108 protein-coding genes, 5 tRNA genes and 1 pseudogene (1 of these 114 cut by a window edge) are annotated in these 110743 nt (G+C 71.3%); 41 read left to right on the forward strand and 73 right to left on the reverse strand.

From position 1 onward, the window contains the following. Positions 1 to 80 precede the first annotated feature (80 nt). The gene (locus ACQPXS_RS19355; RefSeq protein WP_433450625.1) at positions 81 to 839 is read left to right on the forward strand and encodes an IclR family transcriptional regulator; all 759 of its coding nucleotides are present in this window, start codon (positions 81 to 83) and stop codon (positions 837 to 839) included. 96 nt (positions 840 to 935) lie between these two features. Then, positions 936 to 1009 (forward strand) — tRNA-Lys (locus ACQPXS_RS19360). A 56-nt stretch (positions 1010 to 1065) separates the two neighbouring features. Here ACQPXS_RS19360 and ACQPXS_RS19365 read toward each other — a convergent pair. From ACQPXS_RS19365 to ACQPXS_RS19385, 5 genes are all read right to left on the reverse strand, one after another. After that, positions 1066 to 2739, reverse strand: coding sequence for an AMP-binding protein (locus ACQPXS_RS19365; protein WP_433450627.1), 1674 nt, complete (start codon positions 2737 to 2739; stop codon positions 1066 to 1068). 39 nt (positions 2740 to 2778) lie between these two features. After that, positions 2779 to 3207, reverse strand: coding sequence for a DUF3592 domain-containing protein (locus ACQPXS_RS19370; RefSeq protein ID WP_433455864.1), 429 nt, complete (start codon positions 3205 to 3207; stop codon positions 2779 to 2781). A gap of 154 nt (positions 3208 to 3361) precedes the next feature. After that, positions 3362 to 3967 (reverse strand): lytic polysaccharide monooxygenase auxiliary activity family 9 protein, encoded by a 606-nt coding sequence (locus tag ACQPXS_RS19375; protein WP_351808755.1) that lies wholly within the window; start codon positions 3965 to 3967, stop codon positions 3362 to 3364. A 132-nt stretch (positions 3968 to 4099) separates the two neighbouring features. Continuing rightward, positions 4100 to 5242: an SPFH domain-containing protein gene (locus tag ACQPXS_RS19380; protein WP_433450629.1), complete on the reverse strand. Its 1143-nt coding sequence runs from the start codon at positions 5240 to 5242 to the stop codon at positions 4100 to 4102. 200 nt (positions 5243 to 5442) lie between these two features. Next, entirely contained in the window at positions 5443 to 6645 is a 1203-nt protein-coding gene (locus ACQPXS_RS19385) for a peptidoglycan-binding protein (RefSeq protein WP_433450630.1), read from the reverse strand. Between the two features lie 186 nt (positions 6646 to 6831). On the opposite strand from ACQPXS_RS19385, the gene ACQPXS_RS19390 reads away from it, so the two are divergent. The 4 genes from ACQPXS_RS19390 to ACQPXS_RS19405 all read left to right on the forward strand — a co-directional run bounded on the left by ACQPXS_RS19390 (position 6832) and on the right by ACQPXS_RS19405 (position 12083). After that, positions 6832 to 6905: transfer RNA gene (locus tag ACQPXS_RS19390), tRNA-Lys, on the forward strand. Between the two features lie 209 nt (positions 6906 to 7114). Beyond that, positions 7115 to 7891: a FadR/GntR family transcriptional regulator gene (locus ACQPXS_RS19395; RefSeq protein WP_433450632.1), complete on the forward strand. Its 777-nt coding sequence runs from the start codon at positions 7115 to 7117 to the stop codon at positions 7889 to 7891. A 269-nt stretch (positions 7892 to 8160) separates the two neighbouring features. Continuing rightward, positions 8161 to 10152 (forward strand): glycosyltransferase family 2 protein, encoded by a 1992-nt coding sequence (locus tag ACQPXS_RS19400; protein WP_433450633.1) that lies wholly within the window; start codon positions 8161 to 8163, stop codon positions 10150 to 10152. Further along, positions 10149 to 12083, forward strand: a complete 1935-nt coding sequence (locus ACQPXS_RS19405; RefSeq protein WP_433450634.1) for a galactose oxidase-like domain-containing protein — start codon at positions 10149 to 10151, stop codon at positions 12081 to 12083. The genes ACQPXS_RS19400 and ACQPXS_RS19405 overlap by 4 nt, the downstream gene beginning before the upstream one ends. Before the next feature lie 9 nt (positions 12084 to 12092). On the opposite strand, the gene ACQPXS_RS19410 is transcribed toward ACQPXS_RS19405, so the two are convergent. The 13 genes from ACQPXS_RS19410 to ACQPXS_RS19470 all read right to left on the reverse strand — a co-directional run bounded on the left by ACQPXS_RS19410 (position 12093) and on the right by ACQPXS_RS19470 (position 23587). Next, the gene (locus ACQPXS_RS19410) at positions 12093 to 13115 is read right to left on the reverse strand and encodes a glycoside hydrolase family 6 protein (RefSeq protein ID WP_433450636.1); all 1023 of its coding nucleotides are present in this window, start codon (positions 13113 to 13115) and stop codon (positions 12093 to 12095) included. 122 nt (positions 13116 to 13237) lie between these two features. Continuing rightward, the gene (locus tag ACQPXS_RS19415) at positions 13238 to 13909 is read right to left on the reverse strand and encodes a class F sortase (RefSeq protein ID WP_433450638.1); all 672 of its coding nucleotides are present in this window, start codon (positions 13907 to 13909) and stop codon (positions 13238 to 13240) included. Between the two features lie 9 nt (positions 13910 to 13918). Continuing rightward, positions 13919 to 14494, reverse strand: coding sequence for a hypothetical protein (locus ACQPXS_RS19420; protein ID WP_433450639.1), 576 nt, complete (start codon positions 14492 to 14494; stop codon positions 13919 to 13921). 148 nt (positions 14495 to 14642) lie between these two features. Then, entirely contained in the window at positions 14643 to 15422 is a 780-nt protein-coding gene (locus tag ACQPXS_RS19425) for an HAD-IIA family hydrolase (protein ID WP_351809725.1), read from the reverse strand. Between the two features lie 123 nt (positions 15423 to 15545). Then, a complete protein-coding gene (locus ACQPXS_RS19430) occupies positions 15546 to 16601 on the reverse strand; it encodes a 2-aminoethylphosphonate ABC transporter substrate-binding protein (RefSeq protein ID WP_433450641.1) in 1056 nt (351 codons plus the stop codon). 47 nt (positions 16602 to 16648) lie between these two features. Then, a complete protein-coding gene (locus tag ACQPXS_RS19435) occupies positions 16649 to 17446 on the reverse strand; it encodes an ABC transporter permease (protein ID WP_433450642.1) in 798 nt (265 codons plus the stop codon). Continuing rightward, positions 17433 to 18275, reverse strand: coding sequence for a 2-aminoethylphosphonate ABC transporter permease subunit (locus ACQPXS_RS19440; RefSeq protein WP_433450644.1), 843 nt, complete (start codon positions 18273 to 18275; stop codon positions 17433 to 17435). Before ACQPXS_RS19440 ends, ACQPXS_RS19435 begins: the two co-directional genes overlap by 14 nt. Then, positions 18268 to 19323, reverse strand: coding sequence for an ABC transporter ATP-binding protein (locus ACQPXS_RS19445; RefSeq protein WP_433450646.1), 1056 nt, complete (start codon positions 19321 to 19323; stop codon positions 18268 to 18270). The genes ACQPXS_RS19440 and ACQPXS_RS19445 overlap by 8 nt, the downstream gene beginning before the upstream one ends. 1 nt (position 19324) lies before the next feature. Further along, positions 19325 to 20023 carry a phosphonatase-like hydrolase gene (locus ACQPXS_RS19450; protein ID WP_433450647.1) on the reverse strand — a complete coding sequence of 233 codons (699 nt, stop codon included), beginning with the start codon at positions 20021 to 20023 and terminating at the stop codon, positions 19325 to 19327. Between the two features lie 5 nt (positions 20024 to 20028). Next, the gene (locus tag ACQPXS_RS19455; RefSeq protein WP_433450648.1) at positions 20029 to 21153 is read right to left on the reverse strand and encodes a TIGR03364 family FAD-dependent oxidoreductase; all 1125 of its coding nucleotides are present in this window, start codon (positions 21151 to 21153) and stop codon (positions 20029 to 20031) included. 132 nt (positions 21154 to 21285) lie between these two features. After that, on the reverse strand, positions 21286 to 22041 hold the full coding sequence (locus tag ACQPXS_RS19460) for a GntR family transcriptional regulator (RefSeq protein WP_433450650.1): 756 nt from the start codon (positions 22039 to 22041) through the stop codon (positions 21286 to 21288). Between the two features lie 132 nt (positions 22042 to 22173). Then, entirely contained in the window at positions 22174 to 23100 is a 927-nt protein-coding gene (locus tag ACQPXS_RS19465; RefSeq protein ID WP_433450651.1) for a hypothetical protein, read from the reverse strand. 112 nt (positions 23101 to 23212) lie between these two features. Continuing rightward, positions 23213 to 23587: a hypothetical protein gene (locus ACQPXS_RS19470; RefSeq protein ID WP_433450653.1), complete on the reverse strand. Its 375-nt coding sequence runs from the start codon at positions 23585 to 23587 to the stop codon at positions 23213 to 23215. 137 nt (positions 23588 to 23724) lie between these two features. On the opposite strand from ACQPXS_RS19470, the gene ACQPXS_RS19475 reads away from it, so the two are divergent. Beyond that, positions 23725 to 24135, forward strand: a complete 411-nt coding sequence (locus ACQPXS_RS19475; RefSeq protein WP_433450655.1) for a VOC family protein — start codon at positions 23725 to 23727, stop codon at positions 24133 to 24135. Positions 24136 to 24213: 78 nt separating this feature from the next. On the opposite strand, the gene ACQPXS_RS19480 is transcribed toward ACQPXS_RS19475, so the two are convergent. Continuing rightward, positions 24214 to 25371 carry an ROK family transcriptional regulator gene (locus tag ACQPXS_RS19480; protein WP_433455866.1) on the reverse strand — a complete coding sequence of 386 codons (1158 nt, stop codon included), beginning with the start codon at positions 25369 to 25371 and terminating at the stop codon, positions 24214 to 24216. Between the two features lie 131 nt (positions 25372 to 25502). On the opposite strand from ACQPXS_RS19480, the gene ACQPXS_RS19485 reads away from it, so the two are divergent. The 3 genes from ACQPXS_RS19485 (at position 25503) to ACQPXS_RS19495 (ending at position 28065) form a co-directional block, all read left to right on the forward strand. Beyond that, positions 25503 to 26582, forward strand: coding sequence for a Gfo/Idh/MocA family protein (locus ACQPXS_RS19485; protein WP_433455868.1), 1080 nt, complete (start codon positions 25503 to 25505; stop codon positions 26580 to 26582). After that, complete coding sequence (locus tag ACQPXS_RS19490) at positions 26582 to 27106, forward strand: heme-degrading domain-containing protein (protein ID WP_433450657.1); 525 nt, start codon at positions 26582 to 26584, stop codon at positions 27104 to 27106. The genes ACQPXS_RS19485 and ACQPXS_RS19490 overlap by 1 nt, the downstream gene beginning before the upstream one ends. 86 nt (positions 27107 to 27192) lie before the next feature. Continuing rightward, the gene (locus ACQPXS_RS19495; RefSeq protein WP_433450658.1) at positions 27193 to 28065 is read left to right on the forward strand and encodes an LLM class F420-dependent oxidoreductase; all 873 of its coding nucleotides are present in this window, start codon (positions 27193 to 27195) and stop codon (positions 28063 to 28065) included. 110 nt (positions 28066 to 28175) lie between these two features. Here the strand turns inward: ACQPXS_RS19495 and ACQPXS_RS19500 are convergent, their stop codons facing one another. The 3 genes from ACQPXS_RS19500 to ACQPXS_RS19510 all read right to left on the reverse strand — a co-directional run bounded on the left by ACQPXS_RS19500 (position 28176) and on the right by ACQPXS_RS19510 (position 30301). Beyond that, complete coding sequence (locus ACQPXS_RS19500; protein WP_433450659.1) at positions 28176 to 29033, reverse strand: fumarylacetoacetate hydrolase family protein; 858 nt, start codon at positions 29031 to 29033, stop codon at positions 28176 to 28178. Between the two features lie 129 nt (positions 29034 to 29162). Continuing rightward, positions 29163 to 29897, reverse strand: a complete 735-nt coding sequence (locus tag ACQPXS_RS19505; RefSeq protein WP_433450661.1) for a YidC/Oxa1 family membrane protein insertase — start codon at positions 29895 to 29897, stop codon at positions 29163 to 29165. Between the two features lie 92 nt (positions 29898 to 29989). After that, the gene (locus ACQPXS_RS19510) at positions 29990 to 30301 is read right to left on the reverse strand and encodes a DUF6412 domain-containing protein (RefSeq protein WP_356309488.1); all 312 of its coding nucleotides are present in this window, start codon (positions 30299 to 30301) and stop codon (positions 29990 to 29992) included. An 87-nt stretch (positions 30302 to 30388) separates the two neighbouring features. Here ACQPXS_RS19510 and ACQPXS_RS19515 point away from each other — a divergent pair, with 87 nt between their 5' ends. Beyond that, positions 30389 to 31225 carry a serine hydrolase domain-containing protein gene (locus tag ACQPXS_RS19515; RefSeq protein WP_433450663.1) on the forward strand — a complete coding sequence of 279 codons (837 nt, stop codon included), beginning with the start codon at positions 30389 to 30391 and terminating at the stop codon, positions 31223 to 31225. 27 nt (positions 31226 to 31252) lie between these two features. Here ACQPXS_RS19515 and ACQPXS_RS19520 read toward each other — a convergent pair whose 3' ends face one another. Next, positions 31253 to 31780, reverse strand: a complete 528-nt coding sequence (locus tag ACQPXS_RS19520) for a winged helix-turn-helix transcriptional regulator (RefSeq protein WP_356309485.1) — start codon at positions 31778 to 31780, stop codon at positions 31253 to 31255. A 154-nt stretch (positions 31781 to 31934) separates the two neighbouring features. Between ACQPXS_RS19520 and ACQPXS_RS19525 the strand changes: the two genes are divergently transcribed. Further along, complete coding sequence (locus ACQPXS_RS19525; protein WP_433450665.1) at positions 31935 to 33335, forward strand: MFS transporter; 1401 nt, start codon at positions 31935 to 31937, stop codon at positions 33333 to 33335. 7 nt (positions 33336 to 33342) lie between these two features. Here ACQPXS_RS19525 and ACQPXS_RS19530 read toward each other — a convergent pair whose 3' ends face one another. Continuing rightward, positions 33343 to 34140, reverse strand: coding sequence for a class E sortase (locus ACQPXS_RS19530; RefSeq protein ID WP_433450666.1), 798 nt, complete (start codon positions 34138 to 34140; stop codon positions 33343 to 33345). Positions 34141 to 34381: 241 nt separating this feature from the next. Between ACQPXS_RS19530 and ACQPXS_RS19535 the strand changes: the two genes are divergently transcribed. The 5 genes and pseudogenes from ACQPXS_RS19535 (at position 34382) to ACQPXS_RS19555 (ending at position 40885) form a co-directional block, all read left to right on the forward strand. Next, positions 34382 to 35857, forward strand: coding sequence for a beta-1,6-galactanase (locus tag ACQPXS_RS19535; protein WP_433450668.1), 1476 nt, complete (start codon positions 34382 to 34384; stop codon positions 35855 to 35857). 69 nt (positions 35858 to 35926) lie between these two features. Next, positions 35927 to 36943 (forward strand): hypothetical protein, encoded by a 1017-nt coding sequence (locus ACQPXS_RS19540; protein WP_433450669.1) that lies wholly within the window; start codon positions 35927 to 35929, stop codon positions 36941 to 36943. 321 nt (positions 36944 to 37264) lie between these two features. After that, positions 37265 to 40402 carry a DUF3427 domain-containing protein gene (locus tag ACQPXS_RS19545; RefSeq protein ID WP_433455870.1) on the forward strand — a complete coding sequence of 1046 codons (3138 nt, stop codon included), beginning with the start codon at positions 37265 to 37267 and terminating at the stop codon, positions 40400 to 40402. Between the two features lie 25 nt (positions 40403 to 40427). After that, positions 40428 to 40688, forward strand: a pseudogene (locus ACQPXS_RS19550) (Scr1 family TA system antitoxin-like transcriptional regulator); the annotation flags it as partial. Beyond that, a complete protein-coding gene (locus ACQPXS_RS19555; RefSeq protein WP_433450670.1) occupies positions 40688 to 40885 on the forward strand; it encodes a DUF397 domain-containing protein in 198 nt (65 codons plus the stop codon). The pseudogene ACQPXS_RS19550 and the gene ACQPXS_RS19555, both read left to right, overlap by 1 nt. A gap of 186 nt (positions 40886 to 41071) precedes the next feature. Here the strand turns inward: ACQPXS_RS19555 and ACQPXS_RS19560 are convergent, their stop codons facing one another. Beyond that, positions 41072 to 41551 carry a DUF2267 domain-containing protein gene (locus ACQPXS_RS19560; RefSeq protein ID WP_351809818.1) on the reverse strand — a complete coding sequence of 160 codons (480 nt, stop codon included), beginning with the start codon at positions 41549 to 41551 and terminating at the stop codon, positions 41072 to 41074. A gap of 215 nt (positions 41552 to 41766) precedes the next feature. Continuing rightward, positions 41767 to 42192 (reverse strand): Hsp20/alpha crystallin family protein, encoded by a 426-nt coding sequence (locus ACQPXS_RS19565; RefSeq protein WP_433450672.1) that lies wholly within the window; start codon positions 42190 to 42192, stop codon positions 41767 to 41769. 168 nt (positions 42193 to 42360) lie between these two features. Between ACQPXS_RS19565 and ACQPXS_RS19570 the strand changes: the two genes are divergently transcribed. Beyond that, the gene (locus ACQPXS_RS19570; protein WP_351809827.1) at positions 42361 to 42663 is read left to right on the forward strand and encodes a hypothetical protein; all 303 of its coding nucleotides are present in this window, start codon (positions 42361 to 42363) and stop codon (positions 42661 to 42663) included. A gap of 67 nt (positions 42664 to 42730) precedes the next feature. Here the strand turns inward: ACQPXS_RS19570 and ACQPXS_RS19575 are convergent, their stop codons facing one another. Then, entirely contained in the window at positions 42731 to 43684 is a 954-nt protein-coding gene (locus tag ACQPXS_RS19575) for a GlxA family transcriptional regulator (protein ID WP_433450674.1), read from the reverse strand. Positions 43685 to 43836: 152 nt separating this feature from the next. On the opposite strand from ACQPXS_RS19575, the gene ACQPXS_RS19580 reads away from it, so the two are divergent. Beyond that, positions 43837 to 44280: a hypothetical protein gene (locus tag ACQPXS_RS19580; RefSeq protein WP_433450675.1), complete on the forward strand. Its 444-nt coding sequence runs from the start codon at positions 43837 to 43839 to the stop codon at positions 44278 to 44280. Between the two features lie 13 nt (positions 44281 to 44293). Here ACQPXS_RS19580 and ACQPXS_RS19585 read toward each other — a convergent pair whose 3' ends face one another. Together ACQPXS_RS19585 and ACQPXS_RS19590 are read right to left on the reverse strand one after the other, a co-directional pair. Beyond that, positions 44294 to 45871, reverse strand: a complete 1578-nt coding sequence (locus tag ACQPXS_RS19585) for an MFS transporter (RefSeq protein WP_433450676.1) — start codon at positions 45869 to 45871, stop codon at positions 44294 to 44296. Positions 45872 to 45947: 76 nt separating this feature from the next. Further along, the gene (locus tag ACQPXS_RS19590) at positions 45948 to 47264 is read right to left on the reverse strand and encodes a DUF445 domain-containing protein (RefSeq protein ID WP_433450678.1); all 1317 of its coding nucleotides are present in this window, start codon (positions 47262 to 47264) and stop codon (positions 45948 to 45950) included. A 209-nt stretch (positions 47265 to 47473) separates the two neighbouring features. Between ACQPXS_RS19590 and ACQPXS_RS19595 the strand changes: the two genes are divergently transcribed. Continuing rightward, positions 47474 to 48808 (forward strand): SGNH/GDSL hydrolase family protein, encoded by a 1335-nt coding sequence (locus ACQPXS_RS19595; protein WP_433450680.1) that lies wholly within the window; start codon positions 47474 to 47476, stop codon positions 48806 to 48808. A gap of 46 nt (positions 48809 to 48854) precedes the next feature. Next, on the forward strand, positions 48855 to 49457 hold the full coding sequence (rdgB, locus tag ACQPXS_RS19600; protein WP_356309454.1) for an RdgB/HAM1 family non-canonical purine NTP pyrophosphatase: 603 nt from the start codon (positions 48855 to 48857) through the stop codon (positions 49455 to 49457). Between the two features lie 55 nt (positions 49458 to 49512). Here rdgB and ACQPXS_RS19605 read toward each other — a convergent pair. The 4 genes from ACQPXS_RS19605 to bcp all read right to left on the reverse strand — a co-directional run bounded on the left by ACQPXS_RS19605 (position 49513) and on the right by bcp (position 51441). Beyond that, positions 49513 to 49585, reverse strand: a tRNA-Leu gene (locus ACQPXS_RS19605). A gap of 15 nt (positions 49586 to 49600) precedes the next feature. Then, the gene (locus ACQPXS_RS19610) at positions 49601 to 50053 is read right to left on the reverse strand and encodes an HNH endonuclease (protein ID WP_433450681.1); all 453 of its coding nucleotides are present in this window, start codon (positions 50051 to 50053) and stop codon (positions 49601 to 49603) included. A gap of 121 nt (positions 50054 to 50174) precedes the next feature. After that, positions 50175 to 50834 carry an HNH endonuclease signature motif containing protein gene (locus ACQPXS_RS19615; protein ID WP_433450683.1) on the reverse strand — a complete coding sequence of 220 codons (660 nt, stop codon included), beginning with the start codon at positions 50832 to 50834 and terminating at the stop codon, positions 50175 to 50177. A gap of 139 nt (positions 50835 to 50973) precedes the next feature. After that, positions 50974 to 51441 (reverse strand): thioredoxin-dependent thiol peroxidase, encoded by a 468-nt coding sequence (bcp, locus tag ACQPXS_RS19620; protein WP_351809854.1) that lies wholly within the window; start codon positions 51439 to 51441, stop codon positions 50974 to 50976. 92 nt (positions 51442 to 51533) lie between these two features. Between bcp and ACQPXS_RS19625 the strand changes: the two genes are divergently transcribed. Together ACQPXS_RS19625 and ACQPXS_RS19630 are read left to right on the forward strand one after the other, a co-directional pair. Continuing rightward, the gene (locus tag ACQPXS_RS19625; RefSeq protein WP_433450685.1) at positions 51534 to 51863 is read left to right on the forward strand and encodes a DUF3618 domain-containing protein; all 330 of its coding nucleotides are present in this window, start codon (positions 51534 to 51536) and stop codon (positions 51861 to 51863) included. Between the two features lie 43 nt (positions 51864 to 51906). After that, on the forward strand, positions 51907 to 52266 hold the full coding sequence (locus tag ACQPXS_RS19630; protein ID WP_031159553.1) for a GroES family chaperonin: 360 nt from the start codon (positions 51907 to 51909) through the stop codon (positions 52264 to 52266). 260 nt (positions 52267 to 52526) lie between these two features. Here the strand turns inward: ACQPXS_RS19630 and ACQPXS_RS19635 are convergent, their stop codons facing one another. Continuing rightward, positions 52527 to 55478, reverse strand: a complete 2952-nt coding sequence (locus tag ACQPXS_RS19635) for a transglycosylase domain-containing protein (protein WP_433450687.1) — start codon at positions 55476 to 55478, stop codon at positions 52527 to 52529. A 982-nt stretch (positions 55479 to 56460) separates the two neighbouring features. On the opposite strand from ACQPXS_RS19635, the gene ACQPXS_RS19640 reads away from it, so the two are divergent. Genes ACQPXS_RS19640 through ACQPXS_RS19655 form a run of 4 tightly spaced genes read left to right on the forward strand, consistent with a single transcriptional unit; the run spans position 56461 to position 59774 of the window. After that, positions 56461 to 57261 (forward strand): ABC transporter permease, encoded by an 801-nt coding sequence (locus ACQPXS_RS19640; protein ID WP_356309443.1) that lies wholly within the window; start codon positions 56461 to 56463, stop codon positions 57259 to 57261. Then, positions 57146 to 58081, forward strand: coding sequence for an ABC transporter permease (locus ACQPXS_RS19645; RefSeq protein ID WP_433450688.1), 936 nt, complete (start codon positions 57146 to 57148; stop codon positions 58079 to 58081). The genes ACQPXS_RS19640 and ACQPXS_RS19645 overlap by 116 nt, the downstream gene beginning before the upstream one ends. A 4-nt stretch (positions 58082 to 58085) precedes the next feature. Beyond that, on the forward strand, positions 58086 to 59075 hold the full coding sequence (locus ACQPXS_RS19650; protein WP_433450689.1) for an ABC transporter ATP-binding protein: 990 nt from the start codon (positions 58086 to 58088) through the stop codon (positions 59073 to 59075). Between the two features lie 9 nt (positions 59076 to 59084). Further along, positions 59085 to 59774 carry a DUF1707 SHOCT-like domain-containing protein gene (locus ACQPXS_RS19655; RefSeq protein WP_433450690.1) on the forward strand — a complete coding sequence of 230 codons (690 nt, stop codon included), beginning with the start codon at positions 59085 to 59087 and terminating at the stop codon, positions 59772 to 59774. Positions 59775 to 59795: 21 nt separating this feature from the next. On the opposite strand, the gene ACQPXS_RS19660 is transcribed toward ACQPXS_RS19655, so the two are convergent. From ACQPXS_RS19660 to ACQPXS_RS19670, 3 genes are all read right to left on the reverse strand, one after another. After that, positions 59796 to 60188, reverse strand: a complete 393-nt coding sequence (locus ACQPXS_RS19660) for a hypothetical protein (protein WP_433450692.1) — start codon at positions 60186 to 60188, stop codon at positions 59796 to 59798. A gap of 134 nt (positions 60189 to 60322) precedes the next feature. After that, positions 60323 to 61060 carry a ribonuclease PH gene (gene rph, locus ACQPXS_RS19665; RefSeq protein ID WP_351809875.1) on the reverse strand — a complete coding sequence of 246 codons (738 nt, stop codon included), beginning with the start codon at positions 61058 to 61060 and terminating at the stop codon, positions 60323 to 60325. 79 nt (positions 61061 to 61139) lie between these two features. Continuing rightward, complete coding sequence (locus ACQPXS_RS19670; RefSeq protein ID WP_030782705.1) at positions 61140 to 61373, reverse strand: glucose PTS transporter subunit EIIB; 234 nt, start codon at positions 61371 to 61373, stop codon at positions 61140 to 61142. Positions 61374 to 61557: 184 nt separating this feature from the next. Between ACQPXS_RS19670 and ACQPXS_RS19675 the strand changes: the two genes are divergently transcribed. Both ACQPXS_RS19675 and ACQPXS_RS19680 read left to right on the forward strand, forming a co-directional pair. Then, entirely contained in the window at positions 61558 to 62874 is a 1317-nt protein-coding gene (locus ACQPXS_RS19675) for a PTS transporter subunit EIIC (protein ID WP_433450693.1), read from the forward strand. Positions 62875 to 63007: 133 nt separating this feature from the next. Continuing rightward, positions 63008 to 64312: a PTS transporter subunit EIIC gene (locus ACQPXS_RS19680; RefSeq protein ID WP_399172344.1), complete on the forward strand. Its 1305-nt coding sequence runs from the start codon at positions 63008 to 63010 to the stop codon at positions 64310 to 64312. Between the two features lie 72 nt (positions 64313 to 64384). Here ACQPXS_RS19680 and ACQPXS_RS19685 read toward each other — a convergent pair whose 3' ends face one another. Then, the gene (locus tag ACQPXS_RS19685) at positions 64385 to 65137 is read right to left on the reverse strand and encodes an MBL fold metallo-hydrolase (RefSeq protein ID WP_433450694.1); all 753 of its coding nucleotides are present in this window, start codon (positions 65135 to 65137) and stop codon (positions 64385 to 64387) included. A 214-nt stretch (positions 65138 to 65351) separates the two neighbouring features. Here ACQPXS_RS19685 and ACQPXS_RS19690 point away from each other — a divergent pair, with 214 nt between their 5' ends. Next, positions 65352 to 65810, forward strand: coding sequence for a type II toxin-antitoxin system PemK/MazF family toxin (locus tag ACQPXS_RS19690; RefSeq protein ID WP_351809887.1), 459 nt, complete (start codon positions 65352 to 65354; stop codon positions 65808 to 65810). On the opposite strand, the gene ACQPXS_RS19695 is transcribed toward ACQPXS_RS19690, so the two are convergent. The 9 genes from ACQPXS_RS19695 to clpS form a co-directional block, all read right to left on the reverse strand. Beyond that, complete coding sequence (locus ACQPXS_RS19695) at positions 65811 to 66260, reverse strand: hypothetical protein (protein ID WP_433450695.1); 450 nt, start codon at positions 66258 to 66260, stop codon at positions 65811 to 65813. It lies immediately after the preceding gene. A 131-nt stretch (positions 66261 to 66391) separates the two neighbouring features. Beyond that, a complete protein-coding gene (locus ACQPXS_RS19700) occupies positions 66392 to 68455 on the reverse strand; it encodes a putative Ig domain-containing protein (RefSeq protein WP_433450696.1) in 2064 nt (687 codons plus the stop codon). Positions 68456 to 68728: 273 nt separating this feature from the next. Then, positions 68729 to 69679, reverse strand: a complete 951-nt coding sequence (locus ACQPXS_RS19705; RefSeq protein WP_433450697.1) for a PLP-dependent cysteine synthase family protein — start codon at positions 69677 to 69679, stop codon at positions 68729 to 68731. A 17-nt stretch (positions 69680 to 69696) separates the two neighbouring features. Beyond that, positions 69697 to 69975, reverse strand: coding sequence for a MoaD/ThiS family protein (locus tag ACQPXS_RS19710; protein WP_351809899.1), 279 nt, complete (start codon positions 69973 to 69975; stop codon positions 69697 to 69699). 95 nt (positions 69976 to 70070) lie between these two features. After that, complete coding sequence (locus ACQPXS_RS19715; RefSeq protein WP_023550193.1) at positions 70071 to 70166, reverse strand: putative leader peptide; 96 nt, start codon at positions 70164 to 70166, stop codon at positions 70071 to 70073. A gap of 79 nt (positions 70167 to 70245) precedes the next feature. Next, a complete protein-coding gene (locus ACQPXS_RS19720; RefSeq protein ID WP_351809903.1) occupies positions 70246 to 70668 on the reverse strand; it encodes a M67 family metallopeptidase in 423 nt (140 codons plus the stop codon). 140 nt (positions 70669 to 70808) lie between these two features. Further along, a complete protein-coding gene (locus ACQPXS_RS19725; protein WP_433450698.1) occupies positions 70809 to 72242 on the reverse strand; it encodes an amino acid permease in 1434 nt (477 codons plus the stop codon). Positions 72243 to 72570: 328 nt separating this feature from the next. Next, the gene (locus tag ACQPXS_RS19730; RefSeq protein ID WP_433450699.1) at positions 72571 to 73176 is read right to left on the reverse strand and encodes a DUF2017 domain-containing protein; all 606 of its coding nucleotides are present in this window, start codon (positions 73174 to 73176) and stop codon (positions 72571 to 72573) included. A gap of 13 nt (positions 73177 to 73189) precedes the next feature. Then, a complete protein-coding gene (gene clpS / locus ACQPXS_RS19735) occupies positions 73190 to 73507 on the reverse strand; it encodes an ATP-dependent Clp protease adapter ClpS (RefSeq protein WP_351809912.1) in 318 nt (105 codons plus the stop codon). 57 nt (positions 73508 to 73564) lie between these two features. On the opposite strand from clpS, the gene ACQPXS_RS19740 reads away from it, so the two are divergent. Further along, positions 73565 to 74911 (forward strand): nicotinate phosphoribosyltransferase, encoded by a 1347-nt coding sequence (locus ACQPXS_RS19740; RefSeq protein ID WP_433450700.1) that lies wholly within the window; start codon positions 73565 to 73567, stop codon positions 74909 to 74911. A gap of 96 nt (positions 74912 to 75007) precedes the next feature. Next, entirely contained in the window at positions 75008 to 75601 is a 594-nt protein-coding gene (locus ACQPXS_RS19745; RefSeq protein WP_433450701.1) for a nicotinamidase, read from the forward strand. A 143-nt stretch (positions 75602 to 75744) separates the two neighbouring features. Here the strand turns inward: ACQPXS_RS19745 and ACQPXS_RS19750 are convergent, their stop codons facing one another. After that, on the reverse strand, positions 75745 to 76068 hold the full coding sequence (locus ACQPXS_RS19750) for a hypothetical protein (protein WP_365323199.1): 324 nt from the start codon (positions 76066 to 76068) through the stop codon (positions 75745 to 75747). A 121-nt stretch (positions 76069 to 76189) separates the two neighbouring features. Further along, entirely contained in the window at positions 76190 to 78550 is a 2361-nt protein-coding gene (locus ACQPXS_RS19755) for an immune inhibitor A domain-containing protein (protein WP_433450702.1), read from the reverse strand. Positions 78551 to 78857: 307 nt separating this feature from the next. Here ACQPXS_RS19755 and ACQPXS_RS19760 point away from each other — a divergent pair, with 307 nt between their 5' ends. After that, positions 78858 to 79103 (forward strand): hypothetical protein, encoded by a 246-nt coding sequence (locus tag ACQPXS_RS19760; RefSeq protein WP_433450703.1) that lies wholly within the window; start codon positions 78858 to 78860, stop codon positions 79101 to 79103. Between the two features lie 76 nt (positions 79104 to 79179). Here the strand turns inward: ACQPXS_RS19760 and ACQPXS_RS19765 are convergent, their stop codons facing one another. Beyond that, positions 79180 to 79938: an RDD family protein gene (locus ACQPXS_RS19765; RefSeq protein WP_433450704.1), complete on the reverse strand. Its 759-nt coding sequence runs from the start codon at positions 79936 to 79938 to the stop codon at positions 79180 to 79182. 74 nt (positions 79939 to 80012) lie between these two features. Beyond that, positions 80013 to 81527, reverse strand: a complete 1515-nt coding sequence (locus ACQPXS_RS19770; RefSeq protein ID WP_433450705.1) for an RDD family protein — start codon at positions 81525 to 81527, stop codon at positions 80013 to 80015. 235 nt (positions 81528 to 81762) lie between these two features. On the opposite strand from ACQPXS_RS19770, the gene ACQPXS_RS19775 reads away from it, so the two are divergent. Beyond that, a complete protein-coding gene (locus ACQPXS_RS19775; protein WP_433450706.1) occupies positions 81763 to 82176 on the forward strand; it encodes an SsgA family sporulation/cell division regulator in 414 nt (137 codons plus the stop codon). Positions 82177 to 82193: 17 nt separating this feature from the next. On the opposite strand, the gene ACQPXS_RS19780 is transcribed toward ACQPXS_RS19775, so the two are convergent. From ACQPXS_RS19780 to hppD, 5 genes are all read right to left on the reverse strand, one after another. Then, on the reverse strand, positions 82194 to 83600 hold the full coding sequence (locus tag ACQPXS_RS19780; RefSeq protein WP_433450707.1) for an FAD-binding oxidoreductase: 1407 nt from the start codon (positions 83598 to 83600) through the stop codon (positions 82194 to 82196). A gap of 66 nt (positions 83601 to 83666) precedes the next feature. Continuing rightward, positions 83667 to 84248: a nitrile hydratase subunit alpha gene (nthA, locus tag ACQPXS_RS19785; protein ID WP_433450708.1), complete on the reverse strand. Its 582-nt coding sequence runs from the start codon at positions 84246 to 84248 to the stop codon at positions 83667 to 83669. Next, positions 84238 to 84522, reverse strand: coding sequence for an SH3-like domain-containing protein (locus ACQPXS_RS19790; RefSeq protein WP_433450709.1), 285 nt, complete (start codon positions 84520 to 84522; stop codon positions 84238 to 84240). The genes nthA and ACQPXS_RS19790 overlap by 11 nt, the downstream gene beginning before the upstream one ends. After that, the gene (locus ACQPXS_RS19795) at positions 84515 to 84838 is read right to left on the reverse strand and encodes a hypothetical protein (protein ID WP_433450710.1); all 324 of its coding nucleotides are present in this window, start codon (positions 84836 to 84838) and stop codon (positions 84515 to 84517) included. The genes ACQPXS_RS19790 and ACQPXS_RS19795 overlap by 8 nt, the downstream gene beginning before the upstream one ends. A 34-nt stretch (positions 84839 to 84872) precedes the next feature. Further along, positions 84873 to 86018, reverse strand: coding sequence for a 4-hydroxyphenylpyruvate dioxygenase (hppD, locus tag ACQPXS_RS19800; protein ID WP_433450711.1), 1146 nt, complete (start codon positions 86016 to 86018; stop codon positions 84873 to 84875). 122 nt (positions 86019 to 86140) lie between these two features. On the opposite strand from hppD, the gene ACQPXS_RS19805 reads away from it, so the two are divergent. From ACQPXS_RS19805 to ACQPXS_RS19815, 3 genes are all read left to right on the forward strand, one after another. Then, on the forward strand, positions 86141 to 86608 hold the full coding sequence (locus tag ACQPXS_RS19805) for an Lrp/AsnC family transcriptional regulator (RefSeq protein WP_433450712.1): 468 nt from the start codon (positions 86141 to 86143) through the stop codon (positions 86606 to 86608). Between the two features lie 71 nt (positions 86609 to 86679). Further along, positions 86680 to 87273 carry a helix-turn-helix domain-containing protein gene (locus ACQPXS_RS19810; protein ID WP_433450713.1) on the forward strand — a complete coding sequence of 198 codons (594 nt, stop codon included), beginning with the start codon at positions 86680 to 86682 and terminating at the stop codon, positions 87271 to 87273. Positions 87274 to 87284: 11 nt separating this feature from the next. Next, entirely contained in the window at positions 87285 to 87467 is a 183-nt protein-coding gene (locus ACQPXS_RS19815) for a hypothetical protein (protein ID WP_433450714.1), read from the forward strand. Here the strand turns inward: ACQPXS_RS19815 and ACQPXS_RS19820 are convergent. The 3 genes from ACQPXS_RS19820 to ACQPXS_RS19830 are packed head-to-tail and all read right to left on the reverse strand — an operon-like array spanning position 87464 to position 90176. After that, on the reverse strand, positions 87464 to 88252 hold the full coding sequence (locus ACQPXS_RS19820; protein ID WP_433450715.1) for a S16 family serine protease: 789 nt from the start codon (positions 88250 to 88252) through the stop codon (positions 87464 to 87466). The genes ACQPXS_RS19815 and ACQPXS_RS19820 overlap by 4 nt on opposite strands. A 32-nt stretch (positions 88253 to 88284) precedes the next feature. Further along, positions 88285 to 89394 (reverse strand): o-succinylbenzoate synthase, encoded by a 1110-nt coding sequence (menC, locus tag ACQPXS_RS19825; protein WP_365323175.1) that lies wholly within the window; start codon positions 89392 to 89394, stop codon positions 88285 to 88287. After that, positions 89391 to 90176, reverse strand: coding sequence for a chorismate synthase (locus ACQPXS_RS19830; RefSeq protein ID WP_433450716.1), 786 nt, complete (start codon positions 90174 to 90176; stop codon positions 89391 to 89393). Before ACQPXS_RS19830 ends, menC begins: the two co-directional genes overlap by 4 nt. A gap of 101 nt (positions 90177 to 90277) precedes the next feature. On the opposite strand from ACQPXS_RS19830, the gene ACQPXS_RS19835 reads away from it, so the two are divergent. Continuing rightward, positions 90278 to 91831: a PucR family transcriptional regulator gene (locus ACQPXS_RS19835; protein ID WP_433450717.1), complete on the forward strand. Its 1554-nt coding sequence runs from the start codon at positions 90278 to 90280 to the stop codon at positions 91829 to 91831. Here ACQPXS_RS19835 and dapE read toward each other — a convergent pair. From dapE to ACQPXS_RS19870, 7 genes are all read right to left on the reverse strand, one after another. Further along, positions 91812 to 92867, reverse strand: coding sequence for a succinyl-diaminopimelate desuccinylase (dapE, locus tag ACQPXS_RS19840; protein WP_433450718.1), 1056 nt, complete (start codon positions 92865 to 92867; stop codon positions 91812 to 91814). The genes ACQPXS_RS19835 and dapE overlap by 20 nt on opposite strands. After that, positions 92864 to 94330, reverse strand: a complete 1467-nt coding sequence (locus ACQPXS_RS19845; RefSeq protein ID WP_433450719.1) for an amino acid permease — start codon at positions 94328 to 94330, stop codon at positions 92864 to 92866. The genes dapE and ACQPXS_RS19845 overlap by 4 nt, the downstream gene beginning before the upstream one ends. Before the next feature lie 330 nt (positions 94331 to 94660). Continuing rightward, positions 94661 to 95302, reverse strand: coding sequence for an IclR family transcriptional regulator (locus ACQPXS_RS19850; protein WP_356309366.1), 642 nt, complete (start codon positions 95300 to 95302; stop codon positions 94661 to 94663). Positions 95303 to 95656: 354 nt separating this feature from the next. Continuing rightward, positions 95657 to 97456, reverse strand: coding sequence for a DEAD/DEAH box helicase (locus ACQPXS_RS19855; RefSeq protein WP_351809193.1), 1800 nt, complete (start codon positions 97454 to 97456; stop codon positions 95657 to 95659). Positions 97457 to 97577: 121 nt separating this feature from the next. After that, positions 97578 to 97952 carry a type II toxin-antitoxin system death-on-curing family toxin gene (locus tag ACQPXS_RS19860; protein WP_433450720.1) on the reverse strand — a complete coding sequence of 125 codons (375 nt, stop codon included), beginning with the start codon at positions 97950 to 97952 and terminating at the stop codon, positions 97578 to 97580. Then, complete coding sequence (locus ACQPXS_RS19865; protein ID WP_433450721.1) at positions 97949 to 98149, reverse strand: hypothetical protein; 201 nt, start codon at positions 98147 to 98149, stop codon at positions 97949 to 97951. Before ACQPXS_RS19865 ends, ACQPXS_RS19860 begins: the two co-directional genes overlap by 4 nt. Before the next feature lie 49 nt (positions 98150 to 98198). Continuing rightward, on the reverse strand, positions 98199 to 99632 hold the full coding sequence (locus tag ACQPXS_RS19870; protein ID WP_433450722.1) for an MFS transporter: 1434 nt from the start codon (positions 99630 to 99632) through the stop codon (positions 98199 to 98201). Positions 99633 to 99810: 178 nt separating this feature from the next. On the opposite strand from ACQPXS_RS19870, the gene ACQPXS_RS19875 reads away from it, so the two are divergent. Together ACQPXS_RS19875 and ACQPXS_RS19880 are read left to right on the forward strand one after the other, a co-directional pair. Next, a tRNA-OTHER gene (locus ACQPXS_RS19875) sits at positions 99811 to 99908 on the forward strand. 17 nt (positions 99909 to 99925) lie between these two features. After that, positions 99926 to 100000, forward strand: a tRNA-Cys gene (locus ACQPXS_RS19880). Between the two features lie 175 nt (positions 100001 to 100175). Here the strand turns inward: ACQPXS_RS19880 and ACQPXS_RS19885 are convergent. The 7 genes from ACQPXS_RS19885 to ACQPXS_RS19915 form a co-directional block, all read right to left on the reverse strand. Then, positions 100176 to 101336 carry an SUKH-4 family immunity protein gene (locus ACQPXS_RS19885; protein WP_433450723.1) on the reverse strand — a complete coding sequence of 387 codons (1161 nt, stop codon included), beginning with the start codon at positions 101334 to 101336 and terminating at the stop codon, positions 100176 to 100178. A 178-nt stretch (positions 101337 to 101514) separates the two neighbouring features. Further along, positions 101515 to 103824, reverse strand: coding sequence for a xanthine dehydrogenase family protein molybdopterin-binding subunit (locus ACQPXS_RS19890; RefSeq protein ID WP_365333394.1), 2310 nt, complete (start codon positions 103822 to 103824; stop codon positions 101515 to 101517). Next, on the reverse strand, positions 103821 to 105794 hold the full coding sequence (locus ACQPXS_RS19895) for a 2Fe-2S iron-sulfur cluster-binding protein (RefSeq protein WP_433450724.1): 1974 nt from the start codon (positions 105792 to 105794) through the stop codon (positions 103821 to 103823). The genes ACQPXS_RS19890 and ACQPXS_RS19895 overlap by 4 nt, the downstream gene beginning before the upstream one ends. Continuing rightward, complete coding sequence (locus ACQPXS_RS19900) at positions 105791 to 106684, reverse strand: FAD binding domain-containing protein (RefSeq protein WP_433450725.1); 894 nt, start codon at positions 106682 to 106684, stop codon at positions 105791 to 105793. The genes ACQPXS_RS19895 and ACQPXS_RS19900 overlap by 4 nt, the downstream gene beginning before the upstream one ends. A 258-nt stretch (positions 106685 to 106942) precedes the next feature. Beyond that, the gene (locus ACQPXS_RS19905; protein ID WP_433450726.1) at positions 106943 to 108610 is read right to left on the reverse strand and encodes a beta-N-acetylhexosaminidase; all 1668 of its coding nucleotides are present in this window, start codon (positions 108608 to 108610) and stop codon (positions 106943 to 106945) included. 171 nt (positions 108611 to 108781) lie between these two features. Beyond that, the gene (locus tag ACQPXS_RS19910) at positions 108782 to 109060 is read right to left on the reverse strand and encodes a DUF3039 domain-containing protein (protein ID WP_143638399.1); all 279 of its coding nucleotides are present in this window, start codon (positions 109058 to 109060) and stop codon (positions 108782 to 108784) included. A gap of 29 nt (positions 109061 to 109089) precedes the next feature. Then, positions 109090 to 109662, reverse strand: a complete 573-nt coding sequence (locus ACQPXS_RS19915) for a YqgE/AlgH family protein (RefSeq protein WP_351809234.1) — start codon at positions 109660 to 109662, stop codon at positions 109090 to 109092. Between the two features lie 276 nt (positions 109663 to 109938). Here ACQPXS_RS19915 and murA point away from each other — a divergent pair, with 276 nt between their 5' ends. Continuing rightward, a protein-coding gene (gene murA / locus ACQPXS_RS19920; protein ID WP_351809237.1) for a UDP-N-acetylglucosamine 1-carboxyvinyltransferase crosses the window boundary here: on the forward strand, positions 109939 to 110743 show its 5' portion. The gene runs 536 nt beyond the window's last position; 805 of the gene's 1341 nt are visible here — the first part of the coding sequence; its start codon is at positions 109939 to 109941; its stop codon lies beyond the right edge, outside the window.

Below are 110743 nucleotides of genomic sequence, written 5' to 3' on the forward strand. Positions count from 1 at the left end.
GGGTTTGCCCGTTATCGTGGTAACGATCCACCGACCGGATCTCGCGGCACACACAGGCGAGCGAGCGCAGGGGGAACACCGTGGCGCTGAGGAACGAGCCGACCGCCCCGTACCACTCCGCCCAGGACGCCCTGCGCGTACTGGAGACCGTCGCCCGGCACTGCGCCGGCGTCACCGACACCGAGCTGGCCCGCCGCACGGGCCTCGACCCCGAGCGGCTCACCGCCCTGCTGCTCATGCTGCGCCGGGAGGGCTATGTCGAGCAGATCGCCGACGGGGCGTACGTCACCGGCGACACCCTGCGCCGCCTCACCTCCGCGCACGACCGGGAGCGGGCGCTGCGCGAGAAGCTCCAGCACACCCTGGACCGGCTGCGCGACTCGGTCGGCGCGGCGGTCTACATGAGCCGGTACGTCGACGGCGAGGTCAAGGTCACCCAGTACGCCGCCGGGCCGACCACCCCGGCGGTCAACGAGTGGGTCGACTTCCGCACGGCCGCCCACGCCACGGCGGTCGGCAAGAGCCTGCTCACCCAGCTGGACCACAACGCCCGCCGCGACCACCTCTCCCGGCACAAGATGGCCCGCCTCACCTCGCGCACCATCACCAGCGACAAGCTGCTGCTGTCCCGTCTGGAGTCCCAGCCACCGACCGTGCCGGTCCTGGACCTCCAGGAGTACGCGATCGGCACGGTCTGCGCGGCGGTCCCGATCACGGCGGGCGCGTCGGTGGGCTGCCTGGCGCTGTCGCTTCCCGTGGAGCACGCCCACCGGCTGAAGCAGGCGGCGGACACGCTGAACCGCAGCGCGGCACCGGTGCTGCTCTCGCTGACGATCTAGCCGGTCCGGGGGTGGTCACAAGCACCCCTGCGGACCAGGTAGTATTTTCTTCGTCGCCGACCGCGGAAGGAAACAACCGCGGTGGGCGGGAGTCATGCGCCGCTAGCTCAGTTGGTTAGAGCAGCTGACTCTTAATCAGCGGGTCCGGGGTTCGAGTCCCTGGCGGCGCACGATGACGATGGCGAGCCACGTCCGCAAAAAGCGCGGACCTGGCTCGCCATCTCTCTTATTGCGCGGCTGCGCCGCGCGTGGTGGGGGCTTCGCCACCCACACCCCCTTCGGTATCCGCGTCCGTGAGCCTCTGGTACACGTCCTCCCCCTGTGGCCGCCACCACACCGGGTCCGAGCACGCATACCCCTCCCGCCGCAGCAGCGCCCGGTGGATCTTGTTCGTGGCCGTCACCGGCATCCGCTCCACCACCCGCACGAACCGGGGCGCCATCTTCGTTCCCAGGTCCGGCTGGGCCGCCAGGAACTCCGTGAAGCCCGCCGGATCGAAGGACCCGGCGATCGTCGCCATCACCTGGTCCCCGGTCACCGGGTCCGGCACCGCGTACACGGCGACGGCCGCCGCGCCCTGGTAGCGGGCGACGATGTTCTCGATCATCGCGGGGGCCAGGTTCTCCCCGTCGACACGGATCCGGTCATCGGTACGGCCGGCGAAGTACAGATAGCCGTCGGCGTCCCGGTAGAACAGATCACCGGTCCAGTACGCCGCGCCCCTGCGCCGCTCGGCCTCGGCGGCCGGGTTCCTCCAGTACCCCTCGAAGGGGTTCGGCCCCCGGTTCACCAGCTCGCCGATCGCCTCCTCCCCGTTGCGCAGCCGCCCGGCCGGGTCGAACACGGCCGGCGGGCACTCGCGCCCGGTGGCGGGGTCGAGCACCACCAGGCCGGGGCCGGCCGGTCCCACCGCGCCCTTCGGCGTGCCCGGCGCCCACTGGATCGCCGCGCCGCCCTCGGACGAGCCGTACCCCTCCACCAGCCGGACCCCGAACCGCCGCTCGAAGGCCGCCGCGTCCACCGCACCCGCCTCCGTGCCGAACCCGAGCCGCAGTGGGTTGTCGCGGTCGTCCACGCGCTCCTCGGTGGCGAGGACGTACTGGACGGCCCGCCCGACGTAGGTGAAGTACGTCGCCCCGAACCGGCGCACGTCCGGCAGGAACCCGGACGCCGAGAACCGCCGCCGCAGCGCGATACCCGCACCGGCGGCCAGCGCGGGCGCCCAGTCGGCGATCACCGCGTTGCCGTGGAACATCGGCATGCAGATGTAGTGCACGTCGTCCGCGCGCACCCCGAACTGCCGCACCAGCGCCTGCCCGGCCGCCGCCAGCCGGCCCTGGGAGCAGAGCGCGGCCTTGGGGGCGCCGGTCGAGCCGGAGGTGAAGTACAGCAGCAGCCGGTCGGCGGGTGCGGCGCGGGAGGGGTCGGGCGCGGCGTCGGCGTAAGGGGCGAGGAGGGCGGCGTACTCGGGGGAGTCCGTGACGAGCAGCCGTATTCCCCCATGCTCGACTGCGCTCGCGCGGGGGGACCCCCCTGGAAGGCCGAGCCCTGCCAGCAGGGGCAGGTGGGCCCGCTCGGTGACCAGGAGCGGGCACTGGGTGTGCAGGATGTCCCGGGCGAGTTCGGGCCCCCGGCGGGTGGGGTTGATCCCGGCGACGGCCGCGCCGGCCAGGGCGGCGGCGCCGAGCCAGAGCGGGAACTCCTCGGTGTTGTCGAGGAGCACGCCGACATGCGGTACGGCGCCCGGGGGCAGCAGGTCGGCCAGGAGCGCCGCGCGGGCGGCGGCGCCCGCGGCGACCTGGTGCTGCGTCAGCGTGCGCTCCTCGCACCTGAGCCCCGGCCGGTGGTCGCCCCACCGCGCGGCGACCAGCTCGGCGACCGTGCGCGTCATGGACTCCATGGAGGCGCACGGTAACTGACATGGCGTCAGATGGGGAGACTAGGGCAGGAAGCCGTCCGCCATCGAGAAGACGGAGTGGGCGACCACCATGAAGGTGACGCAGCCCGCGATGAACACGCCGAAGAACGCCACCACGCAGCCGGACTCGGCGGCGAGCCTCCCACGCGCCGGGGCGTGCGCCGTCGCCTGTTCGGGTCGCTCGGCCGTGTAGTGCACGGTGACGATGTCGCCCTCGACCCGCGTCCCCGGCCCGTTGCTCTCCTCGAAGCGGACGGTACGGCCCTCGCGGGTGGTGAACTCGTACACGTGGTGGAGCGTCGTGCTCACGGAGGTCTCACCGCCGCCGCTGGTCGTGGTGTACGTCCGCAGGCAGCGCGCCTCTGCCGTCAGCCCACCGTTCCAGGCCCGGCGCACCTCCCGCGATCTGCGCAGGAGCCTGACCAGGGCGAAGACCGCCAGGGCGATCATGAGCGCGGGCACGGCGTAGAAAAACAGCTCGAACACGAGGTCCCCCCGAGGTCGGTACGCCGCTCCGCTCGGCCGGCGTGCGAGGAACGTACCCGCGGGTAGGGGCGGTCGGCCTCAAGGGAACCTCAGTTTCCGTGCTGTGGCGGAACGGTCCTCAGAAGGTGACGTCCGAACAGGCGTAGAACGCGTTGCCCGTGTCGGCGATCGTCCACACCGCGAGGATGACGTGGTGCCCGCTCAGCCCGCTCGGCAGGGTGCCGCTGTGACTGAGGGTGGCCGGCGGGCGCTGGCCGTTGTACGGGACCGTCAGGAACGGGGTGAGGTTGAGGTCCGAGCGGGACAGGGCGTGGTTCTGGTTCCATCCCTGCTTGGTGACGTAGTACTTGAAGTCCGTCGTGGCGTGCTGGGCGGTGAACTGCCAGCGGAAGGTGTACGTCTGGCCACCGGTCACCCTCGTGGTGGGCCAGGCTCCGCCGGACGGGGTTTTCGGCGAGCTGAGCTGGGCGAACCGGCTCAGGCCGCCGTTGCAGATCTGGCCGTCGGCGGGTCCCGCGGCCGGGAAGCCCTTGGGACCCTCGACGCTCTGTGGCTCGTACTGGATGTCGCCGCAGCCCGTCACCGTGCCGTTGGCGCACAGCTTCTGCCTGCTGACGGGGAGGTCGGTGTAGCCGTGCCCGCTGGCGCCGCCGGTGGAGAGCGCGAACGCTCCGGCGGTCACCACGCCCAGCACGACCGCGGACAACCTGGTCCTGGTGTGCATACTGCCGCTCCTGGAGAACGTGGGGAGTTCGGTGAGCTGTGCAGGTAGGTCTAGACCAAGTGCCAGGTTATTGCCGCTAGTTGAGCATGTCCATACCAATAGCAGGCCGGGCTGCGACGGCTCCCCCGCGGCTTACGACGGCTCCCCGCGCCCCCCGCAGAAGGCCACCGTCAGGTCCCGCACCAGGACCTTCCGCTCGTAGTCGTCGAGTTCGACCAGGCCACGCGCGGTCAGCCGGTTCACCGTCTCCTCCACCGAGTCCAGCACCGAGTCCAGCATCCCGGCCCGCTGCCGGGCATCCAGCTCGGCGATCCGCCGCCGGTGCACCGCGCCGGCGACCTCCGGGGCGTACTCCACCGTGAGCGGCTGCACCGAGAACACCTCCAGGCCGACCGGCGCGGTCTCCTCCGCCACCAGCCGGGTCAGCGCGTCCCCGGCCGCGGGCACCTCGCCGCCCGCCCTGTCCGCCGGCTCCACCGGCACCCGGGCCAGCGCCGCCTCCACGCACTCGCGCAGATATGTCTCGTGGTCCTCGATGCCGAGCACCGCCCGCGCGGTGTCCCGCATCCGCCACACCACCAGCACCACCACCCTGAGCGGCATCCCGTCGGGATCCGCCGCCGGCATCGCCTGGCTGCGCCAGTGCCGCAGCCGTACATCGACCCGATGGCGCGGCAGCAGCGGGTTCACCCAGAGCAGCCCCGTGCGCCGTACCGTCCCCCGGTAGCGGCCGAACCGGCCGAGCACCCAGGCCCGCCCGGTCCGCCCCCGGGTCAGCCCGCCGAAGCCCAGGATCCCGAGCGCGCTGGCCCCGGCGTACGCCGCCCACTGCGCCGGACCGAACCCCGCGCCCAGGGACGCGGGCAGCCGCAGCGCCTCTACCACGGCCGGCGGGAGCAGCCCCGCCCACCAGGACGTGGCCAGACAGCCGGTGATCCCGAAGGTCCCGGCCAGCACTCCGGCCGCCCCCGGCAGCACCGCCGCCGGGCGCTCCTGAAGTTCCGGGTCGACCTCCGGCAGCGGCCTGCGGCGCACCGGCGCCGGGAGTGCCGGGCGCGGCTGCTCGCCGGTGCCCTGCCGGCGAATCACCAGGGCGGGCTTGATCGGCACCGTCACCGGGTTTTGCGGGTCGGGGTCGTCGCGGAAGAGCATATTGACGGGGATCTCGGTGGTCGCCCCGTCGTGAATCAGCCGCTCCGGACGCCCATCCGGCTCCAGGGCGCCCTCCGGCTGCCCCTCGGATTCGGGCGGTGTGTGTGATGTGGTCGTACTCATGCGTGCCTCCAGCCTCCGCGCTAGATACGTCGTGTACAGGGGATCGGGTCGGACGTGCAGGGGGCTCCGGTCGGTGACGGGCCACCCTTGGGCAGAGTTCGGGGTCGGGAACAACGTGCTCGGGGTCGCGGGCGGTGGTGTGTGCGGGTGGTCGATCGGCCTGCCGCCGCGGCCGGGTGGCCGGTGACGTGGCCGGTTGGTCACATGCTCGGGTCCGCCTCCGCGAACAGGCGGCGCCAGGTTTCCGGGCCCGGGTAGCCGTCCGCCGCGCCGCCGCGCCAGCCCTGGGCACGCTGGAAGGTCTCCACCGCACGCCGGTCGGCCTCGCCCCAGCGCGGACCGGGGCCGGCGGGGTAGAACCTGCCGAATCCTTTCTCCACCAGTCGGCGGCCCAACTGCGTGATGTAGGCGTTCTCCTCACCCGGACGGAAGCGGTTCCGACCCGGATAGCCGGGCACTCCGTGCGAGGCCGGCACTCCCTGCGGAACCGGCACGCCTTGGGAGGCGGGCCGGGCGGGCGCTGCCGCCGCCGGGGTGAGGGGACCCCGGGTGTAGTGCGGCCTGCCGCCCTTGGCCATCAGCATCCGGCCGAGCAGGGTGACGTACTTGTTGCCGGCGCCCGGGTGGGGGACCCCCTTGCCGGCCGCCTCCGGCCATGCGCCCCCCTTGCCGGAGGGGAGGCCCTTGTAGCGGTAGGGGACGTACTTGCCGGCGTTGCTCCAGTAGGGATACGGGGTGGCCTGGCTGCGGGTGCGCGGGGGTGTCTGCTCGTAGACCGTGTAGTAGGTGTGCGTGTAGTCCGTCCAGCCGCCGAAGATCACCACGTGAGAGCCTCGCTCCGGGTTGTCGACGTTGTGGTACAGCAGGATGTCCCCGGGCTCCAGCTCCTCCTTGGCGATCTTCACGGCGAACTGGTCGAGGCTGCCCGTCCACTCGTTGCCCGGCAGGCCCCAGGCCATGGAGACATAGCCGGAGCAGTCCTGCCGGTAACCGTCGGTCCAGTAGTCGCTCATGCTGTACGGCACCTGGGCGGCCACCCAGACCTTGGCCCGTTTGATGATCCTGGTCCGGGTGGTGGCGGGAATCGGGGCGGTGCCCGGCCCCGCCGGGGTGCCCTTGGGGCCGTGCAGCGGGGCCTGGGTGCCCTGGGGAGTGTCGGGCTCGCCGTCGCCGGGGACGTGGGGGCGCGCCTCGGCGGGGCGGGCGGGGGTGACGGCGCCGTCGGCCGGGCCGGCCGCACCGAGGACGGCGGACGCGGCGGCCACGGCCACGATTCCGCAGGCCGCCGGGCGGGCGCCGGGGCGACTGGAGGGCGTGCGGGGGCCGGCCCGCCGCCCCTGGGCGCAACCGGCGCAGTCACAGTCGGCGGCGGGGTCGAATTCCTCGAAGGCCGGAGCCGTCATGCGATCTGCCTCACATTCCGAGCTGATTTGTCCGCGAGTGTGCACGTTGGTCAGTTTCCCAACTCGCCGCCGGACTGCCACATTGACGGTCCGAATGATGTACACGCCCCTCCGCGCCGCCGACTGGCCACCTGGGGGTGGTCATGGGCACCCCTCAAGGTCAGGTAGAGTTATCTGCGTCAGCAGGCGCCGCTAGCTCAGTTGGTTAGAGCAGCTGACTCTTAATCAGCGGGTCCGGGGTTCGAGTCCCTGGCGGCGCACGATGACGATGGCGAGCCATGTCCGCGAAAAGCGCGGACCTGGCTCGCCATCTCTGTTATTGCGCGGCTGCGCCGCGCGCAGTGGGGGCTCCGCCACCCACACCCCCGCCGGAAGGCCCCTCGCGAAGGCGAGGGGCCTTTCGCATGTCCGAAAATCACCCCTGTCCGGAACAGCGCCCTCCCCACGACTGGCCGGATACCCTCTGGCCATGGCAGCCCGGGACCTCCAGGAGCGGATCAAGAAGCTGATCGTCGACCGACGGCTGCCCTCGGGTGCCCCGCTGCCGACCGAGCCGGAACTGATGGAGTACCTCGGCGCGAGCCGGAACTCCGTGCGCGAGGCCCTGAAGGCGCTGCAGGCGATGGGGATCGTGGAGATCCGGCACGGGTTCGGGACGTACGTCGGCTCGATGTCGTTCGCGCCCATGATCGAGGGGCTGGCCTTCCGCACCGTCGCCGGGCACTACCGCGGCGAGGACTCACTGCTGCAGCTGCTGGAGCTGCGCGAGGCCGTGGAGACCGGGCTGGTCTCGCGGCTCGCCGGGCGGCTGCCCGAGGCGGACCTCGTTGAACTGGACGCCCTCGTGAACCGTATGGAACAGGAGGCCGCCGAGGGGGCGGGCCTCGCCGAGACCGACCGGGCCTTTCACGCCACCCTCTACCGGGGGCTGGACAACGTGTTGCTGAGCGAGGTGCTGGAGGCGTTCTGGGACGCCTTCCACCGGGTGCAGCGGGATCTGGTGGACGTGCCGCAGGACCCCAGGGTCACCTGCCGCCAGCACCGGGAGATCCTGGACGCGGTCCGGTCCGGCGACTCACTGCGGGCGGAGGAGGCCATAAGAGATCACTTCGGCAACGTCCGTGTCCGCCTCTCCACCAGCGGCGCGCCCCGGCAATCCGAGACCCGCGGCACATCCGGACCCTCCGGGACCACCGGCGCGCCGCCGTCTCCCGAGCCCCACCCGCGCCACAATGAACGGGTTTGACCGGTAAACACCGCGTTTCGCATCTTGCGATCATGCGGAGCGCCGTAGAACCCTGGATGTCCAAGCTGCCGTCGTTTGGCGGGAGTTGGGGGGAAGCAAACGGTTGCCAGACGGCGGGGAGGGGGCCCCGCTCATCAACCGATGCCGAGGGGGGCATCAATGCAACCGGAAGGTCGCCGTCCCGTGTCCATAAGGTGGGGAAGACGTGGGAGCTGCGAGCCACCACAGCAATCGAACACGCGATGACCTGCGTGTGGGGGGAATGACTCATGACGTCGACGCCGTCGGGCGCCGGACAGAGCCACGTTCACGACGACCCGTCACAGACCACACAGCTCAGGGTGATCGGCCACCGGACGGGCCAGTTCCGCCGGATCAGGAAGAGCCTGCCGAGATACGACTACGAGCACTACAGCCGGCTCGCGGGCCCCCTCACCCAGCCCGACCCGACCAAGCCGTACCAGGTGCAGTACCGGTCGCTGCTCTCGCAGGAGCCGCACCGCATCCGTGCCGCGCTCATGCTGGGCGCGGCCCCCGTGCTCTCCCTGGTCCTGCTGTTCTGGCTGCTGCAGCCCGAACACTGGACCGAACGCGACTATCCCGCCCACGACTTCCTGCCGGCGCTCGACGTCGTCATGCTCGTCTCGATCGGCCTGATCGAGTTCTTCCGCTGCATGAACGTGCTGTCCAACGCGCACGCCACCCTCGTCGCCCGCGACCCGGTCCCGGTGGTCCCCGAGAGCGGCACTTCGATCGCCTTCCTCACCACCTATGTGCCCGGCAAGGAGCCGCTGGAGATGGTGACGAGGACCCTGGAGGCGGCGGTGAAGCTGCGCCACCGGGGCCTGCTGCACGTGTGGTTGCTGGACGAGGGCGACGACCCGGAGGTCAAGGAGGTCTGCGCCCGGCTCGGCGTGCACCACTTCACCCGCAAGGGCGTCGAGCGGTGGAACCGGCCCAAGGGCCCGCACCGCGCCAAGACCAAGCACGGCAACTACAACGCCTGGCTGGAGGCGCACGGCGACGACTACGACTTCTTCGCCTCGGTCGACACCGACCACGTGCCGCTGCCCAACTACCTGGAGCGGATGCTCGGTTACTTCCGCGACCCGGACGTCGGCTTCGTCATCGGCCCGCAGGTGTACGGCAACTACGACACCTTCGTCACCAAGGCCGCCGAGTCCCAGCAGTTCCTCTTCCACGCCCTGATCCAGCGCGCCGGCAACCGCTACGGCGCGCCGATGTTCGTCGGCACGTCCAACGCCGTGCGCATCAGCGCCATCAAGCAGATCGGCGGCCTGTACGACTCCATCACCGAGGACATGGCGACCGGCTTCGAGATGCACCGCGCCAAGAACCCGGCGACGGGGAGGAAGTGGAAGTCCGTCTACACCCCGGACGTGCTCGCCGTCGGCGAGGGCCCGAACGCCTGGACGGACTTCTTCACCCAGCAGCTGCGCTGGTCACGGGGTACGTACGAGACGATCATCAAGCAGTACTGGAAGGGTTTCTTCACGCTGCCGCCCGGCAAGCTCTTCAACTACACGATGATGATCGTCTTCTATCCGATGTCCGCCCTCAACTGGATCCTCGCGGCGCTGAGTTGCGCCCTGTTCCTGGGCCTCGGCGCCTCGGGCGTGAACATCGACCCGACCGTGTGGCTGATGCTGTACGGCAACGCCTCCGCCCTCCAGATCGGCCTGTACATCTGGAACCGGCGGCACAACGTCTCCCCGCACGAGCCGGAGGGCTCCGGCGGTGTCGCGGGCATGGTGATGTCCGCCCTGTCCGCGCCGATCTACGCGCGCTCCCTGATGGACGCCGTACTGCGCCGCAAGAGCAGGTTCGTGGTCACGCCGAAAGGTGAGTCGGCGAGCCCCGACACGCTGTTCGGGACGTTCCGGGTCCACTGGTTCTTCATCCTGGTCTTCGCCGGCTCGCTCGCCGCCGGCTTCGTGTTCGGGCACTCGCACCCCGCGATGATCACCTGGGCATCCTTCGCCCTGCTGATCACCGCCTCACCGATCCTCGCCTGGCGGTACACGCTGCGGCAGGAGCGGAAGCGGCCGCAGCCGGCGGCGGCCACGGGGCCCGCCGAACCGCAGGACGCGGTGCCCGCGGCGTACGCGGCCCATCTGCCCCTGAAGCGGCCCACCTGGGCGGCCGACGAGCAGCACGGGGGCCGGGGCGCGGACCGGACCGGGGAGAACGAGCAGACCATGCAGATCGCCCTTGGCGGACTTGGGGGACGTAAGGAATGAAGGACCAGGCCGGCCGCCGTCGCGCCCGCAGGCTCGCGATCGGTACGGCGGTGGTACTCGCGCTGGCCGGGATGAACGGGCCGTGGCTCTACCGCTTCGGCACCGCGCAGTACCACCACTACAAGATCAACAGACCTGAGTACAAGGCCGAGAACGGCCACTGGGACATCATCGAGTTCCCTCCGGAGTACCGCCAGGACACCATCCACGCGGCGCTCCTGCACACCGGCAAGGTGCTGCTGGTCGCCGGTTCGGGCAACAACCAGGAGAACTTCGACAAGAAGAAGTTCGACACCCGGATCTGGGACCCGGTCAAGGGCACGATCAAGAAGATCCCCACGCCCAACGACCTGTTCTGCACCGGCCACACCCAGCTCGCCAACGGCAACCTGCTGATCGCGGGCGGCACCAAGCAGTACGAGAAGCTCAAGGGTGACGTCAAGAAGGCCGGCGGCGTCATGATCCTCTACAACGAGAACCCGGACAAACCGATCACCCTGCCCGCGGGCACCAGGTTCACCGGCAGGCAGAACGGCAAGACGTTCGTGTCCCAGGACCCGGTGCTGGTCCCGCGCGCCACGAAGGTCTTCGACAAGTCCGGCAAGTGGCTGCGGAACAACCCCGGTTACGGCCGTGTCTACGTCGAGGCGCAGGCCGAGGGCAGCCAGTACGAGACCGGCACCCAGGACAACTACCGGATCCAGGGCCTGACCGGCGCCGACGCGCGCAACACCTACGGCATCGCGCAGAAACTCGCCCTCGACAAGAAGGACTTCGAGGGGATCAAGGACGCCTACGAGTTCGACCCGGTCGCCGAGAGGTACATCAAGGTCGACCCGATGAACGAGGCCCGCTGGTACCCGACGCTCACCACCCTGTCGGACGGCAGGATCCTCAGCGTGTCGGGCCTCGACGACATCGGTCAGCTGGTGCCGGGCAAGAACGAGATCTTCGACCCGAAGACCAGGAAGTGGACGTACACCAGGACGGTCCGGCAGTTCCCGACGTATCCCGCGCTGTTCCTGATGCAGAACGGGAAGATCTTCTACTCGGGTTCGAACGCGGGGTACGGACCGGACAACGTCGGCCGCGAGCCCGGCATCTGGGACGTGGACACCAACACGTTCACCAAGCTGCCCGGGCTGAGCGACGCGAACATGATGGAGACGTCCGGGACGGTGCTGCTGCCTCCGGCGCAGAACGAGAAGTTCATGGTGATCGGCGGTGGCGGCGTCGGTGAGTCGAAGCTGTCCAGCAAGAGGACCCGGCTGATCGACCTGAAGGCGAAGAAGCCCGCGTTCGTGGACGGTCCCGAACTGGAGAAGGGCACGCGCTATCCGCAGTCCTCGGTCCTGCCCGACGACACGGTGCTGGTCTCCGGTGGCTCGGAGGACTACCGGGGGCGCAGCGACTCCGACATCCTGCAGGCGCGGCTGTACCACCCCGACAGCAACAGCTTCACCCGGGTCGCGGATCCGCTGGTGGGGCGGAACTACCATTCCGGGTCGATCCTGTTGCCGGACGGGCGGGTGATGTTCTTCGGTTCCGACTCGCTGTACGGCGACAAGGCGAACACCAAGCCGGGGACGTTCGAGCAGCGCATCGAGATCTACACGCCGCCGTATCTGTACCGGGACGCGCGGCCGACGCTCGGCGGAGGTCCGCGGACGATCGCCCGCGGAGCTTCGGGGACGTTCACGTCGGATCACGCGGCCAGTATCAAGAAGGCGCGGTTGATCCGGCCGAGCGCGTCCACGCATGTGACGGATGTGGATCAGCGGTCGATCGCGTTGGACTTCAAGACGGCCGGGAACAGGATCACGGTGACGGTGCCGAAGAACCGGAACCTGGTGCAGTCCGGGTGGTACATGCTGTTCGTGGACGATGACCAGGGCACGCCTTCGAAGGCGCAGTGGGTGCGGGTGCCGTAGCCCGCACCCTCAAGGCCGGCTGTTCTTCGCCAGTTCAAGGGCGTAGGTGGCCCACCAGTCCCCCGCCTTCGGGCCACCCTTGCACGTGCCGTCCGACTCCCCCGGCCGCTTGACCCACAGGTAGGCGTCCACCAGGGGGTCGGCCGTCTTCGTCGTCGGGGTTTCTCCCAGGGCCCGGCCCGGCGGGTTGCACCAGCGCTGGGCCGGATCGCCGCCGGTGTAGGGGCCGTTGCCGTTGCGGCTGGTGTCGATGACGAAGTGCTTGTCGCCCACCTTCGCCGAGAGCTGCTTGCCGTAGGCGATGGAGTCCTGGGTGGAGTAGAAGTTGGAGACGTTGACGGAGAAGCCGTCGGCCTGGTCGATGCCGGCCTGCCGGAGGGGCTGGAAGATCTGGTCGGGGTGGCCCCAGCCGGCGTTGCCCGCGTCCAGGTAGACCTTGGTGTTCTTCAGGGACTTCAGCCTGGCGATCGCGCCCTTGAGGAGGTCGTAGCGCTCCTCGTGGAACTGGGCCGGGGTGCAGCCGTCCGCGAGGTGGAGCACGGCGTCCGGTTCCAGGATCACGATGGCGGAGCGGTCCTCGATACCCCGGGCCACACCGTCGATCCAGGCGCGGTAGGCGTTGCCGTCGGCGGCGCCGCCCTGGGAGTACTGGCCGCAGTCCCGGTGCGGGATGTCGTAGAGGACGAGCAGGGCCGTGCGGTCGGACCTCTCTGCGGCCTCGGTGAAGCCGCGCGCCTCCTTCTCCGGGTTCTCCGGGCCGATCCACTCCCCCATCGGCTGCTCGGCGATCCTGCGGATCTGCGCGGCCTCGGTCTTCTTGCCGGACTTCTCGTAGGCGGCGACCTGGCGAGCCGCGGTGCCGTCCGGGTTCACCCAGAACGGGTCGGCGGCCTTGGGCTGTTGGGTGATCCGGGCCCCCGGGTCGCCGTGGTCGTCCCCGCCGCCGGAGCATCCGGCGAGCAGCAGTGCCGCCCCCAGCACCACCGCCGCCGACGCCCGCGCGGACGCACGGGCCCCCCTGCTGTCGTACATGCGATTCCCCCCTGGTCCCCCCTGGGCGCACCGGTCCGGGTGCCAATCCTGGCATATCCGGCCGGTCCCTCACGAGGTCGCGCGGTCGCACTGCGGGGTGTACGGGGCGGGGCGTACGAGGGTCAGCGGGCGGTTCCGGTGAGGTAGGCGGAGACCACGACGTTGGCCGTGTAGCTGTGCAGGGCGCGGTCGAAGCGGCCGCCGCAGGTGATCAGGCGGAGTTCGGCGCGGCCGGGCCGGTGCGGGCCGTAGGCCTGCCGGGCGTCGAAGCCGACGCGGGGCAGGACGCGGACGTCGTCGATGACGAACTGGGCGACCTTGCCGTCCGAGCGGACCACCCGGACCGTCTCGCCGGGCTTGAGGGTGCTGAGCTTGTAGAAGACCGCGGGCCGGGTCTCGGTGTCGACGTGCCCGACCAGGAGCGCCGCGCCCTTGGCGCCGGGTGTGGCGCCGGCGCCGTACCAGCCGACCACGCCCGGCTGGTCGAACGGGGGTGGGTCGACGGCGCCCTGGGCGTCGAGGCCCCGGTTCACCACCGGTGCCTGAACGCCCAGTTGGGGGATGTCGACGCGCTGCGGCACGGCGTCCGCCCCGAGCGGCTTGGCCGGGCTGGGCAGCCGGGCGGCCTGGGCGGGTGCGATGCCGAACAGGTTGCCCGTGGCCGGGCCGTCCGTGGTGTGCGGTACACCGGTCAGCCCGCGCCCCCACAGCCACAGCCCGAACAGCAGCACCGCCCAGGTCAGGCAGGTGATGAGCCGCTCGGTGCCGGTGGTGCGCTCGCGGTCGGCGGACATGGGCCGCGCTCAGCGGGCGCCGCGGCCGCGACGGGCCCGGAGTCCGACGGCGACCGCCGCGATCCCGGCGAGGGCCAGGCCGGTCACCGTCTGGACGGTGTCGGGGCCGGAGTCGGTGGTGGCCACCGTGGCGAAGCGGGCGGTGCCTCCGCCGCCCGCGGGGACGGGGGCGACGGGGGCGACGGGCGAGGCGGGCCCGAGGGGCCAGCGGCCGGGATCCAGGTACTGCCCGGTCGCCTGGCCCGGCACCGCTCCGCCGCCGACCACCGTGATCCGGCCGGTGACCACGTAGTCGGCGCAGGTGATCCTGACGTCGTAGGCGCCCGCCCTGAGGCCGGAGCGTACCCGGGTCTCACCGGACAGGATGCCGCCGTTGCCGGTCAGCCGGGCGTCGGTGACGAACGCGTCCGAGACGGCGGTGCCCTGCGGACCGGAGCAGCCGCGGACCCGCACGGACACGTCGGCGCCGGGTAGGGGGGCCGCGGGCGTCACGGAGACCGCGCCTCCGTCGGCCGCGTGGGCCGCCGGAGTGCACGCGGCGACGGCCAGGATTCCTGTACAGAGAGTGAGGCGTAGTGAGCCCATCGTGAACCTCCAGTTACCAGGAGGCTCCCCCGCCCCGGGCGCCTCCGCATCCTCGGGAGGCACCCGATTGCTCCGAACGGGTGGATGGGCGTTTGAGAACCCCAGGTCAGACCGAATGGGCCCGGGTCGGATCCGGTCCGGACCAAGTTCAGACGAGGTCGACCAGGTCCGCGATGGAGTCGGCGACCTGCGAGGGGCGGAACGGGTAGCGGTCGACGTCGTCGGGCTGGGTGACGCCGGACAGCACCAGGAAGGTGCGCATCCCGGCCTCCAGGCCCGCGAGGACGTCGGTGTCCATGCGGTCGCCGATCATCGCGGAGGTCTCCGAGTGGGCCCCGATCGCATTGAGCCCGGCCCGCATCATCAGCGGGTTGGGCTTGCCCACGAAGTACGGCTTCTTGCCGGTCGCCGCGGTGATCAGGGCGGCGACCGAGCCGGTGGCGGGCAGGTCGCCCTCGGCGGAGGGGCCGACGTTGTCCGGGTTGGTGGCGATGAACCGGGCGCCGTCGTTGATCAGCCGCACGGCCTTGGTCAAGGCCTCGAACGAGTAGGTACGGGTCTCGCCGAGGATCACGAAGTCGGGCTCGTGGTCGGTGAGGATGTAGCCGATGTCGTGCAGCGCCGTGGTCAGGCCGGCCTCGCCGATGACATAGGCGCTGCCGCCGGGCCGCTGGTCGTTCAGGAACTGGGCGGTGGCCAGCGCCGAGGTCCAGATGTTCTCCACCGGCACCTCGAGGCCCATGCGGTTCAGCCGGGCGTGCAGGTCGCGGGCGGTGTAGATGGAGTTGTTGGTGAGCACCAGGAAGGGCCGCCCGGACTCGCGCAGCTTCTTCAGGAAGGCGTCGGCGCCGGGGATCGGGACGCCCTCGTGGATCAGGACACCGTCCATGTCGGTGAGCCATGACTCGATCGGCTTGCGGTCTGCCATGTCGTGCGTCTCCTGGCGTGCGTACGGTCAAGAAAGCGGGGGCGCCGGAACCACGGCGTACCGACGCCCCTAGCCTAATCAGCGCGGCCTGATCTTGACCCCGTCGTACGGCGGCCGACCGGCTCAGCTCCCCGTCGCCGACTTCCAATCCTCGATGTACGAGGCGAGGTTCTTGTCGATGTCGTTCCAGTCCGGCTGGAAGGTCTCCACGCCGTCCATCAGCTTGGTGAGGGCGGCGGCGTTGGCGTCGGTGGCCTTGACGTCCCGGCGGGCGGCGAACCCGCCGCCGATCTCGCTGACCTCCTGCTGCTGCTTCCGCGCGAGCATGAAGTCGAGCAGCTTCCTGCCGTTCTCGCTGTGCGGGGCCTTGGTGACCAGGCCGGCCGCGTAGGGCAGGGCGAAGGTGGTGGGCTTGCCGTCCTTCCCGGCCGGGAACCAGATGCCGAGGTTGGGCATGGCCTTGGACTGGGCGTAGTTCATCTGCACGTCGCCGTTGGCGACGAGCAGTTCGCCCTTGTCCACCTTGGGCGCGAGCTTGCCGGTGGAGGCGGACGGGCCGACGTTGTTGGCCTGGAGCTTCTTCAGGTAGGCGAGTGCCTGCTCCTTGCCGCCGAAGTCGTGGACGGCCTTGATGAGGACGGCGGTGCCGTCACCGGCGACACCGGGGGTGGAGTACTGGAGCTTGTTCCTGTACGTGCCGTCGAGCAGCTCGTCCCAGGTCTTCGGGGCCTGCTTCAGCTCCTTCTTGTTGTAGACGAACCCGAAGTAGTTGTTCACGACGGAGATCCACGTGCCGTCGGCGGCCTTGTCGGCGCCGGCGACCTGGTCCGCGTCCTTCGGGCGGTACTTCTGCAGCAGCCCCTTGCCGTCGGCCTCCTGGATGAACGGTGGCAGGGTGACCAGCACGTCGGCCTGCGGGTTGGACTTCTCGCGGACGGCGCGCTGCACCATCTCGCCCGACCCGCCCTCGACGTACTTGACCTTGATGCCGGTCTGCTGGGTGAAGTCGGCGAAGACCTTGTCGTACCAGCCGTCGCCGTTCTCGCCCTTGAGGCCGTCGGCGCTGTAGACGGTGACGGCCTTGGCGTCGGAGGCGGCGGAGGAGCCGCCGCAGGCGGACAGCACGGGGCTGGCGAGCAGGGCGAGGGCTACGGCGGGCGTGAGGCGGTTTCCGGACATGGCGAGGCCAACTCCTGGCGTGGTGGTGACGGGAATTACCGGGGGGTTCAGCGGTACGAGGCCCGGGTGCGGATCCGGGAGACGGCGAACAGGACGAGCAGGGTCGCGGTCATCAGCACCACGGCGACGGCGGAGCCGGTGAACAGCGCGCCGCGGTCGGTGGCCGCGTAGATCAGGACGGGCAGCGGGGTCCAGTCCGGCGGATAGAGCATCATCGTGGCGCTCAGCTCGCCCATGGACAGGGCGAAGCAGAGGCCGGCGGCGGCGGTGAGGGAGGGCAGGAGGAGGGGGAGGCGGATCCGCCACAGGACGTAGGCGGGCCGGGCGCCGAGGGAGGCGGCGGCCTGTTCGCAGGCCGGGTCGAGGCGGGTGATCGCCGCCGACACGGACTGGTGGGCGAAGGCCGTGACCAGCACGGTGTGCGCGAGGATCACGATCCACCGGGTGCCGTTGAGCAGCATCGGCGGCTTGGAGAAGGCGACCAGGACCGACAGTCCGACCACGACCGACGGCACGGCGACCGGCAGCACGAACAGGGCGTCCATGAGCCGCCGGTACCGCTTCTTCAGGGCGGTGGCGGCCAGCGCGGCCCAGGTCCCGGCGGTCAGCGCGAGCAGGCTGGCCGCGGTGGCGGTGAGCAGGCTGGTGGTGAGCGCCTGGAGGGCCTCGCCGCGGGTGGCGGCACGGTAGTTGACGCTGGTCGGTCCCGAGGGCAGCACGCCGGACCAGTGGGTGGCGAAGGAGGCGCCGAGGACGACGAGCAGGGGAAGCGCGAACACCGGCACGAACAGGACGAGGAACACCGCCCACACGGCCCACCTGGCCTTGCGGCTATGCACCAGCACGACGGCTCACCACCCGGTAGAGGCCGTAAAGACCCACGGAGATCAGGACGTTGACGACGGCGACCACGCACGCGCCCGGATAGTCGGACTCCAGGATCGCCTTGCCGTAGACGAGCATGGGCAGGGTGGTGACCCCCTTCGCGCCGGTGAACAGCACGATCCCGAACTCGTTGAGGCACAGCACCAGGACGAGACTCCCGCCGGCCGCGAGCGCGGGCAGCGCCTCCGGCAGGATCACCCGCCGTACGATCCGGGGTGCCCGCGCCCCCAGCGAACTGGCGGCCTCCAGTTGCGCGGTGTCGACCTGCGAGAAGGCGGCGAGCAGCGGCCGCATCACGAACGGCGTGAAGTAGGTGACCTCCGCCAGCAGCACACCCCAGGGCGTGGTGAGGAACTGGAAGGAACCGATGATCCCGGTGGTGCCGTAGATGAACAGCAGCGCCAGCGTGATCAGGAAGGACGGGAAGGACAGGTACACGTCGATGAACCGCGCCACCCCCTTCGCCCCGGGAAACGGCACGAACGCGATGACCAGCGCGAGCAGGAAACCGAGGACCAGACAGCCCACGGTGGAGGCCGACGCCAGCCAGACGGTCGTCCACAGCGCGTTCCGGAAGGCTTCGGAGGCGAAGACGTCGGCGTACGGCTGGAGGGAGGTGCCCCCGCTGTCGGGCTGGAAGGACTGCTGGACGACCAGGGCGAGGGGGTAGAGGAAGAAGAGGGCGAGGAGGGCCAGGGGAGGAAGGGCCCACAGAAGCGCCCCGAAGGGGCGCGGGGAACTGCGCGCCCCGCCACGAACGACCCGCGCGTCCTGGACGGCCTCAGCCATGGCTCACCCCTGCGGGCAGCAACACGGCATCCTCGGGAGCGAAGTGCAGGCTCACCGAATCCCCGTGTCGTGGCGGATCCCTCAGCTCACGCACGTCCGCCATCACAGCGTGCCCGTCGACCTCCACGTACAGCCGATGCGTGGCGCCACGCCACTGGATCTCCCGTACGACGCCCGCGAGTTGGTTGGCACCGGTCCCCAGCCCGACGACATGTGGCCGTACACACAACGTGGCCCGCGCCCCCGCGACCACACCCGCCGTGTCGACCTTCACCTCCGTCCCCGCGAACTCGACTCCCCCGGACCGCACCGTCACCGGCAGGAGATTCGCACCGCCCACGAAGGACGCCGTGAACGCATCGGTGGGCGCCCGGTACAACTCCTTCGGCGTCCCGCATGCGCGCAGCCTCGCCTTGTCCATGACCGCGATCCGGTCGGCCAGTGTCAGCGCCTCGACCTGGTCATGGGTGACGTACAGCATCGACAGGCCGGGCAGCTCCCGGTGCAGCCGGGCGAGTTCGGCCAGCATCCCGGACCGCAGCTGGGCGTCCAGCGCGGACAGGGGCTCGTCGAGGAGCAGCACGTCCGGCCGGATGGCCAGCGCGCGGGCGATGGCGACGCGCTGCTGCTGTCCGCCGGATAGCTCGCGCGGGTGCCGGCGGGCGTAGGCGGCCATGCCGGTCATCTCCAGCGCCTCGGCGACCCGCTGCCGTATCTCGCTCTTGGGCGTCTTCTTGGCCCTGAGCCCGAAGGCCACGTTCTCGGCGACCCGCATGTGCGGGAAGAGCGCGTAACTCTGCACGACCATCCCGATGCCGCGCCGGTACGGCGGCAGGTCCGTCACGTCCCGGCCGCCGAGGAGCACCCGCCCGGACACGGGTCGTACGAATCCGGCGACCGCCCGCAGCGCGGTGGTCTTGCCGGAGCCGGACGGCCCGAGCAGCGCCATGACCTCGCCGGGCTCGACGGTCAGGTCGAGCGATTCGAGAGCGAGGTTGTCGGCGTTGCCGTCGTAGGCGACGGTGACGGAGTCGAAGCGGATGCCCATCTCAGCGGTCTCCCAGCAGCAGCGCGGGCAGGTCGGCGACGGAGTCGAGGACGTGCGTGGCGCCGGCCGCGCGGAACGCGTCGTCGCCGTGGGCGCCGGTGCGCACCCCGGCGACCAGCCCGGCCCCGGCGCGCACCCCGCTGAGCACGTCGTAGGAGGTGTCCCCGACGACGGCGACCTGCCTCACGTCCTCGGCGGCCTTGGTGCGGACGAAGGCCTCCAGGACCATGTCCGGGTACGGCCGCCCGCGCCCGCCGGCGTCGGCCGGGCACAGGGTGAGCGGGACGAGGTCCCGCCAGCCGAGGGCGTCGAGGACGGCGTCCTGGGTGACGCGGGCGAAGCCGGTGGTCAGGACGACGGTACGGCCGTGGTCCGCCAACTCCCGGACGGCCTCCTCGGCTCCCGGCACCGGGGCGACCAGACCGCCCTCGACGAGTTCGCCGTACGCCTTCTCGAAGGCGGTGTTGGCGCGCCGGGCGCGGTCCTCGGCGCCGAACAGGTGCCGGAAGACGGAGATCTTGGACTCGCCCATGGTGGCGCGGACGTAGGCGAGGTGCTCGGCGTGCTCGGCCGAGCCGGGGGCGACGCCGAGCTCGGTGGCGGCCGCCTCGAAGGCGCGCTCGACCAGTCCGCCGTCGGCGACGGTGGTGCCGGCCATGTCGAGGACGACGAGCCGGATGTTGTCCGGGGTGTGGGTCATGGTGCTCACCAGCCCAGTTCGTTCGCGGTGGACTCGGCTATCGCGGGGGCGCAGGTCATGCCGCGCCCGCCGGGCCCGGTGACCAGCCACACCCCCTCGCGCACCTGCTCGCGGTGCACCACCCGGCCGGTGTCGGTGCACTGCGCGTACACGCCCGCCCAGCGGCGGCGGATGCGCGGCAGCGGCCGGCCGAGGAGGGACTCGACGACGCCGGTGAGGTGCTCGTAGGGCTCCTCGACGGTGTCGAAGGCGAAGGGGTGCTCGTACTCGTGGGTGTCGCCGATGGTCAGTCCGCCGTCGGCGCGCTGCACCATGAGCAGCTGCATCCTGTGTTCGGCGGCGGTCTCCGGCTGCGGCCGGCGGGCGTTGAGCTCGTCCAGCGCGGGGGAGGCGTAGGCCGGGTAGTAGCGGAAGCTGTCGGCGTCGGCGACGGAGGTGGGCAGCGGCTCGCCCAGCGGGTCGGTCTGCATCATCTGGAGGCGGACCCGGCGCACGGGCAGGTCCGGTCCGGCGAGTTCGCGGACCAGTCCGCCGAGCCAGGCGCCGGTGCACAGGACGACCGTGTCGGCGCGGTGCACGTCCCCGTGGTCGTCCCGGACGGTGCCGGCGGCGACGACCTCGCGCACCTCACGGCCCGGCAGGAAGGTGTAGTTCGGGGACTTCGACAGCTCGGCGCGCAGGGCGAGTTGGGCGGTGCGCGGCTCGAGTGCCGCGTCCCGCTCGCAGTACAGGGCGGCGGTGAAGTCGCCGCGCAGGGCGGGGTTGAGGGCGCGGGCCTCGCCCGGGACGAGGAGCTTGTAACCGCGGGCGGCGGCGTCCGGGCGGGCCACGGCGGCCTCGGCGACGGCGAGCTCCAGGGGGCCGCGGACGGGGGTCAGGGACCCGTTCGCCCGGAAGCCCAGCGCCGGCACCCGTGCGCCGATCCCTTCCCACAGCTCCCGCGCCCGCAGCGCGGTCTCCAGCTCTTCTCCGGCGGCGCGGCCACTGACCCAGATCTGCCCGAAGTTGCGCAGGGAGGCGCCGCGCGCCTCGGCCTCGCGCTCGATCTGGACGACCTGGTGGCCGCGCCGCACCGCATGCCAGGCGTGCATGGTGCCCACCACGCCTGCTCCGACGACTGTCACTTTCACGACGGCAACGCTCCTCGGGACCGGGGAACCGGAGACATCCGGCTGACAACGAGAGCGTGAACGACCCATCACTTTTGGGCTAGACCCGTTATCTTTCCGTGACATTGCCATGGCTGTCGATGGGCGGGTTTGTCAGCCTTCGAGATGCGTCGTGAAGGAGAAGCGGTCCCCCCGGTACAGCGACCGCACCCGCTCCAGGGGCCGGCCCTCCGTGTCCCGGGAGATCCGGTGGATCAGCAGCATGGGCAGGGCGGGCGGGGTGCCGATGAGCAGGGCTTCGCGGGGTGTGGCCAGCACGGTCTCGATGCGCTCGTCGGCGTCGCCGAAGGAGATGCCCTGGCTGGTGAGGTAGCCGTAGAAGGAGGAGTCGGGGTCGAAGTCGGCGGCCAGCCGGGGCACCCGCTCGACGGCGACGTACGTGCTCTCCAGACCGACCCGCTCCTCGTCGGCGAGCAGCACGCGCTCCAGGTGCCACACGGGCGCGCCCCGGGTGAGCCCGGTCTCGGCGGCGAGGGCGTCGGGGCACGGGAACCGGTCGAGGGTGACGAGGGCACGACCGGGTGTACGGCCCTGCCGGCGGACGCCCTCGGTGTAGCTGGCGAGGGACAGCGGCTGGGCGAGCTTGGGCCCCGCGACGACGGTCCCCCGCCCCTTCCGCCTCAGCCGTCCTTCCAGCACCAGCTCCCGTACGGCCTGCCGCACGGTCTCCCGGGCGACGTCGTACCGCTCGGCGAGGTCCCGCTCGGTGGGGATGACGCTGTCCTCCCCCAGCTCCTCCAGCAGCGCCGCGATCCGCGCCTTCACCGCGTAGTACTTGGGGATACGCCCGTGCTCGGGGATGCCGGAGCGGACGGGGGCGCCGGGGGCCTGGTCGTTCGGGTAGTCCACGCAGGGATCGTCGCAGACGGCTCGGATCGGCGCAGGGGGCAGGGGTGCCCGTGGTACGGGCCCGCCCGCGGCTCGGCGGGGGTAGCGGTGGCGGGCGGGAGGGAGGAGCGGTGCCAGTCGTACGACTCGGGGTCAGCGGCGTCTGCGGGTCAGCAGCAGTGCGCCGCCGCTGACTCCCGCGAGCGCGGCGGTGGCCGCGAGCAGTCCGTGGGCGAGGCCGGGGCCGGTGCGCGCCAGTTCGCCGGCCCGCTCCCCGGCCTCCTCGGCCCCGGCGGGGAACGGCAGGTTCGGCTCGGGCTCGGGGTTGGGCTCGGGGTCGGGGTCGGAGGTGGGGGCGGCGGTGCCGGTGCCGGGTGTGGGCTGGGGGTTGCCGGATTCGCGGGGTGCCACGCCGCCGCCGTCCTGCGTGGCGTCCGGGGCCGGCGACGCGTACTCCCCGATCCCGAACCGGTAGGCGTTGGACTCCCCGACCCAGTCCCCGTCGTCGCCCCGGCGCTGGACGACGGCGGCGTTGGCGGTGACCTGGTCGGACGCGGTGTCGGAGGGGAAGACGAGCCTGACCTTGACGCTGACGGTCCTGCCGGGCGGTACGGCGAACCCGTCGAACCCGGCGGCGTCGAGCACGCCGACCAGCTCCTGCTCGTCGGTGCTCTCGAAGGTCACCGGCCGGGCCGTGGGGCCGTCGTAGAACTCCAGCTTGGGCTGGTCCGGCTTCAGCGCGCGCTTGTCGTCGGTGAGGACGATCACCGGGTGGATGCCGGTGCAGGTCCGGCTGGTGGTGTTGGTGAGGTCGATGTACCAGGTGCCGTATCCGCCGCCCGCCTCGTAGGAGGGCGGCCCGCCGCGGATCCGGGCGGCCAGGGGGAAGGCCCGCGGATCGCCGTCGACGCAGGCGGAGGGCGGGGCGGCCAGGGCGGCGGCCGGGTGCGGCCGGGTGGGGTGCCGGTCGACGAGGGCGGCGGCCGGTGCCGCGGGGCCGATCACCCAGGCGGAGGCGGACACGGCGGCTGCGGCGAGGCAGAGGGACAGGGACAGAGGTGTACACAGTCGCATAAACACATAACCATCCCGGCCTGATCGGGACCCCTGCGACCGCCACTCCGGTACGGGCCGCGAAGTCCGCTCGATCGGCGGGGTGGGCGGGCGGTGACGGGGATCCCGGTCAGCGGCGTCAGCCGGTGATGGTGACGTCCACCGTGACCACGGTGTCCGGATCGGAGCCGCAGGCCAGGTAGATCTGCGCCGCGCCCGGTCGCGCGTCCGGCACGATCGCGGCGATCCCGGCCAGAGTGCCGTTCGCCATCGGCTCGAGGTCGACGATGCCGATGGGGCTGCGCTCCGTCGTGCCATTGCCGACCAGCGCTCCTTCGGCGCGGCCGCCCTCGCTGGGATCACCGCATCCCGCGAGCGTGAGGGAGACGGCCTGACCGGGCTTCACCTTCGCGGGACTGACGGTGCCCACCGGCGAGGCGGCGGCCGGCCCGGCGAGAGCGGCCACGAGACTGGCGCCGACGAGGACGGGGACGGTGATGCGAGAGCAGCGCATACTCACTCCTCAGTGCACCGAGCGGTGCGTTCGGTGAGACGACACTGGCCGTGTGATTCGGTTGATGCGCTCGGGTCCAGTGTGAAGACTTGGACAGGCCCGCGCACCCTGCCCGACCGCGCCGAGGAGCATGCAGCATGCAGATCGCGACGTCACAGAAGATCACCACGTTCCTGATGTTCGAGGGCAACGCCGAGGACGCGATGACCTTCTACATCTCGCTCTTCGACGACGCCGAGGTCGTCAACATCACGCGCTACGGGGGCGACGGTCCCGGCAAGGAGGGGACCGTGCAGCACGCCACGTTCTCGCTCGCCGGCCAGCAGTTCATGTGCATCGACAGCCCCGCGCATCACGACTTCACCTTCACGCCCGCGGTCTCGCTCTTCGTGCAGTGCGACGACGAGGCCGAGATCGACCGTCTCCACGCCGCCCTCACCGAGCAGGGCACGGAACTCATGCCCCTGGGCAGCTACGGCTTCAGCGCCAAGTTCGCCTGGGTCAACGACCGCTTCGGCGTCTCCTGGCAACTCAACCTGCCGGAGTGAGCCACGCCGCGACCCGGGCGGCGACGGCGCCCACCCACCGAGCCGCCCGAGACCGAGACCGTACGCGGCTGCGCCCCGTCACGCATCGCCCCGCCCGAACACCGGCGCCAACAGCAGCTGCGCGGCCCCCTCGGCCACCACCCGCTCCCCCCGCGGAGCGACCCGCACCGGTACCGCACCCCCACGCACCCCCTCCCGCCGGGCCCGGGCATCGAGCACCTCCCCGACGCCGCGCACGAAACCCTCCGGCGCCGCCGCGATCGTCCGCCCCCCGAGCAGCACCGCGTCGATGTCCAGCAGCCCGACCAGATTCGCCGCCGCCACCCCCAGCACCCGCGCCGCCTCCCCGGCCTCCCCGCGCTCCACCGCCGCCAGACACAGCGCCTCCACGCACCCCCGGTTCCCGCACTCGCACCGCGGCCCGTCCAGCTGGATCACCTGGTGCCCGAACTCCCCGGCCCCGGTCCGCGCCCCCCGGTGCACGCGTCCACCGATCACCAACCCGGCGCCGAGCCCCGTACCGAGATGCAGATACGCGAAGGATCCGCCCTCGCCGACCTCGCCGTCCTCGCCACGCTCACCCCCGGCCGAGAGGCCGAGCGCCGCCGCGTTCGTGTCCTTGTCCACCACCACCGGCACCCCCAGCCGCTCCCCGAGCGCGTCCCGCAGCGGGAACCCGTCCCACTCGGGAAACCCGGTCACCCGGTGCAGCACCCCGCGCACATGGTCGAGCGGCCCCGGAAGCGCCACCCCCACCCCGAGCAGCGACCCCGCCTCGGCGGGCCCGTCCACGCCCGGAAACGCGCCCAGCCCCTCCCGCACCACCGCGTCCACCGCGTCCCCGACCACCGCGAGCACCGCCTCCGCCCCGGCCCCCAGATCCAGCTCGGACCGCCGTTCCCCCACCACGGCCCCGTCCAGATCGACCAGCACCACCCGCAGCTCGTCGCGGTCCAGATGCACCCCGACCGCGTGTCCCGCCTCCGGTACCAGCCGCAGCACGGTGCGCGGCTTGCCCCCCGTCGACGCCCGCCGCCCGGCCTCCGCCGCGAAGCCGTCCTCCCGCAGCCTTGCGGTGATCTTGCTGACGGCCTGCGGGGTCAGCCCGGTCCGCTCGGCGAGTTCGAGCCGGCTGATCCCCTCCGCCCCGGCGTCCCGCAGCAGCCCCAGCACCAGCGCGGTGTTGTGCGACCGCACCGCGACGAGGTTCGCTCCCGCCGACGCGCCGCCGGCCATCCGCGCCCCGGTCCCCGATCCGCCGGTCCCCGACCCCGTCCGCGTCCCCGTGCTCGTCCTGTTCACGCCACCCATTGTCCCCTCCACTTGCACTTTGGCAACAGCGTTGCGAAAGTGGGTCCATGGGATCCATGACAGGGCGCACGACCGCCACCCCCCTCCGCGTCGGCCTGATCGGCTACGGCCTCGCCGGCTCCGTCTTCCACGCCCCGCTGATCGCCGCCGCCGAGGGCCTCGCCCTGGACACGGTGGTCACCTCGGACCCGGAGCGGCAGCAGCAGGCCCGCGCCGAGTTCCCGGAGGTGACGCTCGCCGCCGGTGCCGAGGCGCTGTTCGACCGCGCGGACGAGCTGGACCTGGTCGTCATCGCCTCCCCGAACAAGACGCACGTCCCGCTCGCCTCCGCTGCCCTGAAGGCGGGCCTGCCGGTCGTCGTCGACAAGCCGGTCGCCGGCACCGCGGCCGAGGCCCGCGACCTCGCCGCCCTCGCCGAGGAGCGCGGTCTGCTCCTGTCCGTCTTCCAGAACCGCCGCTGGGACAACGACTTCCTGACCCTGCGCAAGCTGATCTCCGAGGGCGACCTGGGTGACGTGTGGCGCTTCGAGTCCCGCTTCGAGCGCTGGCGCCCCCAGCTCAAGGGCGGCTGGCGCGAGTCCGGCGACCCGGCAGAGATCGGAGGTCTGCTCTACGACCTCGGCAGCCATGTCGTCGACCAGGCCCTGGTCCTCTTCGGCCGGGTCACCGAGGTGTACGCCGAGACGGACGTCCGCCGCCCCGGCGCCGAGACGGACGACGACACCTTCATCGCGCTCACGCACGCGAACGGCGTCCGCTCCCACCTCTACGTCTCCGCGACGACCGCCCAGCTCGGCCCCCGCTTCCGGGTGCTCGGCTCCCGCGCGGGCTATGTGAAGTACGGCCTCGACCCGCAGGAGGCGGCGCTGCGCGAGGGCCTGCGCCCCGGCCCGCAGTGGGGCGCGGAGCCCGAGTCCCTGTACGGCCGTATCGGCGCCGGCGAGTCCCCGCTGACCGGCGGCGGCACCCCCGTACCGACCCTCCCCGGCGACTACCCCGCCTACTACGCGGCGGTCGCCCGCGCCCTGACCGGCGCCGGCCCCAACCCGGTGACCGCCCTGGAGGCGGCCGCCGCCCTCGACGTACTGGAAGCGGCCCGCACGTCGGCCACGGACAAGGTGACGGTGACCCTCTGATGCCACAGCACCAGCACAGCCAGCAGCACCACCCGCAGATCACGCCCAGGACCACCCCCGAACTCACCCCGTCCGTCGAGGAGCTGGAGGCGCAGGAACGCCGCCTGGTCTTCCGGCAGTTCACGTACGACGACGCCTGGGCCCTCGGCTCGCTCCTGGTCGAACTGGCCCGGGAGCGCCAGGCCCCGGTCGCCATCGACATCCACCGCGCCGGCCAGCAGCTCTTCCACGCGGCCCTGCCGGGCTCGACCCCGGACAACGACGCCTGGATCGCCCGCAAGCGCCGGGTGGTGGAGCGCTACGGCGCCTCCTCCTACCTGGTCGGCGCCCGCTTCCGCGCCAAGGGCACGACGTTCGAGGACTCCTCCCGCCTCGACCCCGACATCTACGCGGCGCACGGCGGTTCGTTCCCGATCCACGTCGAGAACGCGGGCGTCGTCGGCGCGGTGACCGTCTCCGGCCTGCCCCAGCTCCAGGACCACAGGTTCGTCGTGGAGGCGCTGGAGCTGTTCCTGAAAGTGTGACACCCACCGGGATTACGTGAGGCGTCCCTCCGGTTGGGAATGGCTGCAGACGTGACGATCACTGCTCCATCCGGAGGGACGGCCCCATGAGCACCGCGAGCACCTTGAAGGACAGGATCGGCCGGTACGGCGTCTGGAGCGTCGGTCTGCGCGCGGAGGACCCCTCCCGGCGCGGCGAACTGGCCGAGGCGGCGGCCGAGTTGGAGGAGCTGGGCTACGGCGCCGCCTGGCTCGGCGGCAGCAGTGCCGCCCGGCACGCCGTACCCCTTCTGGAGGGGACCGGCCGCCTTGTCGTCGGCACCAGCATCCAGAGCATCTGGCAGTACGACGCCGAGACGAGCGCGGCGGCCTTCGCCGAGGTGGACGCGGCCCACCCCGGCCGCTTCGTGCTCGGACTCGGCGTGAGCCACGCCAAGCTCGCCGACCAGTACCGCCGGCCGTACTCGGCGCTGGTCTCCTATCTGGACGTCCTGGACGAGGCCGGGGTGCCCGCGGACCGCCGGGTGCTGGCCGCCCTCGGCTCGAAGACCCTGGAGCTGTCCCGCGACCGGGCGGCGGGTGCGGTGCCGTACCTGGTCACGCCCGAGCACACCGCGCAGGCCCGCGAGATCCTCGGCGCCGGCCCGCTGCTGGCCCCGGAGCTGAAGGTGGTCCTGGAGACCGACCCGTCCCGCGCCCGCTCCCTCGCCCGCGACACCCTGGCGATGTACCTGGCCCTGCCGAACTACACCAACAACTTCCTGCGGCACGGCTTCACCGAGGACGACCTGGCCGACGGCGGCAGCGACCGCCTGGTCGACGCCGTGTTCGCCTGGGGCGACGACAGCCGCATCCGGGAGCGGATCAACACCTTCCACCAGGCGGGCGCGGACCACGTGGCCCTCCAGCCGATCACCGGCGGTGACAGGGACGGCCTCCCGAGGGAGGAATGGCGCCGCCTCGCCTCTCTGCTGGGGTGACGTCTCCGACCTCAGGGGCGTGGGGCTGCGTGTGATATGCGGCTCCGCCGCTTCGGCGCGAGGAACCACGACAGATCCGCACCCGCCGTACTCGCGCAGCCCCCACTCCCTCAGGCGTCCTTGAGCTCCTGCCGCTGCCGGCCGAGCCCGGCGATCTCCAGCTCGACCACGTCCCCGGCCCGCAGGTACGGCTTCGGCTCGGGCCGCCCCATGGCCACCCCCGCCGGCGTCCCCGTGTTGATGACGTCCCCGGGGTACAGCGTCATGAACTGGCTGACGTACCGCACGACCTCCGCCACGGGGAAGATCTGCTCGGCCGTCGTACCGTTCTGCTTCAACTCCCCGTTGACCCACAGCTTCAGGGACAGATCCTGCGGGTCGGCGACCTCGTCGGCCGTCACCAGCCACGGTCCCAGCGGATTGAACGTCTCGCAGTTCTTGCCCTTGTCCCAGGTGCCACCGCGCTCGATCTGGAACTCCCGCTCGGACACGTCATGGGCCACCGCGTACCCCGCGACATGCGCGAGCGCCTCCTCGGCCGACGACAGATACCGGGCCGTACGCCCGATGACGACCGCCAGCTCCACTTCCCAGTCGGTCTTGGCCGATCCCCGCGGGACGAGCACCGTGTCGTTCGGCCCGACCACCGTGTCCGGCGCCTTGAAGAAGACCACCGGCTCGGCGGGCGGTTCGGCGCCGGTCTCGCGGGCGTGGTCGTGGTAGTTGAGCCCGATGCACACGATCTTCCCGATACGGCCCAGCGGCGGCCCGATCCGCAGTCCCGTCGCGTCCAGCGCGGGCAGCTCGCCGGACTCGGCCGCCGCCCGTACCCGGTCGAGCGCGGCCTCGTCGGCGAGGAACGCGCCGTCGATGTCGTCCACGAGGCCCGACAGGTCGCGGAGGGTCCCCTCGGCGTCGAGCAGCGCGGGCCGCTCGGCCCCTGCCGTACCGACTCGCAGCAGCTTCATGGTCACCATCTCCCTCGATCGCGGACGCCCGGACCGATGTGTGCAGCCATCGGAGGACTGGTCGATCCTCCAATCGGGCCGTCCAGTACGCAAGACCCTGTTCACGTACTGGACCGTCATCGCGCCTCGCTACCGGTACAGCGCGGCCCGCTCCACGGCGGTCCAGGCCGTGCTGGTGACGACGTACAGCGCGGCGGCGAGGGGTACGACGGCCACGGTGACGAGCGTGAAGGAGGACATGAACGGCATGACCTTGCCGACCGCGCCGAGCCCCGGCATCTGTTCGCCGTCCCCGGCGCCCACCGGACCCACGGCGAGGGGGCCGGCCGCCATCGTCCGCTTGGCGCGCAGGTAGGTGAAGGTGGCGATGACCGCGACGAGGACGAAGAGCCCGAGATAGACCAGCCCGGCCGGCCCGAACACCCCGTCCCCGCCGAGCGCGTCGGCCCACCGTCCGCCGAGCGGCGCCGCGAACAGCCGGTGGGCGAGCAGCCCGTTGCTCTCACCGCCGATCGTGGAGCTGGAGAAGAGGTGGTAGAGCAGGAAGAAGGCGGGCAGCTGGAGCAGGCTGGGCAGACAGCCGGACAGCGGGGAGACCCGTTCCTCGGCGTGCAGTTCGAGCACCGCCTGCTGCAGCCGCTTCGGGTCCTTGGCGTGCTTCGCGCGCAGTTCGGCGATGCGGGGCTGGAGTTTCGCGCGGGCGCGCCGGCCGCGGGCGGCGGCGCGGGACAGCGGGTGGACGAGGAGGCGTACGAGCGCGGTGAACAGGACGATCGCGGCGGCGGCCGCGGAGGCGTGGAAGAGCGGCTGGAGCAGGTCGGCGAGTTGCTCGACCAGGCGGGCGAAGACGGAGAAGACGGACATGGATGAGCCCTCCGGGGGTCTCGTCGTGCCGGACGTGAGCAGAGCGGCATGACGACCCGCGCGGGGTCACGCGTACAAGGGACAGGCGTGCCCTACGCGGCGGTCGCCGGAAGGGCGTGCCCGGGTGCCCTGGGCCGGCGCCGGCCGGGCGCGTCGGGATCGCGCTGAGGCAGGAAGGCGGTGCGCCGGGCCCGGTCGCGGATCGCCGTACGCACCCGGGTGGGCGGGACGGCGGGCACACAGCGGGCGGCGATCAGCGCGCAGGCGGTGAACGCGGCCCCGGCCGCCGCGGTCGCGGCGAGCGCCACGGTCGCGGAGAGATTGCCGGTGTCGAGGAGCGCGAGCGGCAGCAGCACCAGCAGCAGCGGGGCGAGCGCGCGCGACCGCGCGAGACTGCGGACCACCCGGCTTCCCTCCCCGCGCTCTCAACCATCCGAGCCTGCTTGCCCTTTATACAGGTAGACCTGATCGAACGTCCGAAGGGCCCCCGCATGCCGCGCACTCCCACCTGCGTCCTGAGTGACACGTCTCCCGCACGTCTCGCGGACGGTCACGCGGTGGACCGGTTCGTCGAGATCGGCTCCTTCACCAAGGTGCTCACCGGTACGGCGCTCATGCGCATGGCCGCCGCGGGCCTGCTCGACGTCGACGACCCCGTCGAGCTCTGGCTCCCCGCCGCCCCGCGCACCGGCATCACGCTGCGGCACCTGGCCGAGCACACGTCCGGGCTGCCGCGCCTCCCGCCCGGCACCGGGGGCCGCGATCCGTACGCCGCGTTCGACGGCGACGCCCTGCACCGGCTGTTCGGGCGGCTGGACGAGGTCGTGGTCCGGCCGCCGGGAGAGCAGGAGGAGTACTCCAACCTCGGGTACGCCGTCCTGGGCGCGGCACTGGCCGGCGCGGCCGGTGCGCCGTACGGGGAACTGCTCGCCGAGCACGTGCTGCGGCCGCTGGGCGTCCAGGAGGTGAGCGCGCGTCCCGAGCCGGGCCGGCGCCTGCTGGCCCCCGGGTTCCTCGGCAGGGAGCGCAGGCCCTGGACCATGGACGGGGCGATCCTTCCGGCGGGCGGCCTGTGGGCGACCCCGCGTGCGGTCGGCGAGCTGCTCGTCCGGCTGGTGATCGAGCGCCGGCTGGGAGATCCCGCTCCCTCCTGGCAGTCGGCGGGCGCGCTGCTCTGGCACAACGGCGCGACCCGTCACGCCTCGGTCTTCGCCGGGGCCATGGCGGACGGCCGGTGGGTGGTCGTCCACCGGCTGGGCGGCCGGCCGGAGGAGACCGACCAGGCCGGCGTCGACGTCCTCAGGGACGCCGGCGCGGGCCCCGCCTGACCGGCCGGCTCGGAGCACGGCCTGCGGTCAGGCCGGTTCCGTCTCCAGCGGCTCCAGCAGCCGCTTCGGCTTCAGCAGCGCCCGGCTGACCGGGTCCGCCGGGTCGGGGTCGAGGCCCTGCCCGGGCTCCATGACGACGTCCTCGACCGGTACGACGATCCCGCAGGCGGGGCACTGTCCGTACTGCCCGAGTTCCGTGCCGCAGTCCGCGTGCCGGAAGTACCGCAGCTGTGTCTCGGTGAAGTGCTCGCGGCCCCACAGGCCGAGGGCGCGCAGGGTGGGCCACAGGGCGATGCCGGTCTCGGTGAGGACGTACTCGTCCCGCGGCGGCGACTGCTGGTAGCGGCGCTTTTCGAGGATGCCCTCGGCGGTCAGGGTCTGCAGGCGGGCGGCCAGGACGGCGCGCGGGATGCCGAGGTGGACCAGGAAGTCGTTGTAGCGCCGCACGCCGTAGAGGGCGTCCCGGACGACGAGCAGCGTCCAGCGCTCGCCGACGATCTCGAGCGCGCGGGCGATCGAGCACTCCTGTGTCGCGTAGTCCTTGCCCAGTGCCATGCCGTCCACTGTAGCCACTTTCCGACGTATTGGTTCGATGACCGAACCTTGGGTGTTACGGTGATGGAGTCAGGTCAGTTCAATGAACGAACTTAATGCGGTTCGCCGGGTGACCCACACGTCACCGCGGGCCCCGGAAGGACAGGACCACGCCATGACCGGGCTCGACTCCGCCACCACCACCCCCGCCGCCACCGCAGTACGCGGCACGAGCGCCCGCGACGCCCCCGCGCGCCCCCGGGCCACCCTCGCCCTGACCAGCGCGGCCACCGCCGTGGCGCTGATGACGTACACGGCCCCGATGGTCACGCTCCCGGACACGGCGGCCGCCCTGCACACCCCGCTCTCCGGCCAGGCCTGGCTGCTGAACGGCACCCCGCTGGGCCTCGCCGCCCTGCTGCTGGTGGCCGGCAGCCTCGCCGACGACTACGGCCGCCGCCGCGTCTTCCTCGCCGGCACCCTGGCCCTCGGCATCACCACCGCCCTCGCCGCCTTCACCACCTCGACCTGGCAGTTCACCCTCGCCCGCATCGCCCAGGGCGCGGCGAGCGCGGCGATCCTGGCGAGCAGCCTCGGCCTGCTGGTGACCGCCTTCCCCTCGGCGCGCGGCCGGCTGCACGCGACCGGCGTGTGGGGCGCCTTCGTCAGCGGCGGCATCGCGGTGGGCCCGCTGGTCGCGGGCGCGCTGCCGACCTGGCGGGTGGCGTACGGCGTGCTGGGCGCCGCCGCCGTCGTCGTGGCCGCGCTGGGCATCCGCACGCTGGCCGAGTCCCGCGCCCCGCGCGGCGGCCGCCCGGACGTCCTCGGCGCCCTGACCTTCGGCCTCGCCCTGGTCGCCCTGGTGGCGGCCCTGACCCTGGGCCGCGACGGCTGGCTGCGCGCACCGGTGGGACTGCTGCTGGCCGCCGCCGTCCTTCTGATCGCGCTCTTCGCCGCCGTGGAACACCGGACCGGCACGCCGATGATCGACCTCGGCCTGCTGCGCCACGCCCGCTTCCTGGCCTCGGGTGCCGGCGGCCTGTTCACGGGCCTCGCGGTGATCGGCATGTTCAGCTTCCTGCCGGCCCTGCTCCAGCAGACCCTCCGGCTGTCCCCGATGGGCACGGCCTGGCTACTCCTGCTCTGGTCCGGTCTGAGCTTCGCGGTCGCCCTCCAGGTCAAGCACCTGGCCGGCCGTATCGCGCCGCGCGCCCAACTGGCTGTCGGCTTCGCCCTGCACACCGTCGCCGTCCTGACCATGCTCGGCGCCCTGGCCTCCGGCTCCTGGACCCGTCTGCTCCCCGGCCTGATCATCAGCGGCGTCGGCAGCGGCCTGCTCAACGGCGCCCTGCCGCTGCTGGCCGTCGAGTCGGTCCCGCGCGAACGCGCCGCGATGGGCTCCGGCGCCCAGCAGACCTTCCGCTACATCGGCTCCTGCGCCGGCGTGGCCCTGACCATCGCCCTCGCCACCTCGTCCGGAGACCTGGCCCACGGCGCGAACATCGCCCTGCTGGTGTCGGCGGTGCTGGCGGCGGTCGGGGCGGTGAGTGTGATGGTGCTGCGCGAGCGGGCGTAGCGGCGCGCTAGCGGGGCCGCATCGACACCAGCCTCCCCCACGCCGCCATCCGGTAGCGCGAGGTGAACTCCGGGGTGCAGGTGGTCAGGGTGATGTAGTAACCGGGTGAGTCGTAGCCGTAGGACGGCCGGACGAGGGAGCGCGGGACGGGCTGGATGACCCCCGAGTCCGTCGCGGAGGTCTGCGGCAGGATCTGGTCGACGTCGTACGTGTACGTCGCCGTCCGCGTCTCCACCTCGATGTCGTCCCCGCGCCGCAGCCGGGGCAGGTACCGGAACGGCTCGCCGTGCGTGTTCCGGTGCCCGGCGAGCGCGAAGTTGCCCGCCTGCCCCGGCTGCCCGGTCCCCCGGTAATGGCCGACGTACCCCTTGTTGAGGACGTCGGCCTTGCTCACACCCTCGGCGACGGGGACGCGCAGCCCGAGCCGGGGGATGATCAGGACGGCGTACGCCTGGGACCGCCGGGGGCGACCGACGGGCGCGTACGACCGCCGCGGCGCACGGGAGGCGGAGGCGTCCGGGGCCGGTGCGGGGGCCGTGGGCGCGCCGGAGGCGAGGGGCGACGGGGCCGCGCCACCGGCGCCGTACCCCTCATGCCCCCACTCCCGCTCCAGCGCCTCCACCTGCCGTTCGGCGCCGCGCCGGGCCTCCCGGTTGGTCCACCACAGCTGGTGCACGACCAGCAGCATGAGCAGCACACCGACGGTGACGAGCGCCTCGGCCCCGCCCCACAGCGCGCGCCGCCGCCGGGCACGCCGACGCCGATCGCTGTGCCGTACGACCCGCACGCCCGACCATGCCGGCATCCGCACCCACCTCCACGGACCCCCACGGGAGCCGCCCGCAGGGTAGGCGCAACGGGCACAACTGGCCATAGTCACAGGGGGTCGCCGATTCCGACGGCTTCCTCAACGGGTTTTAGAAAGCGCTGTCGGAACCCTCGACAACCTCACCCGCCACGCCCGATGCTTCCTGCTGCCGGAGCGCGCAACGCAAAAGCGAGAGCCGGAGAGCGGAGGGGCCGGAGAGCGGAGAGGCGGAGAAGCCATGATCCGACGCAGAACCCTGCTGGCCGCGGCGGGCGGGGGCATCCTGGGCAGCGCCCTGGCCACGGGCGCGGCGAGGGCGGACGCGACGATATCGATCAACCCGTCGGCCACCTACGGGACTTGGGAGGGCTGGGGCACCTCGCTGGCCTGGTGGGCGAACGTCTTCGGGGCGAGGGACGACTTCGCCGACATCTTCTTCACGACGAAGACGACGACGTACGACGGCACGGCGCTGCCCGGCCTGGGCCTGAACATCGCCCGCTACAACCTGGGCGCGTGCAGCTGGAACAGCGTGGGCGGCGAGTCCATGGTCGCCTCCCCGAACATCCCGTCGTTCAAGCAGATCGAAGGCTACTGGCAGGACTGGACGAACGAGGACCCGACGTCGTCGTCCTGGAAGTGGACGGCGGACGCGACGCAGCGCGCGATGCTGCAGAAGGCCACCCAACGCGGCGCGATCTCCGAGCTTTTCGCCAACTCCCCCATGTGGTGGATGTGCCTCGACCACAACCCCTCGGGCGCCTCGGGCGGCGGCAACAACCTCCAGTCCTGGAACTACCGCCAGCACGCCTCCCACCTGGCGTCGGTGGCCCTGTACGCGAAACAGAACTGGGGCGTGACCTTCACGACGGTGGAGGCCTTCAACGAACCGTCCTCCTCCTGGTGGACGGCGACGGGCACCCAGGAGGGCTGCCACATGGACGCGACGGTCCAGGCGGCCGTACTCCCCTACCTCCGCAGCGAGCTGAACAAGCGAGGCCTGACGGCGACGAAGATCTCGGCGTCGGACGAGACGAGCTACGACCTGGCCCGCACCACCTGGAACTCCTTCTCGTCGACGACGAAGGGCTATGTGGACCGGGTGAACGTCCACGGCTACCAGGGCTCCGGCGGCCGCCGCGACCTGCTCTACACAGACGTGGTGACGACCGCGGGCAAGGCCCTGTGGAACTCGGAAACGGGAGACGGCGACGCCACGGGCCTGACCCTGGCCGGCAACCTCCTCTACGACTTCCGCTGGCTGCACCCCACGGCCTGGGTGTACTGGCAGGTGATGGACCCGAGCGCGGGCTGGGCGACGATCGCGTACGACGCGGGCACCTTGCAGCCGGGCGCGGTACAGACGAAGTACTACGTCCTCGCGCAGTTCACCCGCCACATCCGCCCCGGGATGACGATCCTGGACACGGGAGCGAGCTACGCGGCGGCGGCCCTGGACAGGCAGGCGAAACGCCTGGTGATAGTCGCGGCGAACACGTCGTCCTCGGCGACGACCCTGACCTTCGACCTGTCCCGCTTCTCCTCCGTGACCGGCGGCCCGGGAGGCGTGGTCCCCCGCTGGAACACGGTGACGACGGGCGGGTCGGACCTCTACACCCCACACTCGGACACCTACCTGTCGGGTAAATCCCTGTCCGTCCCCTTCGCCCCGAAGTCGGTCCAGACGCTTCAACTGGACGGGGTGACGGTGTAGGAGAGATCTCCCAGGAGCCTGACCGGTCCTTACCCCGCCCTGTCACCCCTCGGCAGTACGGTGTCCCCCATGCGCCCCGACACGCCTGCCGAGAACGTCGACCACACCGCCGAAGCGGCACGCCTGGAGCGAACCGCCGGACTGTACCCCGAGGACGCGGAGGCCCTGCTTCTGCGGGCGGCGGCCCACCTCGAACTGTCCGGCGACCGCCCCGCGGCCACCGCGCTCTACGACCGCCTGCTGTCCGCCGACGACGGCCTGGACAACCCCGCCCTGGTCCGCGCCCTGAAGGCGTCGAACCTCTGGGAGTACGGCCACGAGGCGGAGGCAAGGGCGATCATCGAGGGCCTGCGCACATCCGCCCCCCGCGACCCGGCCCCCTGGGTGATCATCGCCGAGTCCCTGGAGTCCCACGACGAGCTGGAAGCGGCGGCGGAGACCTTCACACAGGGGGCGAGCCTGCTCCTGCCGGACGCAGACGACACGGAACCCGCACCCGCCACCCACCCCCTCCTCTACGGCCGCCACCGCGTCCGCCGCATGCTGGGCCTGCCCCACGACACCTGGGACACCCTGGCGGACACGCTCCACACGTCCGCCGTGTCCCTGGACGAGCTCCACGACCCCAAACGCGTCTGGTCCCTGGGCTCGGAGAACCCGGCGGAACTCCAGGCGGAAATCACCCGCCTCCAAGCCGAACTGGGCGCCTACCGGGAGGCCCTCTCCCGCCCCTTCCCGGTAGCGGTCCTCCACTGGCCGGCACCGGAACTGGCGGAACTCCTGTCGGCCTACCCGACCCTGACCGTGGAGTACCCGTCCCACGAGACCCACCTCGCGACCATAGAGTCGTCCCTGCGCGAGTTGTCGTCTTCGGGCACGGCAAACCTGGGCATCGTCACGGGCACGGTCCCTTCGTACGAGGCGTTCGCGGCGTCGGAGGGCTCGTCGCCGGAGGACGTGACCCTGCTGCCCCAGTACGCGACGACGCTGGCGGCACGAGGGCGGGCGGTGGCCTGGCCACCGGGGAGGGGGGCGGGGTGCTGGTGTGGCTCTGCCCAGGTCTATGACGCCTGCCACGGAGCGTAGGAACGCCCTGATTCCGCCACGACCGCAAGCCGCGGCCCGGGCCCGGCGTGCCACCACCCAGCTGACGCGCCCCTAGTTCCGGCTGCCCATCCAGCCAACCGAACGGCCACCCACCGGGGCCCCGCCTCCTCCGGGCCGCCTGCTCGCTGCTTCCCCGTGCTGGAGCGGCCCGGGCCGAGGGCGGCCGGGAGGCCCCGGTGCCCTGATTTGGGCACACAACCTCCACTTGTCGGTGGCTGCTGTTAGAACTGATCCACATCGGCGCGCAAGGCCGCGCAGGAGCGCACGAGGGATCAGGGGGGAGCAGCCGTGGCAGACCCGATGGGCCGATCGGAGCCGATCGCCGGCGTCTACGAGAAGCTGATCACGCATGACGTACGCGACGAGCTGGAGCGATTCGAGGCGGCTGGCTGGAAGGCCATTGACGCCGAGGTCAGCTCGGAGTCCGCCCCCCACGTCCTGGCTCGCTACGTCGGTGACGCTGTCGGCCAAAGGCTGGCTCAGGTTCCGGCCGAGGACCGCGTCAGCGTCGCGAACCGCATCCTCGAGGCCCTGGCCGCTACAAACGCTCCAGAATCGAGCGATGCCGAAACCGTCAGCTCCCTCATCGAGGGGCCGCGACAGCTTCTGTCTCTCGCACGGCAGGAGGCCCCAGGCGTCTACGCCTTGCGCCCCCTGACGCCTCTGTCCGAGACGTCGCTCATCACCAACTCCCCAGAGGACCTCAGCCTCGGTGCCGAGCTCAGGGCGGAGCTGGCTACGGCAGACCGCATCGACCTGCTTTGCGCGTTCGTGAAGTGGTACGGCATTCGCGTCCTGGAGGACTCGCTGCGCGCCGCGAGGGAACGTGGCGTGCCGATACGCGTCATAACCACCACCTACATCGGCGCCACCGACCGTCACGCGCTCGACCGTCTGGTCCGGGACTTCGGCGCCACGGTCAAGGTCAACTACGAAACACGGTCCACGCGACTGCATGCCAAGGCCTGGCTGTTCAGGCGTGAGACAGGCTTCGACACGGCGTACGTCGGCAGCTCCAACCTCTCGAAGGCGGCGCTGCTCGATGGGCTGGAGTGGAACGTACGGCTGTCGTCCGTCGCGACACCTGCCGTACTGGACAAGTTCGAGGCGACCTTCGACGCGTACTGGAACGACATCGCCTTCGAGACATACGACCCCGACCTCCACGCCGAACGTCTCGATGAAGCGCTGGCCCAGGCGAGTGGCACCAAGGCCAGCACGGACCTGAAGATCAACCTTTCCGGTCTTGAGGTGCGCCCCTTCCCCCACCAGCGGGACATGCTGGAGCGGCTCACCGTCGAGCGGGAGCTGCGCGGGCGGCACCGGAATCTTCTGGTCGCGGCGACCGGCACCGGGAAGACGGTGATGGCCGCCCTCGACTACCGCAGCCTGTGCAGCAAGTCGGACGGCGACCGACCGCGGCTGCTGTTCGTGGCCCACCGCAAGGAGATCCTCAAGCAGTCCCTGCGTACCTACCAGGAGGTACTGGACGATGCCTCCTTCGGCGAGCTGCTCCACGCAGGACAGGATCCACGCGACTGGAACCACGTCTTCGCCAGCGCCCAATCGCTCAACGTTCAGCGCCTTGAGCAACTGGCGCCGGATCACTTCGACCTCATCGTCATCGATGAGTTCCACCACGCCACAGCCACCACCTATCGGCGCGTCATCAACCACTTCACGCCGAAGGAGTTGCTGGGCCTGACGGCCACGCCCGAACGGATGGACGGGCTCAACGTCCAAGACGAGTTCTTCGAGGGCCGGATCGCGGCCGAGATGCGGCTCTGGGAAGCCCTGGAGAACGACCTGCTCTGCCCCTTCCACTATTTCGGCATCCCCGACGGCACGGATCTGACGAACCTTGGCTGGCAGAAGGGCTCGTACGCCGACCGTGAGCTCGGCAACCTCTACACGGGCAACCACGCGCGCGCCCGGATCGTGGTGAAGCAGATCCGGGACAAGGTCTCCAACCCTGGCGCCATGCGGGCGCTCGGCTTCTGCGTGACCAAGGCACACGCCCACTTCATGGCGGACTTCTTCCGAAAGGCCGGCTTCGAGGCAGTGGCGCTCGACAGCGACTCACCGTCTGAAGTGCGCTCCCAGGCGTTGTCCGACCTTCGTGACGGAAAACTCCAAGTGATCTTTTCTGTCGACCTGTTCAACGAGGGCCTGGACATCCCCGATGTCGACACGCTGCTCCTCCTCCGCCCTACCAACAGCGCCACCGTCTTCCTCCAGCAGCTGGGGCGGGGTCTGCGCCGCACCGAATCGAAGCCCGTCCTCACCGTCCTCGACTTCATCGGTCAGCACCGGGCCGAGTTCCGCTTCGAGGAACAGTTCCGAGCCCTGACGAACCTGTGTCGGAACCGACTCCTCGACCACATCGAGCACGACTTCCCCCAGCTGCCGTCCGGCTGCCAGATCATCCTGGAGGGCAAGTCGAAAGACCTCGTCATCGACAACATCCGGACCCAGCTGGGTGCCACGGTGAAGACACTGGTGAAGGAGGTCCGGGCCTACGGCACGCCCCGCCTCGCCAGTTACCTGCGGGAGAGCCGTCGGGAGATCAAGGAGCTGTACAAGAGCGACAACTCCTGGACGACAGTGCTGCGTCGAGCCGGACTGATCGACGAACCCGCGCCCTCTGCAGAGGTCGCACTCCTCAAGCGGGTCCACGCCTTCCTGCACGTAGACGATCCGGAGCGCGCGGAGGCCTATCTTCGCCTTCTCCAGGACGACGCTCCGGCGTACGAAGAGCTCACCCCCACCGACAAGTCGTTCGCCCGCATGCTGTTCTTCAACCTCTGGGACAACGCAGGCGGGTTCACCAGCTTCCAGGAAGGTCTGGAATCGCTGCGAGACCAGCGGGTGTTCCGGGACGAACTGCGGCAGGTGATTGCGCACGTCATCGAGCAGTCCGACCACGTCCCCATCCCACTCTCCGGCCCCCTCAGCCACGTCCCGCTGAAGGTTCACAGCGCCTACAACCGCTCCGAGATCCTCGCCGCCCTCGGCGTGGCCCGCTTCGGCGGCCAGATGCCCCGCTCCTTCGCACAGGGCGTGCAATGGGTCGAGGAGCTGAAAACCGACGCGCTTCTCGTCACGCTGGAGAAGAACGAGAAAGACTTCTCGCCCACCATCCGGTACAAGGACTACGCGTTGAGCCCGACGCTCTTCCACTGGGAGTCCCAGAACGCAATCGCCGCCAACTCGCCCACCGGCCTGCGCTACCAGGAACACAAGAAACGCGGCAGCCATGTCCTGCTGTTCATGCGGCGCTACAAGAACACCGACATAGGCAAGTCCCAGCCGTGGATGCTGCTCGGCCCGGCCACCTACGAAAAACACACCGGCAGCAAGCCGATGGCGATCACATGGCGCCTGAAGCACGAAGTTCCGGCCGACGTGTGGACGTACTCGGCTATCGCTGCGAGCTGAACGACACTGACGATCAGCGGACCTCAACGTCGGCGAGGAAGTGGGTCTGGGCTCGCTCCAGTTCGCACGCGGCGCCCACGCGGCAGCGGTAGGCAGCTTCGCCGTCTTGCGGGGGCAAGCGCGAGAACTCGACGTGGTGTACGTAGACCTCATCGGCGGCGGCCTCTTCATGGAGAAGCCGCAGGAACTGGACCGTTATAGGTTGGCGTTCGAGTACCTCAGCGCTCAAGCACTCGACTTCGAGTCGTCAGCCGAGCTCATCGAACGGATCAGCAAGGAGTCTTGATGGCAGCGTCGTCGGAACTGCACTGGTTCAAGTCCTCCTACAGCGGTGGCAGCGGCACCGAGTGCGTGGAATGCGCCTACACCGGTGACGACACGCTCATACGTGATTCCAAGGTGACAGGCGGGCCTGTGGTCAGGCTCCGACTTGATACATGGCGCAGATTCACACATGCCATAGCGCATGATGCGCTCAGATAGGCACCGCGCAGCGGACAAGGGACCCGGCGCGCGGCCCCTAGGGCGCTGCGTTCGCGTCGGCGGTGGAGGGGAGCACGGTCTCCGCATGCATGCACGCCAGGGCGGCTCAGCGGCTAAGGGCAGTTACTGAAGACCATGTGCCGGGCTCGGGCGCCGCAATGGATGCGGCGCCCGGTATCCGCTGCGCTACGCCGTCGCCGCCAGATCCCCCCGCCCGAAGAGGAGGGCGTAGCCCGGGGGGAGCTGGGTGAGGAGGCGGGTGGTCAGAGGGTCGCCCACCCAGGTCGCCAGGACGCTGAGGACCGAGCTGACGTCCCAGCGGGCCGTCGCGGGGGTCGAGCCCTCGATGCGCGTTGCCACCGACTCCACGAACTGCCGGGCCGTCAGGGGGTGGGTCGCGGGGATCTGGGAGGCGATCACCCGGGCCGCTTCCCGGGGGAGGGACTGGGCCAGGGCGACGCGTTCGTCGCCGGTCACGTGGCCGCCCAGGGCGGAGAGGACTATGCGGGTGACGCGTTCCGCCTCCGCCCTCGTGGTGTACTGGCCCGCCTCGCGCACCCGTTCCGTCAGTTCGTGCCAGCGCCTGGTGTCGGGGTCACCGTCACGGGCCACCAGGGGCGACGGAGTGGGGATCGTTGTTCTCGGCTGCGGGGTCGTCACGGTCATCGTGCTGGCTCCTCCTCCGGGACGCGTCGAGGCACAGGCAGAGCCGGTACCCCGTAATGCGCGGGACATGAGCGTGAGTTCGGGCAATGTGCGGAACGTGTGGAAGGTGTGGTCCGAGGGGCGGCGGGCACTCGCGGTGCGGTGCCGGCAGGTCGCGTCCCGGGTCCCGCCCGTGACCCGGGACGCGTCGCGTCAGCCGTCCTCCGGGCGGCCGGTCAGCCGCTGATCTGCTTGCGGCCGCTGTCGCCGCCCGCGATCTGGATGCGGCGGGGCTTGGCCGCTTCGGCCACCGGGATGCGCAGCGTCAGGACGCCGGCCTCGTACGACGCGTCGATGCGCTCCGTGTCGAGGGTGTCGCCGAGGAACAGCTGGCGGGTGAAGGTGCCCGTGGGGCGCTCGGCGACGAGCATCTGCGCGTCCTCGGGGGCCGGGCTGCGGCGCTCGGCGCGGACGTTGAGGACGTTGCGTTCGACGTCCAGCTCGATCGTCTCGGGGTCGATGCCGGGGAGGTCGAAGTGGACCAGGAAGTCGTCTCCGGCGCGGTAGGCGTCCATCGGCATCGCGGCCGGGCGCGCGGCTTCTCCGAAGAGCTGCTGCGTGAGGCGATCGAAATCGCGGAAGGGGTCGGTGCGCATGAGCATCACAGGTCACTCCTCTCTTCAGGGGTTGGGACGCGATGCCCTACGGCTTCTTATATAACCCCAGGAGGGAAAGTTGACAAGCCTCGACTCAGGTTGGGCGGGTCGGCTGACCTGCGCGTTAGCCTCGTCCACGGAGACACCGCAAAAGTGGTGAAAGAGGAGGCAGTCGTGGCCAGGGTTCCCAGTGCAGTCGTCGCCGCCACCGGGCTGGTCGGCGGGTATGGCGTGGCCCGTTGGACCAAGAAGCGGCAACTGGGTGGGGCCGTGCTGGCCGTCGCCGGGGTCGCTGCCGCCCAGCAGTGGCGGGCGCAGGCCGGCGGGAAGGCCGCGGGCGCCCTCACGGCCGCCTATGTCGCCGCGTTCGCCGGGTCTCATCCGCTGGCCAAGAAGGTCGGCGCCTGGCCGTCCGTCCTCGGTGTCGCCGGCGCCGTCGCCCTCGCCTCCTGGGCCGTCGCCGACCGCAAGGCATAAGACGCGGCAGGGCTGAGAACACCGTAGGGGCGGCCCCGTAAGGGCGACCAGCGCGGCGTCGGCCCGGTTACGCCCGCTCCCCCGCCCGGAACGCCCTCCGATACGCCTGCGGGCTCGTCCCCACCACCCTCCGGAAGCGCTCCCGGAAAGCCGTCGGCGAACCGAAACCGGTCTGGGTGGCGATCCGTTCCACCGGGTACGGCGTCGTCTCCAGCAGGTGCTGGGCCCGCCGTACCCGCGCCCGGTGCAGCCACTGCAGGGGCGTCGTGCCCGTCTGTTCGCGGAAGCGGCGGTTGAGGGTGCGGGTGCTCATACCCGCCTGGGCCGCGATCTCGTCCACCGTCAGATCGCGGTCGCAGTGGTCCTCCAGCCAGTGCAGCAGCGGCTCCAAAGTGGCGCCCGACGGCGCCGGGGGCAGGTCGTGGACGATGAACTGCGCCTGGCCGCCCTCCCGTTCCAGCGGCATCACCGACATGCGTGCCGCGTGCGCGGCGACCGCCGAGCCGAAGTCCTTGCGGATCATGTGCAGGCACATGTCCAGGGCGGCCGCGGCGCCCGCCGACGTCAGGAACTGGCCGTTGTCGACGTACAGGACGTTCGGGTCCACCGTCACCCTCGGGTGCCGCGCCGCCAGGTCCCCCGCCGCGCACCAGTGGGTCGTCGCGCGCAGGCCGTCCAGCAGGCCCGTCGCCGCGAACAGGAACGCGCCCACGCAGATCGAGGCGATCCGCGTGCCGTTCGCCGCCGCCGCGCGAAGCGCCTGCGCCACTCCCGCCGGGAGTTCCTCCGGGGGCTCCGCCACGCCCGGCAGGATGATCGTGTCCGCCTCCGCCAGCGCCTCCAGTCCGTACGGCGCCCGCGCCGTGAAGGCCCCCGCGCTCACCTCCCCCCGCACCGAGCACACCCGCACCCGGTAGGGCGCCCGGCCGTCGGGCAGCCGCGCCCAGCCGAAGGTGTCGATGGGGGCGGAGAGATCGAAGGGAACGACGCCGTCCAGCGCCAGTACAGCCACAGTGTGCATGGCGGGATCCTAGACCCCCGCCGAATTACGGCCAACGGCGTCCATCAGCGCCGTAACCGCAGACACTGGCCCCTGCCTGCCTGGCGGGAATTCGTCGAATCCTGGCACTCTCGCCACTTCTGCAAGATCCGCCCGCCGCCTACCGTCACCGCGTGACCAAGTTCCTCCTCGCCGTCCACGTCCTCGCCGCCATCGTCGCCGTGGGCCCCGTGACCGTCGCCGCCGGCATGTTCCCGCCCGTCGCACGCCGCGCCCTCGCCGCGCCCGGCGATCCCGCTGCCACCGCCACGCTGCACCTGCTGCACCGCATCTGCCGGGTCTACGCCCTCGTCGGCGTCGTCGTCCCGGCCTTCGGGTTCGCCACCGCCGACGAGATGGGCGTGCTCGGCAGCGCCTGGCTGATCGTGTCCATCGCGCTGACCGCCCTCGCCGCCGTCGTGCTGGCCGCGCTGGTGCTTCCCGCCCAGAACGCGGTGGTGGAGGGCCGCGGCACGAACCCCGCCCGGCTCGCCATGTCCACCGGGATCTTCAGCCTGCTGTGGGCGACCGTGACCGTCCTGATGATCGTGCGGCCCGGCTCCACGACAGGCGCCTGAACGCACAGGGGACCTACGGCGCGCTCGGCGTCGCCGGCGGTGCCGACGGCCCCTGCGCATCCCCCGCACCCCCCAGGCCGGACGCACCCCGCCTCGCCCCCCTGGCCCGGCTCGCCACCGCCGTCAGCGGACGGGCGACGTCCTCCAGCGAGCGGCGCTCCGCCCGTACGGCCAGGAAGGCCGCGACCAGGCCCGCCGCACACATCAGGGCCGCCCCGATCGAGAAGGCCAGGACCGTGTCGCCGACCCTGCCCGTCCCTGTGAGGTCGGCGAACAGCAGAGGGCCGCTGATGCCGCCCGCCGCCGTACCGAGCGCGTAGAAGAACGCGATGGACATCGCCCGCGTCTCCATCGGGAAGACCTCGGAGACCGTCAGATACGCGCTGGAGGCACCCGCCGAGGCGAAGAACAGCACCGCGCACCAACAGGCCGTCAGCGTGCCCGCGCCCAGCACGCCCCGGTCGAACAGCCACGCCGTACCGAACAGCAACAGGCCCGACAACAGATACGTCGAGGAGATCATCACCCGGCGGCCCACCGTGTCGAACAGCCTGCCCAGCAGCAGCGGGCCGCAGAAGTTGCCGACCGCGATCACCGCGAAGTAGTAACCGGTGTCGCCCGAAGGCACGTCGTAGAACCTGGTCAGGATCGCGCCGAAGCCGAACGTGATCGCGTTGTACAGGAACGCCTGGCCGATGAAGAGGGAGAAACCGAGGACCGCGCGCCTGCGGTAACGGGCGAAGACCGTGCGGGCGATCTCCCTGAACGTCACACTCTCGCGCTGGTGGATCTCCAGCTCGCCCCGCGGCTCGGGCAGCCTCGCACCCCCCTCCCGCTCCACCCGGCGCTCGATACCGGAGACGATCTCCTCCGCCTCCCGGTCCCTGCCGTGAATCAGCAGCCAGCGCGGACTCTCCGGGACATGCCGGCGGACCAGCAGGATGACCAGCGCCAGCACGGCTCCGAGGGCGAACGTCAGCCGCCAGCCGACGTTCCTGGCCAGCAGATCCGTGTCGAGCGCCACGATCGACAGCAGCGAACCGCCCACCGCGCCCAGCCAGAAGCTCCCGTTGATGATCAGATCCACCCGGCCGCGGTGGGCGGCCGGGATCAGCTCGTCGATCGCCGAGTTGATCGCCGCGTACTCACCGCCGATGCCGAAGCCCGTCAGAAAACGGAACAGGAAGAACCACCAGGCCTCCCAGGACAGGGCCGTCAGTGCCGTCGCCGCCAGGTACACCGCCAGAGTGATCATGAAGAGCTTCTTGCGGCCGAAACGGTCGGTCAGCCGGCCCCAGAACAGCGCACCCGAACAGGCCCCCGCCACATACAACGCGGCGGCCGTACCGGTGATCTGACCCGAGGTGATCGACACCCCGCTGCCCGGCTCGGCCAGACGGCCCGCGATGTTGCCGACGACCGTGACCTCCAGACCGTCGAGGACCCACACCGTTCCCAGGCCGATCACGATCGTCCAGTGCCAGCGGGACCACGGCAGCCGGTCCAGCCGGGCCGGGATGTCGGTGGTGACGGTCCGGCCGGTCCGACCCGGCCCGCCGGTCTCCGGTGACGGCGTCCACGCTGCGGCCATGAGCTCCCTCCTCGCCGAAGGTCATCCCCCCGACACGAGAAGGGGACGGCACAACGGGTGCCCCCGTCCCCCGGTTTCAGGCGCCCAGCGTCCGTGTCACCACATAGATCAACAACCCCGCCAGCGACCCCACCACCGTGCCATTGATCCGGATGAACTGCAGGTCACGGCCGATGTGCGCCTCGATCTTCCGGGTGGTGTGCTCCGCGTCCCAGCTCGCCACGGTGTCCGTGATCAGCGAGGTGATCTCCCTGCGGTACGTCGTCACCACATGCACCGCCGCACCCTCCACCCAGCTGTCGACCTTCTCCTGCACCTTCGGCTCGGTCGCCATCCGCGTCCCCAGCGACAGCAGCCCGGCCCGCACCCGCATCCGCAGCTCACTCCGCTCGTCCTCGGCCGCCGCCACCACCATCGCCCGCACGGCCGTCCAGGCCGACGCGATCAGATCCTGCACCTCACCCCGGCCCAGCACCTCAGCCTTCAGCCGCTCCACCCGCGCCCGGGTGTCCGTGTCCGACTGCAGATCGGAGGCGAAGTCGGTGAGGAACCGGTCCAGCGCACCCCGCGCCGGATGGGAAGGCATGTCCCGCATCTCGACGACGAACCGCAACAGCTCCTTGTAGACCCGCTCGCCCACCTTCCGGTCCACGAACCGCGGCGTCCAGCCCGGCGCACCACCCTCCACCGCCACCATCACATCGTCCCGGTGCAGCACCAGCCAGTCGTGCGCCCGCGCCACCACCAGGTCCACCGCCCGCCGATGCCCGCCGTCGGCGACGATCCCCTCCAGCATCTTGCCGATACCCGGCGCGATCTCCTTCGTGTTCGCCCGCCGGGTGATCGCCTCGCTCACCACCACCTGCACATCCCTGTCCCGCAACACGGTCAGCGCACCGCGCAACGCCGTGGCCAGCTCCGCCGTCACCCGGTCCGCATGCTCCGGCTCGGCCAGCCACACCCCGAGGCGGCTGCCGATACCCACCGCGCGCAACCGCTGCCGCACGACGTCCTGGGAGAGGAAGTTCTCGCCGACGAACTCCCCCAGCGAGATGCCCAGCTGATCCTTCTTGGTCGGGATGATCGCGGTGTGCGGAATGGGCAGCCCCAACGGATGCCGGAAGAGCGCGGTCACGGCGAACCAGTCCGCCAACGCACCCACCATGCCGGCCTCGGCAGCCGCCGCGACATAACCGGCCCAGGGCCCGGCACCCTCGTGCGAGGCGAGCTTGGCCAGGACGTACACCAGCGCCACGAACAGCAGCATGCACGTCGCGGTGAGCTTCATGCGCCGCACCCCGCGCCGGCGCTCCTCGTCGGCCGGAGTGAAGGCCGTCATGGACTTGTACGACACGCCCCGCGCCGGCGCCGCTTCCGTCTCGGTCGTTTCCATCAGCTCCACCCGTTCAGTTCCACCCGATCGGTGATCCCGCACACAATTGTCCCTTCCTGACCGACTCCCGGAACGGAACAAGAGTTCCCGGCGTCTGTCAGAAGGGGGGCTTTGGGCAGGGCCCTGACAGCTCCCCCGGCCCATGACGCATCATGGGCTCATCAAGATCGGAGCCTCGGGCTCCCATCCCCGAGGAGAACAACACAAGCGTGACCAGACGTCGTGGTTATGCGCTGCTCAGTGCGCTCGTCGCACTCGTCCTGGCCGTGTCCGCCACCATCTACCTCACCGTGACGGCCGACGACGGCACCCCGCGCACCGCCCTCACCGACGACCGCCCCCACCACGGCGCCTCCGTCGCCCCCGCCTCCACCGGCACCTGGGTCGGCGCCTGGTCCGCCTCCCCGGTGGGCGGCGAACCCGGCACCGAGACGACAGGCCTCGCGGGCCGCTCCGTGCGCAACGTCGTCCACGCGAACACGGGCGGCACGAGCGTCCGGATCACGCTCTCCAACCTCTACGGCCACGAGCCGCTGACCATCACCCACGCCACAGTCGCGCTCGCCACCGGCGACGGCACCGCCGCCGCCGACCCCGGCACCATGCGCCGCCTCACCTTCAACGGCGCCACCACCGTGGTCGTACCCGCCGGCGAACAGATCGCCAGCGACCCCGTACGCCTCGCCGTCCCGCACGACAGCGACGTCCTGGTCACCACCTACTCCCCCACCCCCTCCGGCCCCGTCACCTACCACCCGCACGCCCGGCAGGTCTCCTACGTCGCCGACGGCGACCGCACCGAGGACGCCACCGGCACCCCGTACACCCGGCAGACCCCGTACTGGCGCTACCTGACGGCCCTGGACGTCCTCAGCAACGAGGCCGACGGCACCGTCGTCGTCTTCGGCGACTCCATCACCGACGGCATCACCTCCACCATCGGCGCCAACCACCGCTGGCCCGACATCCTCGCCGGCCGGCTGCACACCGCACTCGAAGGCGGACGGCAGGTACCCCGCTACAGCGTCGTCAACGAGGGCATCAGCGGCAACCAGGTCCTCGCCGACGGACTCGGCCGGCCCGCCGAGAACCAGAGCGGTCTCGGCCGCTTCGGCCGCGACGCCCTCTCCCACCCCGGCGTCAAGGTCGTCGTCATCGACCTCGGCGTCAACGACATCCTCCGCAACCCGCGGCTCGCCGACCCCAACAAGATCATCACCGGCCTGCGCACCCTGGTCCGCCAGGCCCACGCCCGCGGCCTGAAGGTCGTCGGCGCCACCCTCATGCCCTTCCAGGGCCACCGCGGCTGGACGGCCGCCCGCGAGACGGTACGCCAGCAGGTCAACGCCGAGATCCGGTCCGGCCGCGTGTACGACGCGGTCGTCGACTTCGACAAGGCGCTCCGCGACCCCTACGCCCCCCGCCGCCTCCGCCCCGACTACGACTCCGGCGACCACCTCCACCCCAGCGACCTGGGCTTCAGCCGGATGGCCACGGTCTTCGACCTGAACACGCTCAAGGGCGCGGGACAGGCGGAACTGTAGACACGGGGCGGAACCCGAAGATGCGGGGCGAGGAATACTGGCGGGCATGACCCGCTTGATCCTCGCCACCCGCAACGCCGGAAAGATCACCGAGCTGAGGGCGATCCTCGCCGACGCCGGACTCCCCCACGAGCTGGTGGGCGCCGACGCCTACCCCGACGTCCCCGACGTCAAGGAAACCGGCGTCACCTTCGCCGAGAACGCCCTGCTCAAGGCCCACGCCCTCGCCCAGGCCACCGGCCTCCCCGCGGTCGCCGACGACTCCGGCCTCTGCGTCGACGTCCTGAACGGCGCCCCCGGCATCTTCTCCGCCCGCTGGGCCGGCCGCCACGGCGACGACAAGGCCAACCTGGATCTCCTGCTGGCCCAGCTCGCCGACATCGCGGACGAACACCGGGGCGCCCACTTCGCGTGCGCGGCGGCGCTCGCCCTGCCGGACGGGCGCGAGCGGGTGGTCGAGGGCCGGCTCCGGGGCGTACTCCGGCATGCCCCGGCCGGCACGAACGGCTTCGGCTACGACCCGATCCTCCAGCCGGAGGGCGAGACGCGCACCTGCGCCGAGCTGACCCCCGAGGAGAAGAACGCGATCAGCCACCGGGGGAAGGCGTTCCGGGCGCTGGTGCCGGTGGTTCGGGAGCTGTTGGGCTGAGCTTGCGGAGAGGCCCCGCACCTTTGAAACGAAGATGTGGGGCCGCTTCCGCCTGTGCGCCCGGTCGGATTTGAACCGACAACACCAGGCTTCTAAGGCCTGTCTCTCTGCCGTTGGAGTACGAGCGCGTGCCGTGCTCTACCTTACTGGGCGAGAGTATGCCGTTGCCGACCGCCTCGGCACCAGGTGTCCGTAGTCGCGTGGCAGTTGGGGCACAGCAGCCGGAGATTCTCGCGCCGGTCGTCGCTCCAGTCGCCGTTGACGTGGTCAACCTCCAGCGTCATCGGCCTCCCCATCCACTCGGGCCCGATGCCGCACTTGGCACACTTCTGCGGTACACCCACCTCTCGGAGCGCACGGCGTAACAGGTAGGTGCTTGTCCGACGCTGACCATCGTGCTTAACCAGTACGTCCTCCGGCCGCTTGGTACAGTCCGGGCGGGCTTTGCCTCGACCGTGTGCCTGCCCTCGGAAGTGCCCGGTCGAGATGCCCTCTTCGGTAACCCATCGACGCAGCAGCGCGCGCTGAGTCCCGGTATCCGGGCGCCCCAGGCGACGAAGCGTCTCGGCGATGGAGACCGACTCGGCGACCGCCACATGCAACTCATCGGGCGCGGGACGGGCACGCCTGCCGGAGTCAGGGAAGTGCGAGATGTCGATCCCGAAGTGCGTGAATCGCCGAGGGCCAACCGCTCGCGCGTGTACTGCACTCCGCTGCTCATACGGCGCCCGCCCGCGCGCGTCCCTTGCCGCGCCCTCGGTAAGTGTCGGTGGTCGAGTGGCAGTTGGGGCAGAGGAACCGCAGGTTCTCGACGCCGTTGTTGCGCCAGTCGCCGTCGATGTGGTCGACCTCAAGCGGGAGCGGCTCTCCGTGCCAGACCGGCTCGATACCGCACAAGGCGCAGCGCTCCTCCACGCCCGGCTCGGTCATCGCCCTCTTGAGTCGCCGGCTCGGGATGCGCCGCGCATGCGCCGATGTGTCGTGGACAAAGATCTCTTCAGCGCTTCGGCGACGCTGGTTGTACCTCATCCGTTCGGTTCGGACCACAGACGTGAAGTGCGAGATGTCGATTCCGTACGCCTTGATCCGTCGGGCGATGTTGGCCTGGTGACCACCTACGGAGTCGAGCCCGAGTCGCCGCACGACCTCGTTGATGCTCGCGGACGCGACGACCGGCTCAAGAATCTCCCGCGTCCACTTCACCCCCTCCCGCTCGAAGTGCGCGACATCCACCCCGAGTTTCCTCATCCGCTCCAGGACGTACCGCCGCGTCGGGCTCCTCGGACCCACCCCCAGCCTCTCCAGCGCCTCCGACAACGTCCGCGCTCCGCGAGCCGCTTCTTCCAGCCGCTGCCTGGTGTACGCGCCGGCCCCCATCGAACCCCTCCGTTCCGGGCACGCGTTCGCCGCCCGTACGGAGTAACGAACCGGTTATCGAACAGTCACGCACGGAAAGAGGAAGCGGCCCGCGCCGGAATGTCCCGGTGCGGGCCGCCGACTGCGGAATCGGGCGCCGTCAGATACCCAGATCCTTGATGATCTTGGCCACGTGGCCCGTGGCGCGGACGTTGTAGAGGGCTCGTTCGACCTTGCCCTGCTCGTCGACGACGATCGTGGAGCGGATGACGCCCATGTACGTCTTGCCGTAGTTCTTCTTCTCGCCGTAGGCGCCGTAGGCCTCGGTGACCTTCTTCTCCGGGTCGGCCAGCAAGGTGACCTTGAGGGATTCCTTCTCGCGGAACTTCGCCAGTTTCTCCGGGGCGTCGGGGCTGATGCCGAGCACGTCGTAGCCGGCGGAGGCCAGGACATCCAGGTTGTCGGTGAAGTCGCAGGCCTGCTTGGTGCAGCCGGGGGTCAGGGCGGCCGGGTAGAAGTAGACGATGACCTTGCGGCCCTTGTGGGAGGAAAGGGAGACCTCGTTGCCGTCGGCATCGGGGAGGGTGAAGGCGGGGGCCACGTCCCCCGGCTGGAGTCGCTCGCTCATCGGGCCAGGGTAACCGGGGGCCCTTGCGGTGCGCCGGGAGGAGAAGCTGACAGACTGTCCGGGACAGCATCACAGACTTCGGAGGCCGTACGGTGGCGGACACGTCGGACACCAGAACCCCGGCGCAGATCGAGGCGGACATCAAGCGCCGCCGCGAAGTGCTGGCGGAGACGCTCGACGAGATCGGGGTGCGGGTGCACCCGCAGACGATCATCGGGGATGCCAAGGCCAAGGTCGTCGCGAACATCGATCACACCGTCGGGCGGGCGTATGTGCAGGTCAACCGGGCGGTCAGTGAGGTGCGGGCGCAGTTCGTCGACGAGGAGGGCGGGCTGCGGGTGGCGCGGGTCGTGCCCGTCGCGCTGCTCGCCCTGGGTGTCGTGGGGCTGCTCGCCGTGGGCCGCAGGCGGCGCAGGCGCTGACCCGGACGCGGACGAGCAGGGCGAAGGCAGGTAGGTTCGAGGCGTGAGCGCCAACAGAAACCAGCACAGCACCCCCCATCACGACAAGCTTCCCATCCGGATGCTGCACGACCGGGTTCTGGTCAAGCAGGAGACCGGTGAGGGTGAGCGGCGGTCTGGGGGCGGCATTCTGATTCCCGCCACCGCGGCGGTCGGGCGGCGGCTGGCCTGGGCCGAGGTCGTCGCGGTCGGGCAGAACGTACGGACCGTGGAGCCGGGTGACCGGGTCCTGTTCGATCCGGAGGACCGGGCCGAGGTCGAGGTACGGGGTGTGGCGTACGTGCTCATGCGCGAGCGGGACCTGCACGCCGTGGCCGCGGACCGTTTCGAGGGGTCGGAGGACTCCACGGGGCTGTATCTGTAGTCCCACAGCGCGGAGAAGGGGCCGGTGACCGTCGTCACCGGCCCCTTTTGCGCTGCTTTGCCATGTTCAAAGGCGTCAGCCCGACGAGACGCGCCGTACCGGGATCCCCGACAATGAAGTACAGCGAGGGCTTCACCCGGCTGGTGCCCGGTGCACCGCCGCCCGGATCTTCTTCGTGTGTCTGCTGCTGGTCGCCGTGGTGGGGCTGAAGGCGACCAGCGGTCACTGAGACGTCACGTGGGCGGCACGGAGGTCAAGGGTCAGGCGGCGGGGTCGCCGCCTCCGGGTCCGGCGGCCGTGCCCGCCGGACCGCCGCCGCCGTCGGTTCCGCCTCCTGTGGTCGTGTCGCCCGCGGTGGTCCCTCCGTCGGCCGTGCCGCCGCCGGTCGTGTCGCCTCCGTTGGTCGTGCCGCCGGTGGCGTCTCCGCCGGTGGTGTTGGTGCCGCCCGTGGTGGTGCCGCCGGTGTCGCCGGTGGTGGTCGTGCCGCCGTTGGTCGGGGTGCCGATGGTGCCGCCGTCGGTCGGGCTGGCGGTCGCACCGCCGTCGGTCGGGGTGCCGGTGGGGCCGCCGTTGGTCTGGTCACCGGTCGTGCCCGGCTGGGCCGAGCCGGTGGTGCTGGGCGGCTGCGGCTGGTCGGCGCCCTGCTGCAGCTGGAGGTCGAAGTCGGAGGCCGGCTTGTTCTTCAGCGCGTCCGCCGTGTACTGGGCCCAGATCTGGGTCGGCGGGCCGCCACCGTTCATGCGGGCCTGGCCGAGGGCGCCGTATAGCGGCATGTGCTTGGCCGTCACCGGGTCCTGGCCCATGACGGAGACGACCGTGGCCAGGTCGGGGGTGTAACCGGCGAACCAGGCGGCGGTGTCGTTCTCGGCGGTGCCGGTCTTGCCGGCCGCCGGGCGGCCCGCGGCCTGCGCGGCGGTGGCGGTGCCGTTGTCGACCACGCTCCGCAGGATGGACGTGGTGGTGTCGGCGGCCTCCCGGGTGACGGCCTGCTTGACCGGCTGCTCGGGCAGCTTGACCTCGTCTGTGCCGTCCTTGGTGATCTTCTCGATCAGGGTGTACGTGCCGTGCTTGCCGTGGTTGGCGAGCGTGGCGTAGGACTCCGCCATGTCCAGCACGCTGGCGGTGGCGGTGCCGAGGGCGATCGAGGGGTACGGCTGGAGGTCCGGGGTGCCGGAGGGGACGCCGAGGTCGATCGCGGTCTGCTTGACCTTGGACGGGCCGACGTCGACGGCCATCTGCGCGTAGACGGCGTTCACGGACAGGTCGGTCGCCTTGGTGACGGTGATCTGGCCGTACGACTTCTGGTCCTCGTTCTGCGGGGCGTAGGCGCCGCCGCTCCAGCCCTGTACGGGGCGTTCGTTGGTGCCGTCGTACATGGTGTTCGGGGTGATGGGGCGGCCGTCCTGGGTGGTCGAGCCGTTCTGCACCGCGGAGGTGAACACGAAGGGCTTGAAGGTGGAGCCGACCTGGAAGTCACCGCGGGTGGCGCCGTTGGTGTACTGCTTGACGTAGTCGATGCCGCCGTACATGGCGACGACCTTGCCGGTCTTCGGGTCGACGGAGGCTCCGCCGGCGCGGACGTACTTGTCGACCTTGTTGTTCTTCTTGTCCAGCTTGGAGATCAGCTGGTCGTCGACCGCCTTGACGAAGGCGTTCTGCCTGCTCTTCTGGATGGTGGTGGTGATGCGGTAGCCGCCGGTCGCGAGCTGGTCGTCGGTGAGGATGTCGTTGGTGGTCAGGTAGTGCTTGACCGCCTCGACGAGGTAGCCGCGCTGGCCGGACATGCCCGTGGAGACCGTCTGCTCCTTCGGCATCGGGAACTTCATGCCGGCGCGCTGGGAGGCGCTGAGCCAGCCCTTCTTGACCATGCCGTCCAGGACGTAGTTCCAGCGGGCGACGGCCGCGGCCTTGTTCTCGGGGTGGGCGACGACGTCGTACTCGCTGGGCGCGTTGACGAGCGCGGCGAGGTAGGCGGCGCGGGCCGGGTCGAGGTTCTCGGCGTCGACGCCGTAGTAGGCCTGGGCGGCGGACTGGATGCCGTAGGCGTTGCGGCCGAAGTAGCTGGTGTTGAGGTAGCCCTCGAGGATCTCGTCCTTGGACTTGTTGCGGTCCAGCTTGATCGAGATGAAGAACTCCTTGGCCTTGCGGGTGACCGTCTGCTCCTGGCCGAGGTAGTAGTTCTTCACGTACTGCTGGGTGATCGTCGAGCCGGACTGCTTGCCCTTGCCGGTCGCGGTGTTCCAGGCGGCGCGGAGCATCGCCTTGGGGTCGATGGCCGACTCGGTGTAGAAGTCGCGGTCCTCGGCGGCCAGTACGGCGTGCTGGGCGTCCTTGGAGATCTGGGCGAGGCTGACGTTCTCCCGGTTGATCTCGCCGTCACGGGCCAGCTGGGAGCCGTCGGCGTAGAGGTAGACGTTGGCCTGCTTGGTGGCGAGGGCGTTGGCCGGCGGGATCTTGACCAGGGAGTAGCCGAGGAAGAAGAGGCCGACGATCAGCAGGATCCCGATGACGAAGGTGCCGAGCACCATGCGCCAGGTCGGAATGATCCGCCGCCATCCGGTCCGCTTGGGCCGCTTCGGCTTCTTGCCGTTGCCGTTGCCGTTGCCGTTGCCTCCGGCGAGCTGGCCGTCGGCGGGGGTGGCGGCGAGGAGGGCGGTGTTCTCTTCGGAGGGGCGGAGAGAGTTGCGGGTGCCGGTTCCGGTGCCGCGGGCGGCGGCTCCGGCCGCGCCTGCGTGGGCGGCCGGGGAGGCCTGGGCGGCGGCACCGGCGGCGAGGCCGGCGGCGCCGACCGCTCCGGCCGGGCGGGCGGTGCCGGGGCCGGTGGTACGAGGGGTACGGCCGCCGGCGTTCGGCTCGCCGGCCGGAGAGGCGGTCGGCGTCCTGGCGGGGTCGCCCGGCTCGGCCGCGCGGGGGGCGTTGACCCGCCGGAGAACCTGCGTGGTCTCGGGGGCGGGCGCCTCACCGGAGCCCTGGGCCGCCCGGGGCGCCGTGACGCGCCGGAGTACCTGCGTGCTCTCGGCCGACTGCGGCTGCTCGGATCCGGTCCGGGCGGCCGGGACCTGCGGCTTCCCGGAGTCGGTACGGGGCCGACCGGACGCCTGGGAGGCGGCGGCACCGGAGGCCTGGGAGGCGGTGGACGCACCGGAATCCTGGGACCCGGTGGAGGCACCGGACGCCGAAGCCGCACCGGTTGCGGAACCGCCCGAAGCCACGCCCTCGCCGCCCCCCGGACCGCTGCCGGACGCCGACGCGCCCCGGTCCGCCGAGCCATCACCGGAGCGAGCCGAGCCATCACCGGCACCGGAGACCGCGCCGGTCGCGGAGCCACCACGAGTCACACGGTCCGCCGAGCTACGACCCGAGCCCGGGACCTCACCGGACACCGAGCCCCCGCGAGCCACCCGCGCGGCACCAGAGACCCCACCGGAAGCCAACGCACCACGCGTCGCACCCCCAGCGGAGTCCGAGACCTCACCAGCGGCCGACACACCACGAGCTGCCGAACCCGCACCCGAGCCCGAAGCCCTACCGGACGCCGAGCCCCCGCGAGCCTGCGAACCGCCACCGGAGCCCGAGGCCTCGCCGGACGCCGAACGCGCGTCGGAAGCCGTCTCCCCGCTGGCCGTGGTCGCCGCCTGCTGTTCCGGCCGGCCGCCTCGGGCCGCCTGACGGGCGCGGGCCAAGGAGGCCGTGCGGTCCAGGGCCGAGTCGGCCTCGGACGCCGCACGGTCACCCGATCGGCCGAGCCCGGCCTGCGCCCCCTGCGTGGCCGTACCGCCCCGTTCGGCCCGCGCGGCCTCCGCCGTGCCCGGCGTCTCCCGGGACTCTGCCCGTCGGCCGGCCTCCTCGGGCCGGGTCGGATCGTCGGTTGCCCCGACCTGGCCCGGTCCCCCTTCGGGGTGGGTGCCGGGGGCGTCGGGCCCTTCTGCAGCCAGCGGCTTTTTCGGCGGCACGCCTTCGTTCGGCTGCTGCGGCTGCGGCTCGTCGCTCATGTCGTGCACGGACTCCTGTTTCGCGTCGTACGTTCCTGTACGCCTCGTACGCTTCTGCGCCCCCCGTTTGAAGACTCTCGCACCTGGCGTTCCGTTCCCGGATTCGAGCACGCTTCGGGCACGAAATTGCGTGGCCGGCCGCCGGGCCCGGGGACTAGGCTCCTGCGCTTCGGTGTCGAGCGGTCCCGGGAGGTGGACTGGCGTGGGCGCGGGACGGTTGTACGTGGCCGTCGCGGCGGGGGGATTCAGACGGTACGCGACGTATCGGGCCGCCACTGCGGCAGGGGTGTTCACCAACACCGTCTTCGGACTGATCCTCGTCTATACGTACCGGGCGCTGTGGGACGAGCGTCCGCACCTCGGCGGGTGGGATCAGGCGCAGGTCGTGACGTATGTGTGGCTGGGGCAGGCGTTCCTGTCGACGCTCGCGATCGGCGGCGGTGGCGTCGAGAACGAGTTGATGGAACGCATCCGTACGGGGGACGTGGCGATCGACCTGTACCGGCCCGCCGATCTGCAGATGTGGTGGCTGGCGACGGATCTGGGCCGGGCGTTCTTCCAGTTGGTGGGGCGGGGGATGCTTCCGTTCGTGTTCGGTGCCCTGTGCTTTCCGGTGTACCTGCCGACGGACGTGGGCACCTGGGCCGCCTTCTTCGTGGCCGTGCTTCTGGCGATGATCGTCGGGTTCGGCATCCGGTACCTGGTGGCGCTCAGCACGTTCTGGTTCCTGGACGGTACCGGTGTGACGCAGATGTCATGGCTGGTCAGCTACTTCTGCTCGGGCATGCTGCTGCCGCTGAACCTCTTCCCGGGGGCCCTCGGCGAGATCGTGCGGGCGCTGCCGTGGTCCTCGCTGCTCCAGGCGCCGGCCCAGGTTCTGCTGGGGCATGCGGACCCGCTGGGCACGTATGTGTTCCAGGGGGCGTGGGCGGTTGCGCTGCTGGGTGCGGGACGGCTGGTGCAGTCGGCGGCGACGCGCAGGGTGGTGGTCCAGGGTGGGTGAGACCGGCACAGGACGGGTGCGGGAGGGGGTGCGGGCGTATCGGATGATTGCCGGGATGTGGATCAGGTCCACCATGGCCTACCGCGCCTCGTTCCTGATGACCACGTTCGGCAACTTCTCGGCGACCCTGCTCGACTTCGTCGGGATCATGCTGATGTTCTCGCGGGTGGACGCGCTGGGCGGCTGGTCGCTGCCCGAGGTGGCATTCCTGTACGGCCTGTCCGGGGTGGCCTTCGGGGTTGCCGATCTGGTGATCGGGTCGATGGAGCGGCTGGGGCGGCGGGTGCGCGACGGCACGCTGGACACGCTGCTGGTGCGGCCGGCGCCGGTGCTGGCCCAGGTGGCGGCGGACCAGTTCGGCCTGCGCAGGCTGGGCCGGGTGGTGCAGGGTCTGCTGGTGCTCACCTGGGCGGTGGCCCGGCTGGACATCGACTGGACGCCGTTGAAGCTGCTGCTGATGCCGGTGGCCCTGGTGAGCGGCTGCGGGATCTTCTGCGCGGTGTTCGTGGCGGGGGCGGCGTTCCAGTTCCTGGCGTCGGACGCCTCGGAGGTGCAGAACGCCTTCACCTACGGCGGTACGACGCTGCTGCAGTATCCGCCGACGGTGTTCGCGAAGGAGCTGGTGCGCGGGGTGACGTTCGTGCTGCCGCTGGCCTTCGTCAACTGGCTGCCCGCGACCTATGTGCTGGGGCGGCCGTATCCGCTGGGGCTGCCCGATTGGCTGGCGTTCGCCCCGCCGCTGGTGGCGGTGGGGTGCTGCGCGCTGGCGGGGCTGGCCTGGCGGGCGGGACTTCGTTCGTATCGGAGTACAGGGAGCTAGCGCGGTGGCGGACGGCGGTTTCATCTCACCGGAGAAGGATTTCATCGCACTTGAGGGGGTCGAGAAGGTCTTCGAGGTGCGCAGGAAGACCGGGTTCCTGAAACGGGAGCGGCGCGAGGTGCGGGCGGTGGACTCGATCTCGTTCACGGTGGCGCGCGGGGAGATGGTCGGGTACATCGGGCCGAACGGCGCCGGGAAGTCGACCACGATCAAGATGCTGACGGGCATTCTGACGCCGAGCGCGGGCACGCTGCGGGTGGCGGGCATCGATCCGTCGCGGGAGCGGCGGCGGCTCGCGCACCGGATCGGGGTGGTGTTCGGGCAGCGTACGACCCTGTGGTGGGACCTGCCGCTGATCGACTCCTACCGGCTGGCGCACCGCATGTACCGGATTCCTGAGGCCCGTTACCGCGAGAACCTGGACCGGTGCGTGGAACTGCTGGAGCTGGGCGCCCTGTTGGACGTGCCGGTACGGCAGCTCTCGCTCGGGCAGCGGATGCGCGGGGACATCGCGGCGGCCCTGCTGCACGACCCGGAGGTACTGTACCTGGACGAGCCGACGATCGGCCTGGATGTCGTGTCGAAGGCGAAAGTCCGGGGCTTTCTGCGGGAGTTGAACGCCGAGCGGGGCACGACCGTGCTGCTGACCACGCACGATCTGCAGGACATCGAGCAGTTGTGCTCACGGGTGATGGTGATCGACCACGGCCGGCTGGTGTACGACGGTCCGCTCGCGGGGCTGCACGAGGCCGGGGAGAGCGAGCGGACGCTGGTGGTGGACCTGGAGCGGGAACTGCCGCCGGTGGAGGTCCCGTCGGCGCGGGTGGTGCGGGTGGAGGGGCCGCGGCAGTGGCTGGCGTTCCCGGCGGGGCAGTCGGCGGCGCCGCTCGTCGCGTATCTCGCGGCGGAGTATCCGCTGGTGGACCTGTCGGTGCGGGAGCCCGACATCGAGGCGGTCATCGCCAAGATGTACGCGGAGAAGGCGGTCTCGTAGGCTTCTGCCATGACCGACGACGCAGTCCCGGACCTCCGGGCGTCCGACAGCGACCGGGAACGGGTCGCCGAGGTCCTGCGGGACGCGCTGGCCGAGGGCCGGCTCGACATGGCGGAGTTCGAGGAGCGGTTGGAGGCGACGTACAAGGCGCGTACCTACGGCGAGTTGGCGCCGCTCACCCGTGATCTGCCGACGGCCGGTACCGTGCCGCCGGCCGCTCCCGTGTCATTCACCAAGGAACCAGTGCAGGGCGGGAGTTGGGCGGGCCGGATCGTCGGGGGCGAGGGGTCCTCGGCGGGTGCGGTCGCCATCATGTCCGGGTTCCGGCGCAAGGGCCGCTGGACGGTGCCGAGGCAGTTCACCTGCCTGGCGTTCTGGGGCGGCGGCGAGATCGACCTGCGGGAGGCGGACTTCGCGGACCGCGAGGTCGTGATCAACTGCGTGGCGATCATGGGCGGGGTGCAGGTCATCGTGCCGCCGGGCGTCGAGGTCGTCGTCCGCGGCACAGGCGTGATGGGCAGCTTCGACCACCCGAGGCACGAGGAGCCCGAGCCGGGCGCTCCGCGCGTGGTCGTCGGGGGCTTCGCGTTCTGGGGCGAGGTGGCGGTGACCCGCAAGGTCACGCGGGCGGAGCGGCTCCGGCTGAAGGAGCAGCGCCGCCAGGAGAAGCTGGAGCGGCGCCGGGACGGGGAGTACTGATACGGCCCCGTGCCGTCGGGGTCACTTCGTGCAGACCTTGGTCAGTTCACCGGCCGCGTCCGTCACGGGGCTCACATCCGGCGTCCTATCCCCGTTCTTGATGGCCGTGCGCACGTTGTCCACGGCCTTGTTCAGGTCGTCGACCGCCGTGTTGACATCGGCGTTGTCGGTCTTGTCGCCGATCTTCTCCAGGTTCTTCTCGATGGAGTCGAGGGAGGCGTCCGCCTGGGTCGGATCGTTCGCGGCGTTCTCCACGGCCTGCTGGAGGTCGGTGACGCTGTCGGCGATGGAGTCGGCGGTCTGCACGCAGTCCAGCGCCTTGTTCACGGCGTCGCAGCCGGTGGCGAGGCCGGTGGTGAGCGCGGCGAGCGCCACTGCGGCGACGGCGGTGAGACGGCGTCGGCTGACGGCCATGGTGGTGTTTCCCTCCCCTGGTAGGGCCCCTACGGCCCGGTACGGCTGCCGTACCCCTAGGACGCCGGGACGGGCGCGCGGGTTGCCCACGCGCGCCCGTCGTTTTGATCCGCCCTTTACCCCGTGGTCCGCGCCTACTTCGCGAGCGTGGCTTCGAGGGCCGCGCGCTGGTGGGTGGTGAGTTCGGCGCAGCCGGTGACGGCGAGGTCGAGCAGGGCGTTCAGTTCCTCGCGGGCGAAGGGCTCGGCCTCGGCGGTGCCCTGGACCTCGACGAAGCGGCCGTCGCCGGTGCAGACGACGTTCATGTCGGTCTCGGCGCGCACGTCCTCCTCGTAGCAGAGGTCGAGCAGCGGGACGCCGCCGACGATGCCGACGGAGACGGCGGAGACGGTGCCGGTGAGCGGCTGCCGGCCGGCCTTGATCAGCTTCTTGCCCTGGGCCCAGGCGACGGCGTCGGCGAGGGCGACGTAGGCGCCGGTGATCGCGGCGGTGCGGGTGCCACCGTCGGCCTGGAGGACGTCGCAGTCGAGGACGATGGTGTTCTCGCCGAGCGCCTTGTAGTCGATGACGGCGCGCAGCGAGCGGCCGATGAGCCGGGAGATCTCGTGGGTACGGCCGCCGATCTTGCCCTTGACGGACTCGCGGTCGCCGCGGGTGTTGGTGGCGCGGGGCAGCATGGCGTACTCCGCGGTGACCCAGCCCTCGCCGCTGCCCTTGCGCCAGCGCGGGACGCCCTCGGTCACGGAGGCGGTGCAGAACACCTTGGTGTCGCCGAAGGAGACGAGGACGGAGCCCTCGGCGTGCTTGCTCCAGCCGCGTTCGATGGTGACCGGGCGGAGCTGTTCGGGGGTACGGCCGTCGATGCGAGACATGGCAAGGAGCCTAGCCGTACCTGTGGAAGGGGCTCCTCCCGCATCGGGAAGAGCCCCTTTGGGGGTGAGCCGGTGGGGCTCACATCATGTCTTCGATCTCCGCGGCGATCGGGTCGGCGTCGGTGCCGATGACGACCTGGATGGCCGTGCCCATCTTGACGACGCCGTGGGCGCCGGCGGCCTTCAGGGCGGCCTCGTCGACCAGGGAGGGGTCGGACACCTCGGTGCGCAGCCGGGTGATGCAGCCCTCGATCTCCTCGATGTTGTCGATACCGCCGAGGCCGGCGACGATCTTCTCAGCCTTGCTGGCCATGTTCCTTCTCCCTGATCCGAACCGCTTTGTCGCAGTAACCCACAGTTGGCCCATCTTCGCGAGCGGTCATGCCGTGCGTGCCGAATGATGGCGATCACGACAGCGGAACCGTCCGCCGACTGGTCTACACCACAGGGGGTACGGTCGCCAAACCGCGTCCGAGTCGAGTGGCCGGGAGGACGCCATGAGTGCCGAGAGCGCGCCCGCGGCCGGCACGGCCGGCCCGGCGCGGGAACGCTGGAACCGCCTGTTCCAGGGCCTGCAGAAGATGGGGCGCAGTCTGCAGCTGCCGATCGCGGTGCTGCCGGCGGCGGGCATCCTGAACCGGCTCGGCCAGCCGGACGTGTTCGGCGACCAGGGCCTGGGCTGGACGGACGTCTCCAGGGTGATGACGGGCGCGGGCGGCGCGCTGCTCGACGGGTCCCTCGGTCTGCCGCTGTTGTTCTGCGTGGGCGTGGCGATCGGCATGGCGAAGAAGGCGGACGGCTCGACGGCGCTGGCCGCGGTGGCGGGCTTTCTCGTCTATTACGGGGTGCTGCACCAGTTCCCGAAGTCCTGCCCCGGCGGTTCCAAGGCGATCCCGCAGGTCGGCTGTCAGGTGAGCGTCGGTGCGGGCACGGGTTCGGTGACGCCGTTCACCTTCCAGAACCCGGGCGTCTTCGGCGGCATCGTGCTGGGCCTGCTGGCCGCCTTCCTGTGGGCCCGCTACCACCGCACCAGGCTGGTGGACTGGCTGGGCTTCTTCAACGGCCGCCGACTGGTGCCGATCATCATGGCGTTCGTCGCCATCGCCTTCGCGGCGCTGTGCCTGTGGGTCTGGCCGCCGGTCGGTGCCGGACTGGAGAGCTTCAGCCGCTGGCTGCGGGACATCGGGTCCTGGGGCGCGGGTGTCTTCGGGCTCGCCAACCGGGCGCTGCTCGTGTTCGGCGTGCACCAGTTCCTGAACGTGCCCATCTGGTTCCAGTTCGGCAGTTACACCAAGCCGGACGGCACGGTGGTGCACGGCGACATCAACATGTTCCTGGCCGGGGACCCGCACGCGGGCCAGTTCACCTCGGGCTTCTTCCCGATCATGATGTTCGCGCTGCCGGCCGCCGCGCTGGCGATGACCCACTGCGCCAAGCCGCACCGCCGCAAGGAGGTCGGCGGTCTGATGCTGTCGGTGGCGCTGACGTCGTTCGTCACCGGCATCACCGAGCCGATCGAGTACTCGTTCCTGTTCATCGCGCCGCTGCTCTACGCGTTCCACGCCGTGTTCACCGGTGTCTCGATGGCGGTGACCTGGGCGCTCGGGGTGCACGACGGGTTCAGCTTCTCGGCCGGGCTGATCGACTACGTCATCAACTGGCACCTGGCGACGAAACCATGGCTGATCATCCCGATCGGCCTGTGCTTCGCGGCGGTCTACTACGTCGTCTTCCGCCTGGCGATCACGAGGTTCGACCTGAAGACACCGGGCCGTGAGCCGGAGGACGAGGTCGAGGACGTCACCAAAGCGTGACTCCCGTAGCACACCGCCACGCCGCGTAGCGCACCGGTAGCGGATTTCGTGGTTCCTTATCCCGCCTTCATCGTGCTAAAAACAGGTCTACACCACTGAGTGGTGTAGACCACCACCGATGGAGGAACCATCCATGAGCACCGCCACCGCGACGGCGGCTCCCGCGAAGAAGCGGGGATCCGGCCTGTTCCAGGGCCTGCAGAAGGTCGGCCGCAGCCTGCAGCTCCCCATCGCCGTACTGCCGGCGGCGGGCATCCTCATGCGCCTCGGCCAGCCCGACGTGCAGGCGAAGCTCCACCTTCCCACGAATGTTGCGAAGGTGTTCGCCGGTGCCGGCGGCGTCCTGTTCGACAGCTCGTTCGGCCTGCCGCTGCTGTTCTGCATAGGCGTGGCGATCGGCTTCGCCAAGAAGGCCGACGGGTCGACGGCGCTGGCCGCCGTGGTGTCCTTCCTCACCTACTACGCGGTGATCCACCAGTTCCCGATCACGGACGGGCACGAGGGCGCCACCTACACCCCGGTCGCCCCCTTCGGTGGGTTCTGGCAGAAGGGGCACGAGGCCGCCCAGGCCGCCACCTTCCAGAACCCGGGCGTGCTCGGCGGCATCATCATCGGCCTGCTCACCGCCGTGCTGTGGCAGCGCTACCACCGCAAGAAGCTCGTCGACTGGCTCGGCTTCTTCAACGGCCGCCGGCTGGTGCCGATCATCACCTCCGTCGTCGGCGTAGCCCTCGGTGTCCTGGTGGTCCTCGGCTGGCAGCCGATCGGTGACCAGATCACCAGCTTCGGCAAGTGGATGACCGGCCTCGGTTCCGTCGGTGCCGCCCTCTTCGGCCTCATCAACCGTGCGCTGATCCCGATCGGCATGCACCAGTTCGTCAACTCGGTGGCCTGGTTCCAGATCGGCGACTACACCAACCACGCCGGCACCGTCTTCCACGGCGACCTGCCGCGCTTCTTCGCGGGTGACCCGCACGCCGGTATGTTCATGACCGGTTTCTTCCCGATCATGATGTTCGGTCTGCCGGCCGCCGCCCTGGCCATCGCCCACTCCGCCCGGCCCGAGCGCCGCAAGGCCGTCCTCGGCATGATGACCTCGCTGGCCCTGACCTCGTTCGTCACCGGTGTCACCGAGCCGATCGAGTTCTCCTTCATGTTCATCGCCCCGCTGCTGTACGCCATCCACGCGGTCCTCACCGCGGTGTCGATGGCCGTCACCTGGGGGCTGGGCATGCACATGGGCTTCAGCTTCTCGGCCGGTCTGACCGACGTCTTCTTCAACTGGGGCATCTCCACCAAGCCCTGGCTGCTGATCCCCGTCGGCCTGGTCTTCGCGGCGATCTACTACACGGTCTTCCGCTTCGCGATCACCAAGTTCAACCTCCCCACCCCGGGCCGCGAGCCCGAGGAGGAGGTCGAGGACCTCACCAAGGCCTGACGGCCGGGTCCACCGCACGACCGAGGCCCCCCGGAGCAGCTGCTCCGGGGGGCCTCGGTGTGTCCGTGGGTGTCAGATCTCGTACGTGACCCGCGGCGCGGCCAGCTCCACCGGCCCGGTGAACACCTCGCGCGCGTCACGGACGTTCACCTCCGGATCGGTCCACGGCGGGATGTGAGTGAGCACCAGGCGCCGCGCGCCCGCCCGCGCCGCAGTCTCCCCCGCCTCGCGGCCGTTGAGATGCAGGTCGGGGATGCTCTCCTTGCCGTACGTGAACGCGGCCTCGCACAGGAACAGGTCGGTGTCCCGGGCCAGCTCGTCCAGCGCCTCGGTGACCCCCGTGTCGCCGGAGTACGTCAGCGACCGCCCGCCGTGCTCGACGCGGATGGCGTACGCCTCCACGGGATGGCGGACCCGCTCGGTGTGCACCGTGAACGGGCCGATCTCGAACGTGGACGGCTTGACGGTGTGGAAGTCGAACACCTCGCTCATGGACGAGGCGGAGGGGGTGTCGGCGTAGGCGGTGGTCAGGCGGTGCTCGGTGCCCTCGGGGCCGTAGACCGGGAGGGGGTCGCAGCGGCCGCCGTCGTGGCGGTAGTAGCGCGCGACGAAGTACCCGAGCATGTCGATGCAGTGATCGGCGTGCAGATGGCTCAGGAAGACAGCGTCAAGGTCGTAGAGACCGCAGTGGCGCTGCAACTCGCCCAGGGCGCCGTTGCCCATGTCGAGGAGCAGCCGGAAGCCGTCGGCCTCGACGAGGTAGCTCGAGCAGGCCGATTCCGCGGACGGGAACGACCCCGAGCAGCCGACGACGGTGAGCTTCATGAAGCAGAAACCTCCGTTGGCGGAAAGATCAAAAGGGCAGGAAACGGGGGTCGTGCGGTTTGTCGAGCGTAAGGCGCGAAAGCGCGGGTCGCTCCTCCGCCAGGGGCCGTTGTGGGCGAACTCACCTGTGCTGTCACCGGTTCGGCTGGACCAGGGGCGCATAAGGATTCGCCAAGGGCGCGCAATCCTCGGCGCGCGCCGGTAACGTCGTCGTATGGACACGTCCTGGTGGCTGGCACTCGCGGCGGTGGTACTGCTCGCGCTGGTCGCCACGCTCGTCGACGGCTGGGGACGCGGTCGCCGGTACGCCGGACGGCGCCTGCGGCCGCTCGGCCGCGCGGGCACGCGCCCGGCCAAGGCCGCCCGCCCGGCCCCCGGGGACATCTGGTGGGCGGACGTCCCCTACGAGGACCGCGCCGACGCCAAGGACCGGCCGTGTCTGGTGCTGGCCGTGCGCGGGAACCGGGCCACCGTCGCCAAGATCACCAGCAAGTACCGCGACGAGCGCGCGGGCGTGATCCCCCTGCCGCCGGGCGCGGTCGGCGACGCCCGGGGCCGGCCCAGCTTCCTGGAGACCGACGAGCTGCGCGAGGTGCCGGTCGGCGACTTCCGGCGCCGGGTGGGCGTGGTGGACCCGGTTCTGTGGGACCAGGTACGGCACCTGGCCGGCTGATCACTTCACGTTCACCGTGACCGTCCACTCCTGGATGCCCTTGCAGGACACCTGGCCCGGCGCCGTCGGCTCGGCGCACAGCGGCCGGGAGGACGTCAGTTTCTCGGTGCCGGTGGCCACCGCCTGGTAGGCGGCCGTGGCCTGGCCCGGCAGGATGACGAAGCCCGCGTTGATGCCCTTCAGCGCGCTGCCGCTGGCCATGAGCGGCTTCCAGGGGCGGGACTTGGTGCCCTCCAGGGTGACCCGGACCTCGCCGCCCTTGGCCACGCAGACCGTACGGCCGCTGTCGGAGGCCTTCAGCTGGACGAGGGCGGCGCAGCCGGGGCCGCCCGGGGACGCGGACGGTGACGCCTTGCCGTCACCGCCGCCGGTGTCCTCGCCGCTCTGGGAGCCGCAGCCGGCGAGGAGCAGCGCGGTGGCCGCGAGGGCGCAGAGGGTCGTACGGCGCATGGGGGTTCGCCTTTCTGCCGTGGCCGTGCGGGGCCGGCCGCCTGGTGCAGATGTGACGTACCAGCTGCCAAAAAGGATCCCGCACGCGGACGGATTCCGCGTGCGGGACCACCGTGCTCACCGGTTGTGGATCAGCTGGTCGTCAGGGCGGTGTCGTCCACGACGAAGCTGGTCTGGAGGGAGGAGTCCTCCACTCCGTTGAACTTCAGGGTGACCGTCTGGCCCGCCAGCGAGGACAGGTCGAAGGTCTTCTGCGCGTACCCGGAGTTCGCGTTGACGTTCGAGTAGGTCGCCAGGGTCGTCGAACCGGCGGTCACCGTCAGCTTGTCGTACGCGGTGCTGCCGGTCTCGGCGGTGTCGATGTGCAGGTAGAAGGTGAGCGTGGCCTTGCAGCCGGCCGGGATCGTCACCGACTGGGACAGCGTGTCGGTGTGGGAGGAGCCGTAGCCGTCGAGCCAGGCGTAGTAGGAGCCGCCGTGGGCCGCCTCACCGGTGTCGTTGGTGATGACGCCGCTGGACGCGCTCCAGCCGGTGGCTCCCGACTCGAAGCCCGGGTTGGCCAGCAGCTGGGAGGACGAGCAGGTGCCCCCGGAGGAGCCGACGGTCCAGGTGAAGGAGGCCGAGCCGGAGGCGCCGGTGGAGTCCTTCGCGGTCACCGTGACCTGGTAGGTGCCGGCGGTGGACGCCGTGCCGGAGACCAGGCCGGTGGAGCTGCTGATGGACAGGCCCGTGGGCAGGCCGGTGGCGCTGTAGGTGAGGGCCGCGCCCGCGCTGTCGGTGGCCTGGATCTGCAGGCTGACCGAACCGCCGGTGGTGGTGGACTGGCTGCCGGGGTTGGTGACGGTCACCGTGTTGCCGCTGCTGGAGCCGGCGGTGAAGGCGGTGGTGCCGTTCGGGGTGCCCCAGCCGGTCGGGCCGTCGTAGCCGGTCCGCACGGTGCAGAAGTACGAGGTGGAGCAGGAGCCGTTGGAGCCGCTGGTCACGTCGTACAGGTTGGAGGTGTGGGTGTACGGGTACTTCGCCGGGTAGTCGCTCGCGCCCGGGGTGCCCGCGAGGGCGTAGACGCCGGCGATGATCGGCGCGGAGGCGCTGGTGCCGCCGACGACGCCCCAGCCGGAGCCGCCGTAGGTGTCGTAGACCGCGACGCCGGTGGCCGGGTCGGCGACCGCGGAGACGTCGGCCTCCATGCGCTTGGCGCAGCCGGTGTCGGTCTGCCAGCTCGGCTTCGGGTCGTAGGCGGAGCAGCCGGAGCCGGTGCCCTCGGTGGAGTTGGTGTGCCAGACGGACTCGGTCCAGCCGCGGGAGTTGGTCGAGGTGGTCAGCGCGGTGCCGCCGACGGCCGTCACGTACTGGGAGGTGGCCGGGTACTCGGCGCCGTAGGCGGAGTCACCCGAGGAGACGGTGATGGCGACACCCGGGTGCTTGAAGTACTGGGTGTCCTCGGTGGTCTGGGAGGACGCCTCGGAGCCGCCCCAGCTGTTGGAGACGAACTTGGCGCCCAGCGAGACCGCCTCGTTCTCGGCGATGCCGAGGTCGGTGTCGTTGGCGGAGTTGGCCTCGACCAGGATGATGCTGCAGTTCGGGCAGATGGCGCTGACCATGTCGAGGTCGAGCGCCTCCTCGCCCGCCCAGCCGCTGTCGTTGGCCGGCAGCGAGGTGGTGGAGCCGGTCTGGCTGACCTGCCTGAAGCAGCCGTTGGCCTTGGTGCAGGAGGACAGGCCGTACTGGGCGCGGTAGGTGGCCAGGTCCGACTCGGCGTTGGGGTCGTTGTAGGCGTCGACGATGGCGACGGTCATGCCGGAACCGCCCGTGGTGGGCAGGTTGTAGGCGCTGTGCAGGTTGGCCGGGGAGAGGCCGGAGGGCGCGGCCGCCAGGGCGGCGGCGAGGCGCTGCTTGATGTCCGTGCGGCGCTGGGCGAAGCAGGACGCGTAGCCGGGCTCGGCCTTGGCGCACAGGTGCTCGGTCGGCACCTTCTGGCCGGCCTTGCCGGTGGAGTGGAAGGTCTGCCGCTCGGGGTCGGTCAGCGCCTTGGCGTTCTGCGTGACCTTGGAGGTGTGCGGGTGCGCGCTGGCGGTCTGCGCCCCGGCCGTGGGCGCCGCGACGAGTCCGGCGACGGTGAGGGCGAGGGCGGGGAAGGCGACGGCGAGGAGTCTTCGCAGACTCCGTCTCCGCCGGCTCGGGCGTGACTCACGCATGGGGTACTGCCTCCGGTTGACGTGGGGATGCGCACTGGATTGGCAGGCCCGTGACGCGCGTAGCGGCGGCAGAACCGCGCAGCCATGAGCATGACACTCTCAGACACCTGACAGTCCGCCGGGTGAGCGTTACATGTCAGGTGCGGGAGGAACCTAGCCGTGGCCCCGGGACTACCGGCAGTACTCAAAGAATTTCTTTGCCCTGCCATAGGAATGACTTAGCCCCCTCATAGGAGGGGGCTGGGGCGCGCTTGGCGGGGACCTCGGCGGGGACTACGCCCAGAGCTGGCCCTGCAGCGTCTCGATGGCCTCCTCGGTGGTGGCCGCCGTGTAGACGCCGGTGGACAGGTACTTCCAGCCGCCGTCGGCCACGATGAAGACGATGTCGGCGGACTCCCCCGCCTTGACCGCCTTCCTGCCCACACCGATCGCCGCGTGCAGGGCGGCGCCCGTCGAGACGCCCGCGAAGATGCCCTCCCGCTGCAGCAGTTCCCGGGTGCGGGTGACCGCGTCGGCCGAGCCGACCGAGAAGCGGCTGGTGAGCACCGAGGCGTCGTACAGCTCGGGCACGAAGCCCTCGTCGAGGTTCCTGAGGCCGTACACCAGGTCGTCGTAGCGCGGTTCGGCGGCGACGATCTGCACGCCCGGCCTGTGCTCGCGCAGGTAGCGGCCGACGCCCATCAGGGTGCCGGTGGTGCCGAGACCGGCCACGAAGTGGGTGATCGACGGCAGGTCCGCCAGGATCTCCGGGCCGGTGGTGGCGTAGTGGGCACCGGCGTTGTCCGGATTGCCGTACTGGTAGAGCATCACCCAGTCGGGGTGCTCGGCGGACAGCTCCTTGGCCACGCGCACGGCGGTGTTGGAACCGCCCGCGGCCGGGGAGGAGATGATCTCGGCGCCCCACATGCCGAGCAGGTCCCGGCGCTCCTGCGAGGTGTTCTCCGGCATCACGCACACCATGCGGTAGCCCTTGAGCTTGGCCGCCATGGCGAGGGAGATGCCGGTGTTGCCGGAGGTGGGCTCCAGGATGGTGCAGCCCGGGGTGAGCCGGCCGTCCTTCTCCGCCTGCTCGATCATGTGCAGCGCGGGACGGTCCTTGACCGAGCCGGTGGGGTTGCGGTCCTCCAGCTTGGCCCAGATGCGGACGTCGGGGGACGGCGAGAGCCGCGGCAGGCGCACCAGAGGGGTGTTGCCCACCGCGGCCAGCGGGGAGTCGTAGCGCATCGCTGCTCAGCGGCCGATCAGCGCATGCCGCCGGCGACGGCCGGCAGGATCGTCACGGTGTCGCCGTCGGACAGCTTGGTGTCGATGCCGTCGATGAAGCGCACGTCCTCGTCGTTCAGGTACACGTTGACGAAGCGGCGCAGCTTGCCCTCGTCCACGATGCGGGCCTGGATGCCCGCGTGCCGGGTCTCGAGGTCGGCGAACAGCTCGGCGAGGGTGTTCCCGCCGCCCTCCACCGCCTTCTGGCCGTCCGTGTACGTGCGGAGGATGGTCGGGATGCGGACCTCGATGGCCATGGCTCAGGGCTCCTGTCGGAAGATGTCGTCGGTTCGGTCAGGCGCGCGGCGGCGGCGCGCCGCGGCTCAATGCCAAACGGCGGCAGCGGGGTGGATCAACAGATGGCGCTGTTCAGCCTGCACAGATCGACGTGCAGCCGCGCCACGAGCAGCATGCCCGGCGCCTTCTCGCTCACGTCGTTCAGAACCATGCGCTCATCGTAACGATTCCCGGTCCGGCCATCGGAGTGTGATCTCGCATGCTGGATGAAATCTGACCGCATCGCGGGATCAGTAGGAGTCCACGACCCTGACCTCCTCCTCCGTGACCTCGCCGTCCACGATCCGGAAGGAGCGGAACTGGAACTCGCCGAGGCCGTCGGTGTCGGCGGTGGAGACCAGGACGTAGTGGGCGCCGGGCTCGTTGGCGTAGGAGATGTCGGTGCGCGAGGGGTAGGCCTCGGTGGCGGTGTGGGAGTGGTAGATGACCACCGGGTCCTCGTCGCGGTCGTCCAGCTCGCGGTAGAGCTTGAGCAGGTCGCCCGAGTCGAACTCGTAGAAGGTGGGCGACATCGCCGCGTTCAGCATGGGGATGAAGCGCTCGGGGCGGTCCGCGCCCGCCGGGCCCGCGACGACGCCGCACGCCTCGTCGGGGTGGTCCTTGCGGGCGTGGGCGACGATCTGGTCGTAGAGGGCCTGGGTGATGGTCAGCATGTCCGTCAGGATAAGCAGAAGGGCCGTTCCGTACCGATAGATGGTACGGAACGGCCCATATGCCGGACGTCCTGAGCGGCAGCCGCAGCGGGGCGCCACGAGAGCCCCGTGCGGCCGGACGTCCCTTCGGGGGATGGTCGTCAGCGCTTGCGGAAGGCCGCGGCCTCCGGGTTGCGGCGCTTGAGCACCCAGTAGGAGACGCCGAGGATCGCGGCCCACAGCGGAGCACAGTAAAGCGAGACCCGGGCGTCCTTGTCGATGCCCATGAGCACGATCACCATCAGAATGAACAGCAGCGCGAACACGGACGTGTACGGCGCCCCCGGCGCGCGGAACCCGCTCTGCGGCAGCAGCCCGCGGTCCGCCCTGGCCCGGTAGCGGATCTGGCAGATCAGGATGACGATCCAGGCCCACATGCCGGAGATGGTCGCGAAGGACACCACGTAGTCGAACGCCTTGCCCGGCCACTGGTAGTTGATCCAGACACCGACCAGCATCAGCGCGGCGGAGAACGTCGTGCCGACCAGCGGGGTACCGCTGCGCGTCAGCTTGGTGAAGAACTTCGGGCCCTGGCTGTTGAGCGCCAGGTCACGCAGCATCCGGCCGGTGGAGTACATGCCGGAGTTGCAGGAGGACAGCGCGGCCGTCAGGACGACGAAGTTCACGATGCCGGCGCCGGCGGCCAGGCCCATCTTCTGGAAGGCGGCCACGAACGGGCTCACACCCGGGTGGAAGTTCGTCCACGGCACGACCGACAGGATCATGATCAGCGCGCCGACGTAGAACACGGCGATGCGCCACGGCACGGTGTTGATCGCCTTGGGCAGCACCGTCTTGGGGTCCTTGGACTCGCCCGCGGTGACGCCGACCAGCTCGACGGCGAGGAAGGCGAACATGACCATCTGCAGGGTCATCAGCGTGTTGCCGACGCCGTGCGGGAAGAAGCCGCCGTCGTTCCACAGGTGGCTCACGGACGCGGTGTCGCCCGCGTCGGAGAAGCCGATCGTCAGGATGCCGGCGCAGATCAGGATCATGCCGATGATCGCGGTGACCTTGACCATGGAGAACCAGAACTCCAGCTCACCGAAGAGCTTCACGGAGATCAGGTTGGCGCCGTACAGCACGATCGTGAAGATCAGGGCCGAGACCCACTGAGGGATGTCGAACCAGTACGTCATGTAGGCGGCCGCGGCCGTGACCTCGGTGATGCCGGTGACCACCCAGAACAGCCAGTACGTCCAGCCGGTGACGAAGCCCGCGAAGGGGCCGATGAACTCGCGCGCGTACTCCGAGAACGAGCCCGACACCGGGCGGTACATCAGCAGCTCGCCGAGCGCCCGCATGATCAGGAAGATGACGAGGCCCGCGACGGCGTAGGCCAGGATGAGACTGGGTCCGGCCTTGGAGATGCCCTTGCCCGCGCCGAGGAACAGGCCGGTGCCGATGGCACCGCCGATGGCGATCATCTGGATCTGCCGGGACCCGAGCCCGCGCTGGTATCCCTCGCCGCTCTCGCTGTCGGCCGGCGCGGCGTGCTTGCCGTCGCGATGCTGGTCGACCTGCGCTGAGGTCATGTGTGGTGCGCCTTTCTCCATGCCGATCCGGACCTTTCATCGGCCTCGGATCGGGTTTCGATCCCCCCGGATTGCTGGAGCTGTTGCCTGGCCGACGGTCGTCGGCTCGGTGGCGCACCCGGCCGGACATGGGTGGTGTCGGCCGGGCGGTCGTGAAGATTTATCACGGCCGCAATATTGATCACGGGAACGCGATGTGGCGCATCACACAGGGAAAAGGGCACAAAGAGTGCCCGAATGCGGCAAACCAGGCCGCAACGGTGACGGGATCGTTATCCGGATTTGAGCGTCCGCTGAGCGAACACCCGTGCACCGGAAATGTCCGGGATTAGGCCATAAGTGTGTTGACCAGGGTCTCCTGGAGCCCGCCGAGCCACAGATAGGCCATCACCATCGGCTTGCGCGGGTCCTCGTCCGGGAGCCGGTAGAGCAGGTCGGTGTCGTCCTCGTCGGTGATCTCCAGCCGGGTGCCGATCGCGAGCCGCAGGTCGTTGAGCGCGCCGAGCCACTGCCGGGACTCCCCCGCCGCGAGCTTCAGCACCGCACCGCCCTCGTCGACCGGGGCGAGCGCGTCCAGGGCGCGGATCACCGCGAGCGCGTTCTCGCGCTTGCCGGCGCGCAGGTCGTTCTCGGTGTAGCGGCGGAACTCGGCGGAGTGGGCCTGCCACTCCTCGGCCTCGGCGGGCGAGTCCGGGGCCTGCTCGGGGTCGCTGTAGGCGTCCGGGAAGAGCCTTCTGAGCACCGGATCGGCGGGCGGCTCGCTCGGGCCCTCCGCGAAGAGCTCGGCGAGCGGGTCCTTCTGGCTGTCCGCGCCCGGCCCGGGGCCGATGAGCTCCAGGAGCTGGACGGCCAGCGACCGGATGATGGAGATCTCGACGTCGTCGAGCGCGACGGCCGCGCCGCCGCCGGGGAGCGGTTCGAAGTGTCCGGGCATGTAAATGGGTTCGCTACTTCCGGTCCTGCTGCAGGGTGGCCCACAGACCGTAGCCGTGCATCGCCTGCACGTCGCGCTCCATCTCCTCGCGGGTCCCGCTGGAGACGACCGCCCGGCCCTTGTGGTGGACGTCGAGCATGAGCTTGGTGGCTTTGTCCTTCGAGTACCCGAAGTACGACTGGAAGACGTACGTCACATAGCTCATGAGGTTGACCGGGTCGTTGTGCACGATCGTGACCCAGGGGACGTCGGGCTCGGGTACGGCGAAGACCTCCTCCGCCGACTCTGTGCGTTCGATCTCTAGGGGCGCGGGTGACGTCACATTGCCCATGCTGCCACGCGGCCCGGAAATCGTCACACCGACGAGAAGGGAGTAGGATCGGTTGCCATGAACACAGCGGACCTTGGGCTGCCGGTGGATGTTCCCTCGACGGCGCTCTTCACGGACCAGTACGAGCTGACGATGCTGCAGGCCGCTCTCAAGGCCGGTACGGCCGAACGGCGGAGCGTGTTCGAGGTCTTCACCCGGCGGCTGCCGGACGGGCGCCGCTACGGCGTGGTGGCGGGCACCGGGCGTGTCCTGGACGCGGTGGAGAACTTCCGCTTCGACAGCGATGTGCTGGGCTTCCTGGGCGAGCGGAAGATCGTCGACGAGGACACCCTGAAGTGGCTCGCCGACTACCGCTTCAGCGGGGACATCTGGGGCTACCCCGAGGGCGAGGTCTACTTCCCCGGCTCGCCGATCATGCGCGTCGAGGGCACCTTCGCCGAGTGCGTCCTGCTAGAGACGGTGATCCTCTCCATCCTCAACCACGACTCCGCGATCGCCGCGGCGGCCTCCCGGATGGCCTCCGCCGCCGGGCAGCGCCCGCTGATCGAGATGGGCGCCCGCCGCACCCACGAGCTGGCGGCGGTCGCCGCCGCGCGCGCCGCGTACGTCGGCGGCTTCGCGACCACCTCCGACCTCGCGGCCGGCTTCCGCTACGGCATCCCGACGGTCGGCACCTCGGCCCACGCCTTCACCCTGCTCCACGACCGCGAGCGGGACGCCTTCCAGGCCCAGGTCGCCACCCTCGGCCGGGGCACCACGCTGCTCGTGGACACCTACGACGTCGCCGAGGCCGTCCGTACGGCGGTGGAGGTGGCCGGCCCCGAGCTGGGCGCCGTCCGCATCGACTCCGGCGACCTGCTGCTCGTGGCGCACCGGGTGCGGCAGCAGCTGGACGAGCTGGGCGCGCGGAACACGAAGATCGTCGTCACCTCCGACCTGGACGAGTACGCGATCGCCTCGCTGGCCGCCGCCCCCGTGGACGCCTACGGCGTCGGCACCCAGCTGGTCACCGGCTCCGGCCACCCGACCTGCTCCATGGTCTACAAGCTGGTCGCCCGCGCCGAGTCCGGCGACCCGAAGGCGCCGCTGGTGCCGGTCGCGAAGAAGTCCAGCGGCGGCAAGACCTCCCTCGGGGGCCGCAAGTGGGCGGCGCGCCGGCTGGACGAGGACGGGGTGGCGGAGGCCGAGGTCGTGGGCACCGGCCCGGTGCCGGCGGAACTCGCCGAGCGCCAGCTCCTCGTGCAGCTGGTCAAGGGCGGTGACGTCGTCGCCCGGGAACCCCTGGACGTGCCGCGCGAGCGCCACATCGCCGCGCGGGCGAACCTGCCCCTCTCGGCGACCCAGCTCTCCCGGGGAGAACCCGTCCTTCCGACGGAGTATGTCCAAGGGCGCTCGGGTAGCTAAAGCGGGACCGCCGTCCGCCCCGCCCACGCCCCCTCCCCTACGGGCCCGTAAGTCTCTAGGCTCAGTTACTTAAACCTCAGTCGAAGGACATCCACCATGCGCCGCGCCTTGATCGTCGTAGATGTGCAGAACGACTTCTGCGAGGGGGGCAGCCTCGCGGTGGCGGGCGGCGCGGACGTGGCCGCCGCGATCACCGAGCTGATCGGCCAGGCGGCGGGCTCCGGCTACCGCCATGTGGTCGCCACCCGGGACCACCACATCGCGCCCGGCGGCCACTTCGCCGACAACCCCGACTTCGTCCACTCCTGGCCCGCGCACTGCGTCGCGGGCACGGAGGGGGTGGGCTTCCACCCCAACTTCGCCCCCGCCGTCGCCTCCGGCGCGGTCGACGCGGTCTTCTCCAAGGGGGAGTACTCGGCGGCCTACAGCGGCTTCGAGGGCAAGGAGGAGAACGGCACGCCGCTGGCGGACTGGCTCCGCGCCCGCCACATCGACGAGGTCGACGTGGTCGGCATAGCCACGGACCACTGCGTTCGCGCCACCGCCCTGGACGCCGCGCGGGAGGGCTTCCGCACGCAGGTCCTGCTGGACCTGACGGCGGGGGTCGCTCCGGAGACGACCGAGAAGGCTCTGGAGGAGCTCCGAGAGGCGGGCGTGGAGCTGACGGGCAAGCCGGTGGTCAGCGGCTGACGGTCACCGGCCACCGCCGACCTGCAAAGCAGCGCCCCGAAGGGGCGCGGGGCCGTATCGACATGCGGCTTGGCCGCGTGGGCGCGACCAGCCACAACGCACCCGCGACCGCCCACGCGGCGCCACCACCCCCACAGCCGGCGTCACCCCTGCTGAACCGCCGGAGGTCTCAGCAGCGCCCGGATGGGGTGCCACAGCTCGTTCACGATGACACCGTTGTCCGTGGGGGCCGTGCGCCATATCAGGCCGTCCGGGTGGTGCAGCACCGCCGTGATCTCGTCCGGTGTCGGAGGCGCCGCGTTCCCCCGGAGGTAGATCGCGCGGAACCCCAGGTTGCGGAGCCTGGTCAGGGCCCGGGCCCGGTTCTGGGCGAGCACCAGTACCCGCACCCCGGCGGAGCCGTAGGGCAGGTTCAGTGCCACCACGACCGTGCCGTTCGGCAGCTTGCAGAAGCCTCCAGCGGCCATGCGGTCACATCCCCGTTTCGGTCGGTGTCAATAAGCGGTCCACAGGACGCACCTAAACACGATCGGCGGCAACCCGCCAAGGGGTTGCCGCCGATACGCGTCTGACCTGCGAAAACGTGGACTACTTCACCGCGGGGCCGACCTTGAGCAAGATCGTCGAGCCGTCCTCGGCCTCCTTGACGATCGAGATCTTGGTGTTGGTGTCAGTGACCTTCACGCCACCGGTAGGGTTCGCCGGGTCGTAGTAGGTGCTCGTGTGGTCGTTGAAGACCGGCACCCCCTTCGACGCCTTGATCACCGTCGCGACGTCCGCCTTGTGCAGCGTGATGCCGTCCGTGCCGTACAGGCTGAACGGGGAGTCGTACGCCTGCATGCGGTTGCGCATCAGCGTGCCGTCGGTCCACTTCAGCGCCTTCGGGTGCGAGTCGATCGGCAGGATCAGACCGGTACCCGGGTGGCCGTTGCTGCTGTTGGTGTTGTTGTCAGCCTGGGAGGTGTCCCACTTCCAGATCAACAGGCCGTTCTGGTACGGGTAGTGCTCCACCCAGTCCGGACGGGTCGTCGAGAAGCCGAAGTTGTACGGGCCGACCTTGAGGGTCTTGTCGTACGACACGTACTGCCGGTTCTCGGCGACGTAGTACTGCTTGTAGTCCTTGGTGAAGGACGCGCCGATCCGCGAGAAGCCGTTCGCGCTCCAAGCGGCGTCCGCGGACTCCGCGTTGTCCGAGAAGACGGGGGCGCCGTCGGCGGTCACGGTGATCGCGTCGGCCGTGAAGCCGTTCTCCGCGACACCGCCGTCGGTGGCGTAGCGGAAGCGCAGGCCGATCTTCTTGCCCGCGTAGGCGTCGAGCGAGTACGACAGCTTCTTGTGGCTCTGCGAGAAGCCGGTGAGCGCCGGGTTGCCGCTGCCGTCACGCGGGATGGCCTGGCCGTCCGCCGTGCCGTCCAGGGCGGTCCAGTTGGCGCCGCCGTCGGTCGACACCTCGGCGTACAAGTAGTCGTAGCCGTCCTCGATGGCCCACCACCCGTCCAGGTCCAGCTTCGCCGAGGACTTGCCGGTCAGGTCCACGGACCGGGTCAGCGTGTTCTTCAGGTCGTTGCCGCTGCCGCTCCACCACTGGGTCGAGCCCTCGGCGGGCTGGGTGATCGTGGTGGTGACCGCCTTGTCCGGCAGGGTGACCACGAGGGCCTGCTTGTCCCAGGTGTTGTACTCGGCGACGCCCAGCTTGTGCGTGGACTGCGTACCGGCCTTGGCGGTGTCGTAGTTGAGCCAGCCGAGCTGCAGCTTGTCCCAGGCGTTCATGTCGCCCGGCAGGTCGCCGATGGACTCCCTGCCGGTGCCCAGCCAGGAACCGGAGGACATCAGGGTCCAGAATCCGGTGGAGTTGTCGCCGCCGGCGGTGTCGTACTCGTCGGGCAGGCCGAGGTCGTGGCCGTACTCGTGGGCGAAGACGCCGAGGCCGCCGTTCTCCGGCTGGATGGTGTAGTCGCCGACCCAGACGCCGGTGTCGCCGACCTGGGCGCCGCCTAGCTTGTTGCCGGCGGGGCCGGTGGCGCCCGCGTCGGTGCCGAAGGCGTACCAGCGGTGGGCCCAGATCGCGTCGGTGCCCTGGGCGCCGCCGCCCGCGGACTCGTCCTCACCGGCGTGCACGATCTGGAAGTGGTCGACGTAGCCGTCGGGCTCGTTGAAGTCGCCGTCGCCGTCGTGGTCGTAGCGGTCCCACTGGTCGTACTGGGCGAGGTCCTTCTTGATGTCGGCGTCGGTCCGCCCGGCCGCCTTCGCTTGCGCGACCCAGGCGTTCAGACCGTCGCTGACGACGTTCCACACGCTCGGGCAGTTGGTCTGGCCGCAGGCGTTGTTGCCGTAACGGGCCTCGTTGTAGGGGACCTTGACCCAGTCCGTGACCTCACCGGAGACCGAGTAGCGGCCCGAGGACTGCTTCTCGTAGTACTTCTTCAGCGACTCGGTCTTCTTGCCGGTGCCGAAGTAGAGGTCCTGGTAGTGCTTCTGGCCGTAGTCCTTCTGCCAGGCCGTGGAGTTGTCCTTCTTGCGGTCCGGCGCGGCGATGGTGTTGTGCAGCGGGCCCGCGGTGCCGCCGTACGTGGGGTCGGTCTTGTCCCCGAACTCCACCAGGATGGTGAAGATCTTGTCGGTCTTCTCGCGGCTCAGCTCGACGTACTTGCTCTTGCCCTTGCGGCTCTTGAGCGCCACGACCTTGGAGCCGTTACGCTCCTGCGCCTTGGCCTTCCCCGATATGAGCTGGTTCAGCGCCTCCCGGCGCTGGGCTTCCTGGGTCTTGCTGAGCGGGCCGTCCAGGTCGTGTGCCCGCTGCCGCACCGGGGCCGGGTCGTGCCGGTTGACGGCCGCCGACCGGGTCTGGGTGCTCGCCTCCGCGACGGCGAAGGTGGCGAACGTCGCGGAGGCCGCCGCGAGGCTCACACCGATCGCGGCCGCTCTGAACGTCCAGGATCTGCTGGTCACTTGAGTTCCTCCCCTGCGCCTGTTGGGCGCATGTCAAGTGACGTCATTTGACTAGAGGTTTAGAAGAAAAAACAGGTCTTGACTTGTTGCGGCCAAATCCACTAGGCGCAGCAGACGTTCGCTTGACGAACCTGCTGGCGTCCTATGACTCCACCCCATGACTCCGTGCGCCCCCTGTGCACCGGTACCGTGGGTTAGGTCACGCTTACCGGGTGTCCGGCTCGGGCATGCACGCGAAGAGAGTCGAACGGCACGCCCCCCAACACCCCCGAAGAATCCCCCGAAGACTTCCGAGGACACGATTGCCATGCCTCGTCCGACCGCCGCACAGCTCGTTTACGGTTCGTGCACCGTGATCTTCTCGACGCTCGCCATGCTGCTGCTGTCCCAGACGAGTTCGGGCCTCGGGGTCACCGTCATCGCCCTCGCGGCGCTGGCCCTCGGGCTGCTCGTGGCGATGACGGTGCCGCTGCCGAAGGTCCGTACGACCGAGGCACCGGCCGGATCCGCCGAGCCCGCGCCGCAGGAGCAGCCGGTGTCCACGGCCTTGTGAACTGTGCGCACACGAAAAGCGGCGGCCCGTGATCCCACGGGCCCGCCGCTTTCGTACGGGCACCCCTGCGCCTGGCTCAGCCGGTGCTGACCACCACCGTCTTGGCCGCCTTGTCGTGCAGCCCCTGCTTGTAGGGCTTGTCGAAGTAGCTCCAGCCGCCGCAGATCGCCGTCCAGATGCAGGCACAGCAGAAGGCGAACGGCACCCACAGCACCAGGGCGCGGATCAGGTTGGTCTGCACGGAGGGGGTGGCGCCGTTGTCCAGGTTCGCCACCCGCATCTTGAACCACTTCTTGCCGAGGGTCTGGCCGTACTTGGTCATCATGAACGTGTCGTACGCGACGTACAGCGCGGCCGCGATGAAGGACTGCCCCACGGACTTGCCGACCGCGACGTGATCACCGTTGACCTGGTACTCGCGCACTCCGAACGCCCAGGTGAGCAGCCAGACGACGATACCGACGAGGATCAGGTCGATGATCCGGGCGAGGGTCCGCCTGCCGCTGTCGGCGAGCGGGGGCATACCGGCGAGCGGGTCGGCGGGATAACCGCCCGCGCCGTAGGGGCCGGTGCCGTAGGGGCCGCCTCCATAGGGTCCGCCGCCATAGGGAGGGGGCTGGTCTCCGCCGTACGGGGGCGGCGGCTGGTTTCCGTACGGCGGCGGTGGCTCGCCGCTCCCGTACGGGGGCGGCTGGCCGCCGCCCGGGGGCTGCCGGGCACCGCCGGACGGAGTGTCGTACGGCGAGCCCGACCCCTGGTCCGACGGGGGCCTCTTCCTGAACGGGTCGTCCTCGGGGGGCTGCTCTCCGGAGCCGGGGGGCGGTTCACTGCTCATGGCCCGAGTGGACCGCGAACGCCCCGGCTCCGCATCCGGCGGACGGCCGTACGGGGTACGGCCGTGCCCCGCGCTCAGCCCGCGACGAAGGTGTGCGCCGCCTTGTCGTGCCAGCACTGGTGCCAGGGCCGGTCGAACAGGCACCACAGCACGCCCAGGATCCCGATGCCGAGCAGGCCGGGCACGCTGTAGACCAGCCAGCGGCGCAGCGCCGCGCCGAAGGCCGGGGGCTCGTGCGCCTCGATGTCCCGGACCTCCAGACCGAGCAGCTTCTTGCCGAGGGTGCGGCCCCATCTGGCGGTCGGCAGCACCTCGTACCCGACGCCGGCGAGCAGCAGGACGGCGAGCACGATGCCGAGGCTGGTGGCGGTCGTGCCGTCGAGCAGCCAGACGGTGACCTCGCGGCCGGACAGCCTGGCCGCGTCGATCTTCTGCTGGACGTGGTCGACGGCCTTGGTGCCGAGCGGTACGGCGGCGACGGCCGTCACGGCGCCCACGACCACGGTGTCGATCAGCCGGGCCGCGAACCGCTTGCCGAGTCCGGCGGGGCGGGCGGCGGCCTGGCGGCGCGCGGCCGCCTGGAACGGGTCCTCCACCGGCGGCTTCCACGGCGCCACCGGCTGGTCGTCCCCGCCGGCCAGTCGGTGCACCTGCTGCGCCCAGGACGCCTGGCCGCCACCGGGCCCGCTGGTCACCGGGGTGGCCGGGGCACCGGCCTGCCCCGGAACCGGGGGCGCCACGGCTGCCTGGGCGGGCTGTGCGGGCTGGGCCTGCGGTGCCTGCGCGGCGGCGCGGGCGGCGGCCTTGCCGGCACCGAAGCCGGGGCCCGCGGCCGGGGACGCGGCAGCGGGGTTCGCGGGGGATGCGGCGGAGGGCGGGGTGGGAGTGCCGACGGGACCCTGCGGCCCGAAGCCACCGGGCGCACCCGCGTCATGGCCGCCCTCACCCGCGCCGGAGGCGGACGCGCCGAGGCCCGGGCCCTGTCCGGGTACCGGGCGGAACGTCATCGTGCCGTCGTCCTGGACCGCCGCGGGTCCCGGGACCGGACGGCGGAAGAGGAAGGTGCCGCCCGGGTTCTGGTCCTCGCCCTCCCCCGGCCCGCCGTCGGCGCGGCCGGCCTGGCCCGCCGGACGGGCCGGGCCCTCAGCGGGCACCCGCGGGTCGGCACCCCAGGCGGTCCGCCCGTCGGCGGGCCCGTGACCACCGGCGCCCTGGCCGCCCGGGCCCGCCTGCCCCGCCGTGCCCTGGTCGCCGTACCCGGCGTGTCCCGCACCGCTTCGGCCGTCGGCGCCCCAGGCGCCGGGCCCGCTGTGGCCGTCGGGCGCCCAGGTGCCGGAGCCGTCCTGGCTGGCGGGCGCCGGCTGCGGGTCCTCGTCGAAGAAGTGGGGGCCCGTCTCCTCCACGGCCGAAGGCGCGGCGCGGACACCGGGCGGCGGGACGAGCGGTTCGCCGTCCTTCGGCGCCGGGCGGCTGGTGCCGGGCACCCAGGAGGCGCCGTTCCAGTACCGGACGTATCCGGGGATGGACGGGTCCGGGTAGTAGCCCTCGCGGGGCCTGTCGTCACCTGGGGCCGGGGTTGGGGCGCTCATGTCCGTCGTCCCGTATCTGCTCGGGGGTGGGATGGGGGCCTCCACATCTATCAGACCGCGGCAGCCCGCAGCGCCAGTCCCGCAGGACCCACCCCTTTCCGGGCAATGCCGCACCCCGCTCTCACACGTTCGCGAAAAGAATTTCCGCTGACCCGCGTAATGGCCCGGCCCCTGCCCGCTCTCCCCCGGTGCGGGCCGGTTCCGAGCGGCCCCGAGCAGAAAGGACACGCAGGTCATGGAACACACCGTGGTGGAGCGGGAGCTGGAACTGAGGCTCATCCTGTCGCCGGAGCGCGGCATCCCGGTGCCGGCCCGGCTGAGCTACCGCACCGACGATCCGTACGCCGTCCACATCACCTTCCACATCAACTCCCGGTCCCCGGTCGACTGGACGTTCGCCCGCGAGCTGCTGGTGGAGGGCGTGTTCCGGCCGTGCGGGCAGGGGGACGTGCGGGTGTGGCCGACGAAGGTGGAGGGGCGCGGTGTCGTGCTGATGGCGCTGAGCTCCCCGGACGGGGACGCGCTGCTGGAGGCGCCCGTCCCGCAGGTGTCGGCCTGGCTGGAGCGGACCTTGCGGGCGGTGCCCCCGGGGACGGAGGGCGGGCAGCTGGGCCTCGACGACGCGCTCGACCAGCTGCTCGCCCGGTGAGGCGTGGTACCGGGGACTCAGAGCACCTTGCCCGGGTTGAGGATGCCCAAGGGGTCGAAGGCCTGCTTCACGGCGCGCTGCATCTCGACCCCGACCGGGCCGATCTCCCGGGCCAGCCACTCCTTCTTCAGCATCCCGACGCCGTGTTCGCCGGTGATGGTGCCGCCGAGCTCCAGGCCGAGGGCCATGATCTCGTCGAAGGACTCGCGGGCCCGCCGGGACTCGGCCGCGTCCGCCGCGTCGAAGCAGACGGTGGGGTGGGTGTTGCCGTCGCCGGCGTGGGCGCAGACGCCGATGGTCAGGTCGTACTTGGCGGCGATCCGCTCGACGCCCTCCAGCATCGCGCCGAGCCGCGAGCGGGGTACGCACACGTCGTCGATCATCGTCGTGCCCTTGACCGCCTCCAGCGCGGTCAGCGAGAGCCGCCGGGCCTTCAGCAGCATCTCGGACTCGGCCGCGTCCTCGGCCGGGACCACCTCGGTGGCGCCGGCGGCCTCGCACAGCGCGCCGACGGCGGCGAGGTCGGCGGCCGGGTCCGGGGTGTCGAAGGCGGCCAGCAGCAGCGCCTCGGTGGTCTCCGGCAGGCCCATGTGGGCGAGGTCGTTGACCGCCTTGACGGTCGTACGGTCCATCAGTTCGAGGAGGGACGGGACGTGACCGCCCTCCATGATCCGGCAGACGGCGTCGCAGGCGGCGGCCGCGGAGGGGAACTCGGCGGCCAGCACCAGCTGCTGCGGCGGCTTGGGCTTGAGCGCGAGCACCGCCCGGACGACGATGCCGAGCGAGCCCTCGGAGCCGACGATGAGACGCGTGAGGTCGTAGCCGGCGACGCCCTTCGCGGTACGGCGGCCGGTGGACATCAGTCGGCCGTCGGCCAGCACCACGTCCAGGCCGAGGACGTACTCGGCCGTGACCCCGTACTTCACGCAGCACAGGCCGCCGGACCCGGTGCCGATGTTGCCGCCGATGGTGCACATCTCCCAGCTGGAGGGGTCCGGCGGGTAGTACAGGCCGTGTTCCTCGACCGCACGGGACAGCGTCGCGTTGATCACGCCGGGTTCGACCACGGCGATCCGGTCGACGGGGCTGATCTCCAGGATGCGGTCCATCTTGGTGAGAGACAGCACGATGCAGCCGTCGGTGGCGTTGGCGGCGCCGGACAGTCCGCTGCGGGCGCCCTGCGGGACCACCGGGACGCGCAGTTCGGTGGCGGTGCGCATGACGTGCTGGACCTGTTCGACGGTGCGCGGCAGGACGACGACGGCCGGGGTGCCGGCCGGGCAGAAGCTCGCCATGTCGTTGGCGTAGGAGGCCGTGACGTCGGCGTCGGTGAGGACCGCCTCGGCCGGCAGGCCCGAAAGGAGCCGGTCGGTGAGGTTGCCCTGGGCCTCGTCGGGTGCGGCTTGGATACGGCTCATGATCACAGCGTCGCACCATGGGCCATCGCTGTGAACCCCGTCGGCCGTCTCCCTCCGGCCCGCCGGCCGGGTTCAGAGCGCGGCGGTCCCGATGAGGGCGTTGCGGGTGGCCAGCGCCGCCGGCTGTTCCTCGCTCAGCCCTTCGGTGTCCCCGGGCCGTCTCGGCAGCACCATGGAGCGCGTCTCCGCGCTGGAGTCCCATACGGTGATCCGGGTGTCGGCGGGCAGGTGCAGGCCGAACTCGGCGAGGACGGCACGCGGATCCCTGACCACCCGGGAGCGGTAGGCCTCGGACTTGTACCAGCTGGGGGACGGGCCGAGCAGGAACAGCGGGTAGCAGGAGCAGAGCGTGCAGACGACGACGTTGTGGGCGTTCTCGGTGTTCTCCACCACCCTCAGCCGCTCGTGGGCACCCTCCATGTAGCCGAGTTCGCGGACCGCGGCCGTTCCGTCGGAGAGCAGCCGAGCCTCGTAGGCCGGGTCGGTCCAGGCGCGCGCCACCACGCAGGTGCCGTTCGCCGGGGTCGCGCCGGTGACGAAGGCGTCGATGACCTCGTCCAGCCGCGCGCCGGTGAGCACCCCCTTCTCCTCGAGCAGGGTCTCCAGCCGCCGCACCCTGCGGGCGATCGCCGCGTCGGAGTGGTCACCGCTCATCGGGCACCTCCTCCAGACAGCTCTCCCACAGGTCCAGTACGACGTGGTGATCGCCCTCGCCCCACAGGTCGCGGGCGGCGAAGCGCACGGCGTAGACCTGTTCGACGGGCGCGTCCGCGCGGCCCTGTGCGCTGAGGTCGGCCAGGGGTGCCCGCTCCTCCGGCTCGATGACGACACCCGGCTTGCCGCGGGCGTAGCGCGGCAGGCGGGTGTGGTGCGGCGGGTCGTACGGGAAGGTGCGGACCCGGGTGCCGGCGGTGAAGCGGTCAGGCATCCGCGGTCTCCGTCGCGCCGCGGCCGCCGGGTTCCCGCTCGTCGAGTTCACCCGGTGCGAGGACGCCCTTGCGTTCCAGCAGGGAGCAGATGGCCGTGAACCACCGCTCGTAGTAGGAGGTGGTCAGGTACCGGGCGGGCGGGATCGACTCGATGGCGTCCCGGAACTCGTCGAGATGGAAGAGCCCCGCCTCGCGCAGGGCGAGCAGGAGGCCGGCGACCCTCGCCTCCCAGTCCGCGTGGAAGGGCTCGGGGTCGTCGGTGGTGTCGATGGCGCCGAAGCCGACCGTGCCGCCCACGTCGTTGATCTTGGCCACGACGTGAGCCTACGTCCGCCTCGGCGCCCTCGCCTCACAGGTTGCCGCGGCGCTCCTGCTCCCGCTCGATCGCCTCGAACAGGGCCTTGAAGTTGCCCTTGCCGAAGCCCATCGAGCCGTGCCGCTCGATGATCTCGAAGAAGACCGTCGGCTTGTCCTGGACCGGCTTGGTGAAGATCTGCAGCAGGTAGCCGTCCTCGTCGCGGTCGGCGAGGATCTTCAGTTCGCGCAGGGTCTCGATCGGCACCCGCGTGTCGCCGACCCACTCGCCGAGGGTGTCGTAGTACGAGTCGGGGGTGTCGAGGAACTCGACGCCGGCCGCGCGCATGGTGCGGACGGTCTGCACGATGTCGCCCGTGTTCAGCGCGATGTGCTGGACGCCGGCGCCGCCGTAGAACTCCAGGTACTCGTCGATCTGGGACTTCTTCTTGGCGATCGCGGGCTCGTTGATCGGGAACTTGACCTTGAGGGTGCCGTCCGCGACGACCTTCGACATCAGCGCGCTGTACTCGGTGGCGATGTCGTCGCCCACGAACTCCTTCATGTTCGTGAAGCCCATGACCTTGTTGTAGAACCCGACCCACTCGTTCATCCGGCCGAGTTCCACGTTGCCGACGCAGTGGTCGATGGCCTGGAAGGTGCGCTGGGCGGGCGGTTCGACGATCGGCTTCGCGGCGACGTAACCGGGCAGGTAGGGGCCGTCGTAGCCGGAGCGGTCGACCAGGGTGTGGCGGGTCTCGCCGTAGGTGGCGATCGCGGCGAGGACGACGGTGCCGTGCTCGTCCTTCACCTCGTACGGCTCGACGACCGAGCGGGCGCCGTGCTCGACGGCGTAGGCGTGCGCGGCGCGGGCGTCCGGGACCTCGATGGCCAGGTCGATGACGCCGTCGCCGTGCTCGGCCACGTGCCGGGCGAGGAAGTGGCCCCAGTCGGTGCTCGGCTTGATCACCGAGGTGAACACGAAGCGGGCGGAGCCGTTCTCCAGGACGTAACTGGCGGTCTCGCGGCTGCCGTTCTCCGGTCCGCAGTAGGCGACCAGCTGCATGCCGAAGGCGGTGGAGTAGTAGTGCGCCGCCTGCTTGGCGTTGCCCACGGCGAAGACGACCGCGTCCATTCCCTTGACCGGGAAGGGGTCGGCCTGCCGGGCGGTGTCGGGAGTGTGGTGAGTGGTCTGCGTCATAGCGGAAGCGTGGACCCGCCCTGCAAGGTGCGCAATAGTTTCCGTGTTCACTGGGCAATCTGTTCAGTGATAGGGCCGTATCGGCGGTCTTTCTGTACAGGATGCCCATCCCTGGAGGTGCCGTGGCGATCGATCATCTGGACGGGCGGATCATCGTGCTGCTCGCGCGCGAGCCGCGCATCGGGGTGCTGGAGATGTCCCGGCGGCTCGGGGTCGCCCGGGGCACGGTGCAGGCGCGCCTGGACCGGCTGCAGTCCAGCGGGGTCATCCGGGGCTTCGGCCCCCAGGTGGATCCGGCGGCCCTCGGCTACCCGGTCACGGCCTTCGCCACGCTGCAGATCCGGCAGGGCCAGGGTCCCGACGTCCGGGCGCACTTGGCGACCGTGCCGGAGGTGCTGGAGCTGCTGACCACCACCGGCAGCGGGGACATGCTGTGCCGCCTGGTGGCCCGCTCCAACGCCGACCTCCAGCGGGTGATCGACCGCGTCGTCGGCTTCGAGGGCATCGTCCGCGCCTCCACGGCGATCGTCATGGAGAACCCGGTTCCGCTGCGGATCATCCCGCTGGTGGAGCAGGCGGCGGAGGAGTAAGGGCGGCTTACAAAGGAGTTGATGCAAAGAGAGCGTTGCAAAGAGGTCTTTGCATAGCTATCTTTGTATGCATGACGGAGCACGAACGACACGAAGACCGGAAGGAGCGGCAGCTCGACGCACGCTCGCTGCGCGGGCTCGCCCATCCGCTGCGCATGCAACTGCTGGAGTCCCTGCGGCACCACGGCCCGGCGACAGCCTCCCAACTGGCCGCGCGGCTCGGTGAGTCCAGCGGAGCCACCAGCTACCATCTGCGCCAGCTCGCCACCCACGGCTTCATCGAGGACGCCCCGGAGCAAGGCAAGGGCCGGGAGCGCTGGTGGCAGGCGGTCGACCAGGGTCTGAGTGTGGGCGAGGACCTGCTGCGCAGCCCGGACCCGGCGGTGCGCGGCGCGGCCGACGTCTTCCTGCACGAGATGGTGACCGCGCACGGCCGTGAGCTGGCCGGCTTCGTCGCCACCCGCGACAGGTGGCTGCCGACGTGGTCCCGCGCCGCCAACCTGAGCGACGCGACGATCCGGCTCACTCCCGACCTCACCCGCGAGCTCATCGGCCGGATGCAGGCCCTGATCGACGACTACCGCGACCGCGAGACCGCCCGGGACACCCCCGACTCCGAGCACGTACGCATCCACACGCACCTGTTCCCCGTCGAGACCGACTGAGAGGTACAGCCATGCACACCGAGGTCCAGCTCGCCCGGCTCCGCGCCGCGGACCTGCGTGCCCAGGCCGCCGCCCACCGCCTCGCCGCCGAGGCGAAGCCCCACGTCGAACTGCGCACCCGCCTCGGCTGGACCCTGGTCGAACTCGGCCTGCGTCTCGCCGCCACCCCGAGGCCGACCCCCGTACCGGCCTAGCAGGTCGGCACGGACTTCCCCTTATCCAGCGCCTCCAGGGAGTCCACGGCGCTCTTCAGCGTGGTGACCGGGATCAGGCGCAGTCCCTTCGGCAGTTCCGCCTTGGCGTCGGTGCACTCGGCCTTCGGGACCAGGAAGATCGTGGCGCCGTCACGTCGGGCGGCCTGGGTCTTCAGGGCCACCCCGCCGACCGCGCCGATCCTGCCGGAGGCGTCGATCGTGCCCGTACCGGCGACGGTACGGCCGCCCGTGAGGTCGCCGCCGCTGCCGTCGCCGTGCAGCTTGTCGATGATCCCCAGGGTGAACAGCAGGCCCGCGCTCGGTCCGCCCACGTCGGCGAGCTTCAGCGTGACCTTGACCTTGTCGGCGCTCAGACCCAGGTACTTCAGCGCCGCCTGGGTCGCGGCGTCCTGGGACTGCTTCATCTGCGCCTCGTTGTGCTGCTCGATCTCCTTGACGTTCTCGCCGCTCGGGTAGACCGCGTCGCGGGGCATCACGGCCCGGTCGGTGCGGAACCAGTTGCCGATCACGTCTTTGAGGGTCACCGTGGCGTCCGGACCGGTCGCCTCGATCGTGACCATCCGCAGCTGCCCGCTGGTCCGCCGGGCCGGGGCGCCCGAGACGGTGATCACCTGGCTGCCCTTGTTCTCGCCGAGCACGTTCGCCGTCATCCCGGGCTGCCCCACCGAGAACGGCAGCGGCGCGAACGCCGCCGTGGCCAGCAGGGCCGCGACGGGCACGGCGCAGACGGCTACGGCCTGGGGACGCGTGAGACGTGAGAGCACGGGATCAATCTAACGTGACCACCAGCCGTGCCTTATGCCGCGTACAGGTCCCGCCGGCCCCGGGTGAAGCGGCGCAGGGCCTCCGGAAGGGGCTCGACGCCGATTCCGGGGGCGGTCGGGACCGGCAGGTGGCCGTCCTGGAGTACGAACGGCTCGGTGATGTCCTCGGCGAAGTAGCGGGAGGACGCGGAGGTGTCCCCGGGGAGCGTGCAGCCGGGCAGGGCGGCCAGGGCGAGGTTGGGGGCGCGTCCGACGCCCGTCTCCAGCATGCCGCCGCACCACACCGGGACCCCGTGCGCGTGCGCCACGTCGTGGACCCGGCGGGCCTCCAGGTAGCCGCCGACCCGGGCGGGCTTGACGTTCACCACCCGGCAGGCGTCCATCGCGATCGCGGCGGCGGTGTCGGAGGCGTGGTGCAGGGACTCGTCCAGGCAGACGGGGGTGCGCAGGCGCTGCTGCAGCTGGGCGTGGGCGTGCAGGTTGTTCTCCTGCAGCGGCTCCTCGATCAGCAGCAGCCCGAACTCGTCCAGGCGCCGCAGCCGCTCGGCGTCCGCCAGGGTGTACGCGGTGTTGGCGTCCACCTGCAGGGGCAGTGCCTCGCCGAAGCGGTCGCGGACCGCCCGTACCGGCTCCACGTCCCAGCCCGGCTCGATCTTCAGCTTGATGCGGACGTACCCTTCGGCGAGGTAGCGCTCGACGTCGTCCAGCAGCTCCGGCACCGAGTTCTTGATGCCGACCGACACCCCGGCGGGCACCCGGTCCCGCACCGCGCCGAGATACACGGCCAGCGGCATGCCGTACGTGCGCAGCTCGGCGTCCAGCAGGGCCGTCTCCAGGGCCGCCTTCGCCAGCTCGTGGCCCTTGATCTTGGCCACGGCCGGGGCGAGGGCGGCGGCCGTGACCTCGCCCAGCGCCGCCACGCGCGGGATCAGGAAGTCGCGCAGCACGATCTCGGCGCCGGCGACGAACTCCGAGCAGTACAGCGGCTCGGGGTCGGCGGCGAACTCCGACCAGCCCTCGGCGGAGTCGGTGACGACGTGCAGGAGGAAGGTGTCCTTCGTCGTCATCGTCCCGAAGGACGTACGGAACGGGGTGACCAGCGGGATCGCCACGTGCACGATCTCGACGCGCTCCAGTTTCACGCGGCCTGCTCCATGGGGGTCCCCCCGCTCGAGCGCAGCCGAGAGTGGGGGAGGGTCAGCGTGTACCAGCCGTCGCGGGACATCCCGGTGGCCCGGAACCCCTCCACGAAGGCCGTCAGCAGCACCTCGCGCACCGCGTGCCGCCAGCGCAGCGCCAGCGCCGGGTCGGCGGCGCGCAGCTTGACGATGTCCTCGGGCACCCGGCACCAGATGTGCCGCTCGTCGCGGCGGGTGAGGGGGTCGCCGTCGGGGGCGGTGGCGGTGACCGGTCCGCGGGGTGCGATGTCGTACGGCGCCGGTGGCGCGCCCAGGTCCCAGGTGACCGTCAGCCGGTCGCTCTCGTCGCCGTCGTTCACGCCGTCGGTCATCGGGCCGTAGAAGTCGACCAGGTACTCCGTGCCGGTGGCGCCCAGCTTGGCCAGGTTGAAGCGGGCGTTGCGGCCGACCAGCGGGTCGAAGGTCCAGCGCATGGTGCGGGCGCCCAGGCCGAGGGCCCAGTCGCGCTGGGCCAGCTTCACGGCGTGCCCGAGCCCCCGGTCGGCGGCGGCCACCAGCGAGTAGGTGCCGCGGTCGGCGCCGAGGACGGCGACGGACGCGCCGGCCAGCCGCTGCCCGTCGTACGCGGCGTGCACCGCGCCGCCGGCGTGCACCAGGCTGTGCAGGACCTCGGCCGGGTAGGGCGGTGCGGTGCGGGGTGTCTGCCAGACGTCGCTGAAGTAGCCGGCCACGGCCGCGAGGGAGGCGACGTCGTGGACGGTGCGGATGGTGACTCCTGCTGTCATGGCACGAGTCTCGAAGGAGCCGGCTCCGTGTGTGTTGTGCGAGCGGCCAACGCACGCGTACGTTCGTTGCACCATCCGCCAACAGCCCGCTGGGGACCCTCATGGACGCCTGCACCCTCGGTGACCTCCTGGACGTCGTCGGCGGCCCCGCCCTGCGCCTGCACACGGCCCCCGCCGGGCAGGCCGTCCCGGTGACCGAGGCGGTGCTCCACGACGGCCGCACCCCGCCGCCCCGGCAGCCCGGCGCGCTGCTGCTCGCGGTCGGTGTCCCGGCGGCGGAGTCCGGCCCGCTGCTGCGGGCGGCGGCCGAGGCCGGACTGACCGGGGTGGTGGTGCGCGGCGCGGACGGCCCGGTCGCGGCGGCGGAGGAGTACGGCGTGGCCCTGTTGTCGGTCGCCGAGGACGCCGCCTGGCACCACGTGCATCTGCTGCTGGCCTCGGCCATCGCCGCCCGGCCCACCGCCGCCGCCCCCGACAGCGGGCTCGGCGACCTGTTCGCGCTGGCCGACGCGATCGCGACGGCGACCGGCGGGGCCACGGCCGTCGAGGACCCGCGGCAGCGGATCCTCGCCTACTCCACCGTCCCCGGGCAGCCGGTGGACGAGGACCGCCGGCAGGGCATCCTCGGCCGGCAGGTTCCGGCCAGCGCGGAGAACACCGAGCAGTACCGGCGGCTGTTCGCCGCCGACCGCCCGCTGAGGCTGCCCGCGCTGTCCGCCGGCGGCCTGCCCCGCCTGGCGATGCCGGTACGGGCCGGCGGGGAGACGCTCGGCTCGGTGTGGGTGGTCGACGGCGGCTCGCTCGCCCCGGACGCCGACGACACCCTCGCCCAGGGCGCGTCCACGGCCGCCCTGCTCCTGCTGCGGGCGCGCGCGGCCCGGGAACTGGCCCGGCACCGGGGCAGCGAACTGCTGCGCCGCCTGCTGGACGGCACGGCGGCGGATGCGGCGACGGCCGCCGAGCGCCTGGGCCTGGCCGGTCCCGCCCGGGTGGCGGCCTTCGTGCTGGACTCGACGGCCGGCGTCCCGGACACCGAGCGCACCACGCTGCGCCTGCTGGACGTCGTACGGCTGCAGTGCGAGGCGCGTTACGGGCGGCACGCGGGCGTGCTGGTGGACGGGGTGGTGTACGCGGTGCTGCCCGGCTCCGGCGAGCGGCACAAGAAGCTGGCCGAGGACATCGTGGCGCGGGCGGGGCAGGCGCTGAGGGTGCCGGTGCGGGCGGCGCTCGGCGAGGTGGTGCCGGACGCGGCGGGGCTGGCGGGCTCCCGGGCGGACGCCGACCTGGTGCTGCGGGTGCTGGACGCGGAGCTGCCGGTGGCCTGCGTGGACGAGGTGCGGGCCCGCGTCACCCTGCTGCGGCTGACCGAAGTGATGGGCGAGCACCGGGAGCTGAGCGCGGGTGCCTGGCGGCGGGTGCTGGCGTACGACGCCGCGCACGGCACGGAGTACGCCCGCACGCTCGTCTGCTGGTTCGACGCGGGCTGCGACATGGCGGGCGCGGCGAAGCTCCTCGCCGTGCACCCCAACACCTGCCGCTATCGCCTGAGGCAGCTCCAGCAGCACGCCGGGGTCGACCTGGACGACCCCGACGAACGGCTGGTGCTCTGGCTCCAGTTGCGGGCGCTGGCGGGCCTCAGCTCAGCCACGCCCTGAGCCGCTCCTCGCATGCGCGCAGGTGCGCCACGGGCACGTACTCCCCCGCCGTGTGGGCGAGGGAGGGGTCCCCGGGGCCGTAGTTGAGCGCGGGCACGCCCAGCGCGGCGAACCGGGCCACGTCCGTCCAGCCGAGCTTGGGCCGCGGCTCGGCACCGAGCGCGGCGACGAGGTCGCCGACCCGGTCCAGATGCGGCAGGGCACCGCCGACGACCTCGCTGACGCGCACCTCGTACTCCGGGAAGAGCGCGCGCACGTACGCCTCGGCCTCCTGCGGTGAACGGCTGGGCGCAAACCGGCAGTTGACGGTGACGACGCACTCGTCGGGTACGACGTTCCCGGCGACCCCGGCCCGTACGGCGACGGCGCTGAGCCCTTCCCGGTACTCCAGCCCGTCGACGAGGACCCGCTCGGGCCGGTGCGCGTCGAGCCGTTGCAGGACCTGGCCGGCCTTGTGGGCGGCGTTGACCCCCTGCCAGGCGCGGGCGGTGTGGGCGCGGGCGCCCCTGACCACAATGTCGGCGGTGAGGATGCCCTGGCAGCCGGCCTCCACGCCCGCGTCGGAGGGTTCCATGAGGACGGCGAGTTCGGCGTCGGCCAGGAGGTCCGGCCGCTCGGCCCCGATCCGGGCGAGTCCATTGCGGTCCCCTTCCACCTCCTCGCACTCGTAGAAGACGTACGTGAGGTCGCGGACGGGCTCCGCAACGGTGGCGGCCAGCCGGAGGGCCACGGCCACGCCGCCCTTCATGTCGCAGGCGCCGAGCCCGTGCACACGGTCGTCGGCGAGCCGGGAGGGCAGGTTCCCGGCGGCCGGGACGGTGTCCAGGTGCCCGGCGATCAGGGCGCGTCCGTCGCGTCGGAGGCGGGTGCGGGCGACGAGGGAGTTGCCGACCCGGTCGACGGTGAGATGGGGCAGGGCGCGCAGGGCGGTGTGCACGGCGTCGGCGATCCGTGCCTCCTGCCCGCTCTCGGAGGGCAGGTCGACGAGGGCACGGGTGAGGGTGACGACGTCGGCGGTGAGGTCGAGGCGGGTCATGCGGAGTCTTCCCGGAGGGCCTGGTCGAGGTTGAGCCTGGAGTGCCGGACGCCGTAGAGGCCGTAGACGACGAGCCCGGCCGCCATCCAGGCGCCGAAGGCGATCCAGGTGTCGGTGCCCAGGCTGCCCAGCATGTAGACGCAGAAGCCGACGCCGAGCAGGGGGGTGACGGGCGAGAACGGCACCCGGAAGGAGCGCGGGGTGTCGGGGCTGCGCCGGCGCAGCAGCACCACCGCCACGTTGACCAGCATGAACGCGAAGAGCGTGCCGATGCTGGTGGCGTCGGCGAGGCTGCCGAGCGGGACGAGTGCGGCGAGGACGGCGATGAACGCCGACACGATCACGGTGTTGGCGCGGGGCACACCGGTGCGCGGGTGCACCTTGGCGAACAGGGGCGGCACGAGCCCGTCCCGGGCCATCGCGAAGAGGATGCGGATCTGCCCGTACTGCACGGTGAGCACCACGCTGGTGGTGGCGACGACCGCGCCGACGGACAGCAGGATCGGCCACAGGTTCCCGCCGCCGACGGACCGTACGAGCACCTCGCTGAGCGTGGCCTCGGTCCCCGCGAACTGCTTCCACGGCATGGCACCGAGCGCGGCGACGGCGACGAGCACGTACAGGGCGGTGACGAGGACGAGCGACAGGATGATGGCGCGCGGCAGGTCCTTCTGCGGGTTGCGTGCCTCCTCGCCCGCGGTGGAGGCGGCGTCGAACCCGATGTAGGAGAAGAAGAGGGAGGCGGCTCCGGCGCTCATGCCGGCGGCGCCGAGCGGGAAGAGGGGGTGGAAGTTCCCGGCGCGGAAGGCGGTGAAGGCGACGGCGCAGAACAGCACGAGGGCGGCGATCTTGACGCCGACCATGATGGTGTTGGCGACGGCGCTCTCCTTGGCCCCGCGCAGCAGGACGACCATGGCGAGTACGACGATGAGGGCGGCGGGGATGTTGAGGGTCCCGCCGGCCCCCGGCGGCGCGCTGAGCGAGTCGGGCAGGGTGACGCCGAAGGTGAGCTGGAGCAACTCGTTGACGTACTGCCCCCAGCCCACGGCGACGGCGGCGACCGACACCCCGTACTCCAGGATCAGACACCAGCCGCACACCCAGGCGACCAGCTCGCCGAGGGTGGCGTAGGCGTAGCTGTACGAGGATCCCGAGCCGGGGATCATGCCGGCCAGCTCGGCGTACGACAGCGCCGAGAACAGGGCAGTGACGCCGGCGACGACGAAGGAGACGACGATGGCGGGCCCCGCCTCCGGCACGGCCTGCCCCAGCACCACGAAGATCCCGGTACCGAGGGTGGCACCCACGCTGAGCAGCGTCAGCTGGGCCACGCCCATGCTCCGCCTGAGCGGGCTGCCGGCGGCCTCCCCGACGAGCCGTTGCACCGGCTGGCGCCGGGTGAGCCGACGTGCGCCGCCCGCTTCTCGTACCGTGGCCTCCGGCCGTGTACCCACTGTGTCCACCGCTGTTCCCTCCGCCTCGGGGTGTATGGCCCTTGATGATGCGGAGGGGGTGGGGCGGCGGGGTGTACGGATCGGCCAAAGGTGCGGGTGGGTGCTTGGCCGGATGAGCAAAGGGGCGGGGTGGGTTGTGTGCCGGGTGCGGGTGCGGGGGGGCTGATCGCGCAGTTCCCCGCGCCCCTGCGGAGCGCTGCTCGGCTGCGGGCAGACGTGCCGCTGGGGCGGCACGGGTGGGCGCAGCGGTACCCCACGAGCGCGGGCGAGCGGAATCCACCCCGACCGGCATCAGCGCAGGTCAGCCCATCGACGCAGGGGAATCGGGCACGGTCGGCGTCAGCGCAGCGCCTCGGCGACCTCCTTCGCCGCCTCCACCACCCTCGGTCCCACCCGTTCCGGTACGGAGTCCGACAGCATGACGACGCCCACGCTGCCCTCGACGCCCGTGACGCCCACCAATGGCGCCGCCGCCCCGCTCGCGCCGGCCTCCAGTTCGCCGTGGGTGAGGGTGTACCCGGGATCCGTGGACGGCGACTGCCGTGCGGCCAGGATCGCCTTGCCGGCCGCGCCCCGGTCCAGCGGATGCCGGAACCCGGCGCGATACGCCACGTGATAGTCGGTCCAGGTGGGTTCGACCACGGCGACGGCCAGCGCCTCCGTCCCGTCCACCAGCGTCAGATGCGCCGTGGCCCCGATGTCCTCGGCGAGCGACCGCAGCGCGGGCAGCGCGGCCTCCCGCACCAGCGGGTGCACCTGCCGGCCGAGCCGCAGCACCCCGAGCCCGACCCGGGCCCGTCCGCCCAAGTCCCTCCGTACCAGGGCGTGTTGTTCGAGCGTGGCGAGCAACCGGTACACGACGGTACGGTTCACGCCCAGCTTCGTGGACAACTCCGTGACGGTCAGCCCGTGGTCGGTGTCGGCCAGCAGCTTGAGGACACGCAGTCCCCGGTCGAGCGTCTGAGAGGTCTCCGCGGTCACGACGCCCACTCCTTCGGCGGTGAGGTCGGCGGACCCCCTGAGCGGCGAATGCGTCGCCGAGTCCCGTCGGCGACGCGTTTCAGAGGCCGCCGATCGGCAGGATGGCCCGGCGGCTCCGGGCATGTCGCTTCACGGCTGCGCTCCGCGGCGGCGCTGCCACGGGGCGTATGCGTAGCGGGACAGTAGCGAAGCAGGTTCGCTGAGCGGAAGTCTCCGTCCAGAATCCGGGCAAGACCAGATCCGGCCTGCCTGAATTCGTCCGGATACGCACACGCCCCAGGAACTGACACGCGCCAGTCCCTGGGGGTCCGGGGGGTCCGGGGCGGAGCCCCGACCACCGGACCCGGCGGAGAGTCACCTCATCCGCGTGGCCCACTCCTGCACCTTGGCGATCCGCTGCCGCAGCTGACCCGCCGTGGCCTCCGCGCTGGGCGGCCCGCCGCAGACCCGGCGCAGCTCGGTGTGGATCACCCCGTGCGGCTTGCCGCTCTGGTGGACGTACGCGCTGACCATCGTGTTGAGCTGCTTGCGCAGCTCCATCATCTCCTTGTGCGTGACCACCGGCCGCCGCTCGGCCGGCAGCTCCAGCAGGTCGGCCTCGCTGTCCGGCTTCTTGCGGCTGTGCGCGATCTGCCGGGCCTGCCGCTTCTGCAGCAGCAGTTGCACCTGCTCGGGCTCCAACAGGCCCGGAATGCCGAGGTAGTCCTGCTCCTCCTCGCTCCCCGGGTGCGCCTGCATGCCGAACTCGGCGCCGTCGTACAGCACCCGGTCGAAGACGGCGTCGGACTCCAGCGCCTCGAAGGGCAGCATGTCCTGCTCACCGGTGTCCTCGTCCTGCTGCTTGTTCGCCTCCTCCATCTCCTTCTCGGATTCGGCGTACGGGTCCTCCTCGCCCTCCTTCTTGGGCTTGTCGAGGGCGTGGTCCCGTTCCTTCTCCATCTCGTTGGCGAAGGTCAGCAGGTCGGGCACCGTCGGCAGGAACACGGACGCGGTCTCGCCGCGCCGCCGGGACCGTACGAAACGCCCGACGGCCTGCGCGAAGAACAGCGGGGTCGAGATCGTCGTCGCGTACACGCCGACCGCGAGCCGGGGCACGTCGACGCCCTCGGACACCATGCGCACCGCGACCATCCACCGGTCGTTGCTCTCGCTGAACTCGTCGATCCGCTTCGAGGCGCCGGCGTCGTCGGACAGGACGAGCGTCGCCTTGGTACCGGTGATCTCCCGGATCAGCTTGGCGTAGGCGCGCGCGGAGTCCTGGTCGGAGGCGATGACGAGGGCACCGGCGTCCGGGATGGCCTTGCGCACCTCGGTCAGCCGCTGGTCGGCGGCGCGCAGCACGCTGGGCATCCAGTCACCGCGCGGGTCGAGCGCCGTACGCCAGGCCTGGCTGATCGCGTCCTTGGTCATCGGCTCGCCGAGCCGGGCGGCGACCTCGTCGCCGGCCTTGGTGCGCCAGCGCATGTTGCCGCTGTAGGAGAGGAAGATGACCGGCCGGACGACGCCGTCCGACAGGGCGGACCCGTACCCGTAGGTGTAGTCGGCGGCGGACCTCCGGATGCCGGCGTTGTCCTCCTCGTACGTCACGAAGGGGATGGGGTTGGTGTCGGACCGGAAGGGCGTACCGGTCAGGGCGAGCCGGCGCGTGGCCGGCTCGAACGCCTCCAGACAGGCCTCGCCCCAGGACTTGGAGTCACCGGCATGGTGGATCTCGTCGAGGATGACGAGCGTCTTGCGCTGCTCGACGCGGTTGCGGTGCAGCATGGGCCGCACGCCGACACCGGCGTAGGTGACCGCGACGCCGTCGTACTCCCGGCCGAGCGGCCCCGCGCTGTACTCGGGGTCGAGCTTGATCCCTATCCGTCCGGCCGCCTCGGCCCACTGCTTCTTCAGGTGCTCGGTCGGCGCGACCACGGTCACCTGCTGCACGACGTGGTGGTGCAGCAGCCAGGAGGCCAGCGTCAGCGCGAAGGTGGTCTTGCCGGCGCCGGGCGTGGCGACGGCGAGGAAGTCACGCGGCTGCTCCTGGATGTACTTCTCCATCGCCCCCTGCTGCCAGGCACGCAGCTTGCTGGCGGTACCCCAGGGCGCGCGGCCCGGGAAGGCGGGCGAGAGGTGGTGGGAGTGAGCGGAGGAAGCGGCGGTGGTAGTCACGGTCTCCGTATGTCTTGCGGGTCGGGCGGCTCGGCTACGTATGACAACCGGGCCACCCTACCGGCGCCCCGCCGGTGTCAACGCGCGAACGAGGCCGGGTCGCCCGTGGGTGGGAGCCACGTCACAACTGCCGCAGCCACCCCGCGATCACCCCGACATCACCGAGGTCACCGGAGGCCACCTCGATGACCAGGTCGTACGCGGTGTCCTGGTCGGCGTCAGCGAGATCCACCCCGTTGACGGCGAGGAAGGCGGCGGTGGCGAGCCACGCGGTGCGCTTGTTGCCGTCGACCAGGGGGTGGTTGGCGGCCAGGGCGTGCAGCAGGGCGGCGGCCTGCTCGTACAGGTCCTCGTAGGCGGCCGTACCGAACATCCGGGCCCGCGGCCGGTGCACGGCCGATGCCAGCAGCCCGGGTTCACGCGCCTCGGGCGACCGGCCGCCGAAGGCGATCTCGGCGACGGCGGTGACCTCGGCGACGGTGAGGTGGCGGCTCATTCGCCCAGCCTCCGCAGCAGCTCGGCGTGGCCGCGCGCGAGGCGCTCGGCATGGGCGCGGACGACCCCCTGCTCCTCGCGCAGATACCGGTGTACGGCCGCCAGGACGACCTCGTCGGTCCGGCGGCCGGAGGCGTCGGCGAGGTCGTCCAGGGCCTGCTGGGTGGCGGCGTCGAGCGAGAGGGTCAGCTCGGGCATGGGGGAAGGCTAGGGTGCGGCAGGCCTCCCGGCGACCGGATTTCCCAGGTCACCGCGCTCTGAGCCGCGTCGTCACCCAGGCCCCCGCCAGCGCCACCCCCGCCATCGGCAGGAAGACGGCGGCGAAGGCGGCGGGGTGGGTGCCGTCGGTGGCCGCGGCCGTGGTGTCCGCCGTGCTGCCGCCGCCGAGGGCCGCGAAGGCGGCGCCGGCCGCGGCGAGGAGGACGACGTTGGAGAGGGCGTCGGAGATCTGCAGTGCGGCGGAGTTGGCGCCGGCCTCCCCCGGGGCGGACAGCTTCAGCAGGAGCACGCTGGTGGAGGAGATCACCAGGCCCATGCCGAAGCAGCCGAAGCCCCAGGCGACGGCGAGGGTCCAGACGGGCACGGAGTGCACGAGCACGCTGGGCGCGGCCGTGATCGCGGCGGCGACCAGCACCATGCCGCCCGTCATCAGCCGCTCCCGGTACGGCTGCACGCGCGGCCGGGACTGCACCCAGGAGCCCAGCGCCCAGGTGCCGCCGCCCGCCGCCAGCGAGAGCCCGGCGAGCATCGGCGACAGGCCGCGCTGGGTGACCAGCATCAGCGGCACGAAGGACTCGGCGGAGATGAAGGAACCGGCGGACAGACCGCGCAGGAGCACGACGGAGGGCAGGCCGCGGGCCGCCCGGTAGGTGCCGCGCGGAAGGAGGCCGAGGACGGCGGGCACGAGCAGGGCGACGCCGGCGAGCCCCGGGAGCAGGGACAGGGGGCGCAGGTCCTGCGCGGCGTACTGCAGCAGGCCGGCGCCGAGGGAGATGCCGAGCGCGAGCCGGATCCGGCGACGGTCGAAGGCGAGGGCGCCGGCCTCCTCGTCCACCGGGCCGGCCGCCCTCCGCCGTATCTGCGGCAGGGCGAGGGCGAGCGGGAAGACGACGAGGGCCGGGATGCCGAGGAAGACCCAGCGCCAGCCGAGGTGCTCGGTGACGGCGCCGGAGGCGAGCGGGCCGACGATGGACGGTACGACCCAGCCGGCCGCGAACGCCGCCATGATCGCGGGACGCAGCCGCTCGGGGTAGGCACGGCCGACGACGACGTACAACGCGACGATGACCAGTCCGCCGCCGAGCCCCTGCACCGCCCGCCCGAGGATGAACACCCACATGACCTGCGCGGTCCCGGCGACGACGAGTCCCGCGGCGAAGGCCCCGATCCCCGTGGTCAGCGCCCCGAGCGGGCCCCGCCGGTCGGACCACTGCCCGGCCAGCACCATGCCGAACAGGCTGGTCGTGAAGTACCCGGAGAAGGCGAACGCGTACAGGGCCACGCCGTCCAGCTCCCGCGCCGCGACCGGCATCGCGGTGCCGACGGCGGTCGCCTCGAAGGCGATCAGCAGCACGACGGACACGATCCCGACACTGAGCGCCCGGTAGGCCCGGCCCAGCACACCGTCGCCCTGGTCGACGGGCTCCACGACATCGGCGTCACGCGACTCAAGGGCACTCATGGCCGACAGAGTAAGGCCCACAGCACGGTTTGACCCCTGTCGGTGGTCCCGCCCGCCCTGCGACCTTGGTCGTACGCCTCGGGGCCGTTCATGAACGCCGTGTGGCAGTCGCATTGCAGCCCGGACATTCGCCTTGAGCCCGCGGAACACCTCGCCATAACGTCATTCCCACGAACACGGCCGTGTGCCCGAGTGGTTCAGGGGCTCGCCTGCGCTGCATCCATCAGCGAGCTCCGCTCGCGGGGAGTTACGCGGGTTCGAATCCCACCACGGCCGAGACGACAACCGAACACGGCCGTGTGCCCGAGTGGTTCAGGGGCTCGCCTGCAAAGCGAGTTACGTGGGTTCGAATCCCGCCACGGCCTCCATAAGCAGCTCCAAGCTTTACAGGCCCGGTTCGGCGGCCGGGAGCAGGGGCTGCGATTTGCCTTCGGTGAAACTCCGTGACCCTTGTTCCGACCTGGAAGGTCGCAGTGCAGGTGCAGGTGCATGTGCCGGTCGGGTTCGGCTGCGGCTGAGCGTGGTGCGCACGGGCGGGCCGGGTCACAGGACCCCGCCCGCCTCGTCCTGGAACAGCTCGGTCCAGTAGTGCCACTGGGTGCCGGGTGCGGTGCCCGTGGGGTCGACGGCCGACAGGGTGTGGATCATCGCCGCGGCCAGCTGGTCGTACGCCTCCGTCGTCAGTTCGCCCGCGAGGTGTTCGTCGATGGTGCGCTCGTGGTGCAGGAGCCAGAGCGTGAAGGCGAGGGTGGAGACGTCGGTGTTCAGGGGGTAGAGCGTGGCCTCCGGCTCGCTGAAGGTCAGCACCGCGCCCGTTCTGCCGTCGACCACCAGACTGTTGTCCTCGACGAGATAGCCGAGGCGGATCAAGTGGTCGGCGTGGGCCGGGAGTTCGTCTAGGGGGTAGTCGCCCGCGTACTCGTCGGTGAAGTACTCCCGGAGTGTCGGCAGCGGGACGTCCGTGTCGGCGTGGAAGAGGACCGTCTCCTCCGGCAGCCCGGTCTCGCGGAGGAAGCGCCGGGTCGGCTCGTGCGTGAGGGTCGTGGGGAAGTCGACTTCTTCGAAGCGGGTCACCCTGCCGTGCCCGAACTCCTGGTCCAGGAGGCGCGCGGGGACGTCCAGGGCGAGACCGGAGGCGGTGCCGGGGCCGGCGACGAGGGCGAGCGGGCGGATCAGGGCCGCCGCCTTCCAGTACGGCGGGACCTCGCCGGCCGCGCCCTCCTCGAAGAGGGAGAGCAGGCGGCGGGTCGCCTCGGCGACCGTCCTGGGGCCGTACTGACCCGCGAGGGACGCGAAACGGCCGCGCAGACCCGCGAGTTCCTCGGTGACCGCGGCGAAGCGCAGCAGCGTGGCCAGGGAGGGCGCGAAGGGGCGGGGCTCGGACGGGGCGAACAGGTACGCCGTCGTCAGTTCGCCGGTGCCGCCGTCGAGCAGGATCGACTCGCGCTCCATGCCCGCCGGGTTGAGCAGTTCGCCTATCACCAGCCGGTCCCGCAGCTCGTCCGCCACCCGGAACGGGCCGTCCGCGGCGTCGGCGAGCGTGCGCAGGCCGTGCCTGCGCAGCGGCGAGAAGGTCAACAGGCCGGTGTCCGCGGGCAGTCCGCCGCCGCCGAGCAGGCCGCGCGTCGGCCCGTGCGTGACATAGCGGTCCAGCTCCGCCTCGGTCAGCGTGATCGCCGGAACCCCGGCATCGGTCGTGCTCATCGCTCCCCCGCGATCTTCCCCGTGCCCCACCTGCGTCCGTGAGCGCGACTGCCCCCACTGCTTGCGCAGCCTACGCCGCCCCACTGACAACGGCCCGCACCAGGAAGGACGTCGGCCGAGCCGGGTGCGTTGCGCGCCGGCGCGGATCGTCACCGCCGCCGGGCGAGGCCGCGGGTGCTCACTGGCCCGTCACCACCGCCGCCTGCGGCCGGATCGGAAGCCGGTTGACCGGGCGGCCGGTGGCCGCGCGGACCGCGGAGGCGATCGCGGCCGGTGCCGTCACGACCGGGACCGCGCTGACGGACTTGGCGCCGAAGGGGGCGACCACGTCCCGTTCCTCGACCAGTTTGACGATCCGGATGTCCGGGGCGTCCAGCGCGGTCGGCAGCGCGTATCCGGTCAGGTCGGGGTGGCGGATCAGGCCTCGCGGGGTGCGCAGGTTCTCGGTGAGCGCGATGCCGACGCCCTGGGTCACGCCCGCCTCGATACGGGCGGCCAGCTGGGTGGGGTTGAGGACCCGGCCCACGTCCTGGGCGACCGCCAGCTCCACCACCCGTACCGAGCCCAGCTCGATGTCGACGTCCACCACCGCGCGGATCGCGCAGAAGGCCAGGCCCACGAAGGCGTCGCCCTGGCCGGAGGCGTTCAGCGGCTCGGTCGGGTGCGGTCGGCACTGGGCCGTGGCCCACAGCTCCTTGCCGTCCATGGCCTCGGTGACGGTGGTCGACAGCACACCGTCGTACGACGTGATCTTGCCGTCGGTGATCTGGAGGAGCTCCGTGGACATGCCGAACTTGTGGGCGAGGGGCTGCAGGAGCTGGGTGCGGACCATCTTCGCCGCGCGCTCCACCGCGCCGCCGGACACCCACGTGTGCCGGCCGCGGCAGCCCGCGCCGGCCGGGGGCTGGTCGGTGTCGACCGGTGCCACGTGGACTTCCTCGATGCCGAGGGTCTCCTGGACGATCTGCCGGGCGAGGGTGGTGAAGCCCTGGCCGGTCTCCACGGCCGCGCACAGGACGGTCGCGACTCCGTCGTGGACCTTGACCGTCGCCGTGGACACCTCGTCGGCACCCTCCGCGCCGAGCATGTGCACCATGCCCACGCCGTAGCCGACGCCCCGGCGCACCGCGCCCGGCTCGCCGGCGCCCTCGGGGCCGCCGGGCAGCAGCCACTCCTCCTCGGGCGTGTCCTTGGGCAGGGCGGGCAGCGGGAAGTCCTGGACGGCCTGCAGGAGTTCGGCGACCGGCGCCGGGCAGGTCACCGTCTGGCCGATCGGGAGGACGTCACCGGTCGCGAGGGCGTTGCGCAGCCGCAGCTCGGCCGGGTCCAGGCCCAGTTTCTTCGCCAGCTTGTCCATCTGCGCCTCGTAGGCGGCGCACACCTGCATCGCGCCCTCGCCGCGCACATGGCCGGAGGGCGGGTTGTTGGTGCGCACGGCCCAGCCCTCGATGAAGGCGTTCGGGACGACGTACGGGCCGCACGCGAAGGAGACGGCGGCGGCCAGGGCGTCGGAGGAGGTGTCGGCGTACGCGCCCGCGTCCAGCAGGATCTGCGCCTCCACCTTCACCAGCTTGCCCTCGGCGTCGGCGTGGTGGCGGTAGCGGAGCAGCGTCGGATGACGGTGGGCGTGGCCGAGGAAGGACTCCTCGCGGGTCGCCGTGAGCTTCACCGGGCAGCCGGTCTTCAGGGCGAGCAGGCCGAGCGGGAGCTGGAAGCCCGGGTCCTCGCGGTCGGCGGTGGCGCCCGGCACCCCGGTGACGACGATCTTCACCCGATCCGGGGACAGGCCGTAGCAGGCCGCGGCGGTGTTGCGGTCGGTGTGCGGGTCGGTGGAGGCCAGGTACAGCTCCACGCCGCCGTCGGGGCGCGGCACGGCGAGGCCGGCCTCGGCGCCGATCGGCGCCGGGTCCTGGCGCCCTATGCGGTACTGGCCCTCCACGACGACCTCGCCGACCGCCGAGGGGTCGCCGTGGTGCAGCGGGATGTGCCGGATCAGGTTGCCGTCGGGGTGCAGCGGCTCGGCCTCGAAGGCCTGCTCGGGGTCGGTGACCGGGTCGAGTACTTCGTACTCGACGATGACGGCCGCCGCGGCCATCCGCGCGGTGTCCGGGTGGTCGGCGGCGACGGCGGCGATGGGCTCGCCGTGGTGCCGTACGACCTCGGAGGCGAACACCGGACGGTCGGGGGTGCCCCGGCCGTGGCGCGGGGTGCCGGGCACGTCCTCGTGCGTGACGACGGCCCGTACGCCGGGCATCTCGCGCGCGTGGCTGGTGTCGATGGACACGATGCGCGCGTGCGCGTGCGGGGAGCGCAGCACGGCCGCCCACAGCAGGCCCTCGGCCCACAGGTCGGCCGCGTACGGGAAGGTGCCCTCGGTCTTGGCGCGGGCGTCGGCGTGCGGCAGGGAGGCGCCGAGGCCGTGCGGCAGCGGCTCGGCCTCGGGGGCGGGTTCCGCGGCGGTGGTCGCCGTAGCGGCTTCGTTGCTCACGCCTGGCCTCCGTCCTGGCCGTAGTGCGGGTCGTGCGGGTCGTGCGGTCCCGGGGTGCCGTGCGGCGGTGTGCCGTACGGGTCGGGCGTGCCGTACGGCGGCGTGTCGCCGTAACCGCCGGGAGCGGCCCGCGGGGTGTCGAACGCGCCCGGCGCCTCGAACGCCGACGGGTTGACGCCGCCGGAGCCGGGGCCCGCCTGGTGCGGGATACGGGCCTCGTCCGCGTCCGACTCGGCGTCGGCGGCGTGCGACGCCTCGCGCTCGGCGACGACCTCCTTGACGGCCTCCACGACGCCCCGGTAGCCGGAGCAGCGGCACAGGTTGCCGCACAGCGCCTGCCGGGTCTCCAGCTCGGTCGGCGCGGGGTTGCCCTCCAGCAGGTCGTGCACGGTCATCGCCATGCCGGGCACGCAGAAACCGCACTGCACGGCACCGCACCGGGCGAGCGCGCGCTGCACGTCGGAGGGCTGTCCGTCGACGGCCAGGCCCTCGACCGTGCGCACCTCGCTGCCGGCCGCGGTGACCGCGGGGACCAGGCAGGAGGCGACCAGCCGGCCGTCGACTTGGACGTTGCAGGCCCCGCACTCGCCCTGCGAGCAGCCGTCCTTGGCCCCCGCGAGCCCGAGCCGCTCGCGCAGGACGTACAGCAGCGACTCGCCGATCCAGGCGTCGGTGACGGGCCGCTCGACGCCGTTGACGCGCAGGACGTAGGAGGCGAGCGGGTGGTCGTCGTGCGGCGGGAGGGGCGCGGTGTGCTCCGCGTGTTCCCCGGGGCCGGCTTCCTGGGGCCTGGGCGTGCCGTCCTCGGTGGGGGCCTCGTCGTCCGCACCGGGTGCGGCGGACTCGGGCGCGTCGGCGGCGTGCTCCGGTACGGCCGCGGAGGCCGGGGTCCGCGGTTCCGCATGGTCGGCCGCCGCCGCGTCGGGGCTGGTGGGCGTGGCGGGGTCTGTGGCCGCCTGAGCGGCTCCGGTGGGTGCTGCGGGGCCCTCGTGGTCCGCAGGGCCGTCGGCGGGGCGCTCAGGGGCCGCCGCGGGGCCGTGGCCGTCCGCGTCCGGTCGCCGTCCCGCCGCCGACTCGGCCCGCTGCTCCGGGAATCCGGTCGGCACGCCCGGCTCCGCGGACTCGGCGAACTCCTCGAACTCGCCGTACTCGGCAGGCTCGGCGGACTCGCCGAACCGGCCGGGGTGGTCCGCCTCGAAGCGGCCGGCCTCGACGTGCGCCTCGGCGGGCTCGGACTGCCGGCCGTCCCCGTGACCGGCTTCGCCGGCCCCCGACTCCTCCTGGGCGGCCGTGGCATGGCCGGCCGGGCCCTGCCCGTACCGCTCGTCCGGTGCGGGGGCGTACCCCGGCGCGGCCGGACCGCCCGCCGGGTGGGCGTCGGTGTGGTCGGGCAGGCCGGTGTGGCCGGTGTCGGCGGGCCGGTCCCAGGTGCGGGCCGCCTCCTCCGTCGCCCAGGGCGCGGGCGCGCCGCCGGGCAGGGTGGCCGGCGGGGTGCCGCCGCCCCACTGCTCGACCAGGGAGGACGTGGTGAACTCGCCCGATTCGTCCGGAAGCTCGCCGCCGGCGACCGGGATCGACCACTGCCCGGTGACGTCGTGCCCGGGCGCGGCCGGCGCCGCGGGCTCCTCGAAGGTCCAGTGCTGGGTCGCGCCGGGGCTGTAGGTGAACCGGTCGTCGGCGGCCTGCGCCTGGGGCGCGGCGTTCGGGTCGGGCCACTCGGTGCCGCCCGCGGGCGCGGTCCAGGTGCCGGTCGCGGCGGGGTCGCCGGTGCCGGGGGCGACCGCTATCCGCGGCGGCACATAGCCGTGACCCGGCGCGGCCAGCGGGCTGTCGCCGGACAGCAGGGCGTCGATGCCGCCCTCGGGGAGCTTCACGAACGCGGTGGCGCCGTCGTCGTAGTCGCCCTGGGGCAGCGGGTCCCAGCGTCCGCCGCCCTGGGGCGTGCCCTGTCCGTGCTGGTCGTCGGTCACGACAGCGCCCTCCCCAGTGCTCGTCGGGCCAGTGCGGCGACGGTGCGCCGCAGGTGCAGTACGGCGGGCGGAAGCGCGGGCACCGAGCCGTCGGCCTCCGGCGCCGGGTCCGGGATGCAGGCCGCGGAGACGTACTCGCCGAAGGCGTTGAGTGCCTCCGGGACGAGCGCGCGGTCGTTGTCCCAGTCGATCAGCTGGGCGACCCACTGCTCGGCCTCCAGGGGCCTGAGCGGCATCGGCGCTATGGCACCGACGGCGCACCGCACTCCGCGCCGGGCGGGGTCGAGGACCAGGGCCACGGAGGCCAGCGCGCGGCCCGGTCCGGTGCGTCCGGTCGCCTTGAGGAAGACCTGCGGGGCGTGCAGCAGCGGCACGCGCACGTAGCCGATGAGTTCGCCGCCGCGCAGCATCTCCACGCCGGCCAGCAGATGCGACACCGGGATCTCCCGGCGGGCCCCGCCCGGGCCCGCGATGATCAGCGTCGCCTCCAGGGCGGCCAGCACCGGCAGCGCGTCCCCGGTGGGTGCGGCCGAGGCGATGTTGCCGCCCAGGGTGCCCGCGTTGCGGATGTGCGGCGGGCCCGCGGCGCGCGCGGCGGCGGCGAGCGCCGGGATCAGGGCCGCGAAGTCGGGGCGGCCCATGCGCGCGTGCGTGAGACCCGCGCCGAGCAGCGCGTGGCCGTCCTGGTACTGCCAGCCGCGGATCTCGCTGATCCGCCCGAGGCCCACCAGGGCGGCGGGCCTGAGCTGGCCCGAGTTGACGGCGGCCATCAGGTCGGTGCCGCCCGCGACGGGCACGGCGGCGGGCATGGCCCCGAGGGCCGCCACGGCCTCGTCCAGCGTCGTGGGCAGCGTGACGGCCTCCTCCGCCTGCGGTGCGTGCGTGGTCAAACCGGCTGCCCCTTCCCGCTGCCCCACCTGGTCCCACCTGTGTGGCCGTACGGTACGTGCTCACAGGGCGGACGTGGCAACTCTGGCACATCTTCGCAAGGGGCGAGGACGGGGGTCCCTTAGGAGGCATTCGCCCACCTCATCGCGGAGATGGTCCGGTTTTGTACGGCATCGCCGGTGCGCGCCGATTGACACTCTTCGGTGACGCCTGGCGCGGTTTTCCAGCACTTGTTCGGGACGGCCGCCCGAGCGGGGCGGTCACTTGTTCGGCGGCGGTCCCTCGATCGGGCGACCGGGCACTCCGGGGCGCTTCTGCCACGGCCGGGGCCCGGTGGGCGGCCGGTAGGCCACGCCGAGGGCGTCAAGTCGCGCGTAATGGGCGGTCATACGGCGTTCGAAGCCGACGAAGTCCCGCTCCGCGGGGGCGGGCAGCCGGCTCCAGGCCACCTCGGCGAAGGCCGCGAGCCGGGGGAAGGCCTGGTAGTCCACGCGCGCGGCGTCCTCCAGCACCTCGGTCCAGACGTTGGCCTGAGTGCCCAGCACATGCCGGGCCTCCGCCTCGGTGAGCCCGTCCGGGACGGGTTCGAACCGGTAGACGTCCTCCAGGGTCCGCACGAAGCCGATCGGCACCGGTTCGTCCTCGCCCGGGGCCTGACGGTGGTCCAGATACACGTACTGCTCCGGGCACATGACGACGTCATGGCCGGCCCGCGCGGCCGCGATCCCGCCGCCGTAACCGCGCCAGGAGGACACCGCCGCGCCCTTGGCGAGTCCGCCCTCCAGGATTTCGTCCCAGCCGATGAGCCGGCGTCCGCGCGCGGCGAGCCAGGCGTCGAAATGGCCGATGAACCACGACTGCAGTTCGTCCTCGTCGGCGAGGGAGAGGTCCGCGATCCGGTTCTTGGCGGTCACCGACTCGGTCCACTGCTCCTTGCGGCATTCGTCGCCGCCGACATGGATGAACTGCCCGGGGAACAGTTCCAGGACCTCCTCGAACACCCCCTCGTAGAAGCGCAGGGTGGTGTCGGTGGGGGCGAGTACGTTGGCGGAGATCCCCCAGTTGTCCCAGACGGTGAGGGCGGTGGTGTCGACGACGTCGGTGTTGCCGAGTTCCGGGTACGCGGCGATCGCGGCCTGCGAATGGCCCGGTACGTCGATTTCCGGGACGACGGTGATATGCCGCTCGGCGGCATAGGCGACGATCTCGCGGATGTCGTCCTGGGTGTAGTAACCCCCGTGCGGTTTCTCCTCCCACAGCGGGGAGGCCCGGTGACCGAATTTCGACCGTGCCCGCCAGGAGGCGGTCTCGGTCAGTTTCGGATACCGCTTGATCTCGATCCGCCAGCCCTGGTCGTCGGTCAGATGGAAATGGAAGACGTTGAGTTTGTGCGCCGCCATCAGGTCGAGATAGCGCAGCACGCCTTCCTTGGGCATGAAGTGCCGTGCCACGTCCAGGAGAAGGCCGCGCCAGCGGAAACGGGGGCTGTCTTCGACGGTGATCTCCGGAAGGTCCCAGTCCTGGTCCGGCCGCAGCGGCGCTCGGCGGAACGCGTCGGGGCCGAGCAGTTGCCGGAAGGTCTGGGCGCCCCAGAAGACACCGGCGGCACTGCCGCCCTCGATGCGGAACGGATAGCCGTCGATGACGACGCGGTAGCCCTCCGGCGGCAGGCCGGGATCGATGCTCAGCGCGATGCGGTTGGCGCGCCCGGACACCTCGGGAAAGGGCAGGCCGGTCGCCGCTCCGACAGTGGCCCGCAGCCAGCGCGCCACGCCCTCCGTGCCGGCCCCCGCCTCCAGCGCCGTCTCCGCGTCCAGGCTCGTGCAACCGGCTGCGTTCCAGACCACACGGCTCGGCGCCGGAATCAGCGCCTCGCCGGGTTCCAGGAGGAAGGGTGTGCCGCTCATCTCGTCGGGTTGGTCACTCATGCCGCCCGTCGCACCTCCGCCACCTGCGTCGCACTGAGTGCAACGACGGTTCCACTGCGTACAACTCCAACGGAGGCTACAGGTCTGGACCACTCCCTGGCCAGAGAACGCGAAAACCCCGGCATGCGCGCACTGCACGCACACCGGGGGTCCCACGTACGCGGACGGACCTTACTTGTCGCCGCCCTTGTCGTCGCCGCCGCTGCCCATGGATTCGTAGATCTCCTTGCACATGGGGCACACGGGGTACTTCTTCGGGTCGCGGCCCGGCACCCAGACCTTGCCGCACAGCGCCACGACGGGGGTGCCGTCGAGGGCGCTCGCCATGATCTTGTCCTTCTGGACGTAGTGGGCGAAGCGCTCGTGGTCACCGTCGCCGTGGGACACCTGTGGCGTCGGCTCTACGAGGGTCCCCGTACCAGTCCCGCGCTCGGGCTCAAGAGTGCTCATACCGCCCAGAGTACTGAAGTGCACGGGTATCAGTTGAGCGAAGGGTCGTCCGGATAGGTGGCCACCATCGCCAGCTCGTTGCGCTGGCGGCGCAGTACCTCGCGCCACAGTCGCTCCGGGGCCGGTGAGGAGACGTCCCCGGGCTCCGACTCGACCACGTACCAGGCGCCCTCGACCAGCTCGTCCTCCAGCTGGCCGGGGCCCCAGCCGGCGTATCCGGCGAAGATCCGCAAGGAGCCGAGGGCCGAGGCGAGCAGCTCCGGCGGGGCCTCCAGGTCGACCAGGCCGATCGCCCCGTGCACCCGGCGCCAGCCCAGCGGGGCGAGGTCGCCGTTCGCGCCGCCCGGGATGACCGCGACGCCGAGCGCCGAGTCCAGCGAGACGGGTCCGCCCTGGAAGACCACCCCGGGCTCGCCGGTGAGATCGGCCCAGCCTTCCAGGATGTCGCTCACGTCCACAGGGGTGGGGCGGTTGAGGACGACACCGAGGGAGCCCTCCTCGTCGTGGTCGAGAAGGAGCACCACAGCGCGGTCGAAGTTCGGGTCCGCCAGGGCGGGAGTGGCCACGAGCAGCCGCCCTGTGAGCGAGGACACCTCGGTCATGCCAGACATGATCCCGCATCTTCCCCTTCGGTGGGGAGCCAATCGGGGTGCGGGAGTGAACGCAGCTCAGCGTGTACGCAAGCGCCCCGGGCGCACGCCCGGAGCCGGTGACCCCATGTGCCCGATAGCGCACGGTTCGTGTTGTGACACAGCTATGACGCGACTGGGCGGTCCTTGGGCTTCCGAACGGGGGGTGATCGGCGATTACCCTGTCTTCCCGGCCCCCGCGCACAGTGATCGGCCGGCCCCTGCCCAACTCATCGGAACGCGAGATACATGACCGTCAACGACGATGTCCTGCTTGTCCACGGCGGAACCCCGCTGGAGGGCGAGATCCGTGTCCGCGGTGCGAAGAACCTCGTACCGAAGGCCATGGTCGCCGCCCTCCTGGGCAGCGCGCCGAGCCGCCTGCGCAACGTTCCCGACATCCGTGACGTGCGGGTCGTCCGCGGCCTGCTGCAGCTGCACGGCGTGACGGTCCGGCCGGGCGAGGAACCCGGGGAGCTGGTGCTCGACCCGACGCACGTCGAGAGCGCCAACGTGGCTGACATCGATGCCCACGCGGGCTCCAGCCGTATCCCGATCCTCTTCTGCGGCCCGCTGCTGCACCGCCTCGGCCACGCGTTCATCCCCGGCCTCGGCGGCTGCGACATCGGCGGCCGGCCCATCGACTTCCACTTCGACGTGCTGCGGCAGTTCGGCGCGACGATCGAGAAGCGCGCGGACGGGCAGTACCTGGAGGCCCCGAAGGGCCTGCGGGGCACGAAGATACGGCTGCCGTACCCGTCCGTCGGCGCGACCGAGCAGGTGCTGCTGACGGCCGTACTCGCCGAGGGCGTAACGGAGTTGTCCAACGCGGCCGTCGAGCCGGAGATCGAGGACCTCATCTGCGTGCTGCAGAAGATGGGCGCGATCATCGCGATGGACACCGACCGCACCATCCGCATCACCGGTGTGGACAAGCTCGGCGGCTACGCCCACCGCGCCCTCCCGGACCGCCTGGAGGCCGCGTCCTGGGCGTCGGCGGCGCTCGCGACCAACGGCAACATCTACGTCCGCGGCGCCCAGCAGCGCTCGATGA

The sequence above is a fragment of the Streptomyces sp. CA-142005 genome, from assembly GCF_050942335.1.
Classification (GTDB): Bacteria; Actinomycetota; Actinomycetes; order Streptomycetales; family Streptomycetaceae; genus Streptomyces.

Bases quoted from the DNA above. Each gene is read 5' to 3' on its own strand.
- ACQPXS_RS19705 (WP_433450697.1), bottom strand. From the start codon at position 69,679: ATGCGCTACGACTCCCCGCTGGCCGCGGTGGGCAACACCCCTCTGGTG.
- ACQPXS_RS19555 (WP_433450670.1), top strand. From the start codon at position 40,688: ATGGCAGCGTCGTCGGAACTGCACTGGTTCAAGTCCTCCTACAGCGGT.
- ACQPXS_RS19775 (WP_433450706.1), top strand. From the start codon at position 81,763: ATGGAACACACCGTGGTGGAGCGGGAGCTGGAACTGAGGCTCATCCTG.
- ACQPXS_RS19500 (WP_433450659.1), bottom strand. From the start codon at position 29,033: ATGAAGCTGCTGCGAGTCGGTACGGCAGGGGCCGAGCGGCCCGCGCTG.
- ACQPXS_RS19420 (WP_433450639.1), bottom strand. From the start codon at position 14,494: ATGGGCTCACTACGCCTCACTCTCTGTACAGGAATCCTGGCCGTCGCC.
- ACQPXS_RS19365 (WP_433450627.1), bottom strand. From the start codon at position 2,739: ATGGAGTCCATGACGCGCACGGTCGCCGAGCTGGTCGCCGCGCGGTGG.
- ACQPXS_RS19585 (WP_433450676.1), bottom strand. From the start codon at position 45,871: ATGGCCGCAGCGTGGACGCCGTCACCGGAGACCGGCGGGCCGGGTCGG.
- ACQPXS_RS19370 (WP_433455864.1), bottom strand. From the start codon at position 3,207: ATGATCGCCCTGGCGGTCTTCGCCCTGGTCAGGCTCCTGCGCAGATCG.
- ACQPXS_RS19710 (WP_351809899.1), bottom strand. From the start codon at position 69,975: ATGGCCATCGAGGTCCGCATCCCGACCATCCTCCGCACGTACACGGAC.
- rdgB (WP_356309454.1), top strand. From the start codon at position 48,855: ATGACCCGCTTGATCCTCGCCACCCGCAACGCCGGAAAGATCACCGAG.
- ACQPXS_RS19745 (WP_433450701.1), top strand. From the start codon at position 75,008: ATGCGCCGCGCCTTGATCGTCGTAGATGTGCAGAACGACTTCTGCGAG.
- ACQPXS_RS19565 (WP_433450672.1), bottom strand. From the start codon at position 42,192: ATGCTCATGCGCACCGACCCCTTCCGCGATTTCGATCGCCTCACGCAG.
- ACQPXS_RS19380 (WP_433450629.1), bottom strand. From the start codon at position 5,242: ATGAGTACGACCACATCACACACACCGCCCGAATCCGAGGGGCAGCCG.
- ACQPXS_RS19655 (WP_433450690.1), top strand. From the start codon at position 59,085: ATGACCGACGACGCAGTCCCGGACCTCCGGGCGTCCGACAGCGACCGG.
- ACQPXS_RS19575 (WP_433450674.1), bottom strand. From the start codon at position 43,684: ATGCACACTGTGGCTGTACTGGCGCTGGACGGCGTCGTTCCCTTCGAT.
- ACQPXS_RS19395 (WP_433450632.1), top strand. From the start codon at position 7,115: ATGGCAGCCCGGGACCTCCAGGAGCGGATCAAGAAGCTGATCGTCGAC.
- ACQPXS_RS19740 (WP_433450700.1), top strand. From the start codon at position 73,565: ATGAACACAGCGGACCTTGGGCTGCCGGTGGATGTTCCCTCGACGGCG.
- ACQPXS_RS19885 (WP_433450723.1), bottom strand. From the start codon at position 101,336: ATGAGCACGACCGATGCCGGGGTTCCGGCGATCACGCTGACCGAGGCG.
- ACQPXS_RS19405 (WP_433450634.1), top strand. From the start codon at position 10,149: ATGAAGGACCAGGCCGGCCGCCGTCGCGCCCGCAGGCTCGCGATCGGT.
- ACQPXS_RS19425 (WP_351809725.1), bottom strand. From the start codon at position 15,422: ATGGCAGACCGCAAGCCGATCGAGTCATGGCTCACCGACATGGACGGT.
- ACQPXS_RS19790 (WP_433450709.1), bottom strand. From the start codon at position 84,522: ATGCCTGACCGCTTCACCGCCGGCACCCGGGTCCGCACCTTCCCGTAC.
- ACQPXS_RS19865 (WP_433450721.1), bottom strand. From the start codon at position 98,149: ATGCCCGAGCTGACCCTCTCGCTCGACGCCGCCACCCAGCAGGCCCTG.
- ACQPXS_RS19485 (WP_433455868.1), top strand. From the start codon at position 25,503: ATGACAGGGCGCACGACCGCCACCCCCCTCCGCGTCGGCCTGATCGGC.
- ACQPXS_RS19385 (WP_433450630.1), bottom strand. From the start codon at position 6,645: ATGACGGCTCCGGCCTTCGAGGAATTCGACCCCGCCGCCGACTGTGAC.
- ACQPXS_RS19590 (WP_433450678.1), bottom strand. From the start codon at position 47,264: ATGGAAACGACCGAGACGGAAGCGGCGCCGGCGCGGGGCGTGTCGTAC.
- ACQPXS_RS19670 (WP_030782705.1), bottom strand. From the start codon at position 61,373: ATGGCCAGCAAGGCTGAGAAGATCGTCGCCGGCCTCGGCGGTATCGAC.
- ACQPXS_RS19450 (WP_433450647.1), bottom strand. From the start codon at position 20,023: ATGACCCACACCCCGGACAACATCCGGCTCGTCGTCCTCGACATGGCC.
- ACQPXS_RS19615 (WP_433450683.1), bottom strand. From the start codon at position 50,834: ATGGGGGCCGGCGCGTACACCAGGCAGCGGCTGGAAGAAGCGGCTCGC.
- ACQPXS_RS19430 (WP_433450641.1), bottom strand. From the start codon at position 16,601: ATGTCCGGAAACCGCCTCACGCCCGCCGTAGCCCTCGCCCTGCTCGCC.
- ACQPXS_RS19715 (WP_023550193.1), bottom strand. From the start codon at position 70,166: ATGGTTCTGAACGACGTGAGCGAGAAGGCGCCGGGCATGCTGCTCGTG.
- dapE (WP_433450718.1), bottom strand. From the start codon at position 92,867: ATGACCCGCCTCGACCTCACCGCCGACGTCGTCACCCTCACCCGTGCC.
- ACQPXS_RS19810 (WP_433450713.1), top strand. From the start codon at position 86,680: ATGACGGAGCACGAACGACACGAAGACCGGAAGGAGCGGCAGCTCGAC.
- ACQPXS_RS19475 (WP_433450655.1), top strand. From the start codon at position 23,725: ATGCAGATCGCGACGTCACAGAAGATCACCACGTTCCTGATGTTCGAG.
- ACQPXS_RS19750 (WP_365323199.1), bottom strand. From the start codon at position 76,068: ATGGCCGCTGGAGGCTTCTGCAAGCTGCCGAACGGCACGGTCGTGGTG.
- hppD (WP_433450711.1), bottom strand. From the start codon at position 86,018: ATGACGCAGACCACTCACCACACTCCCGACACCGCCCGGCAGGCCGAC.
- ACQPXS_RS19675 (WP_433450693.1), top strand. From the start codon at position 61,558: ATGAGTGCCGAGAGCGCGCCCGCGGCCGGCACGGCCGGCCCGGCGCGG.
- ACQPXS_RS19400 (WP_433450633.1), top strand. From the start codon at position 8,161: ATGACGTCGACGCCGTCGGGCGCCGGACAGAGCCACGTTCACGACGAC.
- ACQPXS_RS19835 (WP_433450717.1), top strand. From the start codon at position 90,278: ATGGACGCCTGCACCCTCGGTGACCTCCTGGACGTCGTCGGCGGCCCC.
- ACQPXS_RS19530 (WP_433450666.1), bottom strand. From the start codon at position 34,140: ATGCCGGCATGGTCGGGCGTGCGGGTCGTACGGCACAGCGATCGGCGT.
- ACQPXS_RS19545 (WP_433455870.1), top strand. From the start codon at position 37,265: ATGGGCCGATCGGAGCCGATCGCCGGCGTCTACGAGAAGCTGATCACG.
- ACQPXS_RS19915 (WP_351809234.1), bottom strand. From the start codon at position 109,662: ATGACCGAGGTGTCCTCGCTCACAGGGCGGCTGCTCGTGGCCACTCCC.
- ACQPXS_RS19830 (WP_433450716.1), bottom strand. From the start codon at position 90,176: ATGACAGCAGGAGTCACCATCCGCACCGTCCACGACGTCGCCTCCCTC.
- ACQPXS_RS19910 (WP_143638399.1), bottom strand. From the start codon at position 109,060: ATGAGCACTCTTGAGCCCGAGCGCGGGACTGGTACGGGGACCCTCGTA.
- ACQPXS_RS19525 (WP_433450665.1), top strand. From the start codon at position 31,935: ATGACCGGGCTCGACTCCGCCACCACCACCCCCGCCGCCACCGCAGTA.
- ACQPXS_RS19470 (WP_433450653.1), bottom strand. From the start codon at position 23,587: ATGCGCTGCTCTCGCATCACCGTCCCCGTCCTCGTCGGCGCCAGTCTC.
- nthA (WP_433450708.1), bottom strand. From the start codon at position 84,248: ATGAGCGGTGACCACTCCGACGCGGCGATCGCCCGCAGGGTGCGGCGG.
- ACQPXS_RS19725 (WP_433450698.1), bottom strand. From the start codon at position 72,242: ATGACCTCAGCGCAGGTCGACCAGCATCGCGACGGCAAGCACGCCGCG.
- ACQPXS_RS19520 (WP_356309485.1), bottom strand. From the start codon at position 31,780: ATGGCACTGGGCAAGGACTACGCGACACAGGAGTGCTCGATCGCCCGC.
- ACQPXS_RS19375 (WP_351808755.1), bottom strand. From the start codon at position 3,967: ATGCACACCAGGACCAGGTTGTCCGCGGTCGTGCTGGGCGTGGTGACC.
- ACQPXS_RS19695 (WP_433450695.1), bottom strand. From the start codon at position 66,260: ATGCGCCGTACGACCCTCTGCGCCCTCGCGGCCACCGCGCTGCTCCTC.
- ACQPXS_RS19815 (WP_433450714.1), top strand. From the start codon at position 87,285: ATGCACACCGAGGTCCAGCTCGCCCGGCTCCGCGCCGCGGACCTGCGT.
- ACQPXS_RS19690 (WP_351809887.1), top strand. From the start codon at position 65,352: ATGGACACGTCCTGGTGGCTGGCACTCGCGGCGGTGGTACTGCTCGCG.
- ACQPXS_RS19410 (WP_433450636.1), bottom strand. From the start codon at position 13,115: ATGTACGACAGCAGGGGGGCCCGTGCGTCCGCGCGGGCGTCGGCGGCG.
- ACQPXS_RS19445 (WP_433450646.1), bottom strand. From the start codon at position 19,323: ATGGGCATCCGCTTCGACTCCGTCACCGTCGCCTACGACGGCAACGCC.
- ACQPXS_RS19905 (WP_433450726.1), bottom strand. From the start codon at position 108,610: ATGAGTGACCAACCCGACGAGATGAGCGGCACACCCTTCCTCCTGGAA.
- ACQPXS_RS19765 (WP_433450704.1), bottom strand. From the start codon at position 79,938: ATGAGCAGTGAACCGCCCCCCGGCTCCGGAGAGCAGCCCCCCGAGGAC.
- ACQPXS_RS19495 (WP_433450658.1), top strand. From the start codon at position 27,193: ATGAGCACCGCGAGCACCTTGAAGGACAGGATCGGCCGGTACGGCGTC.
- ACQPXS_RS19685 (WP_433450694.1), bottom strand. From the start codon at position 65,137: ATGAAGCTCACCGTCGTCGGCTGCTCGGGGTCGTTCCCGTCCGCGGAA.
- rph (WP_351809875.1), bottom strand. From the start codon at position 61,060: ATGTCTCGCATCGACGGCCGTACCCCCGAACAGCTCCGCCCGGTCACC.
- ACQPXS_RS19700 (WP_433450696.1), bottom strand. From the start codon at position 68,455: ATGCGTGAGTCACGCCCGAGCCGGCGGAGACGGAGTCTGCGAAGACTC.
- ACQPXS_RS19660 (WP_433450692.1), bottom strand. From the start codon at position 60,188: ATGGCCGTCAGCCGACGCCGTCTCACCGCCGTCGCCGCAGTGGCGCTC.
- ACQPXS_RS19860 (WP_433450720.1), bottom strand. From the start codon at position 97,952: ATGAGCCGCCACCTCACCGTCGCCGAGGTCACCGCCGTCGCCGAGATC.
- clpS (WP_351809912.1), bottom strand. From the start codon at position 73,507: ATGGGCAATGTGACGTCACCCGCGCCCCTAGAGATCGAACGCACAGAG.
- ACQPXS_RS19770 (WP_433450705.1), bottom strand. From the start codon at position 81,527: ATGAGCGCCCCAACCCCGGCCCCAGGTGACGACAGGCCCCGCGAGGGC.
- ACQPXS_RS19535 (WP_433450668.1), top strand. From the start codon at position 34,382: ATGATCCGACGCAGAACCCTGCTGGCCGCGGCGGGCGGGGGCATCCTG.
- ACQPXS_RS19480 (WP_433455866.1), bottom strand. From the start codon at position 25,371: ATGGCCGGCGGCGCGTCGGCGGGAGCGAACCTCGTCGCGGTGCGGTCG.
- ACQPXS_RS19560 (WP_351809818.1), bottom strand. From the start codon at position 41,551: ATGACCGTGACGACCCCGCAGCCGAGAACAACGATCCCCACTCCGTCG.
- ACQPXS_RS19505 (WP_433450661.1), bottom strand. From the start codon at position 29,897: ATGTCCGTCTTCTCCGTCTTCGCCCGCCTGGTCGAGCAACTCGCCGAC.
- ACQPXS_RS19680 (WP_399172344.1), top strand. From the start codon at position 63,008: ATGAGCACCGCCACCGCGACGGCGGCTCCCGCGAAGAAGCGGGGATCC.
- ACQPXS_RS19540 (WP_433450669.1), top strand. From the start codon at position 35,927: ATGCGCCCCGACACGCCTGCCGAGAACGTCGACCACACCGCCGAAGCG.
- ACQPXS_RS19760 (WP_433450703.1), top strand. From the start codon at position 78,858: ATGCCTCGTCCGACCGCCGCACAGCTCGTTTACGGTTCGTGCACCGTG.
- ACQPXS_RS19730 (WP_433450699.1), bottom strand. From the start codon at position 73,176: ATGCCCGGACACTTCGAACCGCTCCCCGGCGGCGGCGCGGCCGTCGCG.
- ACQPXS_RS19415 (WP_433450638.1), bottom strand. From the start codon at position 13,909: ATGTCCGCCGACCGCGAGCGCACCACCGGCACCGAGCGGCTCATCACC.
- ACQPXS_RS19720 (WP_351809903.1), bottom strand. From the start codon at position 70,668: ATGCTGACCATCACCCAGGCCCTCTACGACCAGATCGTCGCCCACGCC.
- ACQPXS_RS19440 (WP_433450644.1), bottom strand. From the start codon at position 18,275: ATGGCTGAGGCCGTCCAGGACGCGCGGGTCGTTCGTGGCGGGGCGCGC.
- ACQPXS_RS19645 (WP_433450688.1), top strand. From the start codon at position 57,146: ATGCGGACCCGCTGGGCACGTATGTGTTCCAGGGGGCGTGGGCGGTTG.
- ACQPXS_RS19870 (WP_433450722.1), bottom strand. From the start codon at position 99,632: ATGAGTGCCCTTGAGTCGCGTGACGCCGATGTCGTGGAGCCCGTCGAC.
- bcp (WP_351809854.1), bottom strand. From the start codon at position 51,441: ATGAGCGAGCGACTCCAGCCGGGGGACGTGGCCCCCGCCTTCACCCTC.
- ACQPXS_RS19515 (WP_433450663.1), top strand. From the start codon at position 30,389: ATGCCGCGCACTCCCACCTGCGTCCTGAGTGACACGTCTCCCGCACGT.
- ACQPXS_RS19490 (WP_433450657.1), top strand. From the start codon at position 26,582: ATGCCACAGCACCAGCACAGCCAGCAGCACCACCCGCAGATCACGCCC.